Source organism: Sphingomonas sp. SUN039 (genome assembly GCF_024758725.1).
In the GTDB taxonomy this organism is placed as follows: domain Bacteria; phylum Pseudomonadota; class Alphaproteobacteria; order Sphingomonadales; family Sphingomonadaceae; genus Sphingomonas_O.
This window is the reverse complement of record NZ_CP096972.1, coordinates 569,875-685,217: the sequence shown is the minus strand read 5'-3', so window position 1 is coordinate 685,217 and position 115,343 is coordinate 569,875. Positions and strand designations below refer to the sequence as shown.

100 protein-coding genes, 1 tRNA gene and 1 pseudogene (2 of these 102 only partly in view) are annotated in these 115,343 nt (G+C 64.6%); 33 read left to right on the top strand and 69 right to left on the bottom strand.

The features are described from left to right. Together carB and carA are read right to left on the bottom strand one after the other, a co-directional pair. Positions 1-2,917 carry the 5' portion of a carbamoyl-phosphate synthase large subunit gene (gene carB, locus M0209_RS03385; RefSeq protein ID WP_258886895.1) on the bottom strand. Its footprint begins 419 nt before the window's first position, so the window shows 2,917 of its 3,336 coding nt (coding positions 1-2,917); its start codon is at positions 2,915-2,917; its stop codon lies beyond the left edge, outside the window. Between the two features lie 313 nt (positions 2,918-3,230). After that, a complete protein-coding gene (gene carA / locus M0209_RS03380; protein WP_258886894.1) occupies positions 3,231-4,475 on the bottom strand; it encodes a glutamine-hydrolyzing carbamoyl-phosphate synthase small subunit in 1,245 nt (414 codons plus the stop codon). 102 nt (positions 4,476-4,577) lie between these two features. Here carA and M0209_RS03375 point away from each other — a divergent pair, with 102 nt between their 5' ends. After that, entirely contained in the window at positions 4,578-5,030 is a 453-nt protein-coding gene (locus tag M0209_RS03375; RefSeq protein WP_258886893.1) for a GatB/YqeY domain-containing protein, read from the top strand. Positions 5,031-5,153: 123 nt separating this feature from the next. Here the strand turns inward: M0209_RS03375 and M0209_RS03370 are convergent, their stop codons facing one another. From M0209_RS03370 to tpiA, 9 genes and pseudogenes are all read right to left on the bottom strand, one after another. Next, positions 5,154-5,825 carry an ABC transporter ATP-binding protein gene (locus M0209_RS03370; RefSeq protein WP_258886892.1) on the bottom strand — a complete coding sequence of 224 codons (672 nt, stop codon included), beginning with the start codon at positions 5,823-5,825 and terminating at the stop codon, positions 5,154-5,156. A 129-nt stretch (positions 5,826-5,954) separates the two neighbouring features. Then, entirely contained in the window at positions 5,955-7,199 is a 1,245-nt protein-coding gene (locus M0209_RS03365) for a lipoprotein-releasing ABC transporter permease subunit (protein WP_258886891.1), read from the bottom strand. A gap of 511 nt (positions 7,200-7,710) precedes the next feature. Continuing rightward, entirely contained in the window at positions 7,711-9,051 is a 1,341-nt protein-coding gene (gene chrA / locus M0209_RS03360; RefSeq protein WP_258886890.1) for a chromate efflux transporter, read from the bottom strand. Beyond that, entirely contained in the window at positions 9,048-9,539 is a 492-nt protein-coding gene (locus tag M0209_RS03355; protein ID WP_258886889.1) for a hypothetical protein, read from the bottom strand. The genes chrA and M0209_RS03355 overlap by 4 nt, the downstream gene beginning before the upstream one ends. Next, complete coding sequence (locus tag M0209_RS03350) at positions 9,539-10,240, bottom strand: superoxide dismutase (protein WP_258886888.1); 702 nt, start codon at positions 10,238-10,240, stop codon at positions 9,539-9,541. Before M0209_RS03350 ends, M0209_RS03355 begins: the two co-directional genes overlap by 1 nt. 176 nt (positions 10,241-10,416) lie before the next feature. Continuing rightward, positions 10,417-12,744 (bottom strand): TonB-dependent receptor, encoded by a 2,328-nt coding sequence (locus M0209_RS03345; protein ID WP_258886887.1) that lies wholly within the window; start codon positions 12,742-12,744, stop codon positions 10,417-10,419. Positions 12,745-12,851: 107 nt separating this feature from the next. Beyond that, complete coding sequence (locus M0209_RS03340) at positions 12,852-14,486, bottom strand: CTP synthase (RefSeq protein WP_258886886.1); 1,635 nt, start codon at positions 14,484-14,486, stop codon at positions 12,852-12,854. A 277-nt stretch (positions 14,487-14,763) separates the two neighbouring features. Continuing rightward, a pseudogene (gene secG, locus M0209_RS03335) lies at positions 14,764-15,123 on the bottom strand (preprotein translocase subunit SecG); the annotation flags it as partial. Between the two features lie 231 nt (positions 15,124-15,354). After that, positions 15,355-16,065 carry a triose-phosphate isomerase gene (tpiA, locus tag M0209_RS03330; protein WP_258886885.1) on the bottom strand — a complete coding sequence of 237 codons (711 nt, stop codon included), beginning with the start codon at positions 16,063-16,065 and terminating at the stop codon, positions 15,355-15,357. Positions 16,066-16,109: 44 nt separating this feature from the next. On the opposite strand from tpiA, the gene M0209_RS03325 reads away from it, so the two are divergent. The 9 genes from M0209_RS03325 to M0209_RS03285 all read left to right on the top strand — a co-directional run bounded on the left by M0209_RS03325 (position 16,110) and on the right by M0209_RS03285 (position 24,727). Further along, positions 16,110-18,041 (top strand): SurA N-terminal domain-containing protein, encoded by a 1,932-nt coding sequence (locus tag M0209_RS03325; RefSeq protein WP_258886884.1) that lies wholly within the window; start codon positions 16,110-16,112, stop codon positions 18,039-18,041. Then, positions 18,038-19,570, top strand: coding sequence for an anthranilate synthase component I (gene trpE / locus M0209_RS03320; RefSeq protein ID WP_258886883.1), 1,533 nt, complete (start codon positions 18,038-18,040; stop codon positions 19,568-19,570). Before M0209_RS03325 ends, trpE begins: the two co-directional genes overlap by 4 nt. After that, positions 19,567-20,151 carry an aminodeoxychorismate/anthranilate synthase component II gene (locus M0209_RS03315; RefSeq protein ID WP_258886882.1) on the top strand — a complete coding sequence of 195 codons (585 nt, stop codon included), beginning with the start codon at positions 19,567-19,569 and terminating at the stop codon, positions 20,149-20,151. Before trpE ends, M0209_RS03315 begins: the two co-directional genes overlap by 4 nt. Continuing rightward, positions 20,148-21,125 (top strand): anthranilate phosphoribosyltransferase, encoded by a 978-nt coding sequence (trpD, locus tag M0209_RS03310; protein ID WP_258886881.1) that lies wholly within the window; start codon positions 20,148-20,150, stop codon positions 21,123-21,125. Before M0209_RS03315 ends, trpD begins: the two co-directional genes overlap by 4 nt. Beyond that, positions 21,122-21,907: an indole-3-glycerol phosphate synthase TrpC gene (trpC, locus tag M0209_RS03305; RefSeq protein WP_258886880.1), complete on the top strand. Its 786-nt coding sequence runs from the start codon at positions 21,122-21,124 to the stop codon at positions 21,905-21,907. Before trpD ends, trpC begins: the two co-directional genes overlap by 4 nt. Then, on the top strand, positions 21,900-22,367 hold the full coding sequence (gene moaC, locus M0209_RS03300) for a cyclic pyranopterin monophosphate synthase MoaC (RefSeq protein WP_258886879.1): 468 nt from the start codon (positions 21,900-21,902) through the stop codon (positions 22,365-22,367). Before trpC ends, moaC begins: the two co-directional genes overlap by 8 nt. Further along, positions 22,364-23,542, top strand: coding sequence for a gephyrin-like molybdotransferase Glp (glp, locus tag M0209_RS03295; RefSeq protein ID WP_258886878.1), 1,179 nt, complete (start codon positions 22,364-22,366; stop codon positions 23,540-23,542). Before moaC ends, glp begins: the two co-directional genes overlap by 4 nt. A gap of 90 nt (positions 23,543-23,632) precedes the next feature. Further along, a complete protein-coding gene (lexA, locus tag M0209_RS03290; protein WP_258886877.1) occupies positions 23,633-24,307 on the top strand; it encodes a transcriptional repressor LexA in 675 nt (224 codons plus the stop codon). Between the two features lie 189 nt (positions 24,308-24,496). Then, the gene (locus M0209_RS03285) at positions 24,497-24,727 is read left to right on the top strand and encodes a type II toxin-antitoxin system HicB family antitoxin (RefSeq protein ID WP_258886876.1); all 231 of its coding nucleotides are present in this window, start codon (positions 24,497-24,499) and stop codon (positions 24,725-24,727) included. Positions 24,728-24,780: 53 nt separating this feature from the next. Here M0209_RS03285 and M0209_RS03280 read toward each other — a convergent pair whose 3' ends face one another. The 4 genes from M0209_RS03280 to M0209_RS03265 form a co-directional block, all read right to left on the bottom strand. Beyond that, on the bottom strand, positions 24,781-25,491 hold the full coding sequence (locus tag M0209_RS03280) for an AbiV family abortive infection protein (RefSeq protein ID WP_258886875.1): 711 nt from the start codon (positions 25,489-25,491) through the stop codon (positions 24,781-24,783). 40 nt (positions 25,492-25,531) lie between these two features. Then, positions 25,532-25,858 carry a type II toxin-antitoxin system PemK/MazF family toxin gene (locus M0209_RS03275; protein ID WP_258886874.1) on the bottom strand — a complete coding sequence of 109 codons (327 nt, stop codon included), beginning with the start codon at positions 25,856-25,858 and terminating at the stop codon, positions 25,532-25,534. After that, a complete protein-coding gene (locus tag M0209_RS03270) occupies positions 25,845-26,075 on the bottom strand; it encodes a hypothetical protein (protein ID WP_258886873.1) in 231 nt (76 codons plus the stop codon). Before M0209_RS03270 ends, M0209_RS03275 begins: the two co-directional genes overlap by 14 nt. 274 nt (positions 26,076-26,349) lie before the next feature. Further along, entirely contained in the window at positions 26,350-28,467 is a 2,118-nt protein-coding gene (locus M0209_RS03265) for a ComEC/Rec2 family competence protein (protein WP_258886872.1), read from the bottom strand. Positions 28,468-28,493: 26 nt separating this feature from the next. Between M0209_RS03265 and gltX the strand changes: the two genes are divergently transcribed. Together gltX and M0209_RS03255 are read left to right on the top strand one after the other, a co-directional pair. Next, complete coding sequence (gene gltX / locus M0209_RS03260) at positions 28,494-29,909, top strand: glutamate--tRNA ligase (RefSeq protein ID WP_258886871.1); 1,416 nt, start codon at positions 28,494-28,496, stop codon at positions 29,907-29,909. A 16-nt stretch (positions 29,910-29,925) separates the two neighbouring features. Next, positions 29,926-31,209 (top strand): citrate synthase, encoded by a 1,284-nt coding sequence (locus M0209_RS03255; protein WP_258886870.1) that lies wholly within the window; start codon positions 29,926-29,928, stop codon positions 31,207-31,209. Here M0209_RS03255 and M0209_RS03250 read toward each other — a convergent pair. From M0209_RS03250 to M0209_RS03240, 3 genes are all read right to left on the bottom strand, one after another. Continuing rightward, positions 31,206-32,564: a sensor histidine kinase KdpD gene (locus M0209_RS03250; RefSeq protein ID WP_258886869.1), complete on the bottom strand. Its 1,359-nt coding sequence runs from the start codon at positions 32,562-32,564 to the stop codon at positions 31,206-31,208. The genes M0209_RS03255 and M0209_RS03250 overlap by 4 nt on opposite strands. Positions 32,565-32,599: 35 nt before the next feature. Further along, complete coding sequence (locus tag M0209_RS03245; protein WP_258886868.1) at positions 32,600-33,772, bottom strand: hypothetical protein; 1,173 nt, start codon at positions 33,770-33,772, stop codon at positions 32,600-32,602. 65 nt (positions 33,773-33,837) lie between these two features. Beyond that, positions 33,838-34,149 (bottom strand): Hpt domain-containing protein, encoded by a 312-nt coding sequence (locus M0209_RS03240; protein ID WP_258886867.1) that lies wholly within the window; start codon positions 34,147-34,149, stop codon positions 33,838-33,840. 81 nt (positions 34,150-34,230) lie between these two features. On the opposite strand from M0209_RS03240, the gene M0209_RS03235 reads away from it, so the two are divergent. Together M0209_RS03235 and M0209_RS03230 are read left to right on the top strand one after the other, a co-directional pair. Further along, entirely contained in the window at positions 34,231-36,507 is a 2,277-nt protein-coding gene (locus tag M0209_RS03235; protein ID WP_258886866.1) for a hypothetical protein, read from the top strand. Positions 36,508-36,923: 416 nt separating this feature from the next. Next, positions 36,924-37,148, top strand: coding sequence for a hypothetical protein (locus M0209_RS03230; RefSeq protein ID WP_258886865.1), 225 nt, complete (start codon positions 36,924-36,926; stop codon positions 37,146-37,148). A 72-nt stretch (positions 37,149-37,220) separates the two neighbouring features. Here the strand turns inward: M0209_RS03230 and M0209_RS03225 are convergent, their stop codons facing one another. From M0209_RS03225 to M0209_RS03125, 21 genes are all read right to left on the bottom strand, one after another. Beyond that, the gene (locus tag M0209_RS03225) at positions 37,221-37,502 is read right to left on the bottom strand and encodes a DUF1467 family protein (RefSeq protein WP_258886864.1); all 282 of its coding nucleotides are present in this window, start codon (positions 37,500-37,502) and stop codon (positions 37,221-37,223) included. After that, on the bottom strand, positions 37,499-39,076 hold the full coding sequence (locus M0209_RS03220) for a ribonuclease J (RefSeq protein WP_258889551.1): 1,578 nt from the start codon (positions 39,074-39,076) through the stop codon (positions 37,499-37,501). The genes M0209_RS03225 and M0209_RS03220 overlap by 4 nt, the downstream gene beginning before the upstream one ends. A 194-nt stretch (positions 39,077-39,270) precedes the next feature. Beyond that, the gene (locus tag M0209_RS03215) at positions 39,271-40,059 is read right to left on the bottom strand and encodes a type III pantothenate kinase (protein WP_258886863.1); all 789 of its coding nucleotides are present in this window, start codon (positions 40,057-40,059) and stop codon (positions 39,271-39,273) included. A gap of 8 nt (positions 40,060-40,067) precedes the next feature. Beyond that, on the bottom strand, positions 40,068-40,754 hold the full coding sequence (locus M0209_RS03210; protein WP_309547085.1) for a biotin--[acetyl-CoA-carboxylase] ligase: 687 nt from the start codon (positions 40,752-40,754) through the stop codon (positions 40,068-40,070). 5 nt (positions 40,755-40,759) lie between these two features. Continuing rightward, positions 40,760-42,193: an NADH-quinone oxidoreductase subunit NuoN gene (nuoN, locus tag M0209_RS03205; RefSeq protein WP_258886862.1), complete on the bottom strand. Its 1,434-nt coding sequence runs from the start codon at positions 42,191-42,193 to the stop codon at positions 40,760-40,762. Further along, positions 42,193-43,737 (bottom strand): NADH-quinone oxidoreductase subunit M, encoded by a 1,545-nt coding sequence (locus M0209_RS03200; RefSeq protein WP_258886861.1) that lies wholly within the window; start codon positions 43,735-43,737, stop codon positions 42,193-42,195. The genes nuoN and M0209_RS03200 overlap by 1 nt, the downstream gene beginning before the upstream one ends. Next, positions 43,734-45,749, bottom strand: a complete 2,016-nt coding sequence (nuoL, locus tag M0209_RS03195) for an NADH-quinone oxidoreductase subunit L (RefSeq protein WP_258889549.1) — start codon at positions 45,747-45,749, stop codon at positions 43,734-43,736. The genes M0209_RS03200 and nuoL overlap by 4 nt, the downstream gene beginning before the upstream one ends. A 22-nt stretch (positions 45,750-45,771) precedes the next feature. Next, positions 45,772-46,077 (bottom strand): NADH-quinone oxidoreductase subunit NuoK, encoded by a 306-nt coding sequence (nuoK, locus tag M0209_RS03190; RefSeq protein WP_258886860.1) that lies wholly within the window; start codon positions 46,075-46,077, stop codon positions 45,772-45,774. Positions 46,078-46,201: 124 nt separating this feature from the next. Then, the gene (locus M0209_RS03185) at positions 46,202-46,816 is read right to left on the bottom strand and encodes an NADH-quinone oxidoreductase subunit J (RefSeq protein ID WP_258886859.1); all 615 of its coding nucleotides are present in this window, start codon (positions 46,814-46,816) and stop codon (positions 46,202-46,204) included. Between the two features lie 12 nt (positions 46,817-46,828). Next, positions 46,829-47,314 carry an NADH-quinone oxidoreductase subunit NuoI gene (gene nuoI, locus M0209_RS03180; protein ID WP_258886858.1) on the bottom strand — a complete coding sequence of 162 codons (486 nt, stop codon included), beginning with the start codon at positions 47,312-47,314 and terminating at the stop codon, positions 46,829-46,831. Then, positions 47,311-48,450 carry an NADH-quinone oxidoreductase subunit NuoH gene (nuoH, locus tag M0209_RS03175; protein WP_258886857.1) on the bottom strand — a complete coding sequence of 380 codons (1,140 nt, stop codon included), beginning with the start codon at positions 48,448-48,450 and terminating at the stop codon, positions 47,311-47,313. The genes nuoI and nuoH overlap by 4 nt, the downstream gene beginning before the upstream one ends. Before the next feature lie 193 nt (positions 48,451-48,643). Next, positions 48,644-50,650 carry an NADH-quinone oxidoreductase subunit NuoG gene (nuoG, locus tag M0209_RS03170; RefSeq protein ID WP_258886856.1) on the bottom strand — a complete coding sequence of 669 codons (2,007 nt, stop codon included), beginning with the start codon at positions 50,648-50,650 and terminating at the stop codon, positions 48,644-48,646. 24 nt (positions 50,651-50,674) lie between these two features. Continuing rightward, a complete protein-coding gene (locus M0209_RS03165; protein WP_258886855.1) occupies positions 50,675-51,358 on the bottom strand; it encodes a hypothetical protein in 684 nt (227 codons plus the stop codon). After that, a complete protein-coding gene (nuoF, locus tag M0209_RS03160) occupies positions 51,355-52,650 on the bottom strand; it encodes an NADH-quinone oxidoreductase subunit NuoF (RefSeq protein ID WP_258886854.1) in 1,296 nt (431 codons plus the stop codon). Before nuoF ends, M0209_RS03165 begins: the two co-directional genes overlap by 4 nt. Beyond that, positions 52,640-52,852 carry a hypothetical protein gene (locus M0209_RS03155; protein WP_258886853.1) on the bottom strand — a complete coding sequence of 71 codons (213 nt, stop codon included), beginning with the start codon at positions 52,850-52,852 and terminating at the stop codon, positions 52,640-52,642. Before M0209_RS03155 ends, nuoF begins: the two co-directional genes overlap by 11 nt. Continuing rightward, positions 52,849-53,508, bottom strand: coding sequence for an NAD(P)H-dependent oxidoreductase subunit E (locus tag M0209_RS03150; protein ID WP_258886852.1), 660 nt, complete (start codon positions 53,506-53,508; stop codon positions 52,849-52,851). Before M0209_RS03150 ends, M0209_RS03155 begins: the two co-directional genes overlap by 4 nt. Next, positions 53,501-53,755 carry a hypothetical protein gene (locus M0209_RS03145; RefSeq protein ID WP_258886851.1) on the bottom strand — a complete coding sequence of 85 codons (255 nt, stop codon included), beginning with the start codon at positions 53,753-53,755 and terminating at the stop codon, positions 53,501-53,503. Before M0209_RS03145 ends, M0209_RS03150 begins: the two co-directional genes overlap by 8 nt. After that, positions 53,752-55,008: an NADH-quinone oxidoreductase subunit D gene (locus M0209_RS03140; RefSeq protein ID WP_258886850.1), complete on the bottom strand. Its 1,257-nt coding sequence runs from the start codon at positions 55,006-55,008 to the stop codon at positions 53,752-53,754. The genes M0209_RS03145 and M0209_RS03140 overlap by 4 nt, the downstream gene beginning before the upstream one ends. Further along, positions 55,008-55,817 (bottom strand): NADH-quinone oxidoreductase subunit C, encoded by an 810-nt coding sequence (locus tag M0209_RS03135; RefSeq protein ID WP_258886849.1) that lies wholly within the window; start codon positions 55,815-55,817, stop codon positions 55,008-55,010. The genes M0209_RS03140 and M0209_RS03135 overlap by 1 nt, the downstream gene beginning before the upstream one ends. Next, positions 55,817-56,365 (bottom strand): NuoB/complex I 20 kDa subunit family protein, encoded by a 549-nt coding sequence (locus M0209_RS03130; protein ID WP_408988174.1) that lies wholly within the window; start codon positions 56,363-56,365, stop codon positions 55,817-55,819. Before M0209_RS03130 ends, M0209_RS03135 begins: the two co-directional genes overlap by 1 nt. Further along, positions 56,356-56,733 (bottom strand): NADH-quinone oxidoreductase subunit A, encoded by a 378-nt coding sequence (locus tag M0209_RS03125; RefSeq protein WP_258886848.1) that lies wholly within the window; start codon positions 56,731-56,733, stop codon positions 56,356-56,358. Before M0209_RS03125 ends, M0209_RS03130 begins: the two co-directional genes overlap by 10 nt. A 169-nt stretch (positions 56,734-56,902) precedes the next feature. Here M0209_RS03125 and M0209_RS03120 point away from each other — a divergent pair, with 169 nt between their 5' ends. Next, entirely contained in the window at positions 56,903-57,364 is a 462-nt protein-coding gene (locus M0209_RS03120; protein WP_258886847.1) for a YbjN domain-containing protein, read from the top strand. Positions 57,365-57,382: 18 nt separating this feature from the next. On the opposite strand, the gene M0209_RS03115 is transcribed toward M0209_RS03120, so the two are convergent. The 5 genes from M0209_RS03115 to thiE form a co-directional block, all read right to left on the bottom strand. Continuing rightward, complete coding sequence (locus M0209_RS03115) at positions 57,383-58,195, bottom strand: inositol monophosphatase family protein (protein WP_258886846.1); 813 nt, start codon at positions 58,193-58,195, stop codon at positions 57,383-57,385. Between the two features lie 3 nt (positions 58,196-58,198). After that, the gene (gene efp / locus M0209_RS03110) at positions 58,199-58,765 is read right to left on the bottom strand and encodes an elongation factor P (protein WP_258886845.1); all 567 of its coding nucleotides are present in this window, start codon (positions 58,763-58,765) and stop codon (positions 58,199-58,201) included. Positions 58,766-58,797: 32 nt separating this feature from the next. After that, the gene (locus tag M0209_RS03105) at positions 58,798-59,358 is read right to left on the bottom strand and encodes a M23 family metallopeptidase (protein WP_258886844.1); all 561 of its coding nucleotides are present in this window, start codon (positions 59,356-59,358) and stop codon (positions 58,798-58,800) included. Then, a complete protein-coding gene (locus M0209_RS03100) occupies positions 59,355-60,341 on the bottom strand; it encodes a L,D-transpeptidase family protein (protein ID WP_258886843.1) in 987 nt (328 codons plus the stop codon). Before M0209_RS03100 ends, M0209_RS03105 begins: the two co-directional genes overlap by 4 nt. Positions 60,342-60,544: 203 nt before the next feature. Then, the gene (thiE, locus tag M0209_RS03095) at positions 60,545-61,207 is read right to left on the bottom strand and encodes a thiamine phosphate synthase (RefSeq protein WP_258886842.1); all 663 of its coding nucleotides are present in this window, start codon (positions 61,205-61,207) and stop codon (positions 60,545-60,547) included. Between the two features lie 106 nt (positions 61,208-61,313). On the opposite strand from thiE, the gene M0209_RS03090 reads away from it, so the two are divergent. Then, positions 61,314-61,601, top strand: coding sequence for a GIY-YIG nuclease family protein (locus M0209_RS03090; protein WP_258886841.1), 288 nt, complete (start codon positions 61,314-61,316; stop codon positions 61,599-61,601). Between the two features lie 40 nt (positions 61,602-61,641). Here the strand turns inward: M0209_RS03090 and M0209_RS03085 are convergent, their stop codons facing one another. The 6 genes from M0209_RS03085 to M0209_RS03060 form a co-directional block, all read right to left on the bottom strand. After that, on the bottom strand, positions 61,642-62,526 hold the full coding sequence (locus M0209_RS03085) for a fructose bisphosphate aldolase (protein WP_258886840.1): 885 nt from the start codon (positions 62,524-62,526) through the stop codon (positions 61,642-61,644). A 315-nt stretch (positions 62,527-62,841) separates the two neighbouring features. Then, positions 62,842-67,929 (bottom strand): hypothetical protein, encoded by a 5,088-nt coding sequence (locus M0209_RS03080; protein ID WP_258886839.1) that lies wholly within the window; start codon positions 67,927-67,929, stop codon positions 62,842-62,844. Between the two features lie 52 nt (positions 67,930-67,981). Then, positions 67,982-69,055: a hypothetical protein gene (locus M0209_RS03075; protein ID WP_258886838.1), complete on the bottom strand. Its 1,074-nt coding sequence runs from the start codon at positions 69,053-69,055 to the stop codon at positions 67,982-67,984. An 82-nt stretch (positions 69,056-69,137) separates the two neighbouring features. Next, entirely contained in the window at positions 69,138-70,214 is a 1,077-nt protein-coding gene (locus M0209_RS03070; protein ID WP_258886837.1) for a hypothetical protein, read from the bottom strand. A 75-nt stretch (positions 70,215-70,289) separates the two neighbouring features. Next, the gene (locus tag M0209_RS03065; RefSeq protein WP_258886836.1) at positions 70,290-70,751 is read right to left on the bottom strand and encodes a hypothetical protein; all 462 of its coding nucleotides are present in this window, start codon (positions 70,749-70,751) and stop codon (positions 70,290-70,292) included. Between the two features lie 11 nt (positions 70,752-70,762). Further along, positions 70,763-71,761, bottom strand: coding sequence for a hypothetical protein (locus tag M0209_RS03060; RefSeq protein ID WP_258886835.1), 999 nt, complete (start codon positions 71,759-71,761; stop codon positions 70,763-70,765). Between the two features lie 213 nt (positions 71,762-71,974). On the opposite strand from M0209_RS03060, the gene M0209_RS03055 reads away from it, so the two are divergent. Next, positions 71,975-72,051, top strand: a tRNA-Asp gene (locus M0209_RS03055). A 230-nt stretch (positions 72,052-72,281) separates the two neighbouring features. On the opposite strand, the gene M0209_RS03050 is transcribed toward M0209_RS03055, so the two are convergent. From M0209_RS03050 to M0209_RS03035, 4 genes are all read right to left on the bottom strand, one after another. Further along, positions 72,282-72,479 (bottom strand): DUF2842 domain-containing protein, encoded by a 198-nt coding sequence (locus M0209_RS03050; protein ID WP_258886834.1) that lies wholly within the window; start codon positions 72,477-72,479, stop codon positions 72,282-72,284. Then, complete coding sequence (locus tag M0209_RS03045; RefSeq protein ID WP_258886833.1) at positions 72,476-73,033, bottom strand: 5-formyltetrahydrofolate cyclo-ligase; 558 nt, start codon at positions 73,031-73,033, stop codon at positions 72,476-72,478. Before M0209_RS03045 ends, M0209_RS03050 begins: the two co-directional genes overlap by 4 nt. Before the next feature lie 189 nt (positions 73,034-73,222). Next, a complete protein-coding gene (locus M0209_RS03040) occupies positions 73,223-73,549 on the bottom strand; it encodes a cell division protein ZapA (protein ID WP_258886832.1) in 327 nt (108 codons plus the stop codon). Beyond that, positions 73,549-73,746: a hypothetical protein gene (locus M0209_RS03035; RefSeq protein WP_258886831.1), complete on the bottom strand. Its 198-nt coding sequence runs from the start codon at positions 73,744-73,746 to the stop codon at positions 73,549-73,551. The genes M0209_RS03040 and M0209_RS03035 overlap by 1 nt, the downstream gene beginning before the upstream one ends. 138 nt (positions 73,747-73,884) lie before the next feature. Between M0209_RS03035 and tkt the strand changes: the two genes are divergently transcribed. The 8 genes from tkt (at position 73,885) to M0209_RS02995 (ending at position 86,608) form a co-directional block, all read left to right on the top strand. Then, positions 73,885-75,849, top strand: coding sequence for a transketolase (tkt, locus tag M0209_RS03030; protein WP_258886830.1), 1,965 nt, complete (start codon positions 73,885-73,887; stop codon positions 75,847-75,849). A 22-nt stretch (positions 75,850-75,871) separates the two neighbouring features. Then, positions 75,872-76,882: a type I glyceraldehyde-3-phosphate dehydrogenase gene (gene gap / locus M0209_RS03025; protein WP_258886829.1), complete on the top strand. Its 1,011-nt coding sequence runs from the start codon at positions 75,872-75,874 to the stop codon at positions 76,880-76,882. Beyond that, positions 76,882-78,063 (top strand): phosphoglycerate kinase, encoded by a 1,182-nt coding sequence (locus M0209_RS03020; protein WP_258886828.1) that lies wholly within the window; start codon positions 76,882-76,884, stop codon positions 78,061-78,063. Before gap ends, M0209_RS03020 begins: the two co-directional genes overlap by 1 nt. A 14-nt stretch (positions 78,064-78,077) precedes the next feature. Next, the gene (gene acs / locus M0209_RS03015) at positions 78,078-80,012 is read left to right on the top strand and encodes an acetate--CoA ligase (protein ID WP_258886827.1); all 1,935 of its coding nucleotides are present in this window, start codon (positions 78,078-78,080) and stop codon (positions 80,010-80,012) included. Then, complete coding sequence (locus M0209_RS03010) at positions 80,009-80,746, top strand: thioesterase family protein (protein ID WP_258886826.1); 738 nt, start codon at positions 80,009-80,011, stop codon at positions 80,744-80,746. Before acs ends, M0209_RS03010 begins: the two co-directional genes overlap by 4 nt. Positions 80,747-80,906: 160 nt before the next feature. Further along, positions 80,907-82,058, top strand: a complete 1,152-nt coding sequence (locus M0209_RS03005) for an efflux RND transporter periplasmic adaptor subunit (RefSeq protein WP_258886825.1) — start codon at positions 80,907-80,909, stop codon at positions 82,056-82,058. Between the two features lie 9 nt (positions 82,059-82,067). After that, positions 82,068-85,226: an efflux RND transporter permease subunit gene (locus tag M0209_RS03000; RefSeq protein ID WP_258886824.1), complete on the top strand. Its 3,159-nt coding sequence runs from the start codon at positions 82,068-82,070 to the stop codon at positions 85,224-85,226. Continuing rightward, on the top strand, positions 85,223-86,608 hold the full coding sequence (locus tag M0209_RS02995) for an efflux transporter outer membrane subunit (protein WP_258886823.1): 1,386 nt from the start codon (positions 85,223-85,225) through the stop codon (positions 86,606-86,608). The genes M0209_RS03000 and M0209_RS02995 overlap by 4 nt, the downstream gene beginning before the upstream one ends. 88 nt (positions 86,609-86,696) lie before the next feature. Here M0209_RS02995 and M0209_RS02990 read toward each other — a convergent pair whose 3' ends face one another. From M0209_RS02990 to M0209_RS02970, 5 genes are all read right to left on the bottom strand, one after another. Then, a complete protein-coding gene (locus tag M0209_RS02990; RefSeq protein ID WP_258886822.1) occupies positions 86,697-88,160 on the bottom strand; it encodes a S41 family peptidase in 1,464 nt (487 codons plus the stop codon). A gap of 59 nt (positions 88,161-88,219) precedes the next feature. Continuing rightward, positions 88,220-89,326, bottom strand: coding sequence for a helix-turn-helix domain-containing protein (locus M0209_RS02985; protein WP_258886821.1), 1,107 nt, complete (start codon positions 89,324-89,326; stop codon positions 88,220-88,222). Between the two features lie 61 nt (positions 89,327-89,387). Continuing rightward, on the bottom strand, positions 89,388-90,665 hold the full coding sequence (locus M0209_RS02980; RefSeq protein ID WP_258886820.1) for an MFS transporter: 1,278 nt from the start codon (positions 90,663-90,665) through the stop codon (positions 89,388-89,390). Positions 90,666-90,858: 193 nt separating this feature from the next. After that, positions 90,859-91,503: a TetR/AcrR family transcriptional regulator gene (locus M0209_RS02975; protein WP_258886819.1), complete on the bottom strand. Its 645-nt coding sequence runs from the start codon at positions 91,501-91,503 to the stop codon at positions 90,859-90,861. A gap of 13 nt (positions 91,504-91,516) precedes the next feature. Next, positions 91,517-93,382, bottom strand: a complete 1,866-nt coding sequence (locus M0209_RS02970) for a bifunctional sugar phosphate isomerase/epimerase/4-hydroxyphenylpyruvate dioxygenase family protein (protein WP_258886818.1) — start codon at positions 93,380-93,382, stop codon at positions 91,517-91,519. A gap of 258 nt (positions 93,383-93,640) precedes the next feature. Between M0209_RS02970 and M0209_RS02965 the strand changes: the two genes are divergently transcribed. Then, positions 93,641-95,299 carry a carboxylesterase/lipase family protein gene (locus M0209_RS02965; RefSeq protein WP_258886817.1) on the top strand — a complete coding sequence of 553 codons (1,659 nt, stop codon included), beginning with the start codon at positions 93,641-93,643 and terminating at the stop codon, positions 95,297-95,299. Here M0209_RS02965 and M0209_RS02960 read toward each other — a convergent pair. Next, positions 95,296-95,514, bottom strand: coding sequence for a helix-turn-helix transcriptional regulator (locus tag M0209_RS02960; protein WP_258886816.1), 219 nt, complete (start codon positions 95,512-95,514; stop codon positions 95,296-95,298). The two genes, M0209_RS02965 and M0209_RS02960, sit on opposite strands and share 4 nt — an antisense overlap. A gap of 2 nt (positions 95,515-95,516) precedes the next feature. Next, positions 95,517-96,062: a hypothetical protein gene (locus M0209_RS02955; protein WP_258886815.1), complete on the bottom strand. Its 546-nt coding sequence runs from the start codon at positions 96,060-96,062 to the stop codon at positions 95,517-95,519. Between the two features lie 172 nt (positions 96,063-96,234). Here M0209_RS02955 and M0209_RS02950 point away from each other — a divergent pair, with 172 nt between their 5' ends. Beyond that, on the top strand, positions 96,235-96,690 hold the full coding sequence (locus M0209_RS02950; RefSeq protein ID WP_258886814.1) for a hypothetical protein: 456 nt from the start codon (positions 96,235-96,237) through the stop codon (positions 96,688-96,690). A 106-nt stretch (positions 96,691-96,796) separates the two neighbouring features. Here M0209_RS02950 and M0209_RS02945 read toward each other — a convergent pair whose 3' ends face one another. The 4 genes from M0209_RS02945 to M0209_RS02930 all read right to left on the bottom strand — a co-directional run bounded on the left by M0209_RS02945 (position 96,797) and on the right by M0209_RS02930 (position 101,747). Then, positions 96,797-97,171, bottom strand: coding sequence for a VOC family protein (locus M0209_RS02945; protein ID WP_258886813.1), 375 nt, complete (start codon positions 97,169-97,171; stop codon positions 96,797-96,799). A gap of 23 nt (positions 97,172-97,194) precedes the next feature. Beyond that, positions 97,195-98,109: a shikimate dehydrogenase gene (locus M0209_RS02940; RefSeq protein WP_258886812.1), complete on the bottom strand. Its 915-nt coding sequence runs from the start codon at positions 98,107-98,109 to the stop codon at positions 97,195-97,197. A 103-nt stretch (positions 98,110-98,212) separates the two neighbouring features. Then, a complete protein-coding gene (locus tag M0209_RS02935) occupies positions 98,213-101,170 on the bottom strand; it encodes a TonB-dependent receptor domain-containing protein (RefSeq protein ID WP_258886811.1) in 2,958 nt (985 codons plus the stop codon). Between the two features lie 127 nt (positions 101,171-101,297). Beyond that, complete coding sequence (locus M0209_RS02930; RefSeq protein WP_258886810.1) at positions 101,298-101,747, bottom strand: type II 3-dehydroquinate dehydratase; 450 nt, start codon at positions 101,745-101,747, stop codon at positions 101,298-101,300. A gap of 114 nt (positions 101,748-101,861) precedes the next feature. Here M0209_RS02930 and M0209_RS02925 point away from each other — a divergent pair, with 114 nt between their 5' ends. Together M0209_RS02925 and M0209_RS02920 are read left to right on the top strand one after the other, a co-directional pair. Further along, on the top strand, positions 101,862-103,802 hold the full coding sequence (locus M0209_RS02925) for a pyrroloquinoline quinone-dependent dehydrogenase (protein WP_258886809.1): 1,941 nt from the start codon (positions 101,862-101,864) through the stop codon (positions 103,800-103,802). After that, positions 103,799-104,686 (top strand): ThuA domain-containing protein, encoded by an 888-nt coding sequence (locus M0209_RS02920; RefSeq protein WP_258886808.1) that lies wholly within the window; start codon positions 103,799-103,801, stop codon positions 104,684-104,686. The genes M0209_RS02925 and M0209_RS02920 overlap by 4 nt, the downstream gene beginning before the upstream one ends. Here M0209_RS02920 and M0209_RS02915 read toward each other — a convergent pair whose 3' ends face one another. Next, the gene (locus M0209_RS02915) at positions 104,687-104,977 is read right to left on the bottom strand and encodes a hypothetical protein (RefSeq protein WP_258886807.1); all 291 of its coding nucleotides are present in this window, start codon (positions 104,975-104,977) and stop codon (positions 104,687-104,689) included. Between the two features lie 8 nt (positions 104,978-104,985). Next, positions 104,986-105,969 (bottom strand): alpha/beta hydrolase, encoded by a 984-nt coding sequence (locus M0209_RS02910; protein ID WP_258886806.1) that lies wholly within the window; start codon positions 105,967-105,969, stop codon positions 104,986-104,988. A 289-nt stretch (positions 105,970-106,258) separates the two neighbouring features. Between M0209_RS02910 and M0209_RS02905 the strand changes: the two genes are divergently transcribed. Continuing rightward, positions 106,259-106,993: a sulfite exporter TauE/SafE family protein gene (locus M0209_RS02905; protein ID WP_258886805.1), complete on the top strand. Its 735-nt coding sequence runs from the start codon at positions 106,259-106,261 to the stop codon at positions 106,991-106,993. A gap of 4 nt (positions 106,994-106,997) precedes the next feature. Here M0209_RS02905 and M0209_RS02900 read toward each other — a convergent pair whose 3' ends face one another. Continuing rightward, entirely contained in the window at positions 106,998-108,344 is a 1,347-nt protein-coding gene (locus M0209_RS02900; RefSeq protein ID WP_258886804.1) for a sigma-54 dependent transcriptional regulator, read from the bottom strand. After that, a complete protein-coding gene (locus M0209_RS02895) occupies positions 108,341-110,011 on the bottom strand; it encodes an ATP-binding protein (RefSeq protein WP_258886803.1) in 1,671 nt (556 codons plus the stop codon). The genes M0209_RS02900 and M0209_RS02895 overlap by 4 nt, the downstream gene beginning before the upstream one ends. Before the next feature lie 213 nt (positions 110,012-110,224). Between M0209_RS02895 and M0209_RS02890 the strand changes: the two genes are divergently transcribed. The 3 genes from M0209_RS02890 to M0209_RS02880 all read left to right on the top strand — a co-directional run. Further along, complete coding sequence (locus M0209_RS02890) at positions 110,225-111,559, top strand: dicarboxylate/amino acid:cation symporter (RefSeq protein WP_258886802.1); 1,335 nt, start codon at positions 110,225-110,227, stop codon at positions 111,557-111,559. Positions 111,560-111,596: 37 nt separating this feature from the next. Continuing rightward, positions 111,597-114,164 carry a TonB-dependent siderophore receptor gene (locus M0209_RS02885; protein ID WP_258886801.1) on the top strand — a complete coding sequence of 856 codons (2,568 nt, stop codon included), beginning with the start codon at positions 111,597-111,599 and terminating at the stop codon, positions 114,162-114,164. Positions 114,165-114,286: 122 nt separating this feature from the next. Further along, positions 114,287-115,343 carry the 5' portion of an MFS transporter gene (locus tag M0209_RS02880; RefSeq protein WP_258886800.1) on the top strand. It continues 140 nt past the right edge of the window, so 1,057 of the gene's 1,197 nt are visible here — the first part of the coding sequence; it begins with the start codon at positions 114,287-114,289; its stop codon lies off the right edge, out of view.

Here is a 115,343-nt window from a genome sequence, read left to right as displayed (position 1 = left end):
TCGTGCCTGCCCCAAGCTGCGCCTTGGCAAAGGCACGCGCAAAATCGCTATCGATCCCCATGACTTCGCCGGTACTTTTCATTTCCGGTGAAAGAACTGGATCAACGCCCGGGAAGCGCGCGAACGGGAAGACGGCCTCCTTCACCGCGATATGCGGGATGTCGAGGTCGATCGGCGGCAGGTCCGCCAGCATCTCGCCCGCCATCACACGCGCCGCGATCTTGGCGATGGGCGCGCCGATTGCCTTGGCGACGAACGGCACCGTCCGCGACGCACGCGGGTTGACCTCGATGATATAGACTTCGCCGTCCTTGACCGCGAACTGCACATTCATCAGGCCGCGCACCGACAAGGCCGTCGCCAGTACTTCGGCCTGCCGCGCGATCTCGGCGACGATTTCGGGGGCGAGGCTGTACGGCGGCAGCGAGCACGCACTGTCGCCCGAATGGACGCCGGCCTCCTCGATATGCTGGAGGATACCGGCGACAACCACCTGTTTTCCATCGGCAATCGCATCGACATCGACTTCGACCGCGTCGCGCAGATAGCGGTCGATCAGCACCGGCGCATCGCCCGACACCTGCACGGCGGTCGCAATATAATGCTCGAGCTGCGCCTCGGTATCGACGATTTCCATCGCGCGACCGCCGAGCACGAAGCTGGGCCGCATCAGCACCGGGTAGCCAATGCGGGTTGCGACCGCGACCGCCTCGTCCCGGCTGCGCGCGATGCCGTTGTCGGGCTGTTTCAGCCCAAGCCGCGTGACCAGCGCCGCAAATTGCTCGCGGTCTTCGGCGAGATCGATGGCTTTGGGGCTGGTGCCGAGAATCGGAATCCCCGCCTCTTCCAGCGCCTTGGCGAGGTTGAGCGGCGTCTGCCCGCCGAACTGGACGATCACGCCCTTCAGCGTGCCGTTCTGCTGCTCGACGTGCAGGATTTCGAGGACGTCCTCAGCGGTCAACGGCTCGAAATACAGGCGGTCCGACGTATCATAATCGGTCGACACTGTCTCCGGGTTGCAGTTGACCATGATCGTCTCATAGCCCGCATCCGCCAGCGCAAAGCAGGCGTGGCAGCAGCAATAATCGAATTCGATCCCCTGCCCGATCCGGTTGGGTCCGCCGCCCAGAATGACGATCTTCTCGCGGTCGCTCGGCGCGGCTTCGCACTCCGGCGTGCCGAAACTCGGCGCTTCGTAAGTCGAATACATGTACGCGGTGGGCGCGGCGAATTCCGCCGCACAGGTGTCGATCCTCTTGAACACGGGGCGCACGCCCAGCCGGTGGCGCAGCGCGCGGACATCGGCCTCGCTCGCCCCGCCGGTCATCGCGCGCACTGCCTCGCCGATCAGGCCCGACGCGCGCCCGAAGGCCTGCCGCGTGCCCTCGCGCAGGCCCGATCCGCGCAGCGCGAGCCAGGCGAGACGCTTGTCGGAAAAGCCCATCGCTTTCAGCCGCCGCAGCCCGTCGGCATCCTGCGGCAGGCCGTTCGCAACGACCCCGTCCTCCGCCGCGACGATTTCGGCCAGCCGGTCGAGGAACCACGGGTCGAATTTCGACACCGCATGGATGTCCGCGACGCTCAGACCTTCGCGCAACGCCTGTGCTGCGACCAGCAGCCGGTCGGGCGTCGCGCGGCTCAGCGCGGCAATGATTTCGTCGCGCGGCGCACCGACCAGCGCATCGACCTGGTTGAAACCCGACAAACCAGTTTCGAGGCCCCGCAACGCCTTTTGCATCGACTCGTGAATATTCCGCCCGATGGCCATGACCTCGCCGACGCTCTTCATGGCGGTCGAGAGCAGCGGCTCCGCCCCCTTGAACTTCTCGAAGGCAAAGCGCGGGATTTTGGTCACGACATAATCGATGGTCGGTTCGAACGACGCGGGCGTCGCGCCGGTGATGTCGTTCATGATCTCGTCGAGCGTGTAACCGACCGCGAGCAGCGCCGCGACCTTGGCAATCGGGAACCCCGTCGCCTTCGACGCCAGCGCCGAGGACCGCGACACGCGCGGGTTCATTTCGATAACGATCAGGCGGCCGTCGGCGGGGTTTACCGCGAACTGCACGTTCGACCCACCGGTCTCGACCCCGATTTCACGCAGGCACGCGATGCTCGCGTTGCGCATGATCTGATATTCTTTGTCGGTCAGCGTCAGCGCGGGCGCGACGGTGATCGAATCGCCGGTATGGACGCCCATCGGGTCGATGTTTTCGATCGAACAGATGATGATAGCGTTGTCGTTTTTGTCGCGCACCACCTCCATCTCGTACTCTTTCCAGCCGAGCAGCGATTCCTCGATCAGCACCTCGGTGGTCGGCGACGCATCGAGCCCACCGCGCACGATCTCCTCGAACTCGGCACGGTTGTACGCAATGCCGCCGCCCGTCCCGCCCATGGTGAAGCTGGGGCGGATAACCGCGGGCAGCCCGGTGCGCTCGAGGATTTCCAGCGCCTCATCATATGTATGCGCGATGCCCGAGCGCGCGCTTTCGAGGCCGATCTTGGTCATCGCCTCGCGGAACTTCATCCGGTCCTCGGCCTTGTCGATGGCCTCGGCATCCGCACCGATCATCTCGACGCCGTATTTCGCCAGCGTGCCGTCGTTGAACAGCGCGAGCGCCGTGTTGAGCGCGGTCTGCCCGCCCATCGTGGGAAGGACGGCGTCAGGGCGTTCCTTTTCGATGATCTTGGCGACGATTTCGGGCGTGATCGGCTCGATATAGGTGGCGTCGGCCAGTTCGGGATCGGTCATGATCGTCGCCGGGTTCGAATTGACCAGGACGATACGATACCCCTCGGCCTTCAACGCCTTGACCGCCTGCGTGCCCGAATAATCGAACTCGCACGCCTGCCCGATGACGATGGGCCCGGCACCGATGATGAGGATGGATGAGATGTCAGTGCGTTTGGGCATTATTGCTTTTCAATCAGAGGAGCGACGAACAATGGCGACGGCGCCTTATCGTCCTTGAGGCAATTTAGTTGTGCCGACGTTGCAGATCTTGCAGGAGTAACCACAAAAAATGCCGCGTCTTGCACGATGACAATCGCGTCTCTGTCCTTGTTTGGCGACGGATGTCTGTGAGTGTAGGGTCCAAAAGTGACGCTTGTTCCACAATGCGCCGCTCGGGATGAAATAGCCTGCTGCCGACTGGAACACGTGTCGGATCGGGTATTACAAACTGTGACGAAGGCGTTGGCAGACAAAGTAAGGGCTAGCAAAGCAATCACTTTGCCATCTCCCCCACAAACCGTTCGAACAGGTAATGGCTGTCCTGCGGGCCGGGGCTGGCTTCGGGGTGGTATTGGACGCTGAATGCCGATGTGTCGGTCAGTTCGAAGCCGCAGTTGCTGCCGTCGAACAGCGACACATGCGTTTCGCGCGCGTTGGCGGGCAGGCTTTCGCGTTCGACCGCGAAGCCGTGGTTCATGCTGGTGATCTCGACGCGGCCGTCGGACAATCGCTTGACCGGGTGGTTCGCACCGCGGTGGCCCTGGTGCATCTTGGTCGTCCGCGCGCCCACCGCCAGCCCGAGCAGCTGATGGCCCAGACAAATGCCGAACAGTGGCTTGCCCGTATCGAGCCATTTGCGGATCACCGGCACGGCGTACTCGCCCGTCGCCGCAGGGTCGCCGGGGCCGTTCGACAGGAACAGCCCCTGCGGCTCATGCGCCATGATGTCGTCGAAACTCGCGGTCGCGGGGACGACGGTGACGTCGGCGCCCGCATCGACGAGGTTGCGGAGGATGTTGCGTTTCAGGCCATAATCGATGGCGATGACGCGCTTGCGCTGCGAGGAAGTTTCTTCGCCGAGCGCCAGCGAGGTGCCCGGCCGAGCGCCAGCGAGGTCAGCGCTGCCCGTGCTTCTCGCTGGCGCTCGAAGGAGCACCTCGCTGGCGCTCGGCGAAGCGTAACCGGAACCCAGCCGCCACAGCCCCTCGTCCCACTGGTACGTCTGCAACGTCGTCACCGGCTTGGCGAGGTCGGTGCCCTCCAGCCCCGGCCAGTCGCGCGCCAAGGCCACCAACTCGTCGACATCGAACGCGCCGTCCTTGCGATGCGCGATCACGGCGTTGGGCGGGCCGAGCTCGCGGATGCGCCGGGTCAGCGCGCGGGTATCGACGCCTGCCAGCCCGATACGCCCGTTGAGCTTCATCCACGCATCGAACCCGCCCGCCGCGCGCCAGTTCGACGGCGCGGTCACATCCTCGCGCACGATGCAACCGACCGCGTGGGGGTTGGTCGCCTCGATATCCTCCGGATTGACCCCGACATTGCCGATATGAGGAAAGGTAAAGGCGATGATCTGCGCCGCATAGGACGGATCGGTCATTACTTCCTGATAGCCGGTCATCGCGGTGTTGAAGCACACCTCGCCCACCGCGACGCCCTCTGCGCCGAAGCCGCGCCCGCGAATCGCGGTGCCATCGGCGAGCACCAATATGCCGGTCGCAGTTGTGGCTTCGGGCATGCGAAGAGGCACTCCGTTCGGGGTTGGTCCGGCGATGTCGCTAAGGGTCGGCGCGTAGGGCCGCATTGCGGTGCGGTCAACCGCTGCGTATAGGCCGCGGCCATGATCAGAGAAGAAATTCAGGCGGCCCAGACCGCATCGATGAAGGCCGGCGACAAGGACACGCTGGCGACCGTCCGGCTCATGCTCGCGGCGATCAAGAACCGCGACATCGAGATGCGGACCGGCAAAGGATCGGACGACGACGATGTGGTCGTGGTCGAAGTCCTTCAGAAAATGGTCAAGCAGCGCCGCGAATCGGTGCAGATGTTCACCGACGGCGGGCGGCAGGAACTCGCCGACAAGGAAAGCGCCGAGATCGCGGTGATCGAACGCTTCTTGCCGCAGCAGCTGAGCGAGGCCGAAACCACGCTCGCGATCGAGGCGATCAAGGCCGAGCTCGGCGCGTCGGGCCTGAAGGATATGGGCCGCGTGATGGCGGCACTGAAGGAACGCCACGCGAGCCAGCTCGACATGAGCAAGGCGAGCGCGCTGGTGAAGGGAGCGCTTTCTTAAACCCTCTCCACTTCGTGGAGAGGGCGATGCGAAGCATCGGGAGAGGCACGACCGCCTCCACATCATTCCTCTCCCGGCTGCGCTTCGCTCCGCCGCCCTCTCCACGAAGTGGAGAGGGTAAGCCTACCCCAGCCGTCCCTCGTGCAACCGCACCACCCGGTCCATCTTCGCCGCCAGCCGCTCGTTATGCGTCGCGACCAGCGCCGCCGCGCCTTCGCCACGTACCAGCCGCAGGAACTCCGCCAGCACCTTGTCCGCCGTCGCCTCGTCGAGGTTGCCGGTCGGCTCGTCCGCCAGGATCAGCGCGGGCGCATTGGCCAGCGCGCGGGCGACCGCGACGCGCTGTTGCTCGCCGCCCGACAATTGCGAGGGCTTGTGCGTCAGGCGTTCGGCAAGGCCCAGCGACCCGAGCAGCGACGCCGCGCGCGCCTCCGCCTCTTCGCGCATCTTTCCGCCGACCAGTTGCGGCAGCACGACATTTTCCGCTGCGGTGAAATCGGGCAGCAAATGGTGGAACTGGTAGACAAAGCCGACATTGTCGCGGCGCACGCGGGTACGCCCCTCATCGTCGAGCCGCGCGACTTCTTCGCCCGCGATACGGATGCTGCCGCCGAAACCGCCTTCGAGCAAGCCGACGGCCTGAAGCAAGGTCGACTTGCCGCTGCCCGACGGCCCGAGTAGCGCGACAATCTCGCCCTGCCCGACATGCAGGTCGACGCCGCGCAGGACGTGGATCGTCGTCGCACCCTGAATAAAATCGCGGGTCAGGGCTGAGACAGCGAGGACGTCCGTCATCGAACCCCTTCCACTTGTGGAAGGGGTGGCGCAGCGAAGCGCAGCCGGGAAAGGAACGATCCGGTCACAATCGAGCCTTTCCCGATGCTTCGCATCGCCCCTTCCACGATGTGGAAGGGGTTCATGAGCCTATTCATAGCGCAGCACCTGCACCGGATCGGTCCCCGCTGCCTTGGCCGCCGGATAGAGCGTGGCAAGGAAGCTAAATCCAAGCGCCATCACCACGATGATGGCGACTTCGACCGGATCGGTCTTCGACGGCAGCTCGGTGAGGAAGCGGATCGACGGATCCCACAGATTCTGCCCGGTCACGAACTGGACAAAATTCACGACGCTCTGGCGAAAGAACAGGAATACGAAACCGAGCGCCAGCCCGGCGACCGTGCCCAGCGTCCCGATCACCACACCGACCGACATGAAGATTCGCAAGATCGACCGGCGCGGCACCCCCATCGTCCGCATGATCGCAATGTCGCGCGTCTTGCCGCGCACCAGCATGATCAACGACGACAGGATGTTAAGGCCCGCCAGGATCATCAGGAACGACAACACCACGAACATGACGACCCGTTCGACCGCCAGCGCCTCGAACAGTGCGGCGTTCATCTGGCGCCAGTCGGTGACGACCGCGCGCTCGCCCACCTGCTTGGCCAGCGGGGCCAGGATTTGCTGGACGTTATCGGCGTCGGTCGTCTGCACCTCGACCATGCCGACCTGATCGCCGAGCAACAGCAATTGCTGCGCGTCGGGGATTGGCATCATTACGAACGCCTTGTCGTAATCGTACAGCCCGATTTCGAAGATCGCGGCCACGCGATAGCCGACGATGCGCGGGACGCTGCCGAACGGGGTCGTCTGGCCGTCGGGCGAGATCAGGCTGATCGTGCTGCCGACCTGCGCGCCGAGCATTTCCGCCAGCCGTGACCCGATGGCAATGTTGCCGCTGCCCACCGTCACATCGGCCATCCGCCCCGCCTTGACTTCGAAGGTCTTGTTGCCGCGCATGTCCTCCAGCCGCTCGCCGCGGACCAGCACGCCTTCGACCCGGCCGTTGAAGGTCGCCATCAGGGGTTGCTCGATCAGCGGGGTGGCCGAGGTCACCCCCGGCGTCTTGCGTGCCATTTCGGCGATTTCCTGCCACCCCGCGAGCCGCCCGCCATAGCCCTGCACCACGGCGTGACCGTTCAGCCCGATGGTCTTGTCGAACAGTTCGGCGCGGAACCCGTTCATCACGCTCATCACGATGACGAGCGCGGCAACGCCGAGTGCGACCGCGACCAGGCTGATCGACGCGACGATTGCGATAAACGCCTCGCTGCGCCCCGGCAGCAGATAGCGCCGCGCGATCATGGTTTCGTAGGGGGTGAGCAGCATCGCGGTTTCGCTTAGGGACGGACGACGGCACGGGCAAGCTTGCCGCAATCCCTAGCGGCACACCGGGTGTTGCGCGATTCACACAGGTGACGCCCAATCGTTGCGCCGACGCGCATCGGCGGATGACTTTGTAACAAGCTGTCCCTAGCACTTGAGTCCTGACACGACGGTTATGGCCGCGGTTCAGGGAAGTTTCGGTTCCGCACGCCCACAGGGGAGCGCGTCGAGCCGGAGCGAACACAGTCAAGGGGGCTGACGAGCAATCGTCACGCGGGTGCCCGGGTCGCAAGATCCGGGCATTCGGCGTTTGTGGGGCAGTGCCCTGCCCCTCTCCCCTTGCGGGAGAGGGCGACACGCCGAAGGCGGCGGGGTGAGGGGTATGGGCGCGTCTGCGCCCGAAAAGGACGACGCGCCTTTGGGCAGGAGGCGGCTTTTTTGGCAGCGGACGCTGCCAGCCCCCTCACCCCGCCGCGCTGCGCGCGTGTCGCCCTCTCCCGCAAGGGGAGAGGGGTTAAGCGAGCACCATCCTCAACACCACCCCGCCCGCCGCAGCGACCGCCAGCGTTTCGAACACACTGCGCTTGAGCACGAACAGCCACAGCACCGCCAGTACCGACAATCCCGCCGCCATCGGATCGATGCTGGCGGGGACCGGCGCATCGAACGTCAGCGGCCCTGCGCGTACCGTCTGCACCCGCGCAAACAGGAAATGCAGCGCGAACCATATCGCGAGATTGAGGATCACCCCCACCACCGCCGCCGTGATTGCGCCCAGCGCGGAGGCGAGCGCTGTGTTCCCGCGAAGCCGCTCGATGAAGGGGGCGCCTGCAAAAATCCAGACGAAGCACGGCAGGAAGGTGACCCAGGTGGTGACCACCGCGCCGAGCGTGCCTGCGAGCAGCGGCGGCAGACCCGTCGAGGCACGGAACGCGCCCAGAAAACCGACGAACTGCGTGACCATGATCAGCGGCCCCGGCGTGGTCTCCGCCAGCCCCAGCCCGTCGAGCATCTCGCGCGCGCTCAACCAGCCGTAATGATCGACACCTTGCTGCGCGACATAGGCGAGCACCGCATAGGCACCGCCGAACGTCACCACTGCCATGCGGCTGAAAAAAGTCGCAATGTCGGTCCACACGCTTTGCGGTGCGAACAGCGCCAGTGCCGCAACGGGCAGCAGCCACAGCGCCGCCAGGACCAGCGCCGCATTGCGGGTGCGCGAGGGCGGATGCAGCACCGGCCCGTCGCCCAGCGCCGAATCGGCATCGGCCAGCCCTGCCCCCGACCCGCCATGCCCGTCGCCCGAAAAAGCGTGGCTCCCGCGCCGTCCGGCAATCCAGCCGATCGTGCCCGCCACGACAACGATCAGCGGGAACGGCGCGGCAAGGAAGAAGATCGCGACGAAGGCTGCGGCGGCGAGCGCGCGGCTCTCGACCGACTTGAGCGCCCTGCCCCCGATCCGCACCACCGCCTGCACGACGATGGCGAGAACGGCAGCCTTCAATCCGAAAAACAGCGCTTCGATGGGGCCGACATTGCCGTAGAGGACATAGATCCACGACAGCGCGAGGATTGCCACTGCCCCCGGCAGCACGAACAGCAATCCGGCGATCAGTCCCCCGCGCACGCCGTGGAGCAGCCAGCCGATATAGGTCGCGAGCTGCTGCGCCTCGGGCCCGGGCAGCAACATGCAGAAATTGAGCGCGTGGAGGAAGCGCCGCTCACCGATCCAGCGTTTTTCGTCGATAAGGATGCGGTGCATCACCGCGATCTGTCCGGCAGGCCCGCCAAAACTGAGCAGCGCGATCCGCCACCAGACCGAGGTCGCTTCGCGCAGGGTAATGCCATGCGTCATCGCGGCTTGCTCCCTTTCGCCACCGCAAGACTGTCGAGCAGCGCGTCGATCCGCCGGTCGAGATCGGCGCGCGCGGTCGGCCACGCATCGTTGACCGAAGGTACTGCCGACCAGTCGCGCAGCTTTGCCGAGCGATAGGCGGCGGGCAGCGGCGCGAACGTCACCACAATATCGGCACGGCGGGCGTCCTTCGGTTCGAGCACGGCAAATCCGTCGCGCCGCGTATCGATGGCCTCGGCATCGAGGCTCTGCCTGAGCGGCGGCGAGATATGGTCCTCGATGGCCTTCGATCCACGCGAGAAGGCGGTCACGGCAATCCCGCGCTCGCGGGCGCGCTTGCGGAACAACTCGCGGGCAATGGCGCTCTTGGCCGTGCCGAACTCACAGACGAACAGCACGGTCGGCGCATTGGCGGCTGCGAGCAGCGGCGCAGCCATCCCGACAGCCGCAACCGCCGCCATCCCGCTGAGCAGGGTCCGTCGCCGCATTATGCCCGTGCCTCGGCATAACGGCGGTCGACCGTTTCCCAGTTCACATTGGCCATAAAAGCATCGACATATTTCGCCGCCGCCGCGCCGTAATCGATGGCAAAGCTGTGTTCGTACATGTCGAGCGCGAGCAGCGGAACGCTCGCCGCTGCGCTGTGCATGTGATCGGGCGCCCAATGATTCTCGAGCGTCCCGAAATGCGGGTTCCAGCCGAGAATGCACCAGCCCGACCCGCCCGCCAGCGCCATGGCGGTGCGGCGGAAATCTGCTTCCCATGCGGCGAACGACCCGAACGCACTCGCAAGCGCCACGGCGATGCCCCCGCCCGCTTTGCCGTCGCCGCCCAGTCCCGCGAAATAGAGTTCGTGAAGGACGACGCTGTTGGTGCGGTTCAGATATTCGCGCTTCAGCCCGCCATGGACGATGGGCGGCAGGCTCGTGTCGGCCAGCGCCGCTTTCAGCCGCCCCGCGATCATGTTGAGCGCCTTCACCGAGCCCATATAGTTGTTGTCCCAATGCGAGCGGATCAGGCGTTCGGACAAGCCAGTCAGCTTGGCCGGATCGACCGGCAGCGGTGGCGGGACGTAATCTTCACGGAACGCGCGGGGCGCGGCCGCCACACCTTTCGTCGCAGCCAAGCTCGGCGCGGCGAGGCCCGCCGCACCCAGAACGATTGCAGATCGCCGGTCGATATCGTTCATATTCAGCCTTCCTGTCGGCTTCGAGCGGAGGAAGGCTTGCGGCACGCGCAGCTTCCCACCCCCGGAACCGGAGACGGGGCAGCGCTTGGGCGGAACATCCACCTTGAAACGTCGGGCGACTGCCGTAGGCCCGATGAGAAAGAGCTATGCTGCCAGATCGGCCGCGTCAACGCCGGCTAGAACTTCTTCGCCACTGTCACCCCGAACGTGCGCGGATCGCCCAGTTGCCCGACGACCAGTCCGTTGTTCCCCGGCTGGTTCGACAGGAATTCGAAATAGTGCGTGTCGAACGCATTCTTCACCCAGGCGAACACGTCCAGATTGCTGTCGTCGCGGTATCCAGCGCGGAAATTGGCGATGCTGAAGCCATCGACCACGAAATACGGCGAAGGCGTCGCGTTCGAGGAATAGGACGAGCGATAGCTGGCATCGGCCCCGACATAGAATTGCCCGCCGTTCGGGCCTGCCGGGACATTGGCCTCGCCGCCCCAGGCCAGCGACCATTTCGAGACGCCGGGGAAGCGTGCGCCGCTGATGTCGATCGATTGCGCGGTGCCGCCTGTGTTCTCGGGGGCGACCGGCGCATCGGGGAAGCGAGTGAAGACGCCGTCGTTATAGGCGAAGTTCAGGTAAGCGGTGAACCGGTCGTTCGGGCGCAGGCTGAACTCGCCCTCCACCCCCTGAATGCGGACGTCCGCGTTGGCGAGATAGCCACGCACGATGCCAATCGCGCCGTTGCTGACGGTGGTCTGATAATCCTTGATGTCGGTGTGATAGGCCGTGAGGTTCGCGGTGATCTTGCGGTCCCAGAACTGTGCCTTCACCCCCCCTTCGAAATGGGTGACGCTCTCGGGTTTGACCTGCGCGAGCGCCAGCGCCGGGGTCACGCCATCGGCCAGCGCGGGCAGTCCGTTAAGGTTGAGTCCGCCCGATTTGAAGCTCTTCGAGGCAACCGCATAGAGCAGCACATCGGGCGCGACCCGCCACGATATGTTGATATCGCCCGACACGTTGAACGCCTTGTAGCTGGCGGTGTAGGATTGCGCGGGCAGCGAGGCGTTCTTCTGGGCCTGTTGCGCCGCCGTCGGATTGGCGATGCCGCCGCTCTGCGTGGCGTTGTAGGTCGCGTCCTTGGTATCGAAATTGAATCGGATACCGGGCTGGACGCGGATGCTCTCGGTCGCATTCCAGGTGAGCTGTCCATAGGCGGCAAGGCTGTTGTTGGCGTAGTAGATCGCGGCACGCTGGGTCAGCCCGTCGAGCACGGCGGGATTCGCGGTCGGGCCGTTGGTCCACTGGTTCGCCGCCGCCCCTTGCGCGGTCACGCTGTCGGTCGCGATGGTCTGGCGATAGCCGAAGATGCCGCCGGTGAAGTCGAGTTTGTTGTTGCCGCTGGTCGCGAAGCGAAACTCCTGCGTCAGCTGGCGCTGGTCGCTGTTGTTCTCCGACCGCGTGGTGATCGGCAGGCCGATAAAGTCGCGGTCGTTCTTGGGCCGCCACGTCCAGAACCGCCAGGCGGTGACCGAGGTGACGGTGTTATCGCCCGCCGCCCATTCGGCGATCAGCGACGCGCCGCCCTGGTCCTGGTTCGACTGCAGCGGCGCATCGACATCGGTGACGCGGTCGAACGGATCGGTCGTCGGCAGGCGATAGCCGAGCGTCGTCGCCAGCGCCCCGAACTGGCGGTTGGCGGCGCGCAAAGTCGGGAAGGTGCGGACGGCAACCTGGGTGTACCCGCGCGGACGCTGCTTGTTGTAATCGATGGCAAGCGTCAGGCTCAGGTCCTCAATCCCCTTGTACAGGAATGACGCGCGCAGCCCCAGATTGTCCTGCGAATTGGTCCATTCATTGGTGCGGACGTTGCGGACGGTGCCGCGCCGGGTCGACCCGACCACGGCGAAGCGCGCGGCAAGCGTATCGCTCAGGGGGCCGGACACGCTGCCCTTGCCCTGAAAGAAATCGTAATTGCCGCCGGTCAGCTCGACCCGTGCCTCGGGCGTAAAGCTGGGCGCGCGGGTACGGATGTTGATCGCGCCCGCCGTCGTGTTCTTGCCGTAGAGCGACCCCTGCGGCCCGCGCAGCACCTCGATCTGTTCGGTATCGATGAAATCGAGCGCGGAAGCCGCGGGGCGGCTGTAGTAGACCTGGTCGATGTACAGCCCGACCCCCTGCTCGATGCCATCGTTGGTGAGGCCGAGCGGCGCGCCGAGTCCGCGAATATTGATCGCCGAATTGCGCGGGTTCGACGCGTAATACTGGATCACCGGCTGGATCTGCGCGACGCGGGCGATGTTGTAAGCCCCGGTCGAGGTCAGTTGCTTCTCGCTGAACACGCTGACGGGCAGCGGTACATCCTGCAACGATTCCTCGCGGCGGCGCGCGGTAACGACAATCGCGTCGCCTGCCTGATCGGCGTCGGCTGCGGCAGCGGCAGCGGGCGGCAAATCCTGCGCGACGGCAGGCAATGGCAGGGCAAGCAAGGCAATCAACAGGGCGCGGCGCATCGACGACTCCTCATGGGGTAGGTCGATACTCCACTGAAACTATCGGAATTAGGAAACGAGCAAAACTTGTGGCGCTGAAAGCCGGAGCCGCATGACAGCGGTGTCGGTCAGACCAATCGGCTCTGTTTCACCGCTGCCTGAATGAAGCTCGCGAACAACGGATGCGGGTCGAAGGGTTTCGACTTCAGCTCGGGATGGAACTGCACGCCGACGAACCACGGATGGTCGGGCCGCTCGACGATTTCGGGGAGCATCCCGTCGGGCGACATGCCGCTGAAAACGAGGCCGCCCGCTTCCAGCCGTTCCTTGTACGCCGTGTTGACTTCCCAGCGGTGGCGGTGGCGTTCGCTGATCTCCGTGTCGCCGTACACGCCCGCGACCACACTATTGCCGCCGAGCTTGGCCCCGTACGCCCCGAGCCGCATCGTGCCGCCGAGATCGCCGCCCGATTCGCGCTTCTGCACGCCTTCGGCGCTCATCCACTCGGTGATGATGCCGACCACCGGTTCGTCGGTCGGGCCGAACTCGGTCGAGCTGGCCTTTGCAATACCGGCGACATTCCGCGCACCCTCGATGCACGCCATCTGCATCCCGAAACAGATACCGAAATAGGGGATTTCGCGCTCGCGGGCAAAGCGGACGCTGGCGATCTTCCCTTCCGCGCCGCGTTCACCAAAGGCGCCGGGGACGAGGATGGCGTGCAGCGGCTCCAGCCGCGCGGCGACGTCGCTGTCGGGCTGTTCGAACAGCTCGGCATCGATCCATTCGACCTTCACCTTGACCCGGTTGGCGATACCGCCGTGCACCAGTGCCTCGTTGAGCGACTTATACGCGTCGGGCAGGCCGACATATTTGCCGACGACGCCGACAGTGACTTCGCCCTCGGGGTTCGCCAGCCGGTCCTCGATTTCGGACCAGCGCGACAGATCGGGATCGGCGGTCGGCTCGATCCCGAAAGCGCGCAGCACTTCCTCGTCGAGGCCCTCGCGGTGGTATTGCAGCGGCACCGCATAGATCGTCTTGGCGTCGAGGGCGGAAATCACCGCTTCCTTGCGGACGTTGCAGAACAGCGCGATTTTGGCACGGTCGCTGTCGGGTAGCGGTTGTTCGCTGCGACACACCAGCACATCGGGCTGGACGCCAAGCGCCGCCAGTTCGCGAACGCTGTGCTGCGTCGGCTTGGTTTTCAGCTCGCCTGCCGCTGCGATATAGGGGACCAGCGTCAGGTGGACCGAGACGCTGTTTCCACGTCCGAGATCGTTGCGGAGTTGCCGGATCGCCTCGATGAAGGGCAGCGATTCGATATCGCCCACTGTCCCGCCGATCTCGCACAGTACGAAATCGACATCATCGGTTTCCGCGCGCGCAAACGCCTTGATCGCATCGGTGACGTGCGGGATCACCTGCACAGTTGCCCCCAGATAATCGCCGCGCCGCTCGCGCTGGATGATCTGCTGATAGATGCGACCGCTCGTCACATTGTCCGACTGGCGCGACGCGACGCCGGTGAAGCGCTCGTAATGGCCGAGGTCGAGATCGGTCTCCGCCCCGTCATCGGTCACATAGACTTCGCCGTGCTGGTACGGCGACATCGTGCCCGGATCGACGTTCAGATAAGGATCGAATTTCCGGATGCAGACACGGTAGCCGCGCGCTTGCAGGAGTGCCGCAAGCGATGCCGCCATCAGCCCTTTGCCAAGCGAGGAAACCACGCCGCCGGTGATAAAAATGAACCGCGCCATGGGAGGATGCGCTTAACCTGCCCGGCCCGCAAAGGGCAAGGCAGCGAATCCGCGCGGACCGAAATTAGTTGCTGTTGGCGGGCGGACCCTGGGTCGTCGGAGCGGGCGCGGTCGACGGGGCGGCTTTCGGAATCGACGGCGTCACGGTCGAAGTAACCGGCGGCGGCGTCACCGTGGCAGCGCGCGGTGTTTCGGTGCGTGCTGCGGGGCGCGTCGTGCGCTCGGGACGCGGCTCCACCTTGGGCTTCGCCGTCGCCATCGGTACCGCGACCGGCGCTGGCGCGGTCGTCAGCGGTGCAGGCGCAGTGGTCACCGGTGCCGGCGCACCCGCCACCGGGACAGTCGGTTCGGGCGCGGGTGCCGCGGGGGCTTGTGGCCGGGCCAGCGACGTATCGATGGTCGAGACCCCGGCACCCGTCCGCGTCGCAAGCACAGCGTGCAGGATCGACAGCCCGATAAACAGGGTTGCCAGGATCGTCGTCGCGCGCGTCAGGAAATCGGCGGCACCGCGCGCCGACATAAGGCCGGTCGGACTCCCGCCCATGCCAAGGCCACCGCCCTCCGACTGCTGCATCAGGATGACGCCGACAAGCAGTACGGCGACGATCGCCTGGACGACAAGGAGGAAGGTGAGCATGGGATGGTCTATTCTGAAACGGGAAAGAGGCGCGCAGATAGCGGCGTGGGACGGTTGTTACAACCGCCACCACCAATTCCTCCCCAGCGCAGCGCAGGGGAGGTGGCGCGACAGCGCCGGAGGGGCGCGAGCGGAGCGAGCGGCACTGTTGCGGCGGGGGCGTCCCGCCGCTGGACGCGGCGGCCCATCCGCCCTTCGGGCACCTCCCCTGCGCTACGCTGGGGAGGAGTATTATCTGACTGAGACCGCCTCGATAATCGGCACGAAATCCGCTGCGGTCAGGCTAGCCCCGCCGACCAGCGCGCCGTCGACATTGGCGACATGCAGCAGTTCCGCAGCATTCGACGGCTTGACCGACCCGCCATAGAGAATGCGGACGTCCGGCCCGACGACAGCACGGATCGCGGCATGCATCTCGGCAACGTCGGCGTTGGACGGGACAAGGCCTGTGCCGATGGCCCAGACGGGTTCATAAGCGATGGCAAGGTTGTCGCGCGACGCGGGCAGCGACCCCGCCAGTTGAGCCTCTACCACTTCCACGGCCTGCCCTGCTCGACGCTGTTCGACAGTCTCGCCTACGCACAAGATCGCTGTCATGCCCGCTCCGATCACCGCATCGGCCTTGGCCTTCACGTCGGCGTCGGTCTCAAAATTGTCCGCGCGCCGCTCGCTATGGCCGACAATGCAATATGCCGCCCCCGCCTCGACTAGCATCGCCGCCGACACACAGCCGGTGTGCGCGCCCTTTGCGGCGGCATGACAATCCTGCGCGCCGATAGCGACACCGCGTCCGGTTGCACGCGCAATTAGCGTAAACGGCGGGCAGATCGCCACATCGACGTCGCGCCCCTTGGCGGCTGCGGCAATAGTGTCGATCTCGGTCAGCACGGACAGGCTGCCGTGCATTTTCCAGTTTCCAGCGATCAGCTTGCGAAGTGTCATGCCGCGCCTCTATGGGGACATTTCCACGCGCTCAAGGTCCAATCATGCTCGGTTTTTTCCGTCGTTTCTCCAAATCCCCCATCGGCATCGGCATCTTCGCGCTGATCCTGATTGCGTTCGTGGTCACGCTCTATGAGGGCAAGAGCGGTTTCGGCCTGCCCGGCGTCAGCAGCAGCGCGGTTGCGACGGTCGGTGGCAAGGACATCGACGAGGGCGAACTCGCCCGTCGCGTCCAGAACCAGCTCGAAGGCGAACGACGGCGCAATCCCGAAATGGACATGAGCCAGTTCGTGGCCGGCGGCGGTGTCGAGAAAACCGTCGATCTGACGATAACCGGCCGCGCGCTCGAAATCTTTGCCGCGCAGCAGGGCATGGTCGCGAGCAAAAAGCTGGTCGATGGCGCGATCTCCAGCATTCCCGCCTTTTACGGCCCGACCGGCCGGTTCGACCAGACGACCTTCGCGCAAGTGCTGGCGCAGCGGAAACTGAGCGAGAAAGTGGTCCGCGACGATTTCGCGCGCGAGGCACTGACCAAGATGCTGGCGATCCCGGCAGCAGGCGCGGCGCGGGTGCCCGAAAAGCTGATCCTGCCGTACGCGTCGCTACTGCTCGAAAGCCGCAGCGGACAGGTCGCAGTGGTGCCGAGCAAGGCATTCGAGCCCAAGACCGCCCCGACCGACACCGAATTGCAGACCTTCTATCAGCGCAACATTGCCCGCTACACGCTGCCGGAGCGGCGCGTCGTCCGCTATGCACGTTTCGACAAATCGCGCGTGACCGCCAAATCGGTCGCGACCGATGCCGAAATCCAGAGCGCCTATGCCGCCGACGCCAGCTATGCCGCGCGTGACAAGCGGGCCTTTACCCAGATCATCGTGCCGACCCAGGCGCAGGCCAACGACCTGCTGAACAAGGTCAGGGGCGGCATGTCGATTGCCGACGCGGCAAAGTCGGTGCAGCGCGAGCCGCTGACGGTGGCCTCGACCGACAAGACAGCCTTTGCGCAATTGACCGGCGCACGCGTCGCCGACTCCGCCTTTGCCGCCGCCAAGGGAGATTTCGCCGCCGTCGAACGATCGGGGCTGGGCTTCCATGTCGTGCGCGTCGATGCGGTCCAGGGGATTGCCGCGACGCCGCTGTCGGCGGTGCGCGCCAAGCTTGCGGCCGAAATCACCGAACAAAAGGAAAAGCGCGCGATTGCCGACCTGATCGTCCAGATGGAGGATGACGCGGGCAACAACGTCACCTTCGATGAACTCGTCAAGAAATACGCACTGACCGTGGAGACGACACCTGCGCTGACCGGCGGCGGGACATCGTTCGACGTGCCGGGTTACCGGGCGGCGCCCGAAGTTGCGGCATTTCTGACCGATGCGTTCCGTGCCGAGCCTGACGACGATCCGGCGGTTGCCACGCTCGCCGGAGACGCGGGCTATGTCCTGTGGAAGCTCGACCGCAAAGTGCCCGCCGCGCCCAAGCCCTTGGCCGAAGTGCGCGCGATGGTCGTCGCCGATGTCCAGGTCGACAAAGGATCGAAGGCTGCCAAGATTGCTGCCGACAAGATCGTTGCTGCGGTCAATGCGGGCACGCCGCTGGGCACGGCGCTGCAATCGGTCGGGGTCGCTTTGCCCCCGGCGCAGCCCGCCGGTGCGCGCCGCCTCGAACTCGCTCAGGCGCAGGGCAAAGCTCCCCCGCCGCTCGCGATGATGTTCGCGATGCCCGAAAAGCGCGCGCGCACCCTGCAAGTCGAGGGCAAGCAGGGCTGGTATGTCGTCTATGTCGACAAGATCGTCGCCGGCGATGCGCGGACGGCACCCGGCCTGATCCAGGCGACGCAGCAGCAGCTGTCGGGCGCCATCGGTGACGAATATGTCGAACAGTTCGCCAAGGCGGTCCGCGCCGAAGTGGGCGCGACCAAAAGCGATGCCGGGCTCGCCAAGCTCAAGGCTTCGCTGACGGGCAGCGGCGCTCGATGAGCCCCGACGTCGCTGCGCGCGACGCGGCGGCGGCGCAATTGCTCGCAGCGGGCAAACCCGCGCTCGTCTGGCGCGATATGATTGCCGATACCGAGACCCCGGTCTCGGCAGCGCTCAAGCTGATCGAGTCCGGGCGTGGCGATTTCCTGCTCGAATCAGTGGAGGGCGGTGCCGTGCGCGGGCGCTACAGCCTGATCGGCCTTGCCCCGGATCTGGTGTTCCGCGCGCAGGGGGCCGCTGCCGAGGTCAACCGCCACTGGCTGACCGACCGCAACGCCTTTGAGCCGCTCGCCGAGACGACGCTCGACGCGCTGCGGTCGCTGGTCGCGACGTGCCGCATCGACGTGCCCGAGGGCCTTCCGCGCGCACTCGCCTGCCTCGTCGGCTATTTCGGTTACGAGACGGTCGGGTTGGTCGAGGATTTGCCGCGTCCCCCCGCAAACCCGCTGAACCTGCCTGACATGATGTTCGTGCGGCCGACGGTGGTGCTGGTGTTCGACCGGCTGGCGGACCGTCTGTTCGTGGTCGCGCCAGTATGGCCGGGCGGGCGGCTGGACGACGCGGTCGAGCGGATCGAAGCGACTATCGCGCGGATTGCCCAGCCCTACGTCGCCCCGGCGGAGGCCGGGGCCGCCACGAACGGGCGTACTCCATCGACAGCGGCCTCGGCCTCCGCCGAGGCGACGCCTGTCCTCCCCCCCGGTCGCTACGCCGCGATGGTCGCCCGCGCGAAGGAGTATATTTCCGCCGGCGACATTTTTCAGGTCGTCCTCGCCCAGCGCTTCACTCTGCCCTTCACCCTGCCCCCGTTCGATCTCTACCGCGCGCTGCGGCGGATCAATCCGTCGCCGTTCCTCTATCACCTCGATCTGCCCGGCTTTTCGCTGACGGGGTCCAGTCCCGAAATCCTCGTCCGCGTCCGCGACGACGAGGTCACGATCCGCCCGATCGCTGGCACGCGTCCGCGCGGCAAGACCGCCGTCGAGGACGCCGAAAACCGCGCAAGCCTGCTCGCCGACCCCAAGGAACGCGCCGAGCATTTGATGCTGCTCGACCTCGGCCGCAACGATGTCGGGCGCGTCGCGACCGCAGGCAGCGTCACCGTCACCGACAGCTACACTGTCGAATTCTACAGCCATGTCATGCACATCGTCTCGAACGTGGTCGGAAAGCTCTCGCCCGCCAAGGACGCGCTCGACGCCTTGTTCGCGGGGTTCCCGGCAGGCACGGTCAGCGGCGCGCCCAAGGTCCGCGCCTGCGAGATCATCGCCGAGCTCGAACCCGAAACGCGCGGGGCCTATGCGGGTGGCGTCGGCTATTTCAGCCCCGACGGCAGCATGGACAGCTGCATCGTCCTCCGCACCGCCGTGGTGAAAGACGGTGTCATGCACGTGCAGGCCGGTGCGGGCATTGTGGCGGATTCGAACCCCGACTACGAACAACGCGAGTGCGAGGCGAAGGCTGGGGCGCTCATGGCTGCCGCGCGCGAAGCGGTTCGTGTCGCCAGTGAAGCAGGGTACGGCCAGTGATTCTCGTCATCGACAATTATGACAGCTTCACCTGGAACCTCGTCCATTATCTGATGGAGCTGGGGGCCGAGGTCGAGGTCGTTCGCAACGATGCCATCGGCGTCGGGCAGGCGATGTCGAGCGGCGCGGAAGCGTTCCTGATCTCGCCGGGGCCGTGCACCCCGAACGAAGCCGGGATTTCGCTCGATCTGGTCGCGGCCTGTGCCGAAGCTGCGCGCCCCCTGCTCGGCGTGTGTCTTGGGCATCAGGCCATCGGCCAGCATTTCGGCGGCAGGGTCGTGCGCGGCGGATTGATGCACGGCAAGACCAGCGCCGTGACGCACGACGGGACCGGGCTGTTCGCGGGGCTGCCCTCCCCCTTCACGGCAACACGCTATCATTCGCTCGTGGTCGATGACATTCCGTCGGACCTCATCGTCAACGCGACCAGCGATGACGGTCATGTCATGGCCTTCCGTCATGCGACGCTCCCCATCCACAGCGTCCAGTTTCACCCCGAAAGCATCGCCACCGAACACGGCCATGCGATGCTTGCCAACTTCATGACGCTCGCGGGCTTGAAAGTCGCGGCGCGGGCATGACACTTCCCGATGCCAGCGCGCCGCTTTCGGCGGAGGACGCCAGCGCGGCGTTCGAGGCGATGCTCGACGGCGCAGCCAGCGACGACGCGATCCGCGATTTCCTGCTCGCCATGTCGCTGCGCGATGAAACCGCGGTCGAAATCGCCGCCGCCATCACTGCCATACGCGCGCGGATGATCCCAGTCGCCGCACCTGCCGACGCCATCGACGTCTGCGGCACCGGCGGCGACATGTCGAACAGCGTCAACGTCTCGACCGCCGTCGCCATTGTCGTCGCGGCGTGCGGCGTACCGGTCGCCAAGCACGGCAACCGCGCAGCGTCGTCGCAGGCTGGCGGCGCGGACACACTCGAGGCACTCGGCCTCGATCTCGACCGTGCGGCAGCGACGGCGGAAGCAACGCTGGCCGACCTCGGCATCGCGTTCCTGTTCGCGCAGAATCACCACCCCGCGCTCGCCCGCCTTGCGCCGATCCGCAAATCGATCCAGCGGCGCACGATTTTCAACCTGACCGGCCCGGCGTGCAACCCAGCGCGCGTGACGCGCCAGCTGATCGGTGTCGCCCGGCCCGACTTTCTGCCGGTTTATGCCGAAGCACTGAACTTGCTCGGTATGGCGGATGCGATGCTGGTGGCAGGGCACGAGCCGCTCGACGAACTGTCTGTCGGCGGGACCAGCACGGTCCTGCGCCTTGGCCAGCTACCCGTCGACATCACCCCCGAGGACGTCGGCCTCTCCCGCCACCCGCTCGTCGCCCTGCGCGGCGGCGATGCCGCGTATAACGCAGCGGCCCTGCGCCGGATGCTGCTGGGGGAGGTCGGCGCGTATCGCGACGCTGTCCTTTTCAACGCCGCGGGCGCGCTGATCGTGGCGGGGCACGCCCACGATTGGCGCGAGGGGATCGAGGAAGCCGGTGAGGTCATCGACCGGGGCCTTGCCAACACTCTGCTCGACTGCTGGATCGCGTATCGATGAACAAGCTCGACGAAATCTGCGCGACCACCCGCGAGGAAGTAGCGCGGCGTAAAGGCGTGCGGTCGCTTGGCGATCTGGATGTGCTTGCCGCCGCGCAAACGCCACCACGCGGTTTCCATGCGGCGCTGAAAGCCAAGGCCGAAACCGGCTTCGCGCTCATCGCCGAGGTCAAGAAGGCCAGCCCCTCCAAGGGCCTGATCCGCGCCGATTTCGACCCTGTGGCGCACGCCGCCGCTTATGAAGCCGGGGGCGCTGCCTGCCTGTCGGTGCTCACCGACGCGCCCTATTTTCAGGGCCATGACGACTATCTCGTCGCGGCCCGCGCCGCCTGCACCCTGCCAATCCTCCGCAAGGATTTCATGCTCGACCCGTGGCAGGTCGCCGAGGCGCGCAGCATCGGCGCGGATGCCATCCTGGTCATCATGGCGGCCGTCGACGACGCGCTCGCTGCCGAGCTCGAAGCCGCCGCCCTCGAACACGGCATGGACGTACTGGTCGAAGTCCATGACGCGGCAGAACTCGACCGCGCGCTGCGCCTGAAGTCGCGGCTGATCGGGGTGAACAACCGCGACCTGCGCGATTTCTCGGTCGATTTCGCGCGGACCTATGAACTCGTCGGACGCGCACCTGCGGATGTCACTTTCGTCGCCGAAAGCGGCCTCACCGGCCACGCCGACCTGCTGGCGATGAGCGCGCACGGCGTCCGTACCTTCCTCGTCGGGGAAACCCTGATGCGGCAGGCCGATGTCGAGGCGGCGACCCGGGCCTTGCTCAATGGCTGACCTCACCCACCTCGACGAAACCGGCGCGGCGCGCATGGTCGACGTCTCGGCAAAGGCGGATACCGCCCGTGAGGCGGTTGCCGAAGGCCGCATCGAGATGTCGCGTGCCGCGCTCGCCGCGATCCGCGACGGCACCGCCAAAAAGGGCGACGTCCTCGCCGTCGCACGCGTCGCGGGCATTATGGCAGCGAAGAAGACCAGCGACCTCATCCCGCTCTGCCACCCCATCGCGCTGTCGTCGGTCACCGTCGACCTCACCCTCGGCCAAACCGCAATTACCGCCACCGCCACTGCCCGCACGACCGGCCCGACCGGCGTCGAGATGGAGGCACTGACCGCCGTCTCGGTCGCACTGCTCACCCTCTACGACATGGCGAAAGCAATGGACCGCGCGATGCGGATCGAAGGAGTCCGGCTGCTGTCCAAAACCGGCGGCAAATCGGGCGACTGGCACGCATGATCACCCCCGACGAAGCGCAGGCACGCATCCTAGCGCTCGGGGTACCGGTGGCGGTCGAGACCGTGCCGCTGCTGGAGGCGACGGCGCGCTGGGCCGCCCACGATGTGACCGCCCGCCGCACTCAACCCGCGCGCGATCTGTCGGCAATGGACGGCTATGCGATCCGCTACGGCGATCTGCCGGGGCCGTGGCGCGTTGTTGGCGAGTCGGCGGCGGGAATGCCGTTTGGCGGCCATGTCGGTACAGGCGAGGCCGCACGCATCTTTACCGGCGCAGCGGTCCCCGACGGCGCGGACACGATCATCATCCAGGAAGAAGTCGCACGCGAAGTTGACGCCCTGACGCTCACCGGCGAAGGCCCACCGCATCAGGGCGCGCATATCCGCCGTGCAGGATCCGATTTCGCCAGCGACAACCGGCTAGTCACCGTTGGCGACCACCTCAACCCAGCGCGTCTGGCGCTGGCAGCGATGGGCGGGCACGGCCACCTCGACGTCCACCGCCGCCTCCGCGTCGCGATACTGTCAACGGGCGATGAGCTGGTTCTGCCCGGAGCCGACACAGGCAACGACCGGCTGCCCAACAGCAACGCGCCGATGCTGGCCGCGATGCTCGGCCCCCTGCCGGTCGAACTCGTCGACCTCGGCATCGTCCCCGACGACCGCGCCGCGCTCGCCACCGCCTTCGCCCGCGCGCACGACTGCGACATCCTCGTCACCAGCGGCGGCGCATCGGTCGGCGATCACGATCTCGTGCGGCCGGTGCTAATCGACCTCGGCGCAAGCCTCGATTTCTGGAAAGTCGCGATGCGCCCCGGCAAACCGCTGATGGCGGGCACGCTCGGCACCACTATCGTCCTCGGCCTCCCCGGCAATCCGGTCAGCGCGTTCGTCACCGCGACCTTGTTCTTGCTCCCGCTCGTCCGCCACCTGTCGGGCGCGCGCGATCCGCTGCCGCGCCGCATCCCCGCCAGCTGCAACGCCCCCCTGCCCGCCGTCGGCCCGCGCACCGATTTCGTCCGCGCGCGCTGGGTGGGCAGCGCACTCGCCCCCCTGCCCTCAACCGACAGCGGCGTCCTGTCGAGTCTCGCGCAAGCCGACGCCCTGATCGTCCGCCCCGCCGGGTCCGAAGCGACCCCCACCGGTCAACCGGTAGAGGCCATCCTGCTCGGCTGACACAAGCTATAGGGGCCGGAACAAAAGGGGCTTGACGCTGAACCTGATGTTCCCTACACGTTTCGCGTTCGTTCCCAAGGAGCCACCGCGATGCTGACCCGTAAACAGCACGAGCTGATCTGTTTCATCAACGACCGCCTCGCCGAAACCGGCGTGTCGCCCTCGTTCGAGGAGATGAAGGACGCGCTCGACCTCAAGTCGAAATCGGGGGTCCACCGCCTGATTTCCGCGCTCGAGGAACGCGGCTTCATCCGCCGCCTGCCGAACCGCGCCCGCGCGCTCGAAGTCACCAAGCTGCCCGAGGGCGGCGTGACCAAGGCACCGGTGGCGAAACCCGACAACGTCATCGAAATGCCGAAGCGCCTGCCGCAGCCCGCCAATGACATCATCGAGCTGCCGCTGCACGGCCGCATTGCGGCGGGCATGCCGATCGAGGCGATGGAGCGCGACACCACCCTCCCCGTCCCCGCCGCGCTGCTCGGCCCGGGCGAACATTATGCGCTGGAGGTGTCGGGAGACTCGATGGTCGAGGCCGGCATTCTCGACGGCGACTATGCGCTCATCCGCAAGACCAGCACCGCCCGCGACGGCGAAATCGTGGTCGCGCTGATCGACGAGAACGAAGCCACCCTCAAATACTTCCGCCCCGACGGCGCCCGCGTGCGGCTCGACCCCGCCAACGCAGCGTATGAGCCGCAGGTGTACGGCGCGCATCAGGTGCAGGTGCAGGGGAAACTGGCGGGGCTTTTACGCCGTTACCATTAAGGCGGTGGCCTCCTTTTCTCCCTCCCCCTTGTGGGGAGGGCTAGGGTGGGGGCCAGCGGCGTCTGCCGCTGAAAACAGCTTACAAGCGGGAAGAGTAGTTGCGTTTTTGAGCCGCAGACGCGGCTCGCCCCCCACCCAGCCTCCCCCACAAGGGGGGAGGAGGAGCTACGGCCTGACGCTGGACGAACAATGACCCCGCATTATCACATCAACATCTTCTGGCACGAACCCGACCGCTGTTGGATCGCCGACGTCCCCGACCTCGAAGGCTGCAGCGCGCACGGCGACGATCCCGAGGAAGCCGCGCGCGAGGGACGCGTCGCCATCGACGAGTGGATTGCCTCTGCCGTGGCGCATGGCGACCCCGTTCCGGAACCGCGCTATCGTCCTGCAATCTACGCGATGCTGTCGGCGGCGTAGCCGAATAGACCACGCACAAGTTACACCCCCGAGCGGCGCCGCGAGAGCGACCATTATCTCCTTTGTAATTTTGCTATTCCAGCTTCGAGGAAGCCGGATAGGAGGGCGTTGGACGCTTCCATAACATTGGTGGAGTCGTCCGCTCGCAATTTTTGCGCCTGTTCGACAAAATCTAACATCAGCTCTCGCAAGTCGTCAGGAGCTGCTAAAAGGCGTCTCAATGCCTTGAGATTGTTGAATGCATAGCCAAGAAAAGTTGCATTTTGCTCTTTGATATCGGCTAACATTTCCGAATTGATGCGATCCTCCGGGGCGACGAAAGCACCTTCAACCCAATCGACATACAAGGAGGCATTTTTCGCTTGGTTAGAACTGGCGTGGAACTGGCTTTGCGATTCCTTGAACAGCTCAGAAGCCGTTTTCCAGTCCCCGCTTGCCCGAGCCTCGAACTCCTCCGGGGAGACTTCTAGCATGTAGGCGTTCATCTTGTTCTTCGAGGCATGTCGGGAAAGTGCGGCCAATACTTTCTTCTGATCGACTTCGAAACCCAACACTAAGCTCGTTGTCCAAGCTCCTAGGCTGTCGACCTTGGAGCACTCCTCAAGAGAAATCTGGTGCAAGCAAAGTGCACGTGCTGTCGCGCCGATCCCGCCAAGAATCTCAGCTTCGTGAAACAGCTTTTCGGCGTTCTCGAAGGTCTTTTCCGCCCCTTGTAATAGGACTGATAAGAGAGTGTGATCGCCTTCGGTCACTTTGTCAGGCACGGTTCGTTCTCCTAAAGCCACTTTGTGGGTTTTCAGCCCCCTACCTCGGCAGCCCCAGATGCACCTTAATCGCCTCCTCGACCCCCTCCATCTCCGCCCGTGACACCACCCCGAGCCGACTCTTCAGCCGCACCTTATCCGCAGCCATGATCTGGTCGGCCATCGCCTTGCTCTGCGTCCCCGCCATGCTGACCAGCGCCTCGCCGGGATAAAGCCGTGCCACGTTCGACGACATCGGGATCACAACCACGCGCGACAGATTGCGGTTGGCGGCGTCGTTGCTCAGGATGATCGCGGGGCGGGTTTTGCGGATTTCGCTGCCGATGGACGGGTCGAACTCGACCCACCAGATTTCACCGCGCTTCATCGACACCGTCGGCGGCAAGCGCTTCGATCCATTCGGCTGCTTCGCCCTCGCGCTCGGTATCGGCAGCCATCGCGCGATATCCGGCATCGAGCGCGGTGCCGGAGACATGCGGGCGCACCAGATCCTCTATAAATTGGCTCATCCGGCGTTTGCCGACGGTGCGATACAGGCCGTCATAGACCGCCTCGTCGAGCGTAATCGTCATCCGCTTATGCACTTTGGCCTCCAAATGTGCATAGTGCATAACATACTATAAGTTAATTCGCAATGTGCCGATGCGAGATGCCCTTCCCGCAGATCGGCAAAAAGGCACTTTCCTACAGTATTTGTTTCTGTTATGTTCCACATTTCGATTCGTCCTTTTGCTCTTTCAAATCGTCGACGCGCTGCATGAAACGATTTGGCATCGCCCCAATAAGTGCGGCCCAATGTCGACCAATGACAACATGTTTCAGGTGTGACCTTTGTGACCTTTGGCGGTTTTCTGCGGCTTATCGAGCCCCTCGCCGCGCCACCACCCAAGGATGCTCCCCCTCCCCGTCGGCCACCGTCTCGACCTTCGCCCCCGCAAGCGTCACCGCCAGCCCGCCCGTCTTCGCCAGAAACACCCGATCCGCCTTCAACCATTTCGGCGTGCACCACGGCGGCAGCCTTCGGTCGCTGACCACGATATCGGCGGCGGCGCATTCGTTGCGGAAGCTGGCCCCGGGCAGCAGGTAGCGGCTGCGCGTCGCGACGATGCGCCACACCCGCCCGCCGCGCGTCAGGTCGAGGCGGCAGACGTCGTCGCTGCATACCGCACCGCTCAAAGTATCGAGATCGTCGAGTTCGCCGAGATCGCCGAAGCGTTCGCTCATCACCGAGCGCACATAATCGCCTGCCCGCGAACGCAGTGTGGCAAGCCTGCCGTCATCGCCGCGCACCGCAAGGTGCATCCCGTCGCCGGTGACGAGCAGGTCGGGCGGCGGGGTCGCCAATGCCCAGATCGCGCCGGCCGCGAACGGCACCAGCCCCAGCGTCCGCACCCGCCCCTTCCAGAGCATCAGCCACAGCCCGCCATAGATCATGCCGGCAAACGCCCCGACCGGCACAGAGGGCAGCGCCGCAACCGCACCCGGCCACCCCGCCACCGTCCGCGCGATCCACAGCAACAGGTCGAGCGACAGCCCCGTCAGCCACCAGAACGGCGCGCCCAGGCCAACCGCATCGAAAATCAGCGCCATCGCCTCGAGCGGCATCGTCACGAACGTCGTCAGCGGGATCGCGACGATGTTCGCCAGCGCGCCGAACAGCCCCTGTTTATGGAAATGATACAGCGCGATGGGGGCCAGTGCCGCCTCGACGACCACGCCGGTTGCCAGCAATGAGACTAGCCCGCGCCCGAGCTTCATCACCGGCCCCTCGTCGCGCGGCGAGGTCAGCCGCTGCATCACGCCCCATTCGTGGAGCGCCACGATCGAGGTGATCGCAGCAAAGCTCAGCTGGAAACTCGGCCCGACCACCGCCTCGGGCCAGAGCAGCAGCACGACCAGCGCGCCGGTCGCGACCAGCCGCAGGGTGAACGCCTGTCGCCCGAGCATGATGCCGATCACGATCAGCACAGCGGCGACGCACGACCGGATCGTCGGTACCTCCGCGCCGGTAAGCAAGGTATACCCGATCCCTGCCAGCGCCCCGACGCCTGCCGAAATCGCTACCAGCGGCAGGCGCAAGGCGAGCCACGGACTGAGTGCCAGCAACCGCAGCGCAAGGAACATCGCCGCGCCGACCACTGCCGTGATGTGCAGCCCGCTGACCGACAACAAATGCGTGAGTCCCGAGGCGCGCATCGCTTCCTCGTCCTCGGTTGCGATCCCGCCCCGGTCGCCGGTCGCAAAGGCCGCCGCGATCCCGCCAGCGCTGCCCGGCACCTGGTCGCGGATATGCGCGGTCAGCCGCGCCCGGAACGGCGATGATCCGGGCGCAGCGGCAATGCGTTCGACCTTCCCCATCGCCTTGCCCGTCGCGCCCAGCCGCAGGAACCATGCGGTGCGCGAGAAATCATAGCCTCCCGGGATGCTCGCGTTCGGTGGCCCAACCAGCCGCGCGCGCAGCGACAGCGTGTCGCCCTCGGCCATTCCCGGCGGCGCATCGGCGGTGTCGATGGTAACGCGGACCTTCGGCGGAAGCGTAGGCATGCCGAGGGGTAGCAACGTAACCCGGTAGCGGTCCTTGGCTGCCTGCACCTCGACATCGACGACCTTGCCCGTGAAGGTGGCGACCACGGGCCGTGCCAGTACGGGGGCGGCGACCGACTCGGCCCGCCACCATGCCCCCGCCAACCCCAATCCGCCCGCCAGTCCCGCCACCAGCAACGCCCGCCGAGCCCGTCCGCCGAGCGGGAACGCCAGCGCCGCCGCGACCAGTGCCGCCATCGCGACCAGCCAGCCGGTCCACGCCCCCGGCGATGGCAGGGCGAACCACGCTGCTGCGCCGGTCCCGAACGCCACCGGCAACCACAACGGCAGCTGGTCGCGTTGCACTTCCAGCCACGTCTCGACGCGGTCGCGCCCACCCGATTTGCGCGGTGCAGCATCGGTGCTAGGGGCAAAATCGAACACCGCATCCATGATGCAATTTCTGGAACACCCCTCGCGTGAACGCAACGCCTGCCTCGAAACCGCCCGTCACCCGCTTCGCCCCGTCGCCGACGGGGTTTCTCCACATCGGCGGCGCGCGGACGGCGCTGTTCAACTGGCTCTATGCGCGGCACCACGGCGGCAAATTCTTGTTGCGGATCGAGGATACCGACCGCGCGCGCTCGACCGATGCCGCAATCGAGGCGATCCTCGACGGGATGCGCTGGCTGGGCCTCGATTGGGACGGCCCCGAAATCTACCAGTTCAGCCGCGCCGCCCGCCATGCCGAGGTTGCAAACGCGCTGCTGGCGAATGGTCATGCCTATCGCTGCTATGCGACGCCTGAGGAACTGACCGAAATGCGCGAGGCGCAGCGCGCGGCGAAATTGCCGATGCGCTATGACGGGCGCTGGCGCGACCGCACCGACACGCCCGACCTGCCCTTCGTCGTCCGGCTGCGCGCCCCGCAAACCGGCGAAGTGACCATCGAAGACCGCGTGCAGGGGCCGGTGACCGTGCAGAATGCCGAGCTCGACGATTTCGTCCTGCTGCGGTCGGACGGCACGCCGACATACATGCTCAGCGTCGTCGTCGACGATCACGACATGGCGGTGACGCACGTCATTCGCGGCGACGATCATCTGAACAATGCGTTCCGGCAGTTGGCGCTGATCCGCGCCATGCAATGGCCCGAGCCAACTTACGCCCATGTGCCTCTCATCCATGGCTCCGACGGCGCGAAGCTTTCGAAGCGGCACGGCGCGCTGGGTGTTGAGGCCTATCGCGACGAACTGGGTATCCTGCCCGAGGCACTGAACAATTACCTGTTGCGGCTCGGCTGGGGCCACGGCGACGACGAGATCATCACCCGCGAACAGGCCATCGCCTGGTTCGACATCGATGCGGTCGGGCGGTCGCCGTCGCGCTTCGACACCAAGAAGCTCGACAACATCAACGGTCATTATCTGCGCGAAGCAGACGATGCGCGACTGGCCGGGATTGTCGCGCCGATGGTCGGCACCGGCGACACCGGGCTGCTGACCCGCGCAATGCCCGTTCTCAAAACGCGGGCGAAATCGACAGTCGAGATCGCCGACGGCGCGCGCTTCCTGTTCGACACGCGACCGCTGCCTCTCGACGAGGGCGCGGCGGCTCTGCTAACATCAGATGGGATCGCGCTGGTCGGGCAAGTGCGTAACGCGCTGGCCGATGCAAGCGAATGGACCGCGACCGCACTCGAAGAAGCCGTGCGGCAGGTCGCCGGGGATGCCGGACTTGGTCTTGGCAAGGTCGCCCAGCCGTTGCGCGCGGCGCTCACGGGGCGGACGACCTCGCCGGGTATTTTCGATGTGCTGGCGCTGCTCGGGCGCGAGGAGACGCTGGCGCGGCTTGACGATGCGATTTCGGGGCGCAATGCGCGTCCCGCAGCTTAACACAGGGACCATGGGCATGGCGGATTCGGCGAAACTTTCGGTCGGCGGCAAGGAGTTCGATTATTCAGTCCGCAGCGGCAGCGTCGGCCCCGATGTCATCGATATCCGCAAACTCTATGCCCAGACCGGTGCGTTCACCTTCGACCCCGGCTTCACCTCGACGGCAAGCTGCGAGTCGGCGATTACCTATATCGACGGCGACGAAGGCATTTTGCTCCACCGGGGCTATCCCATCGACCAGCTCGCCGAACAGTCGAGCTTCATGGAAGTCAGCTATCTGCTGCTCAACGGCGAGCTTCCCGACAAGGCAACGCTCGACAAATTCACCACCACCATCACCCGCCACACCATGCTGCACGAACAGATGGCGACTTTCTATCGCGGCTTCCGGCGCGACGCGCATCCGATGGCGATCATGTGCGGTGTGGTCGGCGCGCTGTCGGCGTTCTACCATGATTCGACCGACATCACCGACCCGCACCAGCGCATGGTCGCGTCGCACCGCCTGATCGCCAAAATGCCGACGATCGCGGCGATGTCGTACCAGTACAGCGTCGGGCGGCCGTTCCTCTATCCGCGCAACAGCCTGTCCTACACCGGCAATTTCCTGCGTATGACCTTCGGCAATCCGGCCGAGGAGTATGAGGTCAACCCGGTCGTCGAAAAAGCGATGGACAAGATTTTCATCCTCCACGCCGACCATGAACAGAACGCTTCGACCTCGACTGTGCGGCTGGCGGGATCTTCCGGCGCAAACCCGTTTGCGTGTATCGCGGCGGGCATCGCCTGCTTGTGGGGACCGGCACACGGCGGCGCGAACGAAGCGGCGCTGGAGATGCTCCGCGAGATCGGAACGGTCGACCGCATTCCCGAATATATCGCCCGCGCCAAGAACAAGGACGACCCGTTCCGCCTGATGGGTTTCGGCCACCGCGTTTACAAGAATTTCGACCCGCGCGCGACGGTGATGAAGAAGACGGCCGACGAGGTGCTCAAGGAACTGGGCGTCACCGACCCGATTTTCGATGTCGCACGCGAACTCGAACAGATCGCGCTCAATGACCCCTATTTTATCGACAAGAAGCTCTACCCGAACGTCGATTTCTACTCGGGCGTGATCCTGTCGGCGATCGGTTTCCCGACGACGATGTTCACCGTGCTGTTCGCACTCGCCCGCACCGTCGGCTGGGTCGCGCAGTGGAACGAGATGATCAGCGATCCCGAGCAGAAGATCGGTCGCCCGCGCCAGCTCTACACGGGGCCGGTGCAGCGCGACTATGTTCCCGTCGGAAAGCGCTAGACGACCGGAAGCGTCAGCACGAACCGTGCGCCCTGCCCCGGTGCGCTGTCGAGCGTGATGTCACCGCCCATCGCCCGCGCCAGCCGCCTGGAAATGTAGAGGCCGAGCCCGCTGCCCCCCGGCTCCGACGGATCGACGCGTTCGAATTTGTCGAAGACGCGCGCATGGTCTTCGGGTGCTATGCCCTTGCCCTGATCGGCCACCACCACCACGGCACTGTCGCCATCCTGCTCGGTCCGCAGCCACACCATCCCGCCCGACGGGGTGTAACGGACGGCATTGGTCAGCAAGTTGACGAGGATTTGCAGCACGCGACGGAAGTCGCCGCGTGCGGTCAGCACTTCGTCCACGTCGGGGCGGTCGATGCGGACCTGTTTGTCCGCCGCGCGCACCCCGAGCAGGCCCGCCGCCCGCCGTGCGACATCGGCGAGATCGACTGGTTCACCCGCAATCGCAAATTCCGATCGTTCGACGGCTTCGAGGTCGGCGAGATCGTCGACCAGCGCCAGCAAATGACGTGCGGCACTGCCGATATCCCCGGCATAATCGGCATAGTCGCGGCGCAACGGCCCGTCGGCCTGCGCGCTGATCGTATCGGCGCGCGCGACGATCCGGTCGAGCGGCGCACGCAACGCCTTGCCCAGCCGCTCGGCAAAATCGGCGCCCGTGGTGGCGGCGGGCAGGTCGTCGAGCGCGACGGCTTTGGGCGCGAGTGCGGTGGCCCTCCCTTCGAATCCGGTAAAATTGCCCGCTGCGTCACGGCAGGCCTCGCCCGACAGTTCGATTTCGGCGTCGGGACGGTCGCGGCGCACCGCGCGCTGTCCGGAGAAGGACGAGGCCGTTGCCAAGGCAGCGAGGATCGGCAGGTTGCCCTCTTCGTTCTCTACCAGCCGCACCAGCCGGGTCAGCGGCTGGCCGACAATCCCGGAGGCCGCCGTCATTTCTTCGCCGGGTACGAAACTTGCCGCCGTCACACGCAAGGCCGCGTCGGTTGCCCAAGTCCAGTCGGCATCCGCTTCGCCGCCGGTGACCGGGCGTTTCCAGTCGGCGACCAGCCACGACGAGCGCGGCGCACGCGGCGTCCATCCGCCAATGTCGAGCGCGACACCATCGCCGTCGGGCCGCGCCTGCACCTGCAACTCGACATCGCGGTCGCCATCCGCCGCCAGCACGATGCGCGACACCGGCATTTTGAGCGTTGCGGCGAGATGCGCCAGCATCGCCAGCGATGGCACCGCGACCAGCGCACCGACCGCTCCTCCTGCGCGCGCGTTGAGCGCTGCCAGCCGCGCATCGGCGGCCTGCAGGCGTCCAGCGGCATCGACCCGGCCCTGATCGGCGGGGATGTCGGTCACGCAATATTCCGGACAGTGTTCGGCATCGTGCCGGTCTACTGCGCCGAGGTTAAGACCCGGCTAAGCCTGTTTTGCAAAAAAGAGAGGCTGGCGAGGCCGTGCAGCGCGCAAAATGCGAGACCGCCGACAACGCCCGCTGGGCCGAAAATACTCGCGCCCGACAGGATGACGGCATGACCGGGCGCATCGGCAATCCAGCGGGGGTCATTCACCCGCTCGAGGTCGATCAACCGGTCGGCGAGCGCTATGAAAGCAACGGTGCACAGGGCAAGCACGCCGGGCGTCAAATCGGGCAGGCCGAGCACGGCGATATGGGCCAGCAGGACGGTACCGCCGATGTCGCGCACCGGCCGGAACAACCGTTCACCTCGCCCCGCAATGCCGGTCGCCGTAGCGGCAAGTTGCGCGGCGGTGGCAACCAAAAGGGCGGCCAGGAAAACGATCAAGGCCGCCGAAGTCCATTGGCGCAGCTGGATCACCGCCGCCAATACGACTGCAGCCATCGCAACCCATGGCCCGAGACGCGCCAGCGAGGGCAGGATTGCCGGGAATTGCCGGACGGCCAGGCGCGCAAGCGGCGCGATGATCCAGCGCGCGCCCCATCCGCGCACAAGCGGCCCTGCCCCGGCGACCAGCGACCGCGAGGCTGCGGTCGCACCCGCAGGGTCGGACGCATCGCCAAGCATCTCGCCGGGCGCGAGCGCGATCCGGCCCGCCCGCGCGGCCACCGCCTTGCGGAGCAGCATCGACCCCAAATCCCAGTCACCTGCCATGCTCGCGGTCGCGCGGATTTGCGCGCCGTCGAGCCGCGCCATGCCGACCCAGTGGCTGTGGGCATCGATCAGTTCGTGCCCCGTCCCGGCGCGATCCGCCCCGATGCACAGCAACGCCGGTTTGGGCTCGGCGAGCAATGCCTTCATCCGCTCGTCGGCAACGATGCTGCTGCCGGTCAGCAGCAGTACCGCTTCTTGCGGGTGAAACAGGTCGGCGACCTCCGCCGTGCTGCGCGCGAGCGTCACCGGCAGCCCCTCGCCACGAAGCCGGTCGATAGCTTCGACGACGTCGCGCCCGACGCGGTCGGCGACCAGCACAAGGTGTAGCGCTCCGGCGCGCACCGCACGGCGCAGCTGGAATTCGGGCCAGGACAGCCCGAGCACCGACGACGTCGGTCCGTCGTCTTCCAGAATGATCAATGCCGCCAGTGTCACACGCGCCCCCGAACCGGGCCGCGCGCTACGCGATCACGCCTTGAAGCGCAAAGGGCGTGCGACCGTCAGCCGCCATCCGCGGGTCGAAGCACCGACAGTGCCCGCTCGATCCGCTGGAGTGCGCGGGCGTCGCCGCAAGGCACCGACGTCGCATCGCGCGCGGCGTCCATGACACGCTGGAGTCCGAAACTGGCTGCCAAGCTCCGCAGACGCAGCGCCGCCTGTTCCCACACCGGCTGCGCGGTCGCCGCTTTCATCGCGGTCACATGCCCGTCGGCACCTTCGAAAAACGCTGCGCGCAACTCGGCAATCAGCGCGCCCTGCTCGCCCGCAACGGCGGCCAGCGTGGCTTCCAGGGCTCCGGGATCATAGGCCATTCGGCGATCTCTATCGACACAGGCTTAACGCTGTGTTTCAACTGTTTTCGCAAAAACGAATAAATATGGTAAACGGGGCGCATGAACGGGGGATCGCAAGCTGCCAGCCAATGGCTTGGCCATGAGGAGGATGCGGCCATTGCGCCGCAGGCCGAACCGCCTTTGCTGCTTGAGGACGAGATCGATGCGCCACCGTCCGATCGGTTTTCCGTAGTCGCCGGTGCGCTTGCGCTGGTTGCGGCACTGGGCTGGCTCGTTATTTTCGGCCTTGCCAATCAAGCGGTTATTGACGGACCCCTGACATTGTTGGGCGCGGTTGCGCTGGTCGAAGGCGCGGTTCCACCGCTCGTCCTGATCGCGCTGCTTTATTTGCTGGTCGTCCGCACCAGCCGCAGCGAGGCCACCCGTTTCGGTCGCGTATCGGCGGCACTACGTGGCGAACAGGGGCGGATCGAAGCGATCTTCGCCAGTGTCACTGCCCGCATCGAGACCGAACGGGCCGATATCGCCGAGCAGGCCGACCGGCTGACCATGATCGGCGAGGACGCTGCCGAGCGCCTGCGTGCCGTTGCCGAGCATCTGCGCGGCGACATCGCCACCCTGTCGCGCGACGCCGAGGCGCTGCACCACTCGTCGCAGGGCGCGCGCAGCGAATTGACCGCGCTGCTCGGCGATATGCCCAAAGCACAGGCCCAGACGGTCGAAATGACCGCCACGCTCGATGCCGCCGGCCTTGCCGCGCACGAACGCACCGGCGCGCTCGACGCCCAGATTGCCGCGCTGGTCGCGCGCAGCCGCGAGGCCGACGAAGTCGCAGGCGGTGCCGCGCAGAAACTCGCGGCCCATCTCGCCCGCGTCGACGGCGTCAGCGAAGCCGCCAGTGCACGGCTGGTCGAAGCGGCGGGGACAATGACATCGGCGATCGACGCTGCCCTGCTTCGCGCTGCCGAAGCGGGCGATGCCGCGCGCCAGGGCATGGAAGCGCAGGGTTCTGCCATGCGCGCGCTGGTCGAACAGAGCGAAGCGGCGCTCGCCCGTACTGGCGAAGACGCCGGCGAAGCGCTGTCGAAGCGCGTCGAGGACGTAACGACGCGACTAAACGCGCTGGGCGCCCTCCTCGCCAGCCATGAGGAAAGCAGTACCCGTCTGATTTATGGCGTCTCGTCGGGGATCGACCGGATCGATGAGCGGTTCGGGGTGATCGACGCTGGGGCCGAGGCGCGCCACGACCGACTTTCGACCGCGCTGTCGGGTCTTGCCAGCCATGCCGATACACTGGCTGGCGCATTGGAACGCGGCGGCACTTCGGCAGAGGCAATGATCGGTAAGACCGAAACCTTGCTGACCGCGCTCGATGCGGTGGCACGCGATGTCGAAGAGAGCCTGCCGACCGCTTTTGCGACGCTCGATACACGGGTCGAAGCAAGCCGCACCCGGATCGCCGAAATCACGCCCGAGGTGGCCGACATCGAACGCGCCGCAAATGCGGCGCTCGACCGGCTGCTCGATGCGGAGAAACTGCTGGCCGGACAGCGCGCCGCGCTCGATTCGCTCGGCGACGAACTCGAAACGCGGCTTGCTGCGGGCAAAGCCTCGGCCGACGACCTTGTTGCCGCTGTGGAGGGGGCCGATGCGCGCACCCGCGACATTGCTGAAGGGGCGACCAACACACTCGTCGAGGCCATGCTGCGCGTCCGCGAAACCGCGCAGGTCGCCGCCGATCGCGCGAAGGACGCGCTTGCCGCCGTCGTCCCCGACAGCGCCGACCGCTTGTCCGCCGCCGTCAAGGAAGCGTTGCAACAAGCCGTGACCAGTCAGGTCGAGGCGCAGATCGGCGAGCTTGCCGCGACCGCCGAGCGCGCCGTCGCCTCGGCCAACAGTGCATCGGACCGGCTGATGCGCCAGATGCTGACCATTGCCGAGACCAGTGCGCAGATCGAAGCGCGGATCGGCGAGGCACGTGGCGAGATCGAGGATGCCGACCGCGACAACTTCGCGCGCCGAGTCGCGCTGCTGATCGAATCGCTCAACTCGACCGCCATCGACGTAACCAAGATCCTGTCGAACGACGTCAGCGACAGCGCCTGGGGTGCCTATCTCAGGGGCGACCGCGGCGTCTTTACCCGCCGCGCGGTCCGGCTGCTCGACGCCGGCGAAGTCCGCGAGATCGCGCGGCATTATAACGACGAGCCCGAGTTCCGCGACCAGGTCAACCGCTACGTCCACGACTTCGAGGCGATGCTGCGAAATGTGCTGGCAACCCGTGCAGGCTCGCCGCTGGGAGTGACCTTGCTGTCGTCGGACATGGGCAAGCTCTACGTCGCACTGGCGCAGGCCATCGAGCGACTGCGGACCTGAAACGGCGGAAATCTGCCAAAGGTCACAAAGTTCACACCTGAAACATGTTCCCGGCGAGGCTTGCGACACTGCCCTGAGGCGTATCGGCCATTGCTCGTGCGCTTCGACGATTTGAAAGAACGGGCAGACGAATCGGTATCTGGAACATAACAAAAACAAACTGTGTAGGAAAGTCTGTCTTGCACCGCATCGCTAGCCAACCCGCGTCGCCCTGTTCTCGATGCAGCGGGCCACCCTTGAGGTCTGCCCGCCGACAGGTTCGTTCATCGACTATGGCGGCCAAAGAAGCCTAACCCCGTGTCAAGCACGGGGCGACGAGCGAGGAGGGGGCGGGATTTTTCTGGGACAGATGCAAAAGCTGACAGACGGCTTTCGCCCCACTTGCGCACGTAGCGCGTATCCACGATGCTGCCCCAATGAAGCCGTGGAATATGACAGTCGGGATCGTGATCGGGTTGGCGGTGGGATTACTGCTATGGTGGGGTAGCTACGTCCCCGGTGCAGGTGTGTTTCAGAACCTCCAGCTCATCATAGGTCCTGCGGCTGTCTCGATCCTCATCGTGTCCGTTCGGAACAAACGAAAGAAGGTCGGCCCGTATGATCCCGAGGTGATCGCCCAAAACAAGCGCGGCAGGATATAGCGTTCGTCCGGATTTTCTATCTCGGGGCCAAAAGCAGCCTGTCCGTTCCCACCACTTTCCGCCATCTCGCCCCTAATTCCCGCGCAACTCGCGCGGCGTGAACACGTCGAGCGATTGCGGCGTCACCCAGCCATAGGTGTAGTTCAGCAGGAACAGTCCGAATGCGATGCTGGCGACCACGGTCGTGCGGCGCACGATCCGCCACGGCTGAAAGTTGAAAGGCGCGCTGTCGGCCTGACCCGGCACTTTCGCCGCCCCCGCCTCGTCATGCGTCCGCACGCCGAACGGCATGACGACGAACGCGCTCAAGACCCAGAACAGGGCGTAGATCGCGATCGCCGACTGGATTTTCACGCCTGCAGCACCATCACCTCGACAATCGGTTTCTTGCCGGTCCAGTCGGTCGCGACGCGGCGCACCGCGAGCCTGATCTTCTCGCGCAACTTGTCCTCGTTGCGCTCCTTGCCGATAGCCGCCGCGGCTTCGTCGCGCGCTTCGGACAGGAAGTCGTCGCGGTCCTCCTCGACGGGGACGCCCTGGATGCGGACCTGCGGGCTGCCGACGAGCTGCCAGCTGCGATCGACCGCCACCGCGACGGAAATGACGCCGTACTGCGACAGCCGCCGCCGTTCGCCGATAGTGGCACCGTCGGCGGGCAGGATGACGTCGCCGTCGAGCACCAGTCGCCCGGTGCGCTCCTTGCCCGTGATCGACGGCCCCTTAGGCGCGAGGCGGACGACATCGCCGTTCGACTGGATCAGCGCGCGCGGCACACCCTGACTCAGCCCGAAGCGTGCCTGTTCGGCCATATGACGTCGTTCGCCGTGCACCGGGATCAGCATCTCGGGCCGGATCCATTCGTACATCTTGGCAAGTTCGGGCCGTCCGGGATGGCCCGACACATGCACATGCGCCTGTTTCTCGGTGACCATGATGACATTCTTGCGCGCAAGGGCGTTCTGGATGCGGCCGATGGCGACTTCGTTGCCGGGAATCTGTTTCGACGAGAAGATGACGGTGTCGCCGTCGGTCACCTTGATCTGGTGCTGGTCGAACGCGATGCGCGCGAGTGCCGCGCGATCTTCGCCCTGCCCCCCGGTCGCGATGACGAGGCTCTTGTTTCCCGGCAACCGCATTGCCGTGTCGAAATCGACAGTCTCGGGGAAATCCTTCAGGTAACCGTTCTGGCGCGCGGCGTTGACGATACGGTCGAGCGAACGACCGGCGACTGTCAAGGTACGCCCGTTCGCCTTCGCCACCTGCCCCAGCGTCGCCAGACGCGCCGCGTTCGAGGCGAAACTGGTGACGATGACACGCCCCTCGGCCGCTCCGACCGCCTTCATCAGGCCGTCACGCACGCTGCCCTCGGTACCCGATGCCTCGGCGTTGAACGCGTTGGTGGAATCGCACACAAGCGCCAAAATACCCTTGTCGCCGATGGCGCGCATCTCGGTCTCGGTCGCGGACTTGCCGAGCACTTGGTCGTCGTCGAGCTTCCAGTCGCCGGTGTGGAACACGCGGCCATAGGGCGTCTCGATGAGACACGCGTCCATATCGGGGATCGAGTGCGCGAGGCGGACCAGTTCGATGCCGAACGGCCCGAGCTGTAGCTTCTGCCCAGGCTTCACGACGTTGACTTTCACCTCTTTGGATAGGCCCTCTTCATCGAGTTTCCCTCGAATCAAGGTTGCGGTGAACGGATTGGCGTAAAGCGGCACGCCGAGATCGGCGGCAAGATACGGGATCGCACCGATATGGTCTTCATGGCCGTGGGTCAGGACGATGCCGACCAGATCCTTGCGGCGGGCCTCGATAAATTCGAGGTCGGGCAGGACAAGGTCGACGCCGGGATATTCGTTGTTCGCAAAGGTCAGGCCGAGATCGACCATCAGCCATTTGCCGTCGCACCCGTAGAGGTTGACGTTCATGCCGATTTCGTCGGACCCGCCGAGCGCGAGGAAGAGGAGTTCGTTTTTGGGGGTGGTCAAGAAATTTCCATTCGTAATCTGTCTACTTTCCGCCGAACGGAAAGCATGTGCTCCTGCGAAAGCAGGAGCCCTGCCGACCGGAGATTGGGAAGTGTTGCCACGGCTCCTGCCTTCGCAGGAGCACGGCTCACCTGTTACATAGGCGCTTTAACGCTTCGCCGCCAGAGCAGCGACAATCCCTTCAGCGTCAGGTCGGCGTCGACCGAATCGAACAAATGCGAATGTTGTTGAAACAAAGCGGCCAGCCCGCCGGTGGCGATCACCTGTACGGGCCGTCCGATCTCGGCCTTCATCCGCGACACCAATCCCTCGATCATCGCGACATAGCCCCAATAAATGCCGATCAGCATCTGGCTCTCGGTCGTGCGCCCGATGACGGTATCGGTGGCGGGGGCCTCGATCGCGATGCGGGGCAGTTTGGCTGCCGCCGCGACCAGCGCATCGAGCGACAGGTTCAGCCCCGGCGCGATAATCCCGCCCTTATACGCGCCGCTGAAATCGACATGGTCGATGGTCGTCGCGGTACCGAAACTGATCACGATGAGGTCGCCCGGGTGCCCGGCATGCGCGGCAATCGCGTTGCAGGCACGGTCGGATCCCACGGAACGCGGCTCGTCGACGTCGAGCGCGATACCGTATTCCAGCGGTGCGCGCCCCGCGACCAATGCCTCGACGCCGAAGTATTTCAGGGCGAGCGACTGGATGTTGTAGAGCGCGCGCGGAACGACGGTCGAGATCGCGACATCGGTCACCACCTCGCGCGTCAGCCCTTCGAGCTCGATCAGGCGGATCAGCCACACCGCATATTCGTCCGCCGTGCGACGCGCATCGGTCGCGATCCGCCAGCGACTGCGCGGGGTGCCGTCGTCATTGACCAGCGCGAACTTGATGTTGGTATTTCCGGCGTCGATGGCGAGCAGCATAATTGGTCTCAGATCAGAAAAACGTCGCCCGCGTGAATGACACGGGTCGTGCCATCCGCCAAGCGCAGTTGCAGGGCACAATCGGGGGTAAGGCCGTCAAAGCTGCCCTCTATGCGGGTGCCGTCGGGCAGTGCGGCGGCGAGTGGCGTGCCAACGGGGTGGGCACGGTCGAGCCAAGCCGTACGGATCGCGGGCAACCCTGCGGTGCGCCAAAGGTCCAGCCAGCGAGCAAAGGCCGGTACCAGCGCCGAAATTGCCGTATCCGCAGACATCGTCACACCCAAGGCTGCCAGGCTCATCGTCGGACGGTCGGGGAGATCGGGAAGATGGGCGAGGTTGGCCCCAACACCGATCACGACCGCGTCGTTTTGGCGTTCAAGCAGGATGCCGGCGAGTTTGGCGCTCCCCGCCAAAACATCGTTCGGCCATTTCAGCGACACCCCCGACACGCCCAGCGCATCGACTACTGCTAGACCCGCAATCAATGCCAGAGTTGACGCTGGCGGGTCACCCGCGCGCAGTTCGACTAGCCCGCTCGCATAGAGATTACCCGGTGGCGACACCCAAGCCCTGCCCTGCCGCCCGCGTCCGGCGGTCTGACGTTCGGCGATCAGCCAGTCCCCCTCGTGGACGCTGCCACTGGCAGCAAGCGCGAGCATATCGGCATTGGTGGAGCCCGTCTCGACGACGCGCAGGATCGTCAGAACAGCGCCTTTGCCGCGTTGTTCGTCAGCGCGTCGAGCCAGCCGATCAGCGGATAGCCACCGGCGATCACGACTGCCGATACGGCGATCAGGGCGTTCTCAATTTTGCTGGCAGGCGGTGAAAATGCTGGCGCTGCATCATCGAAGTACATGATCTTGATGATCTTGATGTAATAGAACGCGCCAATCACCGATGCCGACAACCCGAACAGCGCGAGCAGCAACAGGTTGGCGTTGATAGCAGCCGAGAACACCGCAAACTTAGCCCAGAAGCCGAACAGCGGCGGGATGCCCGCCAGCGAGAACATGAAGATCGCCAGCGCCGCCGCGAGCCAGCCGTTGGTGCGCGACAAGCCTGCGAGCGAGGAGATGCTCTCGACCTGCTCGCCATTCGCATCGCGCATCTGCAACACGCAGAGGAAGCTGCCGAGCGTCATGACGATGTAGATCGACATATAGGTCAGCACCGATGCCGCGCCCTCGGGCGTTCCCGCCGCGAAACCGATGAGCGCGAAACCGATGTTGTTGATCGACGAATAGGCCAGCAGGCGCTTGATGTTGGTCTGGCCGATGGCACCCGCCGCACCCAGTACGATGCTGGCCAGTGCCGCGAAAATGACGATCTGCTGCCACGCATCGGTTGCCGACCCCATGGCGCTCATCGCGATCCGGACGAACATCGCAATTGCTGCGACTTTCTGCGCGCTGGCGAACAGGGTCGTCACTGGCGTCGGCGCGCCTTCGTAAACGTCGGGCGTCCACATGTGGAACGGGACCGCCGAAATCTTGAACGCGATCCCGGCGAACACGAACACGAGGCCGAAAAGCAGGCCCCAGTTGTCGGCTGCGCCCATTGCATAGGCCTTGGCAATCCCCGCATAACCCGTCGTGCCGGTGAAGCCGTAGGTGAGCGACATGCCGTAAAGCAGAATGCCGCTGGCGAGCGCGCCGAGCACGAAATATTTGAGACCCGCCTCGGCCGAGCGCTGGTCGCGGCGCATGAAGCTGGCGAGGACATAGCTCGCGAGCGATTGCAGTTCGAGCCCGACATAGAGCGTGATCAGGTCGGTCGCCGACACCATCATCCCCGCGCCTGCCGTCGCGAGCAGGATCAGTACCGGATATTCGGGCTTCAACTTCTCCATCGCGAAGAAGCGCGGGGCGATGAGGATGCAGACGCCCGTCGCCAGATAGATCAGGCATTTGGCAAAGGCCGAGAAAGCATCGGCGCGGTACAGCCCGTCGAACGCGATGCCATAGCCGGTGACCGGCATCGCGGCGGCAAAACCGGCCGCGACCAGCAGCGCCACCGATATGATCGAGATCGTACTGGTCGATTTCTCGTCGCCCCATGCCGCGACCAGCATGAGGACAATTGCACCCATGCTAAGGATCAACTCAGGCAGCGTGAAAAGCAGGTTCGCGCCCATCAGTGATGCCCCTCGGCGGGTGCCGCCGTTTCGCCGTGATGTGCCTCGGCCGGTTTCGCCACGCCCATGGCGAGCTTGGCATCGCCGCCCGGGTTCGCCCGCTCGATCCGCGCGAGCAGTGCGCCGACATCGCCGCGCATCGGTTTCAGGAAGCTCTCGGGATACACGCCCATCCAGAACACCGCAGCGACAATCGGGGCGAGCAGCGCGATTTCGCGCAGGGACAGGTCGGGCATCGCCTTCACATCGTCCTTGTCGAGCGTGCCGAACACGACGCGGCGGTAGAGGTAGAGCATATAGGCCGCGCCGAGGATGATGCCGGTCGTCATCACGAACGCGACCCAGCTATTGGCCTGATACGATCCGGCGAGGCTCAGGAATTCGCCCACGAACCCGCTCGTGCCGGGCAGGCCGACGCTCGCCATGGTGAAGACCATGAAGAACAGCGCATATTTCGGCATATTGTTGGCGAGGCCGCCGTAGCGTGCGATTTCGCGCGTGTGCAGCCGGTCGTAGATCACGCCGACGCACAGGAACAATGCGCCTGAGACAAGCCCGTGGCTGAGCATCACGAGCATCGCGCCCTCGATCCCCTGCCGGTTGAACGCCATCAGGCCGATGGTGACGAACGCCATGTGCGCGACGGATGAATAGGCAATCAGCTTTTTCATGTCCGATTGCACCAGCGCGACGAGCGATGTGTAGACAACCGCGATCATCGACAGGCCCATGACGAGCCAGAACCAATAGGCGGTCCCTTCGGGAAACATCGGCAGCAGGAAGCGGATGAAGCCGTAGCCGCCCATTTTGAGCAGCACGCCCGCAAGGATGACCGACCCCGCCGTCGGTGCCTGCACGTGCGCGTCGGGCAGCCAGGTGTGCACCGGCCACATCGGCATCTTGACCGCGAACGACGCGAAGAAGGCGAGCCACAGCCACTTCTGCGCCTCTGGCGTGAAGTCGTATTGCATCAGCACGGGGATTTCGGTCGTCCCCGCCTCGCGCACCATCCACAGCATCGCGACGAGCATCACGACCGAGCCGAGCAGCGTGTAGAGGAAGAATTTATACGCGGCATAGATGCGGTTGGCCCCGCCCCAGATGCCGATGATCAGGTACATCGGGATCAGGCCGGCCTCGAAGAAGATGTAGAACAGGAAGATGTCCTGCGCGGCGAACACGCCGATCATCAGCGCCTCCATCAGGAGGAACGCCGCCATATATTCGCCGACGCGGTCGGTGATCGCTTCCCATGACGCGCCGATGCAGATGGGCATCAGGAAGACGCTGAGCATGATCAGCATCAGCGCGATGCCGTCGATGCCGAGCGCCCAGGCGAAACGGCCGAAGACCGGCGAAAATTCGGTGAACTGCCACTGCGCGCCGCCGGGTTCGTAATTCACCCAGAGCAGACAGCCGAGACCGAAGAGCACCAAAGTCGTGCCGAGCGCGGTCCACCGCGCGGTGTTCGCGGACACGAACAGGCAAACGACTGCGGCGAACAGCGGCAGGAAGATCATGACCGAGAGAATGGGAAAACTCACCGCGTCATCACCCAGCTTGCCGCCGCCGCGAGGCCGAGCAGCATCACCAGCGCATATGTGTAGAGATAGCCCGACTGGAAGCGGACCGCCGCGCGGCTGCCCATTGCAACAACAGCGGCCGCGCCGTTGGGGCCGAAACGGTCGATGGTCCCTTCGTCGCCGGTCTTCCAGAACAAGCGCCCGAACGCGAAGGCGGGCTTCACGAACAACCGGTCGTACAGCTCATCCCAATACCATTTGTTGAGCAGGAAACGGTAAAGGCCGCCCGCCGACGCGACGAACCGCGCTGGAATGTCAGGCGACTTGATATAGGCAAGCCACGCCGTGCCGAAGCCGAGCAGCATCACGATGGTCGCCGACAGCTTCACCAGCGCGGGCACCTCGTGCATCGCGTGCGCCAGATGCTCGCTAAATGCGACGCTACCCCGCCAGAACTCGGGCGCTTCTGCGGCTTCGAGGAACATGCCGTGGAAGACGTACCCGGCGAACACCGCGCCGACCGACAGCAACGCGAGCGGCACCAGCATCGACCACGGGCTTTCGTGCGGGTGGTATCCTGCGGTGCCGTCATCCACCTTGGCGTCGTGATGGGCGGGCGCGTGGTGGTCGTCATGGCCGTGATGCGCGTCATGCGCCGCATGCTGGATATGCTCGCTGCCTGCCCAGCGCGGTTTTCCCCAAAATGTCAGGAACATCAGCCGCCACGAATAGAAGCTGGTCAGCAGCGCCGCGAACACCGCGACCCAAAAGGCGACCGTCCCGTGCGGCGTATTGCTGGCGTATGTCGCCTCGATGATCGCGTCCTTCGAATAGAAACCCGCAAAGCCGAACACCCCCGCGATACCGACGCCGGTGATCGCCAGCGTCCCCGCGAGCATCGCGTAGAAGGTCAGCGGGATGTGCTTCCGCAGGCCGCCATAATAGCGCATGTCCTGCTCATGGTGCATCGCGTGGATCACGCTGCCCGCGCCGAGGAACAGCAGCGCCTTGAAGAACGCATGGGTGAACAGGTGGAACATCGCGCCGCCGAACAGCCCGACGCCCGCCGCGAAGAACATATAACCAAGCTGGCTACATGTTGAGTATGCAATCACGCGCTTGATATCGGTTTGCGTCGTGCCGACGGTCGCGGCGAACAGCGCGGTTGCGGCACCGACATAGGTGACAACGGTCATTGCGGTCGGCGACGTCACGAACATCGGCGACAGGCGGCACACCATGAACACGCCTGCCGTCACCATCGTCGCGGCATGGATTAGCGCGGAGACGGGCGTCGGCCCCTCCATCGCATCGGGTAGCCAGGTGTGTAGCCCGAGCTGCGCCGACTTGCCCATCGCGCCGACGAACAGCAGCAGGCACAGCAACGTCATCGTATCGACGCGCATCCCGAGGAAGCCGATGCTGCTCCCTGCCATGCCGGGTGCGGCTTCGAGGATCGCCGGGATCGACACCGTGCCGAACACCAGGAACGTCCCGAATATCCCGAGCGAAAAACCGAAGTCCCCGACGCGATTGACGACGAACGCCTTGATCGCGGCCGCGTTCGCGCTGGGCTTGTGATACCAGAAGCCGATGAGCAGGTAGGACGCGAGGCCCACCCCTTCCCAGCCGAAGAACATCTGGACGAGATTGTCGGCCGTCACCAGCATCAGCATCGCGAAGGTGAACAGCGAGAGATAGGCGAAGAAGCGCGGCTGGCTTGGGTCTTCGGCCATGTAGCCCCAGCTATACAGGTGGACGAGCGCCGACACGCTGGTGATGACGACGAGCATGACCGCGGTCAGGCTGTCGATGCGCAGCGACCAGTCGACGACCATGTCACCCGAGCGGATCCAGTCGAGCACCGGCACGACCTGCGCGGGCGCGCCGTGCATGTACTGTGCGAATATGCTCCACGCGATCGCGCATGAGGCGAACAGCGCGCCGGTGGTCACGGCCTTGGCAGCGACAGTGCCGATCACGCGGTTGCCAAGGCCCGCCACGAGCGCGGCGAGCAAAGGCAGGAAGACCATGAGCTTGATGAGCGTCACCGGCTTACCCCCGCATCCGGTTGACGTCGTCGACCGCGATGGTCGCGGCGCGGCGGAAATAGATGACGAGGATGGCCAGCCCGATGGCCGCCTCGCCCGCCGCCACCGTCAGCACGAACATCGCGAACACCTGTCCGACGAGGTCGCCGAGGAAGGCACTGAATGCGACGAGGTTGATGTTCACCGACAGAAGGATCAGCTCGATCGCCATCAGGATGACGATGATGTTCTTGCGGTTGATGAAGATGCCCAGCACGCCGAGCACAAACAGAATCGCGCTGACGGTGATATAATGGTGGAGGCCGATCATAGGGTTTGCTCCTCGCCGAGCGTAGCGAGGTGGCCCTTCGAGCGAAGCGAGAAGCACGCTGCAAAGGTTCTCGCTGACGCTCGAACGAGCACCTCGCTGGCGCTCGGCGAAGAGTGGACCTGACTCACAGCTCCACCCCCGCACCGACCGGCTGATCCTTGACGATCCGCACCGCGTCTTCGGGGCGACGCTGGACCTGCCGCGAAATATTCTGCGCCTTCACCCCGCCGCGCGCGCGGTGGGTCAGGACGATCGCGCCGATCATCGCAACGAGCAGCACAAGGCCCGCGCCCTCGAACACATAGACATATTTCGTGTAGATCAGCGCCCCCAGCGCCTCGATATTCGGCATGGCCTGCGGCGTCACGCCCGCGCGATTGGCGAGCTGGATCGGGCCCGCCTGCCACGCGGCCGTCGCAAACAAGGTCTCCGCGATCAGCACGACGGCGACCAGCAGCCCGAACGGCAGATACTTCGTGAAACCTGTACGCGCCTCGGCAAAGTCGATGTCGAGCATCATCACGACGAACAGGAACAGCACCGCGACCGCGCCGACATAGACGATCACCAGCAGCATCGCGATGAACTCGGCGCCGAGGATCAGCATCAGCCCCGCCGCGTTAAAAAACGCGAGGATCAGCCACAGCACCGAATGCACGGGGTTGCGCGCGCTGATCGTCAGCACCGCCGACGCGATGACGACGCTGGCGAACAGGTAGAAGGCAAGGGTCTGAATCACGCTGCGCGCCGCCTAGCGATACGGGGCATCGGCGGCAAGGTTCGCGGCAATCGCGCGTTCCCAGCGGTCGCCATTGTCGAGCAGTTTCGCCTTGTCGTAGATCAGCTCCTCGCGCGTTTCGGTCGCGAATTCGAAATTCGGCCCCTCGACCACGGCATCGACCGGGCACGCCTCCTGGCACAGCCCGCAATAGATGCACTTGGTCATGTCGATGTCGTAGCGCGTCGTGCGGCGGCTGCCGTCGGCGCGCGGCTCGGCCTCGATGGTGATCGCCTGCGCCGGACACACCGCCTCGCACAGCTTGCACGCGATGCAGCGCTCCTCGCCGTTCGGATAGCGGCGCAGCGCATGCTCGCCCCGGAAGCGCGGCGAAATCGGGTTCTTCTCGAACGGATAGTTGATCGTGGCCTTCTTCTTGAAGAAGTAGCGCAAGGTCAGCGCGTGCGCCTTGACGAACTCCCACAGGGTGAAGGTTTTGATGAGGTGGGCGACGTTCATTGTTTGAAACTCACGGCAGGGCATTTTCCAAGGTCAGATTCGCCGTCATGGGTCACCCAGCCCTTGCCGGACTTCTGCTCGGCGGGACCGCTGCAGTTATAGCGGTTGATCATCAGATACCCGCTCACCAGCACCACCCAAATCAGCGACAGCGGCAGGAAGATTTTCCAGCCCAGCCGCATCAACTGGTCGTAGCGGTAACGCGGGACGGTCGCCTTCACCCAACTGAACAGGAAGAAGAAGACAAGGATCTTGAGGAACAGCCACAGGATGCCCGGCACCACATAGAGCGGTGCCCAGTCGACTGGCGGCAGATAGCCGCCCCAGAACAGGATCGCGTTGAGCGCGCACATCAGGATGACGTTGGCGTATTCGCCCAGCCAGAACAGCGCGAAGGCCATCGACGAATATTCGGTCTGATACCCCGCGACGAGCTCGCTTTCGGCCTCGGTCAGGTCGAACGGCGCGCGCGCGGTTTCCGCCAGCGAGCTGATGAAGAACACCACCGCCATCGGGAAGAACAACGGGTTGAAGCCGAAGCCGTTGGTGATCCACAGATGCGAACGCTGCTGCTCGACGATGACCGAGAGGTTGAAACTGCCCGCCCACAGCACGACCGAGATCAGCACGAAGCCAATGCTGACTTCATACGAAACCATTTGAGCAGCGGCGCGCAACGCACTGTAAAACGGGTATTTCGAGTTAGACGACCAACCCGCCATCATGATCCCGTAAACGCCGAGCGAACTCGCCGCGAGAATATAGAGCAGCCCGACATTGATATCGGCGAGCGCCATCCCCGCATCGAACGGGATGACCGCCCAGACGATCAGCGCCACAGTGAAGGTGATGATCGGCGCGAGCAGGAACAGCCCCTTGTTCGCGCTCGACGGGATGATCGTTTCCTGCAGGAACACCTTCAGTCCGTCGGCAAACGACTGGAGGATGCCGAACGGGCCGACGACATTCGGCCCCTTGCGAAGTGCCATCGCCGCCCAGATCTTGCGGTCGGCATAAATGATCATCGCGACCGCAAGCATGACGGGAAGCGCGATGAGCAACACCATCGCAATGTTGAACGCCAGCCAGCCTGCGGTGTAGCCGAGATGCGATTGCGCCCAGGCGGTCCAGGTCATGACACTCCTCCCCCTCTCCCCTTGCGGGAGAGGGCGACACGCGCGAAGCGCGGCGGGGTGAGGGGTACGCCGCGTCTGCGGCGCAAAAAATCTTGCGATGTCGAGCGAGGCGAAGAGTCTTTCAGCCGCAGACGCGGCTGGCCCCTCTCCCTGCCCTCTCCCGCAAGGGGAGAGGGGAAACGATCACGTACGATCATTCCGCCGCCTCCAGCATCCCGGTCTCGCCATGCACAATCTCGCGCGAACACGCGGCCATCGTCGGCGACGCGCGGCAGATGGCGTTGGTCAGGTAGAAATCCTTGATCGGATAGCCCGTAATCTCGCCCTTCGGCTTCGACGGCAGCTTCGGCGCCGACCAGCCGTAATCCGCCAGCCCCTCGACGCCGAGCGCCGGGACCTCGCCCGCCATTGCCGCGCGAAGCCCTTCGAAACTGTCGAACGGCAGGCGCGCGCCCAGCACGTCGCTGAGCGCGCGCAGGATCGCCCAGTCCTCGCGCGCATCGCCCGGCGCGAACACCGCGCGTTCGGCCATCTGCACGCGGCCTTCGAGATTGACGTAGGTCCCCGCCTTTTCGGCATAGGTAGCGCCCGGCAGGATCACGTCGGCAGCATGCGCGCCCGCATCGCCGTGATGGCCGATGTACACCTTGAACGATGAGCCGAACGCCGACCAATCGACCTCGTCCGCGCCCAGCGCGAACACCAATCTGGTTCCGACCAGTGCAGATATACCGTCGGGCTGGGCATAGCCGAGCATCAGCCCGCCCATCCGCGCCGCCGAGAAGTGCAGGACGTTGAATCCGTTCCACCCTTCCCTCACCAAATTGAACTTCTCCGCCAGCGCGAGTGCCGCGCCGTGCACACCGTCCATCTTTAGCGCCCCGCCGCCGACGATAATCGCAGGTCGTTCCGCCGCACCGAAAGCATCGGCCAAATCCTTCGGCAATTTGGTCAGGGCGCCGACGTCGCTTCCAAGCCAGTGCGCCTTATAAGTAAGATCGGTCTCCGGCCCGATGGCGAAAACCCTGGCCCCGCGCTTGATCGCTTTCCGAACGCGGGTGTTCACCAGCGGTGCTTCCCAGCGCAAATTCGTGCCGACCAGCAGGATGACGTCCGCCGTCTCGATCCCCGATATGGTGGTGTTGAAATTCACCGCCGACAGCGAAGAAACATCGTATTTCAGGCCCGTTTGCCGCCCTTCGAGCAGCGACGACCCCAGGTTCCGCAGTAGCACCTTCGCCGCATACATGGTCTCGCAGTCGACCAAGTCCCCCGCAATAGCGGCAACACTGCTACCCGCATCGACCGCCTTGATCGCTGCGAAAGCTTCGTCCCATGACGCAGGCTGCAACTTGCCGTTCACGCGCACATAGGGCCGGTCGAGCCGCTTCCTGACAAGGCCGTCGACCGCATGGCGCGTCTTATCCGAGGCCCATTCCTCGTTCACGTCCTCGTTGATGCGCGGCAACGCGCGCAGCACTTGCCGCCCGCGACTGTCGAGCCGGATGTTGGTGCCGACCGCGTCCATCACGTCGATGCTGTGGGTCTTTTTCAGCTCCCACGGCCGCGCCTCGAACGCATAGGGCTTGCTGGTCAGCGCGCCCACCGGACACAGATCGACGACGTTGCCTGACAGTTCGGACTGGATTGCATGTTCCAGATAGGTTGTAATCTGCATATTCTCGCCGCGCCCGATCGCGCCGATGTCCTCGACACCCGCGACTTCTTCGGCAAAGCGGATGCAGCGCGTGCACTGGATGCAGCGCGTCATCACCGTCTTGACGATCGGCCCCATGTATTTCTCGGTGACCGCGCGCTTGTTCTCGTCGTAGCGGCTGTTGCCCTTGCCATAGGCGACGCTCTGGTCCTGCAGATCGCATTCGCCGCCCTGATCGCAGATCGGGCAATCGAGCGGGTGGTTGATGAGCAGGAACTCCATCACCCCCTCGCGCGCCTTCTTCACCATGGGCGAATCCGTCCGGACCATCTGCCCCTCGGCAGCGGGCAGCGCGCACGACGCCTGCGGCTTGGGCGGCCCCGGCGCGACCTCGACTAGGCACATCCGGCAATTGCCCGCGATGCTCAGCCGCTCGTGGTAGCAGAAGCGCGGAATCTCCTTCCCCGCAGCCTCGCAAGCCTGCAGCACGGTCGCGCCCGCAGGGACTTCGACGTCGATGCCGTCGACGGTCAGTTTAGGCATCTCCGTGCTCCATGGAACCGAACTTCACTTTGCTGCTCCCGCGCCGGCGGACGCCAGCGACAGCCGGTACATCCCCTCGGCCAGTGCGCCGCGCACGATGGCCTTGGACATGGTCAGGGTCGAGCCCTGCACAACGCACGCGCCGATGCGCGGGTTGAGCAGCGCGAACTGTTCGCGCTCGGTCGACGAACCGGGTAGCGACAGCAATAATTTGCGCGCTTCGACAGGCTCGGCGCGCGCAATGCACTCGCCGAATTGCTCGAGCGTCAGCGCTTGCCGCGCTACGGGCGACAAAGGCGTCGGGTAGAGCGCGACATAGTTTGTCTTCAGTTCGGGCGCGAAGCTGGTCGGCCCGCCGTATTTATAGTCGCGGATGTACAACGCCTCGAACACTGCACCGGCGAATAACGTCGAATTGAACGCCAGCCCGCCATCGCTCAGGCATTCGTCGTCGGTCGTGTCGAACAGCTTGTTGGCGATCCGGCGGTATTCGGCATTGTCCACGGGCAGTTCGAGCATCCGCGCAACCCGTCCCTTGTCGCGCGACACGATGCACTGTGCGAACTGGAACATCGTATTGCGCGCGCCTGCAGGTGAGGTCGAATCGATCTGCGCGGCGCGGCGCTTCTGGATCAGCGAGCCGGTTTCCTGCGCCAGTGCAGGCGTGACGAGGGTGACGCAAGCGAGCAGCGCGAGAAGCGGTTTCATTCGGCAGCCTCCAGCATCGGCGGGGCGTTGCGCTCCGCCATACGGCGTTCGAGTTCGGGGCGGAAATGGCGGATCAGGCCCTGGATCGGCCAGGCCGCCGCGTCGCCCAGCGCGCAGATGGTGTGGCCTTCGACCTGTTTGGTCACTTCGTGCAACATGTCGATATCGGCGATTTCGCCGTCGCCGACGCGCAGGCGCTCCATCATCCGCCACATCCAGCCGGTGCCTTCGCGGCACGGGGTGCACTGGCCGCAGCTTTCGTGCTTGTAGAAGTAAGACAGCCGCGAAATGGCGCGGACGATGTCGGTCGATTTATCCATCACGATAACCGCAGCGGTTCCAAGGCCCGAGCCGAGCGCCTTCAGCCCGTCGAAGTCCATCGGCGCGTCGATGATCTGCGCGGCGGGGACAAGCGGCACCGACGAGCCGCCGGGAATGACCGCGAGCAGATTGTCCCACCCACCGCGAATGCCACCGCAATGCTTGTCGATCAGTTCGCGGAACGGGATGCTCATCGCTTCCTCGACCACGCAGGGCCGCTCGACATGGCCCGAAATCTGGAAGAGCTTGGTGCCTTCGTTCTTCGGCGTGCCGATCCCGGCGAACCAAGCAGGTCCGCGCCGCAGGATTGTGGGCACGACGGCAATGCTTTCGACATTGTTGACCGTCGTCGGGCAGCCATAGAGGCCCGCACCAGCCGGGAACGGCGGCTTCAGGCGCGGCTGGCCCTTTTTGCCCTCGAGGCTTTCGAGCATCGCGGTCTCTTCGCCGCAGATATACGCGCCCGCGCCCCGGTGGACGAATACATCGAAATCATAGCCCGATTTCGCCGCGTTCTTGCCGAGCAGCCCCTTGGCATAGGCCTCAGCAACCGCCGCAAACAGCGTCTCGGCCTCGCGGATATATTCGCCGCGAATGTAGATATACGCAGCGCGCGCGCGCATCGCGTAACCGGCGATCAGCGCGCCTTCGATCAGCTTGTGCGGATCGTGGCGGATAATCTCGCGGTCCTTGCAACTGCCGGGCTCGGACTCGTCGGCGTTGATGACGAGGAAGTTGGGCCGGTCGGGCTTGGGTTCCTTGGGCATGAAGCTCCACTTCATCCCCGTCGGGAACCCCGCCCCGCCGCGCCCGCGCAATCCGCTCGTCTTGATGCTGTCGATGATCGCGTCCTGCCCGGCCGCCATCAGCGCCTTGGTATCGCTCCAGTCACCACGCGCCATCGCGGCGTCGAGCGACCACGGCTGGAAGCCATAGAGGTTGGTGAAAATGCGGTCCTTGTCAGCGAGCACAAACCACCTCCAAGCGCCGCAGGCCCGAATCCTTCTTAGCGCCTTCCCTTTCTTCTTCGCGCCTTTGCGTGAAACAACGTCTCTCCATCGCCGCACTGGCCTCGTTGCGGCAGGGGGACAATGTTTCACGCAAAGGCGCAAAGAAGAAGGAAGGCGCAAAGGAAGAAGGGGTGAAAGCCGCTGGCGCGGCGAAGAGGGTCATGCCCATTCCTTACGGTAATCGTGGTTAGCCGCGACCATTTCGACGAGCGTCGTCGGCCCGCCGAGCGGCTCGACCGTGTGCCGCCCCGGTTCGTGCGTCCCCGTCTTGGGCGTCTCACCCGCCGCCAGTGCGTCTAGGATCGCGGTCATGCGGTCGTAGTCGAGGTCCTCGTAATTGTCGTCGTTGATCTGCACCATCGGCGCCGACGAACAATTGCCCATGCATTCGACCTCGGTCAGCGTGAACAGCCCGTCGGGCGTCGTCTTACCCTTCGACAGCCCCTTGTTCTGGCACGCCGCCATCACATCGTCCGACCCACGCAACATGCACGGCGTCGTGCCGCAAACCTGCACATGGAACTGCCCGACCGGGGCCATGTTGTACATCGTGTAGAAGGTCACAACTTCGTACGCGCGCATATAGGGCATGCCGAGCTGCGCGGCGACGAACTCGATCACCGGCACGGGTAGCCACCCCTGCGTGGTCGTCTCCGCGCCGACCTGCCGCTGGGCGAGGTCGAGCAGCGGCATCACCGCCGATTGCTGGCGACCGGCGGGATAGCGCGCGATGATCTCGGCGGCCTTGGTGGCGTTCGCGGGCGTCCAAGCAAAGCTGCCGGTTTCGGCCTCGTCGGGGATGTGGGGTGCGTCAGCCATCAGCGCCGTCATTTGATCTGAGGTGCATCAAAGCCAACGCACCGAACATCATTGGATTGATCAACTTTGCGACGGCTACAACGCCGTCCCAAGTCAAACCCAATTGGGCGGTCAGTTGACTAAAATTTCTAGCAACGTCTGCACCGGAAACCAGAGCAAAGAGAGCAAAGGCGCAAACGAAAAGCATCTGCTTCCGCTTCGCGCTTCGCGCCTCCTGCGAGGAAACCCAGTTGCTTCCCTGGCTCACCGGTCGCACTCCCCGAACACGATATCCATCGCGCCGAGCACCGCCGTCGTATCCGCAAGCATGTGGCCCTTCATCATGAAGTCCATCGCCTGCAAATGGCTGAACGCGGTCGGGCGGATCTTGCAGCGATACGGCTTGTTGGTGCCATCGGCGACCAGGTAGACGCCGAATTCGCCCTTGGGGCTTTCGGTCGCGACATAGACTTCGCCGGCGGGGACGTGGAAGCCTTCGGTGTAGAGTTTGAAGTGATGGATCATCGCTTCCATCGACGTCTTCATTTCGGCGCGCTTGGGCGGCGCGACCTTGCGGTCGTCGGTCAGGATCGGCCCCTCGGGCATGTCCTGCAGGCATTGCTTCATGATGCGCGCCGACTGGCGGACTTCCTCGACGCGGCACATGAACCGGTCGTAGCAATCGCCGCGCGTGCCGACGGGCACGTCGAAATCGACCTTGGCATAGACGTCATAGGGCTGCGATTTCCGCAAATCCCAGGCGATGCCGCTGCCCCGGATCATCGGGCCGGAAAAGCCCCAACGCAGCGCATCGTCCTTCGTCACCACGCCGATATCGACGTTGCGCTGTTTGAAAATGCGGTTGTCGGCGACGAGCGAAATCGCATCCTCGAACAGGCGCGGCAGCCGCGTGTCGAGCCAGTCGGCGATGTCGGTCAGCAGCTTCAGCGGCACGTCCTGATGCACGCCGCCGGGCCGGAAATAGGCGCTGTGCATGCGCGCGCCCGACGCGCGTTCGAAGAAGTTCAGGCAATCCTCGCGCACCTCGAACATCCACAAATTCGGCGTCATCGCGCCGACATCCATGACGTGCGAACCGAGATTCAGCATGTGGTTCGATATTCGCGTCAGTTCTGCAAAGAAGACGCGAAGGTATTGGGCACGCAGCGGAACTTCCAGATCGAGCAGTTTCTCGATCGCCAGCACATAGCTGTGCTCCATGCAGAGCGGCGAGCAATAATCGAGCCGGTCGAAATAGGGCAGCGCCTGCAAATAGGTCTTATACTCGATCAGCTTTTCGGTGCCGCGATGAAGCAGTCCGATATGCGGATCGCAGCGCTCGACGATCTCCCCGTCGAGCTCCATGACAAGGCGCAGCACGCCGTGCGCGGCGGGATGCTGCGGCCCGAAATTGATCGTATAATTGTCGATCGCGGTGTCACCGGGGGTTTCGCTTCCCGCCTGATTGCCGACCGTTACGATGCGCCGCGTCGAGATGGCGTCTTCGAGAACCTCAGCCATTACGCGGCTCCCTTCGGCGCACGCGGTTTACGCGGGGCGCGCGGCTTGGCGGCGGCGACTGTCTTCGCATCCGCACCGCTGTCGCCGACTTTTTCGGTGACCTTGGGCTTGGGCGGCGGCGCCTTGGCGGGGGTCGCGGCGGCATCGGCCTTTTTCACCTGATCCGCCGTCACAGGCGACGGCGCGCCCTTGGCTTCGGGCAGTGCCGCCTTCTCGTCGCCCGGCAGCGCGTATTCGGCACCTTCCCACGGCGACAGGAAATCGAAGGTGCGGAAATCCTGCGCCAACCGTACCGGTTCGCTGACCACGCGCTTGGCTTCTTCGGACCAGCGCAGTTCGGTGAAGCCGGTCAGCGGGAAATCCTTGCGCTGCGGATGTCCCACGAAACCGTAATCGGTGAGGATGCGCCGCAGGTCGGCATTGCCGCTGAACAGCACGCCGTACATGTCGAACACCTCGCGCTCGAGCCACCCGGCGACCGGCCAGATGCCGGTGACGCTTGGCACCGGCTTTACCTCATCGGTTGTCACCTTGACGCGGATGCGGTGGTTCTTGGTCACGCTGAGCAGGTGATAGACCACCTCGAACCGCTCAGGCCGCTCGGGGTAATCGACGCCCGCGATTTCCATCAACTGCTGGTAACCGGCATCGCGCAACGCAGTCATGGCGGCGACGAGGCCATCGCGTGCGACAAGCAACGTAACCTCGCCGACCTTGTCCCACGCATCGAGCACCGCCTTGCCGCAAAGCTTGCGGGCAAGATCGATCGCGCCGTCATTGGCGGCATAAGCGGGCGCGGGATGTCCCATTAGCGTTCGATCGTCCCGACGCGGCGGATTTTCCGCTGTAGCTGCATGATCCCGTACAACAGCGCTTCGGCCGTCGGCGGGCACCCGGGCACATAGATATCCACCGGCACGATCCGGTCGCAGCCGCGCACGACGCTGTAGCTATAGTGGTAATAGCCGCCGCCGTTGGCACACGACCCCATCGAGATAACGTATTTCGGGTCCGACATCTGGTCGTACACCTTGCGGAGCGCCGGAGCCATTTTGTTGCAGAGCGTTCCCGCGACGATCATCACGTCGCTCTGGCGCGGACTGGCGCGCGGCGCCACGCCGAAGCGTTCGAGGTCGTAACGCGGCATGTTGACGTGGATCATTTCGACCGCGCAGCACGCCAGCCCGAACGTCATCCACCACAGCGAACCGGTGCGCGCCCAATGGAACAGATCCTCGGTCGACGCGACGAGGAAGCCCTTGTTGTCGAGTTCGCTCTGCATGTCGGCGAACAGCGGATCGCTCGGCATGATTAGCCGCCCCTCGGCGGCGGCGCTGCGGGCCAGTTCTACTCCCACTCCAGCGCCCCCTTCTTCCACGCATAAGCCAGGCCCAGCGCAAGCTCGGCGAGGAACACCATCATCGCGGTCCAGCCGGTCCAGCCGCTGTGCTGAAGACTGACCGCCCAGGGATAAAGAAATGCCGCCTCCAGATCGAAGACGATGAACAGGATGGCGACGAGGTAAAAGCGCACGTCATATTGTGCGCGGCTGTCCTCGAACGCGGGGAAGCCGCATTCATATTCGCTGAGTTTTTCGGGGGTCGGATTGTACGCGCCGGTAAAGCGCTGCGCGACCATCGGCCCGAACACGAAGACACAGCTGATCGCCAGCGCAATGGCGAGGAACAGCAGGATCGGCAGGTAACCCGCCGCGACTTGCGTCATGCACACGACTCCGAACGGCAGGCGCGCGTGCCCGCTTTCGACGCGGCTTTAGGACAGGGGATATTGCGGTGCAAGGTGAGTGTGGCGCGTTTCGATATACCCCAAATGGGAGTGTTCGCGCTATTTGAAGCGCGCTAAACGCGTCTCGCATTCAACAGGGGGACATGCCATGAAACTTCACTACCTCGCCGCACTCGGCGCACTGGTACTCGGCGCTGCCGCACAGGCAGAAGCGATCAGCGCGACCAGTCCGCAAAGCATCGTCAGCGCCATGCAAAATGCGGGCTACAAGGCGACGCTGACCAAGGACAACAGCGGCGATCCGATGATCAACAGTTCGTCAGGCGGTAGCAATTTTTCGGTGTTCTTTTTCGGTTGCACCAAAAACACCGATTGCCGCACGGTCCAGTTCTATGCGGGATACAGCGACCGCAAGCCATCGCTCAGCCAGATGAACGACTGGAACTCCAAAAAACGGTTCTCGCGCGCCTATATCTCGGACAGTGGCAATGCACGAATCGAAATGGACCTCGACCTCGACGACGGCGGCATGTCGACGAAGCTGTTCGAGGACAATCTGGAATTCTGGGTCGCTGTGATGGGTGCATTCGAAAAGCACATCGCGGGCTGAGCACGCGACGCCGGGGCGTTACCGCAACGCCCCGGCAATCACCTTATGCAGACGCGAATGGACCTGGTCGTTGCCGGCGAGGACTTCCTGCCGCTCGATGGCGCGGTCGCCGCCGCGGAAGTCGGTGACGAAGCCGCCCGCCTCACGCACGAGCAAAATGCCCGCGGCAACGTCCCAACTTTGCAGCGCGCTTTCCCAATAACCGTCATACCGACCCGCCGCGACCCAGGCCAGATCGAGCGCCGCCGAGCCGAAGCGGCGGATGCCCGCGACATCAGGCGCGACTGCGCCGAAGATACGGCTCCACTGCGCGAAATCGCCATGGCCGAGGAACGGAATACCGGTGGCGATCACGCAATCGGCAAGGTCGCGGCGAGACGACACGCGGAGACGCCGGTCGGTCAGCCAGGCGCCCTTGCCCTTTTCGGCCCAGAACGCCTCGTCGGTCAGCGGCTGATAGACGAGGCCACTGGTAATCTCGCGCTTGCCCGATGCCATCGGCTCTTCGACCGCAATCGAGATCGCGAAATGCGGCATCCCGTGAAGGAAATTCGTGGTGCCGTCGAGGGGGTCGACGATCCAGCGCGGCTTGTTCGGGTCGCCCGCGCGCTCGCCGCCTTCTTCGCCAAGGAACCCCCAGTCGGGGCGTGCCCGGCTGAGTTCCTCATACAAAGTCTCCTCGGCGGCCTTGTCGGCCATCGATACGAAATCGGCCGGCCCCTTGCGGCTGACCTGCAGCTGCTGGACCTCGTTGAAATCGCGCCGAAGCTTGACCGCCGCCTTGCGCGCGGCGCGATCCATGACGGTCATGACACCGGAGTGGGAGGGCATGGCTTAGCCTTCCGCCCTTCTCACATAGGTCTGCTCGTACACATCGACCACGATCCGTGTGCCTGCGCCGATATGCGGCGGGACCATCACGCGGACGCCATTTTCAAGGATCGCGGGCTTGTACGACGACGACGCCGTCTGTCCCTTCACCACCGCATCGGCCTCGACGATCATCGCCTCGATCGTATCGGGCAGCGCCACCGACAGCGCCTCGTCCTCGTGCATTTCCATGACGACATCCATGCCATCCTGAAGGAACGCGGCGGCATCGCCGAGCAGGTCGCGCGGCAGCGTCACCTGGTCGTAGGTTTCCTTGTTCATGAAGACCAGATCGTCGCCCTCAGCGTACAGGAACTGGAAATCGCGCTGGTCGAGGCGAACGCGCTCGACGCTTTCGGCGGAGCGGAAGCGGACATTGGTCTTGCGGCCATCGCGCAGGTTTTTCATTTCGACCTGCATATACGCGCCGCCCTTGCCGGGCTGCGTGTGCTGGATCTTGACCGCGCGCCACAGCCCGCCTTCATATTCCAAAATGTTGCCGGGGCGGATTTCGACCGCGTTGATCTTCATGCGTTCACCTGTGGAAAGAGCGAGCGGCGCGTCTAGCGGGCGTCGCGCTTTCCCGCAAGCAAGGGGTAGGGATTGACCGGTGCACCCTCATACCAGCGGTCGCCCGGTGACATGCGGTGCAGCGCGAAATGCAGGTGCGTGTTGCCTTGCCCCGCATTGCCGGTGTCGCCGACAAATCCGATCTGCTCGCCCGCGGCCACCCCCTGCCCTTCGCGCAGCCCCGCTACGTAGCCGGACAGATGTGCATAATAGATGAGCCAGCGACCGGATGTGTCGCGGATATAGACGGTCAGGCCGCCCCGCGCGCTGTCGAACAATTTCTCGACATGTCCCGCCATGGCGGCGACGACCGGCGTACCGCCGGGTGCAGGAATGTCGATCGCCTGATGCACCCGCGCGCCGCCCTCGCGCGACTGTTCCCAGGTGTCGGCGAGTTTATGCGCGCTTACGCCTTCGACCGGGATCACGAGAGCCGTCGCTGACGGCGCACCCGCATCGGTTGCCGCGCGCGGTGTTCCCCTGCCCCCACCGAATAGTGCCAGTCCGGCGACAACGGCCAGCAACACCGCAAAGCCCCAGCCGAACCGGTTCACGGCTGGAAGATTGCGGGCACCCCCGCCTTCACCATTAGCGACAGGCGCGCCGCATCCCAATTGGTCAGGCGAATGCACCCATTCGATTCCGCGCGACCGATCTTGTCCGGGTCGGGCGTGCCATGGATGCCGTAGTGCGGCTTCGACAGGTCGATCCACATGACGCCAACGGGATTGTTCGGGCCGGGCGGAATCCGCATTTTCGGATCGGACTTGTCGGCGCGCTTCAGGATCGCGGGATTGTATTGCCAGTCGGGGTTGTAGCTGATGCCCCTGATCGTCCAGCGACCGATCGGCAGCGGATCGGTCTTCGATCCCATCGTCGCCGGAAATTGCGCGACCAGCTTGCCGCCCTTGTCATACACGCGCAGCACGCGGTCGGACTTGTCGACGACGATCTTTGCCGCTTCGGGTTGGGCGGCGCTGACATTGAGCGCATTGAGCCGTGCACGCCAGACGTTGTCTTTGGTGTCGTAATCGCGCGACGACGGCAGCGCGTTGGGGAACACCACCTCGACCCCCGGCGCCAGCCGCGTATCGCCGCCGTTGAGCGCGATCAGCGTCGCATTGGTGGTGTGAAAACGCTCCGCCAGCGCCTCGAGCGCGTTGCGGTAGTCGAGCGAGGCGAGCTTGGACTTGTCGGCTTCTTCCTTCGGGAACGGCGAGGTGAAGGGACCGCGCAACGATACGTCGGTCAGGGTGAGCCTCTTCGTCGGTTCAATGCTGGCGTAGGGGGCCAATGCTTGCTGCGTTGCCGTGTCGAGCTTGCCCGATTTCGCCAGCCCGCGCGATTCCTGAAAGCCGCGCACGGCATCGTTGAGCGACTCCCCACTCTTTCCGTCGAGCACGCCGGGCGAAAAGCCCAGTTTCGCCAACACCACCTGCAGCTGCAGAATTTTCATGTCGGGTTTGACGGGTGCCGCCGTGGGGGCGGCAAAGGCAACGAGCGGGAGCAAGGCTCCGGCGAGGAGGAAGTGTTTCATCGCGGGGTGAAACGAGCGGGGAGTCAAAGGGTTGCGCGCCCTTCTTCCTCCCTCTCCCTCTGGGGAGAGGGACCTCGCGCACCAGCGCGGGAGGGAGAGGGATTGCGGTGCTTCAATTGGAGCAGCGCTATCCCTCACCCCGCCGCGCCTAGGGGGCGCGTGTCGCCAGTTTCGGGTGAAACAGCCCAGAGGGAGAGGGAGGTTCAGCCAAGCACTTCCGCGAATGCCTGCACCGCCGCTGCCTCATCCCCGCCCCACACCGCGTTCGACACCGCGATGAAATCCGCTCCCGCCGCAATCAGCGGCGCGGCATTCTCCGGCGTGATCCCGCCGATGGCCACGCACGGTGACGCAAACAAGGTCGTCCACCAGCCGAGGATTGACGGATCGGGGCGATATTCGCTGGGCTTGGTCGTCGTGTCGTAGAACGCGCCGAACGCGACATAGTCCGCGCCGGCCTCGCCCGCCTCCATCGCGAGGTGGCGGCTGTCGTGGCAGGTGACGCCGATCTGCGCCTCGCGCCCCAGCATCTCGCGCGCCTCCCGCACATCGCCGTCGCCCTGCCCCAGATGCACGCCGTCCGCACCCAACCGCTTCGCCAGCGACGCCGAGTCATTGACGATGAACGCGACGTCGGCATCGGCGCAGATGCGCCGCAGCGGCTCGCCAAGGCGGACGGCCTCGTGCTGGTCGACGCCCTTCACCCGAAACTGGAACGCCGCCACCGGCCCGGCGTCGAGCGCGCGGCGCAACCGGTCGGGGAAAGTGCCGCTCACGTCGAGGGGGGAGATGAGGTAAAGCTGGCACGCGGGGCGGCGCTCGCGGGGGAATTGGGCGGCGAAGTCGTCGGCTAAAATGTCTTCCATCCGCACCGCTCTAGTGCGGAGTGCCGAAATGTCAGCCCTCACCCGTCATTCCCGCGAAAGCGGGAATCCAGCTTCTTCTTTCGTTCAGTCGCGGTAAGCTGCCGGAATGTCCGCCTGGGTGTACATCCTCGCCAATCGCTATCGCGGCACGACGTATATCGGCGTCACCCGCGATATCGCACGGCGAACGTGGCAGCATAAGACCGGAACGGGATCGAAGTTTGCCCGACGCTATGATGCTTATCGGCTCGTTTATGTCGAGCAGACCGAGCTGGTTGTGGATGCCATCGCCCGCGAGAAGGCACTCAAAAAATGGAACCGCGATTGGAAAATCGAGCTCATCGAACAAGCGAACCCGAACTGGGAAGATCTGTTCGACCGGCTGAACGGGTAGAAGAAGAAGCTGGATTCCCGCGTTCGCGGGAATGACGGGGCTAAGTGGCCGATGCCGTGCTAATTTCACTAATCGCCCCGCCCAGCGCGCCGTTGAATTCGTCATCGCCCATCTGATGCCGGAGGTCCTCGAGCAGCGCGCGGCTGAAGCTCGCGATCATGCCGCGGTTCTTGGCGAGTTCGGCACACGCCTCGGGCCGCGCGAAGCCGCCCGACAGCGCGACGACGCGCAGCACTTTGGGATGATCGACGAGCGGGACGAACAGATTTGGTTCGCTGGGAATCGACAGCTTGAGCATCACGGGGTCGCCGTCATGCGCGTTGAGCGTCTTGAGCAATTCATCGCGCAGGATCGTATCGGCGGCGGCGCGCTCTGGGGATTTGATGTTCACCTCGGGCTCGATGATCGGCACCATGCCGTGCGCGAGCACCTGTCGCCCGATCTCGAACTGCTGCGCGACGATGGCCGAGATACCAGTCTGGTTCGCCAGATTGATGACCGACCGCTCCTTGGTCCCCGCCACACCGAGCGCTTTGGCGCGGGTCAGCAGGTCGTCGAGCCCCGCGATCGGCTTCATCAACTGGACGCCGTTCGCTTCGTCCTCCAGCCCCTTGTCGATCTTGATGAACGGCACGACGCCGCGCTCGATCAGCGCTGCGGGCGTCGGCTTGCCGTCGACATGCCCGTCCATCGTCCGTTCGAACAGGATCGCGCCGAGCACTTTCTCGCCATTGAAGCACGGCGAAGTGATGATCCGCGACCGCATGTCGTGGATCAGGCCGAACATCTCCTCATCATTCGAAAATGCGTCGGCCTCGATGCCGTACCCCTTAAGCGCCTTGGGCGTGGACCCGCCGCTCTGGTCGAGCGCAGCGATAAAGCCTGCGCCGGAACGCAAACTGTCGAGGGTGGCAGTGTCAGGCATGATGGCTCCGCATACGTATGTGCTGGCGGGCCGATAGCGGGGGGAACAGCCAGGGGCAACTGCGTTGCGACCTTCGACTGAAGCCCGGTTGAAACTGAGGGACGGGTTTCACGCAAAGGCGCAAAGAAGAAAAAAGGCGCGAAGGGTTCACGCTTCCGGCCACATTCCGCGAAGCGGATTTGGATTTAGCTGTCGCCGTCGAGTAAAATGAAGCCGCTTCGCGGAGAGGCCGAAACGAGTGCACCCTCTTTGCGCCTTGGATTTCTTCTTTGCGCCTTTGCGTGAAACCCGTCTCACTGCCGCAATAGGGAACCCCTACCGCCGCGAACCCAGGCCCATCCCCTGCAAGGTCGTCTGGTCGAACTTGAAGCGCAGCGTCACGAACGGCCCTTTGCGCGTATAGCGCGCGTCGGCGTAATCATTGTCGTGGAAGCCGAGGACGTTGTAACCGACCTGGATATAGCCGCCCTTGAACGGCGAGATGCCGATGGCGGGGCCGCCCGAATAGCTGATCGCCTTGCCGCCCGCGCTTTCACGAACCGTACCCGACAGGCCGATATCGAGCGTTTGCGACAGGTCCCAGCGCGCATCGAGGCCGACGAGGTTCGACCAGCCCTTGATATCGTCCGCGCCGACGCGGTCGAAGACATAGCGGCTGCCCCAGAACAGCGCGATTTCGCTACGGCCGAGATACCGCCCTTCGCCTTTCGCCACCGGCGACCAGTTCAGGCTGAAGCTGTTGACGATGCGGCGCGAGGTCGCGTCGCCCGACACCAGCAGCGGCGCGCCGCCGATGGGGCCGGGAACGCCCTGGATCGCGTTGCGCAGGATGTCCGAGCGCAGTTCCAGCTTTTCGAGGAAAGCAATGCGGCTGTCGTCGGGGCGGTGCGCCCAGCTGAGCGCCAGCGCCGTCGTCTCGGTGGTCGTACCCGCCTTCTCCGCCGCGCGGAACCAGCTAAAGGTGCCGCCGATGGCCTGTCCCTCGCCGAGCTGACGCAAGGCCGAGGTGATGACGCCGTAGCGCGTCGTGCGGTCTCCGCTGCGATATTCGCCGCGCCCGGTCCAGCTCCAGCGGTCGCCGCGATAGGTCGCGCCCGCCGTCACCGCCGTGAAATCCTCGGTCAGCGTGCCGTCGGTGCCGACCAGCCCGCCGGTCGCCACCGGCTGCGCCGGGTTGAGCACGCGGTTGGGGTCGATCCCGCCCAGGGTCTTCGACCCGTCGAGCGTGAAGTCCACCGTCCAGCGCTTGCCGAGCGGCAGCGACTGGGCAAGGCCGTAATCGGCAAAGCTGCGCGGGCCGTATTCGCCAATGGTCTGGCGATTGGCCGCCGCGACGATGCGCGCACCCGCCCAGGGCCGCACGTCGAAGCCGATGCGCGCCGTGTCCGCCTTGATGCTGTCGCCGCGCGCGATCTCGTACGAGCCGACCACGGCCACTTCGGGCGTGATCGCGAAGCGTGCGCCCAGGCGGTGCTTCGCCGGGAAATCGATGCTCGCGCTCTTGCCCAGCGCGAATTCGGCCTGGGCATCGACTTCGAGCCGGTTGTCGAACATCCGCTTGGTCGCGCCGAGCTGGGCGATCGTCGATCCGGCTTCGGTGCCGTTGTCGAGCCGGTCGTTGGCAAGGATGAGGCCCGCATGCAGGTCCATCGTCTTGCCGCGATACTCGATGCCCGCACGGCCCGCCTGACGGCGCGCGACGCTGTTCAGATAGCTTTCCTGCCACGCGCTGCCGATCAGCGAGAGCTGTTCGGACAGGCGCAGCCGCCCGTCGAAGCCGAACTTGCGCGTGCCGTTTTCGCTCGCGCCGAGCTGGCCGACGCCGAAGCCGCCCTCCTGCTGGCGCGCATAGGCGAGCAGATCGTATTTGGTGCCGTGATGCTCGGCCTCGACCAGCCAGGCGGTGCGATTGCCGGTGACGGGCAAGGTCGTGCCGGGCTTGGCGGTCGCGCGGCTCATCGCCAGTTCGGCGCGGATCTCGGTCGAGCTGTTCGGCTGGTACCGCACATCGACGCCGCCGACATTGGTCTTGGCCGTATCGCTCTCGTCATGGATGACCGATGCGCCGACCTGCAATTTCTTGTCGGCGGTGTTCCACGTCGCGCGGCCACCGGCGTTGAGCACGCGCTGGCCGATGCCGTCGACTTCATAGTCGATGACGATGAACTGCGGATCGAAGCCCGACGAGCGGCTGAGCACCGGCGAGCGGAAGCGCAGCGTCCCCGCGACATAGTCGATGTCGTAATCGATATGACGGGTGAGCGTCTTGCGTTCCACGACCCGGTCGCTGCGGAGCCGGTCGCGCGTTTCGAGCACGATGACTTCGCTGTTGGGCAGAATGTCGCGCGCGCCGAGACCGTAAGGACCGCTCAGGCCATTGCCCTGCAACTCCTCGTGGCGGTGGCGATAGGGCGTGTCGGCGGCAAACGCGGTCGCGCCGACCTGCTTGCTGCGGTACTGCGCCTTCACGCCGTTGAATGCCCGGTTGTACCGCGTCAGCTGCGTATCGCTGAGGTCGGTCTGGTAATCGCCGAACAGCGCGTAGAACTGCGGGCGCTCGAGCTTCAGGTACAGCTTGCGGACCGAGGTGGCGTCGTAGCGGCGCTCGCTGCGGTCGGCGTAGATCGTGTAGTACGACGTCGGGTCGATGACGCCGCCGAAACGGGCATCGTCGCCCTTCTTCGCGCTGTCATACGCCAGCGTCATCAGCCATTTGCCGAGGATGCGGCCCTTGGCATAGAGCGCGAGGCGACCCGAGGTCAGCCACTCGCGGCTGTTCGCGGGGAGATCCTGCAGCTGGCGTTCGACGCTGTTGAACCCGATCGTGCCCTCGGCCAAGCCGACGAGCGTCCAGGGGCGATTGCCCGGATCGAGCCACAGGTCGATTTTTTGCGCGCGCGTGATCTGGCCGTCGCGGAACGGCAGAGTGACGGTCAGCGCACCCGAAGCGGTCGTCGCCTCGAGCTCGATATAGGCCATGCCCTCTTCGCCCATCACCTGATAGACGGGACGGGCACGTTCGAGACCGGCGAGCTGGCGCGCGGCTTGGGCATCGACCTCGACGGCGGCGGCATAGGGCGCGGGGACGCTGAAATCGCCCGTGATGCCGTGGTGGACGGGCTTTCCGTCGCGGTCGGTCAGGCGGATCGCGATGACCGGGCGCGTCACGCCATCGGCGACGAGCACCGATTTTTCGCGGACGAATTCGGCGTACATCGCAGCGGGCGAATAATGGACAGTGCGGGTCAGGCGCTCGGCGACACTGCCGTCGGCGTTGGTGACGACGGCGCTGAGCACCGTGTCGCGGTCGCCGATGTCGATCGCGCGCCACAGGCTGACGAGCACCTGGCCGTCGCCCGACTTGCGGTCGCCGTCGAACGACAGCGGGTTGGCGGGCTTGCCGTCGACCGACAGCGCCACGGTCTGGCCGGGCAGATGCTTGATTGCGACGCGGATCGCCTTGGTACGCGGATTATGGTCGGGCGCTGGGAAGACCCAACCCACGCCCGGCGCCTCGCCCGACACCCAGTCACGGTTGGCACCGGCGGCTTCGGGGTCGCTGACCGGCTTGGCCCGCGCGGCGGCTTTGCCTTGTGGCAGCGCGGTATTGAGGCCCGACTTGGCACGGAAATCGGCGCGGAGCAGCACGCCGCCCTGCCCGGTCACGAAGCGCGAGATCGCGCTGCCCGCGCTGCGTGCGTTCTCGGCGCAATCGGACGGCACCAGATTGGGGCCGAGTGTCGAGGGATCGATCTGGACGACGTGCGTGCCGGGCAGGACGCCCTCGAAATGATAGCGCCCGTCGATGTCGGTGACGGCATAGCTGCCGTCCTCCAGCATCACACGCACCCCGGCGACGCCGTTGGCGGCGTTCGGATCGACCGCACAGCCGCCGTCGGTGACGCGACCGATGATGGTTAGCCGGTCGCCGATGCCGTCGCGCGCAATGCGGACCATCGCATCGGCAACCGCACTGGTCGTGCCACGGCTGTCGGTCGCCTGCGCCCGGTTCATCGTCTGGCCCGATGGCGCGTCTGGACGCACTTCCAGAAGATAGGTCAAGGTGCCCGAAGCGCGCGCGGCAAGGCTGCCGACCGGCACCGACAGACGTTTGCCGTCAGTACTAACCGTATAGGCTGCACGAATACCATTGTAGCGAACCGATTGCGGCGACAGGCGCATCGTGTCGGGCAGGAAGTCGGTAATCGTGATCGCGCCCGTCGCGCGCGCCGCGTCGCCGTTGGTCACGATAACCTTGTATTGCACGCCGTCGCCGGGGACGACGACCGCTTGAGACGCCGTCTTGCGAATCGCCAGCGCGGCACCCGGCCGGTCGAGCGGAATGTCGATCCGGACCGGCTGTGGATCGTTGAGCACGAAGATGCCGCCGTACGACCCGGCAACGACCGCATAGGGTTCGCCATCGGGGCGGCGCAGGTTGGCGAGTTCGGCCGGCGTCGACAGCGACGGCGCGGTATAGGGCGAGGGCGGCCCGACGACGAGGCGGTAGCGCCCGGGGGCAACGAACGGGAAGCGATAGTCGCCGATCGGGAAGCGATAAACGAGCCCGCTTGCATCGGTAACGGTCGATCCGGTGAGCAACGTCGAAGGGAAGCGCGACACCGCATCGTCGCCGAAGACGATCGCCGGCTGGCCGGTGTCGGCGTTGATCAGCGTAACCTGGACGCCCTGCACAGGCGCACCGTCGCCGCTGTCGAATGCAATGCCGAACGGGTCGATCAGGACTTCGACGGGCGACGACGCCACCAGCGATCCGTTTTCACGGCTGGTGGACAAGGTCAGCGAGTCGCCCGGACGCACCGACAATTGGCAATCGCCGCGAACCGGATCGGGAGGAACCGCAACGGTTCGTATCATGCCGGCAAAATAGCCGGTATTCGCACCGGTTTCACGCAGGATGACGGTCTCGGCGTCGCCTGCGGGCGTTGCCAGCACGACCGTCATGGTATCCACGGCATCGACATCGCGGTTGTCGGCGGACGACGTGATGCCGACAACCAGCGGCTCGCCCGCCCGGATGCGCATGGTGCGCTCGACGGACGCTGGATCGAGCGGGGTGCTCGCAAAGGCTCCGGTCAAGGTGACGGGGATTTCGCCGCCGGTGCCGCGACAGATCGTCTCGGGCACCGTCAGGCGTTCGGCGTTCGGATCGCCGGAAAACTGGAAAGTGGACAGCGACAGCACGGGCGTCGGCGTCGATCCGACGATGATATCGACGCGGTTCGAATTGCGGACCACGGTGCTGGACCCGGCCTGCCACTGGACGGTCGCGGTGTTGCTGATCGTCGTATTCTGGGCGCGCAGGTCCGTTCCCGCCGACAGGGTGGCGAGGGCGGCGACGGCGGAGAAAACCGTCCTGATATGGTTAAGCCCGGTACGCATGTTTTTTTCTGGCGGGCGGCGGTCCAACTTCGACCGCCGCCCTTTGTCGTCCTCAGTTGATCGTTGCGCGGAAGTAGAGGGTGCGCGTCGCGCCTGCGGCGACATCGCTCAGTGTGCCCGACACCGTGGTGGTGCCCGCTGTGTAGGTGCCGCCGGTCGTCCCATCGGCGTTGCAGACGCCAGCCGTGACCGTGCCATTGAGCTTGATCCCGAAGGTAGCATCATAGGTGGTTTGCGCCGGTACGACGTCGCTGACCGACGGTGCCTGCGCGGTTGCGCCACCCGCCGCATTGGCGACCTGAATGCAATATTCCACCACGGCCCCCGGAATCAGCTTGGGATTTGTCGTCCCGTTCTGCGGATCGGAGATAACCTTGCTGGTTTTCGTAATCGTCAAAGTTGCCGCCGAAACGGTGTAATCGTCACGCGCCGAGATCTGGCCGTCGCGCGCCGCATCGGTCGCGCCCGCCGCATCGGCGAACACCGTATCCATCGCGGCCGTGTTCGCACCGGCTGTCTCGGTCACCACGGCACCCTGCGTCCCTGCAGTGCCGCTTGCGCGCGCCTGTGCTGTCAGGGTGACACCGGCGACATCGCCGCTGACCCGGGTGATCGGCACCGTTGCAAGGACGAAAATATACTTGGTCGCGTCGGCTGCGAGCTCGTCGATATAGGTGACAGGCGTCGAGTTTGCCGGGTCATAGGTCGCGCTGCCGACGCTCGGACCGGTATTGATCCAGAAGGTCGGCACCGTAACGTCGAAATTGTCCGTGCCGCCGTGCGCCGCCGTACCACCGGCCGGCTGGGCAAGCGCCAGGCCGAAATCGAGCGCCGCGTTCGACGTGTTGGTCAACAGGAAGGTCGTAACCTGGTTCACCGCGCCCGGAGACACGCTGGTCGTGGCATTGCCCGGCTCGGTCAGCGTCATGCTGATCTTGCGATCGACCACGAACGTCGCCGTGTTCGATGACACCGCCGTCTGCGCCACGCCACCAACCGAATAGTTGAGCGTGGCGGTGTTGTTGATCGACGAACCCGCCGTTGTGCCCGCGGCAAAAGCCGGTGTGGCGGCGAGGAGCGCGGCGGCCAGTGCCCCGGCGCTCACGAAGGTCGAACGAAGTGTCATGTCTGGTCCCCGGAATTAACGTCGCCGCCTTCGGGCAGCATGCGGGCCGGCGCGTTCCCCAACGCTCCGGCCCGCCCCCGCATCAGTTGATCGTCACGCGGAAGTAGAGCGCGCTGGTCGAACCACCCGCGATGTTGTTGAGCGTGCCCGACACGGTGGTCGTGCCCGCGTTGTACGAGCCGCCGGTCGTGCCGTCGGCGTTGCACACGCCCGCTGTGACGGTGCCGTTCAGCTTGATGCCGAACGTCGCGTCATAGGTCGTCTGCGCCGGCACGATGTCGGTGATCGTCGGCGCGGTCGCGGTCGCACCGCCGGCACCATTGGCCACCTGGATGCAATATTCGACGGTCGCGCCCGGGATCATCTTCGGGTTGGTCGTGCCGTTGAGCGGATCGGAGATGATCTTGCTCGTCTTGTTGACCGTCAGAAGCGCCGCCGAAACGGTGTAATCGTCGCGCGCCGAAATCTGGCCGTCGCGCACCGCATCGGTCGCGCCCGCCGCATCGGCGAACACCGTGTCCATACCGGCGGTATTGGCACCGGCGGTTTCACCCGACACCGCACCCTGCGTGCCCGCCGTGCCGCTGTCGCGCGCCTGCGCTGTGAGCGTCACACCCGCAACGTCGCCATTGACTCGTGCGCCGGGCACGTTGGCGAGGACGAAGATGTACTTGGTCGCATCGGCGGCCAGCTCGTCGATATAGGTGACCTGCACCGAATTCGCCGGGTCATAGGTCGCACTGCCAACGCTGGGCCCGGTGTTGATCCAGTAGGTCGGCGCAGTAACGTCGAAATTGTCCGTGCCGCCGTGGGCCGCCGTGCCGCCCGCCGGCTGGGCAAGCGCCAGACCGAAATCGAGCGCCGCGTTCGACGTGTTGGTCAGCAGGAAGGTTGTCACCTGATTGCTCGACCCTGGCGCGACGCTGGTCGTGGCATTGCCCGGCTCGGTCAGCGTCATGCTGATCTTGCGGTCGACTACGAACGTCGCCGTGTTCGACGACACTGCCGTCTGCGCCACGCCGCCGACCGAATAGCCGACAGTCGCCGTGTTGTTGATCGACGAACCCGCCGTCGTACCCGCCGCATAGGCAGGCACAGCCGACAGGGCCGCCACCGCAATGAAGCTGGATACCGCCAGCAGTTTCACTTTGTTCGTCATGATCCTAATCCATTCTTCCTGGTCGTTCGATCGATGCCATCCCCACCCGCCGGCATCGAAAAAGCGGATAAGCTGTTACTTTACAGTGCCTTTGAAACTGAACTTGCCACTGCCACCGACCGGAATCGGGGCTTTCAATGCCCAACGGACATGCGTGACATCCTCGGGACGGGCAGCGCGGACCGTGCCGTCCGCCGCACGGAACTTGGCGAGGGCCAGCGGGCCGAAGCTCTTGCCGCCATCGACCGAAACCACGGCGATCGCGTCGTCGCTGCCAGTGTACTCGACGCCCGACGGGATCGGGTTGGTCATCGCGAAATTGGTCGCCGGTGCCTTGCCGCCGTTGCGATAGCTGTGCGTGAACACCAGCTTCGTGCCCGGGGGGCCTGACTTCTGCTTGACCAGCACGATTTTCGGCTTGCCGGCCTGGACGACCGTCTTCTCGACGAACATCTCGCTGACGACAGCGACTTCGTTGGCGGCATAGGCCGCAACCGGCGACGCGATCAGGGCGAGAGCGGTGAGTGCGCGAAACATGTTCATGGTCCTCAGTTGATCCTGACTTTGAAGGTGACAGTGCGCGTCTGGCCGCCCGCGACGCTGCCGAAGCGGACCGCAACGCGGTTGCCGGCGAATTCGCCCGCATCGCCGTCGGTCGCGTCGCTGATCGGCGCGCCCTCTGCGGTGATGCTCGTCGGTTGATAGGTCGTGGCCGCCGGAACCGGATCGCCCACGGCCAGATTGGCGATCGTGCCCGACCCGCTGACGGTTGCGACCAGCGTGTAGGTGATGATCGACCCCGGAACCGATTTGCTGCCGCCGAACGGGTCGAGGACGGTGGCGCTCTTGGCCAGTGCCACGGTTGCGGCGCTGATGACGAAGAAGTTACGGTCGCGACCGACAGCCGTCGTGGTGCCGACTACCGCATCGCCGCCGCCTGCACCCTGTCCGGCAAAGGTCGTGCCCGCAGGCCCGCTGCCGGTCGCTGCGGTTGCCGTCAGGTCGATCTGGCCGCGCTGCCCGTCGGTTGCCGAACCTGGCACCGTCGACAGGATGAAGACGCGGATCGAGGTATCGGGGGCCAGGACAGGATCGTTCGAACCCGCCGAATAAACGGTATCGACACCGGGATCGTACACGCCGTTGCCGTTGGTATCGAGCACGATCGACGTCGCCGCCGGATCGAAATTGTCGCCACCGATCGCGGTAATCGGTGACAGGCGGAATGCCTCGCTGCCGTTGCCGGTATTGGTGACGGTGTAGCGCACAACCTGATTGGTCGAGCCCGGCAGCGCCGCGACATCGCCCGATTCGGCGGTCGCGACGGTCACATTCAGAACCTCGTCGACGCGGATGTTGACGGTGTTGGAGGGAATGGTGACCGGATTACCCGTCGGGTCGGTGTAGGTCGCCGATGCCGTGTTGCTGATCGTGGTTCCCGCCGTCGTACCGGTGGCGTGCGCCGGGACCGAAATGGCCATGGCAAAGCCGAGCGCGGCAAGGCTCGCCAGACGGCGATCGACGATCGAAATACTGTTCGCGGACATACAAGACCCCATTGATTGCAGGGGGCTTCATCGGCGAAATGAGCAAACATCCGGTTAATGTCCGGCAAGGGCCGCAGAAAACCGCAGAAAATCGCATTTGTTGACAATTAACCGGGTGGTACACCGGGATGAATTGAAATCGATTGCAGGAAATTCCGCCAGCCTTGACAGCTTTCGGACCCTCGCCTATCCGCCGCGCCTCGCTGTCCGAGAGCGGGTGTAGCTCAGTTGGTTAGAGCGCCGGCCTGTCACGCCGGAGGTCGCGGGTTCGAGCCCCGTCACTCGCGCCACGGCGCAGGGCGCGACGCAAAATAGCGAAGCTATTTTGGCCCCGCCCAAGCCCGGCCAGCGCGGAAAGCAGCGCCACAAGGCGCGGCTTTGCCGCGACTGACGGCGCAGAGCATAAATATCTCGATCTCGAAAGGCCCGGCGCGGCAAAGCCGCGCCGTCGGTCCTTTGCTTCGCCAAGGCCGTCCGAGCTTGCCGCGTGCCGATTTAGCTCCGCTAAATCGTGTGCGCGTCAGCGCTCCATCCACCTCAGCACCGGTTTCAACGGCAAAATCCACACAATCCCCGCCACCAGATACACCACCGTCTGCACCGGCCACCACGCCCGCCCGATCCACGGCGAAGCAGAAATCACAACCGCCGCCCACATCACGACAATCGCCAGAATAAACAGCACGCCCAATGGCTTGCGGATCGACGGCGTACTCATGTTTCGATCCAGTCCGTTTCGGTCGCGACGCCGTGCAACGGCACGTCCCAGCTTTCCTCGGCAATTGCCGCCACCTGCTGCACGCTCCACGCAAGGCCGATCCGCCGCGCTTGCGGGAGCGCCGCAAATGCCCGGTCGTAGAACCCTGCGCCATAGCCGAGCCGGTGCAGCCGCGCATCAAACGCGAGCAGCGGCGTCAGGATCAGGTCCGGCACAAGTTCGTGCGCATCGATGGCGGGTTGCCGTAGTCCCATCGGTCCCGCAGGCAGTGGATCGCCCGGCGTCCATGCCAGAAACCGCATGACGCTCCGGCGTGACGTCACATGCGGCAGCGCAATGGCCAGTCCGCGCCGTTCGAGGCGCTCGATAACCGGCAACGTATCGATCTCGGACCCGATCGGCAGGTAGAGGGCGACGGTGCGCGCATCGCCCAGCTGCATCTCGACCCGTTCGGCAAGCATGACGGCGGCGACACAGCGTTCGGCCGGCGTCAGCGCGGCGACGAACGCCTGTCGCCGGTCCTTCGCTGCGCTGCGTGCCTGTGCCTTGGTCATGCGCTCACTGTCAGAAGCAGGTGACGGGACCGCCATGGCCGTTTGCTCGGATATCCTCTGACGCACGGTACGTCAGGTGGGAACCATGTGCTTCGGGCCAGGACCCGGGCAGGGACAGCCCCCAAGGATTGATGAATAGCCTCAGGGATATGATGAGCTCGTACCGGGCAGTGCCCGCCACCCACCAATCTAGGGAGTCGGGGGGCCTTGCTCAAGGGTGTCGGCGAGCGATTCCATGCGCGCCGCGAGGCTGGCAAGCGCGTGGACGGTGTCGGTATCGGGTGCCGCACCGTTTGCGCCGTTGTGGGCAGCGCTTTTCGCCTCGCTGAGGTCGTCGGCAAGGAGCAGTGCCGCGAACAACAACTGGCGGACTTCGCTCGCGGTACCGACGGCGCCGCGTGCTTCCTCGACCTTGGCATCGACACGGGCGGCAAGCGCGCGAAGATGGTCTTCGCCGCCATCGCGGCACGCAATCGTGTAGCTCCGGCCGCCGACGGCGAGGACGACCTCTGCCATCAGGCGCGCGCCTCTTGCGCGACCCGCGCGATTACGGTGTCGAGCTCGGCAAGCGCCGCTTGCGTCCGCTCGCGCAAACGCTCGTAGCGACCGTCTCCGGTGTTCGCCGCGACCGGCGGTGCGGCAGCGGCGGCCCGCTCGATGCGGGCGAGCGCAGAATCGATGCGCGAAAGGGCTGTGGCAACGTCGTTCGTCATGGCTTTCAAGGGAATAGCAGCAGTTGGCTTGCCTGCAAGCGAAGACCGCATCGGCCCCCAAGTTGACGCCCGCGCGCGACCGCGACAAAGGGGCGGTCCATCGCGCCTCCTTGCGCGACTCGCATCAGGGACATCCGCATGACCGCATCGCCGCAAGAGATGGCCAACGCGATCCGCGCGCTTGCCATGGATGCGGTCGAAGCCGCCAATTCGGGCCACCCCGGCATGCCGATGGGCATGGCCGATGTCGCGACGACACTCTTCACACAATATCTGAAATTCGATCCCCAAGCACCGAAATGGCATGACCGTGACCGCTTCGTCCTGTCGGCGGGGCATGGCTCGATGCTGATCTATGCGCTGCTTTATCTGACCGGCTACGGCGCCCCTACCATCGACGATATCGCGAGGTTCCGTCAGCTCGGTAGCCCTTGCGCGGGACATCCCGAGAATTTCGAGCTGGCCGGAGTCGAATGCACCACCGGCCCCCTGGGTCAGGGGCTGGCGATGGCGGTCGGCATGGCGATCGCCGAGCGGCACCTGAACGCAAGTTTCGGCGATGACCTGGTCGATCACCGTACCTGGGTCGTCGCAGGCGACGGGTGCCTAATGGAAGGGATCAACCACGAGGCCGTCGGGCTTGCGGGACATCTCGGTCTCGGGCGGCTGAACGTCCTGTGGGACGACAATCGTATCACTATCGACGGCGCGGTCTCGTTGTCGTCGAGCGAGGACATCCCAGCGCGTTACCGGGCGAGCGGCTGGCACGTCGTGGCGTGCGACGGCCACGATACCGCCGATATCGCGCGCGCGCTCGACGAGGCGATTGCCGACCCGCGCCCCTCACTGGTCGCGTGCCGCACGATCATCGGCAAGGGCGCGCCGAACAAGCAGGGGACATCGGCGACACATGGCGCGGCCCTCGGCGCTGCCGAAGTCGCCGCCGCGCGCGAGACGCTCGGCTGGACCGCCGAACCGTTTGTGGTGCCGCAACCGATTCTCGACGCGTGGCGCGCGACGGGGCAGCGCGGTGCGACTGCGCGTGCAGACTGGCAGGCGCGCCTCGGCGGATCGTCACAGGGAACAGAGCTCGATCGCCGGATGGCCGGCGACCGGACATCGCAGGACTGGCTGAAGCCCTATCTCGACAGCCTGATCGCCACCCCGCAAAAGGTCGCGACGCGCAAGGCATCCGAACTCGCACTCGGCGCGATCAACAACAGCATCCCCGAAACGATCGGCGGGTCGGCGGATCTGACGGGTTCGAACAATACCAAAACTTCGGCTACGAAGCCGCTGACTAAAGACGATTATTCTGGTCGTTACATCTATTACGGCATCCGCGAATTCGGCATGGCCGCGGCGATGAACGGCATGGCGCTGCACGGCGGGGTCATTCCCTATGGCGGCACGTTCCTGGTGTTCTCCGACTATTGCCGCAACGCCATCCGCATGTCGGCGCTCCAGCGAACACGCGCCATTTATGTAATGACCCACGACAGCATCGGCCTGGGTGAAGACGGCCCGACGCACCAGCCGGTCGAGCACATCATGTCGCTGCGCCTCATCCCCAATCTCGACGTCTATCGCCCGTGCGACACCATCGAGACCGCCGAATGCTGGGCGCTGGCGCTCGAAAAGGCCGATGGTCCCGCACTGCTCGCGCTCAGCCGCCAGAATCTGCCGCAGCTTCGCACCGATATTTCGGAGAATTGGTCTGCCCGTGGCGCCTATCGTCTGCGCGCCGCCAACGCCGCGCGCCGCGTCGTCATCGTCGCGACGGGGTCCGAAGTCGAAATCGCGATCTCGGTCGCCGACCGGCTCGAACAGCACGGTTTCGGCGCGGATGTCGTGTCGATGCCCAGCTGGGAGCGGTTCGACGCGCAGGATGCCGCCTACAAGGCCGACGTCCTCCCGCACGGCACCCTGCTCGTTTCGATCGAGGCGGGCAGCACGATGGGCTGGGAACGCTACGTCCATGGCGGGCTGCGCTTCGGCGTCGACGGCTTTGGCGCTTCGGCCCCGATTGCCGATCTCTACGCGCATTTCGGGCTGACCGCCGACGCGATCGCGCCGCAAATCCTCTCGGAATTGAATAACTGATTTATAAAGGGAACTGAACGACATGGCTGTCAAAGTTGCGATCAACGGGTTCGGGCGTATCGGGCGGCTCGTCGCGCGCGCCATCCTCGAGCGGCCCGACTGCGGACTCGAACTGGTCGCGATCAACGATCTGGCGGATGCGAAATCGAACGCCATGCTGTTCAAGCGCGACAGCGTCCACGGTGCCTATCCCGGTACCGTGACCGCCGACGGCAATGACATTGTCATCGACGGCAAGCGCATCCATGTTACTGCCGAGCGCGACCCGGCCAACCTGCCGCATGCTGCGAATAACGTCGACATCGCACTTGAATGCACAGGCTTTTTTACCGATCGTGAATCGGCGCAAAAGCATCTCGATGCCGGAGCCAAGCGCGTGCTGATCTCCGCTCCGGCGAAGGGCGTCGACCTGACAGTCGTATTCGGTGTCAATCACGACAAGCTGACCACAGAGCACACCATTGTGTCGAACGCATCGTGCACGACCAACTGCCTCGCGCCGGTCGCCAAGGTGCTCAACGACAGCGTCGGCATCGAACGCGGCCTGATGACCACGATCCACGCCTATACCAACGACCAGAAAATCCTCGACCAGATCCACCCCGACATGCGCCGGGCGCGCGCGGCGGGGATGTCGATCATCCCGACGACGACGGGGGCCGCACGTGCGGTGGGTGAAGTGCTTCCCGAATTGAAGGGAAAGCTCGACGGTTCGGCGGTGCGCGTACCGACGCCCAATGTCAGCCTTGTCGACCTGACCTTCACGCCGAAGCGCGACACGACGAAGGACGAGGTCAATGCGATTTTGAAGGCCGCGTCGGAATCCGGCCCGCTGGCGGGCATTCTCGCCTTCACCGACGAGCCGCTCGTGTCGATCGACCTCAACCACAATGCTGCGTCGTCGACGGTGGACAGCCTCGAAACGGCGGTTCTCGACGGCAAGCTCGTCAGGGTGGTCAGCTGGTACGACAATGAATGGGGTTTCTCGAACCGCATGGTCGATACCGCGGGAGCCATCGGAAAGCTGATCTGATGGCGTTCCGCACGCTTGACGATATGGGTGACGTGCGCGGCAAGCGCGTGCTCGTTCGCGAAGACTTGAACGTGCCGATGGCCGATGGCGTCGTCACCGACGACACGCGGATGCGCGCGACGATCCCGACTATCACCGAGTTGGCAGATGCAGGCGCTATCGTGCTGGTTTTGGCGCACTTCGGTCGTCCGAAAGGTCCGAGCGCCGAGTTGTCGTTGTCGCATATCGTCCCGGCTTATTCGGCGGTGCTCGGACGCCCAGTGCGTTATGTCGACTGGGAGGGAGACGCTGCCGCCGTGGCCGCACTCGCGCCCGGCGACATCGCCGTCCTCGAAAACACCCGCTTCTTCGGCGGCGAAGAAACCAACGATCCCGCCGTTGTCGCGCGGTTCGCTGCACTCGGCGACCTCTACGTCAACGACGCGTTCAGCGCCGCCCACAGGGCACACGCCTCGACCGAAGGGCTGGCGCACGCCCTGCCCGCCTTCGCCGGACGCGCGATGGAGGCCGAGCTGACCGCGCTGGACAAGGCGCTGGGCAGGCCCGAGCATCCGGTGGCGGCGGTTGTCGGCGGCGCAAAGGTGTCGACCAAGCTCGCCGTCCTCGAACACCTCGTCGCCCAGGTCGATCGCCTGATCATCGGCGGCGGCATGGCCAATACTTTCCTCGCCGCGCGTGGGGTCGATGTCGGCAAGTCGCTCTGCGAGCACGATCTGGTCGGCACCGCCAACGCCATCTTCGACGCCGCGGACAAGGCCGGATGCACGATTCACCTGCCCTATGATGTTGTCGTCGCACGTGAACTCCGCGCCAATCCCCCAACGCGCACCGTCAACGTTCACGAAGTCGCAGCCGATGAAATGATCCTCGACATCGGCCCCGCCGCCGTCGAGGCGTTGGCAGATGTCCTCAAGAATTGCCGCACTCTGGTCTGGAACGGCCCGCTGGGCGCGTTCGAGACGCCGCCGTTCGACACCGCGACTGTCGCGCTGGCGCGCACAGCAGCCGCACTGACCCATGACGGCAGCCTTGTCTCGGTCGCCGGCGGCGGTGACACCGTGGCCGCGCTCAACCAGGCGGGCGTGGCGGACGACTTCACCTTTGTCTCGACGGCAGGCGGCGCGTTTCTCGAATGGATGGAGGGGCGCGAACTGCCGGGGGTGGCGGCGCTTTCGAACTAGCCTAGGGTAGGTGCATGACCGACGCTGTCTTCCCCGTTCCCGCCGCATGGGCCGAAAGCGCCCGTATCGATGCCGCCGCCTATGACCGGCTTTACGCCGAGGCACAGAGCGATCCGGAGGGCTATTGGCGACGCGAAGCGGGCATTGTCGACTGGATCCGGCCGTTCGACCGCGCTGCCGACTGGTCGTTCGCCAAAGACAACTTCCATATCCGCTGGTTCGAGGGCGGGCAGCTCAACCTGTCGGCCAACTGTCTCGACCGCCATCTTGCCGAGCGCGGCGATACGGCGGCGATTATCTGGGAAGGCGACGATCCCGCCGACAGCCGCACGCTGACCTATGCCGAGCTTCATGCCGAAACCTGCCGCTTTGCCAATGTGTTGAAGGCGCAAGGTGTGACGAAGGGCGACCGCATTACCCTGTACATGCCGATGATTCCCGAGGCTGCTGTCGCAATGCTCGCCTGCGCTCGGATCGGAGCGATCCATTCGATCGTTTTCGGCGGGTTTTCGCCCGAGGCGCTGGCAGGGCGCATTTCGGATTGCGGCTCAAGGATCGTCATCACCGCCGACGAGGGCCGACGCGGGGGCAAGACCGTACCGCTGAAAGCCAATGTCGATGCCGCCATCGCGCACGCCCCCAGCGTCGAGCGGGTCATCGTGGTGCGCCACACCGGCGGGGCAGTAACGATGCAGGGTGGCCGCGATATCTGGTACGACGAGGCGCGCACCACCGTTTCGCCCGACTGTCCGCCCGAAGTCATCGACGCCGAAGACCCGCTGTTCATCCTTTACACCTCGGGGTCGACCGGCAAGCCCAAGGGCGTGATGCACACCACGGGCGGCTATGCCGTCTGGGCCGCCTGGACGCATCGCGCGGTGTTCGATTACCGGCCGGGGCAAATCTACTGGTGCGCCGCCGACATCGGCTGGGTCACCGGGCACAGCTATGTCGTCTATGGCCCGTTGATGAACGGTGCCACGACAGTGATGTTCGAGGGCGTGCCCAACTGGCCCGACCACAGTCGCTTCTGGCAGATCGTCGACAAGCACCGGGTCGAAATCTTTTACGCCGCCCCGACCGCCTTGCGCTCGTTGATGCGCGAACGCGACGACTATGTGACAAGAACGTCGCGTAGCACGTTGAAATTACTTGGTAGCGTCGGCGAACCGATCAACCCCGAGGCATGGGACTGGTATCACCGCGTCGTCGGCGACCGCCGCTGCCCGATTGTCGATACCTGGTGGCAGACCGAAACTGGCGCGACCCTGATTTCGCCCCTCCCCGGGGCCACAGCGCTCAAACCCGGTTCGGCCAGCAAGCCGCTTCCCGGTGTCGCGCCGCAGATCGTCGACGCAGAGGGGCAAGTGCTCGAAGGGGCGTGCGAAGGCAATCTGGTGCTCACGACCAGCTGGCCCGGCCAGATGCGTGGCGTGTGGGGCGACCCCGACCGGTTTTTCACGACCTATTTCACGACCTACCCGGGCAAATATTTCACCGGCGACGGCGCGCGGCGCGATGCCGACGGCTATTACTGGATCACGGGCCGCGTCGACGACGTCATCAACGTGTCGGGGCACCGCATGGGCACCGCCGAGGTCGAAAGCGCGCTTGTCGCGCACACCGCCGTCGCCGAAGCCGCAGTTGTTGGTATGCCGCACGAGATCAAAGGCCAGGGCATTTACGCGTTCGTGACCGTGAATGCCGACGTGACCCCCGACGGCGCACTCCACAGCGAGCTGGTCAGATGGGTCCGCACCGAGATCGGCCCGATTGCCACCCCCGACGCGATCCAGTTCGCGCCTGCGCTCCCAAAAACCCGCAGCGGCAAGATCATGCGTCGTATTCTTCGCAAAATTGCTGAAGGCGATGTCTCGTCGCTGGGCGACACATCGACGCTCGCCGATCCCTCGGTCGTCGACAGCCTGATCGCGGGGCGCGCCGCATGAGTTTGCCCCTTGTGGCGGACGGTCGCGCGACCATCGGCGACGACTGGCTGCAGGGACGTACCGCTTACGGAGGCGTGTCGGCGGGCATTGCGCTGACGACTGCCAAGGCTGCTTATCCTGACCTGCCACCGCTCCGCTCGGCACAGATCGCCTTTGTCGGGCCGCTGGCGGGCGATATTACGGCCACACCGACCCTGTTGCGGCGCGGCAAGAACAGTGCCTTCATCGGTGTAGATATCGCGGGCAGCGACGGTGTCGGGCTGCGCGCGCTGTTCCTGTTCATGGCAAACCGCGAATCCTCGATCCGCCACGGCGATCTATCCCATCGCGATGCGCCATCGCCTGACGGCACGAAGACCGACGGCACCAGCATCGGCCCGGGCTTCCTGTCCAATTTCGAGCTCGCCAAGGGAGGCGATCCACTGCCGGGCAACTGGTTGCGCTGGGTGCGGTTGAAGGAACGCGACGCGCTCGACGCCGAAGTCGAATTGGTCGCCGTCGCGGACGCCCTGCCCCCGGCGGCCATGTCGCTGGCGAAAGCCTGGGGGCCTATTTCGACGACGACTTGGCAGCTCAATCTGGTCGGCGTGCCGGAAACGCGCGACGGCTGGTGGCTGCTCGGCGCGGAAGCACTTCACACCGCCGATGGCAATTCCAGCCAGACAATGACGATCTGGAACCGCGACGGCGCGGCTGTCGCCACCGCCACACAGAGCGTCGCGCTTTTTATCTGAAGTTTCACCGGTACTGCAACCAATTGACGACGTTGCGGTTGTGTAATGGACTCGTCGATCTTGTGATTGCCCGATGGTGAAATGCGGCATTGCAACATGAGAAGGAATTTCCCTTAATGCGGCGATGGACGACGCGCTCGATTCTTGTGGCAAATTCCGGATGATACGCAGCCTCGGCGGAATCGCCGTTTTAGCAGCGATCGCCCTGGGCGGCTGTAGCAAGGGCGAGTCGAAGCGGACACCGACGACCCCCGAGGCAGGCTATGTCGTCGTCAAAGCGCAGTCGGTTGCTGTTCCGGTCGTCCTGGCCGGACGGACGGCGGCGTTCGAGATGTCGGAGGTTCGCCCGCAGGTATCGGGCGTCATCCAGTCGCGGCAGTTTGCCGAGGGGTCGATGGTGAGCGCCGGACAGACGCTCTACCAGATCGACGCGGGCATTTACCGCGCCACCGCTGCCGAGGCCCAGGCAAGCCTCGCAAGTGCGGAGGCGGCGCGTACCGCAGCAGCGGCCAAGGCAGCCCGTTACCGCCCCCTCGCCGACATGGAGGCCGTCAGCCGCCAGGATTACAGCGATGCCGTCGCCGCTGCCCGTCAGGCGTCCGCTGGCGTGGCGCAAACCCGGGCGCAGCTCGACGCCGCGCGGATCAATCTCCGCTATACGAGGGTGCCTGCCCCTATCAGCGGACGTATCGGCCGGTCGCTGGTTACGACCGGTGGGCTTGTCACCGCCAATCAGGCCGATGCGCTGACGACGATCCAGCGGCTCGACCCGATTTTCGTCGATATCCAGCAATCGAGCGCGGATTTACTCGCCCTGCGCCGTTCGCTCGCCCAGGGGGGAACGAGCGCGTCGTCGACGACAGTCAGGCTGACGTTGGAGGACGGCAGCGCCTACCCCTATGCCGGCACGCTCCAGTTCGCCGAAGCCATGGTCGATCCGAATACCGGGACGGTAACGCTGCGCGCACGTTTTCCCAATCCGCAGGCGCTGTTGCTGCCCGGCATGTACGTTCGCGCAGGGTTGAGCCAGGCAACGCTTTCCAGCGCCATTCTTGTGCCGCAAGCGGGTGTCTCACGCGATGTGCAGGGCCGGGCGACCGTCTATGTCGTCGGCCCGGGCAACAAGGCGCTACGCAAGACCGTGACGGCGGATCGCACCATCGGCGACAAATGGCTGGTTACCGCCGGTTTGAAGCCGGGCGAACGCGTCATCGTCGAAGGACTGGGCAAAATCCGCCCGAATGCCGCCATCGTACCGGTCGTGGCAGGGTCGAAGCCGCGTCCGCGCCCCGATGGCTCTGCGCGCAGCTGATCCGGACAGATGCTCTCCCGCACCTTCATCGACCGTCCTATTTTTGCCTGGGTCATTGCCATTGTCATCATGCTCGGCGGCCTCGGCGCGCTGACGACACTGCCCGTCGAGCAATATCCCGATATCGCCCCGACCTCGGTCAACATCCGCGCCAACTATCCCGGTGCGGCGGCAGAAACAGTCGAATCGAGCGTCACCCAGATCATCGAGCAGCAGCTGACCGGCATCGACGGGCTGATCTATTTCAATGCAACGTCGAGTTCGTCCGGCTCGGCAGCGATTACCGCGACCTTTGCCAAAGGTACCGACCCCGACATCGCGCAGGTGCAGGTCCAGAACAAGGTCCAGCAGGCGCTGTCGCGCTTGCCGCAGCAGGTCCAGCAACAGGGGCTGACCGTCACCAAGTCGAACAGCGACTTTCTGATGATCGTCAGCGTTTATGATTCGACCGACCGGACGACCAACAAGGACGTTTCGGATTTCCTCGTCTCCAATCTGCAGGACTCGATCGGACGGTTGCAGGGCGTCGGCGACATCAACGTTTTCGGCTCGCAATATGCCATGCGGATATGGCTCGATCCCTATAAACTGGCCGCAGTCAAACTGATACCGGGAGATGTTACCGCCGCGATTCAGGCCCAGAATACGCAGGTCGCCGCCGGTCAGATCGGGGGCCAGCCATCTGCCGACGACCAGATGTTGACCGCAACCGTCACATCACGGTCGCGCCTCAACACGCCGGAACAATTCCAGCGGATCGTCCTCAAGACCCAGAGCGATGGGTCGCGCGTCCTGCTTCAGGACGTTGCCCGTGTCGAACTGGGCTCCGAAAACTATGGTGTCGTCAGTCGGTTCAATACCCACCCCGGCGCCGGAATCGCGGTCCAGTTGGCGCCCGGCGCGGACGCGCTCAAGACCGCCGAACTCGTCAAGGCGGAGATGGTCCGCCAGTCGGGCAGCTTTCCCGAAGGCTACAAATATGCCTTCCCGCTCGACAGCACGACCTTCATCCGCCTGTCGGTCAACGAGGTCATAAAGACATTGTTCGAGGCGATCATCCTTGTTGTCATCGTCATGTTCGTATTCCTGCAAAGCTGGCGCGCGACGTTGATCCCGGCAATTGCTGTCCCGGTCGTCCTGCTCGGCACCTTCGGCATCCTCGCTGTCGCAGGTTTCACGATCAACACGTTGACATTGTTCGGCATGGTGCTCTCGATCGGCCTGCTCGTCGACGACGCCATCGTCGTCGTCGAAAATGTCGAGCGTGTGATGGAGGAAGAACCCGATATCACGCCGCGCGATGCCACGATTAAATCGATGGCGGAAATCCAGACCGCGCTGATCGCCATCGCGCTGGTGCTCTCCGCCGTTTTCCTGCCCATGGCGTTTTTCGGCGGGTCGGTCGGGGTTATTTACAAGCAGTTCTCGATCACGATTGTCGCGTCGATGGCGCTGTCGGTGGTGGTGGCGTTGATTCTTACCCCGGCGCTGACCGCTACCCTGTTGAAGCGGCGCGATCCCAATGCGCCCGAGCATCGCTGGGTGGCGCGCGCGCACGGCTATGGCGAAAGGTTCAACCGCTGGTTTGCCCGAACCTCGGACCGTTACCGCGACAGTGTCGCGCGCGCGATCGAGCGTCCGAGGCTGCCGCTGATCGGCTATGGAGCGCTGGTCGGCTTGCTCGTCCTGCTGTTCTGGTTGCTGCCGTCCAGTTTCCTACCTGTTGAAGATCAGGGGCGGGCCCAAATCCAGTTCACGCTCCCTCCGGGCGCGACCCAGCCCCGGACCGATGCCGCGGCGCGGGGGATCGAGGCCTATTTGCAAAATCCCGCGACAAAAGGCGTCGCCGGTTTCTACACGGTGGCCGGACAAGGCGGCGGTGGCGGCAGCGGGCAGAATGCCGGACGCGGCTTCATCCTGCTCAAGCCTTGGGACGAGCGCACAAGCACTACGCTCAGCGCCGATACGCTCACCAAAAAGTGGACACGCGATATCAGCAACCAGTTGCGAGATGTTGAATTTTTTGCTCTTTCCCCTCCGTCGGTGCGCGGCCTCGGTCAGTCGAACGGCTTCACCATGCAACTGCTCAACAACGGCGGGCTCAGCCGCGCCGAGTTCAAGGCGCGGCGCGATGCGCTGTTGCTCGCGGCGCAGGACGACCCGGGGCTGAGCGCCATCCGCCTGGGCAGCCTTGAGGACAATCCCACGCTCAAGGTCGATATCGACGATGAAAAGATCGGCGCGCTCGGACTGACCTCGACGCAAGTCGACCAGACGCTCGCAACGGCCTGGGGTGGCAGCTATGTGAACGATTTCATCGACCGCGGCCGCGTCAAGCGCGTCTATGTGCAGGGCGACGCCCCTTATCGCAGCCGCCCCGAGGATTTGTCCTCCTGGTATGTTCGCGGATCGAGCGGCGAAATGGCGCCCTTTTCGGCGTTTGCCCGCACCAGCTGGAATCAGGCGCCGTCGAGCCTGTCACGCTTCAACGGTGTCCCCGCCTATCAAATTCAGGGACAGGCGGCCGACGGATACAGCTCCGGCGACGCGATGAACCGCATTGCGGCGCTCGCGGCACAACAACCCGGCGTCTCGGTCGCCTGGTCCGACCTGTCCTATCAGGAACGTCTGTCTGGCAGCCAGGCCCCGTTCCTTTACGGGCTGTCGCTGCTCGTCGTGTTCCTGTGCCTTGCCGCGCTTTACGAGAGCTGGTCGATCCCGCTCGCTGTTCTGCTGGTCGTCCCGATCGGCCTTGTCGGCGCCGCCCTCGCGGTCACACTGCGCGGGCTGGAAAACGATGTTTATTTTCAGGTCGGCCTGCTGACGACGATGGGATTGTCCGCCAAGAATGCGATTCTCATCATCGAATTTGCCGAACAAGCTGAAAAAGCGGGAAAATCTGCCGTCGACGCGGTGATCGAGGCGGCCCGCCTGCGCTTGCGCCCCATCCTGATGACCAGCCTTGCGTTCATTTTCGGCGTCCTGCCGCTGGCGCTGTCCACGGGTGCGGGCGCCAAAAGCCGCGTCGAGATCGGCACGGCGGTGATCGGCGGCATGCTGACGGCGACCGCGCTCGCGATTTTCCTCGTGCCGCTGTTCTTCGTGCTGGTGCGCCGCGCCTTTGCGGGTCGCCTGAAGGAAGCGCCCGCGCAAGGTATCGCGACATGAAGCATCCTTGGCCCCTGATCGCCGCCAGCCTGCTCGGCGGATGTAGCGTTGCGCCCAAATATGTCGCGCCGCTGCCCGCCGTACCGCAAGGCTGGCCCGTCGGCGACACTGCCCTGAGAACCAGTGAGGCTGGTCTTCCGGCACTCGGCTATCGCGATGTCTTCCGCGACGAACGCCTGCAGCGCCTGATCGTAGTAGGGCTCGAAAAGAACCAGGATATCCGGATTGCTGTCGCGAATATAGCGACAGCGCGTGGACTCTACCGCGTCCAGCGCGCCGCGTCACTGCCGTCGGTCGATGCATCTGCATCCATATCGGTTCGTCAATCTGGATCGGCAACGGCAAGCAGCAGCACGCAGTACAGTGTCGACATCGGCGCTTCCGCGTTCGAGATCGACCTGTTCGGCCGGGTCCGCAACCTGAGCAATGCGGCTCTCAACAGCTATTTTGCGACCGAAGCCGCCGCGCGCGCCGTCCGGTTGACGCTCGTCGCCGATATTGCCGACGCCTGGCTGACGCTTGCCACCGACCGGACGCTGCTTGGCATTGCGCGCGAAACGGCAACGAGCGCCGAGCGGAGCGTCGCGCTCACCCGTGCCCGCCTGTCCGGCGGCATCGCGCCACGCACCGATGTGCGGCAGGCCGAAACGGTACTGGCAACCGCCCAATCCGACGTCGCCAGCCTGACCACCATCGTCCAGCAAGACCGCAACGCGCTCGACCTGCTGGTGGGCGCGCCGGTTGCCGAGACCGACTTGCCTCCCTCGATCGAGGCTGTGGAGAGTGCCGTCGCGCCCGTCGCAGCGGGACTCGACTCGTCGATCCTGCTCCGCCGCCCCGATGTCGTCGAGGCCGAGTATCGCCTGCGCGCCGCCAATGCCCAGATCGGCGTGGCGCGCGCGGCATTTTTTCCCCGGATTTCGCTGACCGGACTGGCCGGGTTCGCCAGCACGGCGCTCGGATCGCTGTTTTCAGGCGGCGCATTCAACGCCAGCATCACCCCCAACGCGACGCTCCCGATTTTCGACGGTGGCGCAAACCGGGGCAATCTCGACGCCGCCCGCGCGCAATTCGACGCGGCGACCGCCACCTATCAAAAGTCTATCCAGTCGGCGTTCCGCGACGTCGCCGATGCGCTGGCGCGCCGTGCAACCATTGCCGACCAGGCTGGCGCGCAGACCCGGCTCGAGGCGGCCGCGCGCGACACCGCGATGCTGACCGACGCGCGCTACCGTGGCGGCGTTGCCTCGTTCCTCGAAAGCCTCGACGCGCAACGGTCGCTGTACAGCGCGCGCCGCTCGCTCGCCTCGACCCGCCTGGTCCGCGCGCGCAATCTCGTCGATCTATACCGTGCCATCGGCGGCGACCCGACCCTAGGCTGAGCGGGCGGTCGCGTCAGGCATGGCGCGGAACTTCGCGTGACGGCCACAGCTCGGCCGAATCCGAAAACGACGCCGCGCAGACGCCGGTTCAGCGCGGATGCGACACGATCCACCGGCGTGCCGCCGTCATGCACGGATCGCGCCCGGCAGCGATGTCGGCGATTGTCGGTTTGACAGCGACATCGGGCAGCACGCCCCGGTCCGCCTGCGGCACCTGCGCGAAATTGCCGATGATCGGCATATCGAATTCCAGCCCGCTGGCCGGCAAGCGGACAAAGAAATAGCCGTTGCCGTTGATTCCACGCAGATTGCCGCCGCTCTGTTCGCCGAACAGCCGCACCAGCCCCGATTCGCGCGCGCGACGGGCAAACGAGAAGGTCGCCGAGCTGCATACCGGCCCGACCAGCGCCGCGACCGGCAGGATCAGGCGCGGCCCGACGACCGGAATCGTATCGCTCTCCTCGATCCCGAGTTCGTAAAACCCGTTGCCGACGTCCCTGCCCTTCTCCCCGATGGTGCGGAAACTCTCGTCCCAGGTGTCGAGATACGGATCGAGTTCCTTCGGCGTGCGGCGATAGCGGACCAGCTGGCGATAGCCCTTGAAGCGAAGGTCGCGGTCCGACAGGCGGGCGAGAATCGCGTTGCCGCATTCGTTGCCGCCCTCATTGTCGCGCAGGTCGAGGATCAGCCCTTTCGCGCCTTTCAGCGCGCTCAGCCGGTCGTTCAGCCAGCTCTCCCAGTCCCAGCGGCTGTTGTACATCACCCAGCTGGGCATGGTGAGAACAGCAACATCGTCCTTCATTTCCCAGGTCCAGAACGGCACCGACGTGCCGCCGCCGGTTTCCAGCGTATGGCGCGTCGTCCGCCGCGCCTCGGGCGTCAGTGCCGCGACCTCGGCAGCACCGGTGCGACCGTCCGGCGTCCGATAACCTATGCGGTACACGCCGTTCGCGGGCGGGCGGATGATCCCCTGATAGATATCGAAGGTCTCGAACCGGTCGGTGTTGCGCATCGCCATCTGCACCACCCGCTTGGCGTCATTGCTGCCGTCGGCGCGCGCATAGGGCAGCAGGCCCGCCAGCAACCGCGAGGTCGCTTCGCCCTCGATCAACAAAATCTCGGTGCCGCGCGCAAGCCCCTGCCCGCTCCGGTCGGCCAGTACCACCATGCGTCGGTCGATCCAGTCGAACTCGAACGGCAGTTTCGTCGGGCGCTCGAACAACGCCTGCACCACGGCCTTTTTCTGGTTGTACGGGTTGCACTGGCTATGGCCGCAACGGATTTCCGCCATGAACGCCGACAGCGCCAGGAACTGGCGGTCGAGGCTGCCCGACGCGGCATAATCGCGTTCGAGCACTTTCAGCCGGTCCTCGATCTGACGCGGCGTCTGGTATCGATAAAGCCCGGGATGAAGCGCCAGAGTGCGCCGCACGATGTCGATGTCAGTGCGCAACTCGCCGGTCGAAGGCGCGGCGCGCAGAATGGACGCAGGGGTAAGCATCGCTGCGCCGCCGACGGCGAGCAGGTGGCGTCGGGTGAGGGTCGTGGTCATATCCGTCCGGCTGCCATGCCGCCCACGGCCGGTCGCCTCAAAACCGCCCATCGGCAGGATTATTTTCGATTTGAGCCATGCGCGCGCCGGTAGCTCGACGGGCTGCAGCCATAAGTCGCAAGGAACGCCCGGTTGAAGCTCGCCTTCGAGCTGAACCCGCATTCGAGCGCCACGTCGAGCAGGTCGTCCCCGGTCCCGTCGCGCAGTCGCGCCGCCACCTCTTCGCACCGCAGCCCGTTGATGAACCCCGAAAAATTATGGCCCAGCCCTTCATTGAACGCGCGCGACACATAGGCGCTGTTGGTGCCCAGCGCCCGCGCGAGGCGCGGCACGCTCAACTCGGGATCGGCATAGAGCCGCTCGCTGCGGACCCGCCCGGCCCATGCCTCGGCCTTTGCCACCCAGTCGACCGTCGGCGCGGGCGGCAGTTCGAGTTCGGCCAGATGCGGAAAGGGTAATGCGGCATGTCGCCACCCCTCGATCCCGAGAAACAGAGCAAAGGTGGCAATCGCCAGATACAGGCCCATGAGCCCGCGATAGCCCAGCGGCTGGATCAGGTCGTACATGCCGTAAACCGCCCACACCGCAAGCAGCGCGAATAGCGCGCCGACCGCGCGGGCGAGCCAGGACAAGGCGAACCGGTGATCGTCGCTCCGCTGGCCCGACAGGCGTTCGCGGTAGAGGCGGATGAGCGAGCGGGCAGCGAGACCATAGGCCGCCAGCCCCGCCACCACGCCGCCGCCTGTAATCGCATCATAGGCAAGGCTCGACTGCGCCAGCCATTCGTTCTTGAACGGCTGGCGCAGCAGGACGAACGCCGCAGCAAGATAAGAGAACTGGATTGTCGCCGGGACGAGGTGCCGCCACCCGTGCGTCGGCCAGCGCCCGTGAATCAGCGCGTGAATATACAGCCAGGCGAGCGGGGCAACCGCGAGCGAGATCGCAAGGGGCGCAAAGCTCAGCCATTGCCATTTGTCGTAGAAGCCCGCGAACCCGATCATCCACGGCGTGATCATGCCTGCGAGCACGACGAGCAGCACCGCGAGGGTCCGGTTGGCGACACGGTTACGGATCGGTCGCGTCAGCGCCGCCGCCAGCAGCAGGAGCTGAACGAAAGCGATCGACAGGACCGCCGACCGCCAGCCGAAAACAAGACCGTCGAGCATTGCCGCGATCTAGCACGCCACGCGCACAGACCAAGCACACGGACCGTAACCGTCAGGCCTGTTAGATTTCGACTCTCTCAACCGGCCCGACAATGAACACATAGGCCGCCACCCCGACCAGCCCCAGCGCACCGACATAAGCCAGCGCACCGTAAAAGCTGCCGGTGCTCTGCACCACGAAGCCGATCACGATCGGCGTCACGATTCCCGCCAGATTGGCGCACAGGTTGAACACGCCGCCGGTCAACCCGACCATCGATTTAGGCGCGACGTCGGAGATCAATGTCCAGCCGAGGTTGCACATCCCCTGCCCGAAAAACGCGACCGACATGATCGCGATGACCAGCGTGTTGCTCTCGACATAGTTCGCCGCGATCATTGTCGAGGTCATCAGCAGGCCGACGATGATCGGCAGCTTGCGGCCCAGGGTCGCATTACCGGTCGCGCGGATGATCCGGTCCGAAACGAACCCGCCGAGCAGCACGCCGACCGATGCGGCGATATAGGGAAGCGACGCCGCAAACCCCGATTTGATGAAGGTCATGCCGCGTTCCTCAGCGAGGTAGCTCGGGAACCAGGTCAGGAAAAACACCAACGTCGAATTGCTGCAAAACTGCCCGATGGAGGCACCCGCGATCTGGCGCTTCGACAGCAGCTTGCCGATATTCTCGAACGTAAACGGCACCGGCGTCTGTTTGCAGGTCGATCCGCCACCGGCCGCGATCAGGTCGAGTTCGGCCTGTCCGACGCGCGCATGCTCATGCGGGTCGCGGTAAAGCAACCACCAGACGATCCCGTAAACGACGCCGATGCCGCCGACGATGTAGAACAACTCGCGCCAGCCCCAGTTGGTCACGATCCACGCCAGCACCGGCAACATGAAACCCAGCCCGACATATTGGCCGACCGAATAAACCCCGGTGGCCCGGGCACGCTCGTTCTGCGGGAACCAGCTGTTGAGGATGCGGCTGTTCGACGGATAGCAGGGTGCCTCGGCCAGCCCGAGCGCGAGCCGCGCCGAAAACAGCCCCGCGACATTGGTCATCAGGCCATGCGCAAGCGTCGCCACCGACCACAGGACCAGCGAGGCCGCATAGGTTAGCCGCACGCCCAGTTTGTCGAGCACCGCCCCGCCCGGAATCTGCGCCAGCGCATAGGTCCAGCTGAACGCCGAAAAGATGAACCCCATGGTGGCGGGGCTGATCGCCAGTTCTTCGACCATCGCGGGCTTGGCGACGCCCATGACGCTGCGGTCGAGATAGTTGAGCATCGTCGCCAGCGTGACGAGGACGAGAATGCCGAGGCGAACCCGTCCGGGTTTTGCGGACAGGCCGGTCATGCCGCGGAGGTGCCGGGCAAACCGCGCCCGGGTCCGTTGAGGACGTGAATTGTGCCGCGCATCGGCTCTCCCTGACGTCTTTCGACATTTGGGCGGGTCCGGCGCTCCGGCCTGCCTTCATAGCTTTCGATAGCGGTACGGTAACGCAATGCCAAGAAAAATGTACGAACTAGTTCATACCAACGCTCGGGCGTCAGCGTTGCAGCGACGCCAGCACAGTATCGATGATCTCGGCACGGCGTGCCGCCTTGATCGCGCGCTTGTTCAGATCGATCCCGAAGTTCGCCTTGAGCGTCGCGCGGTTCGATACGCAATAGAACGACATCGCACTCATCGTCATATGCAGCGCCAGCGGGTCCATCCCCTCGCGGAATACGCCTTCGGCAACGCCGCGGTCGAGGATCGTCCGGATCGTTCCGATCACCCGCCGGTTGCGCTCCTTCAACCCCTCGATCTCGGCAACATGCGCGCCGTGCAGGATGTTCTCGTTCATCACCAGACGCACGAATTCGGGGTGCTGGTCGTGATAGTCGAACGTATGCCCGACCAGCGTCCGCATTGCGGTGACCGCATCCATCGCGTCGAAATGCTGCTCGGCCTCGCGCGTGCGGATACCGCCATAGGCACGTTCGAGCACGGCGCGGTACAGGCCGTCCTTCCCGCCGAAATAATAATAGATCATCCGCTTCGACGAATCGGTCTTTTCGGCAATCTCGTCGATCCGCGCGCCCGCCAGCCCCTTGTCGGCGAATTCCTGCGTCGCGACTTCGAGGATGTTGAGCCGCGTCGTTTCCGCCAAATCGTTGCGGAGCTGCGCCTTGGTCTTCTTGATCGTCACTGACTGCCCCTGCTCATGCCGCCAAATCGCTTTTGAACCGCGACTGCGCCGCCAACCGGATTCCGGCATTGGCCGCACCGTACCCCGCATAGTCGCGGCGCTCGACGATTTCAAAAAATACCCGTTTGGCAAAGGCGCGGCTGTAGAACTGGAAATATTCGGCATCTCCATCACGGTCGTACAAGATGCCGAGTGCCGCCATCCGCTCGACCAGCGCACCGTCGAGCCCGTAGCGCGCCTGCAGATCGTCGTAATAGTTGCGCGGGATGTCGAGCATCGCGAGGCCCTGCGCCCGGGCGGCCTCGGCCGCCGCAAACGCATCGGGACAGGCAAAGGCAATATGCTGCACGCCCGCGCCCATATAACCCGCAACAAATCGGTTCGACAGCGTCTGCTGCGCCAGCGACCCGTTGAGCGTGATCCTGAGCGCCTTGTTCCGCGATTCGACCGCCTGGCTCTGCACCAGCCCCAGCGGGTCGGCGATCTCGACCTGCGGCGTTTTGGTCACGTCGAACAACGCGACGTAATAAAGCAGCGCGCCGAGGAATTCCTCATATATCATGGTTTGCGCGATATGGTCGATGGCAGTCAGGCCGATGCCGGGTGCCGCGACGCCGGTCGCCACAAACTCGCGCGCCCACACCTCGTCCTCGCCGCCCGCCGCTATGAAGTAGATCAGGCTGCCACCGATGCCGCGCACCGACGGGATTTGCATTTCATCGGGTCCGACGGCTTGTGCGAACGCCGGAATTGCCAGTGCCGCCGCGCGCGCCATCGCCGCCTCGACATCGGGAACGACCAGCCCCAGCGCGCACACCGAGCCGCCGTGGACGACATCATGGCTGTGCGCGAAACCTTCGACCTCGGTATTCAGGACGATATTGATGTCGCCCTGCTGCCAGCGCACCACCGACTTGCGGCGATGTCGGCCCGTTGCCGCAAACCCCAGCGCCGACAGCATGTCGCCCAGCGCCGCCGCTTCGGCCTCGTCGACGGCGAATTCGATGAAGGCGACGCGCGACACATCGGCCGGGACGGGCATGACCGGGGCAAAGGGCGCGCGGGGCACGCGCGCGGCAGCATCCTGCATTACCTGAAGCGAGCGATAGCCATCGGTCGCCACACCCGAGGCAGAGCCGGCGCGGAACCGGTCGTTGAAAATCTCGAGCGACCAATAGCCGTCATAGCCGATCCGCATGATTTCGGCCGCGTATTCCGCCACCGGAAACTCGCCCTGCCCCGGAAAATTGCGGAAATGCCGCGCCCAGGACAGATGGTCGAGCTGCATAAGCGGGGCGTCCGCAATCTGGACGAGGAACAGCTTGCCCCGGTCGATGTCGCCGATGCTCGACGAGGGAATGCGATGCGCGAGCGAATGGAAGCTGTCGAGGATCAGGCCGATATTGGGATGCGCGACATCGCGCACGATGCCCCAGGCTTCGCGGTGGTCGAACACATGCCGCCCCCACGCCAGCGCCTCGTACCCGACGCGCAAGTCCCGCTTCGCCAGCCGCTCACCGAGTTCGGAAAAATCGTCGATGATGCGGTTGCGGTCGCCTGATGCGTGCGGCGACACATTCGAACAAACCAGCATGAGGTCGGTGCCGAGCGCCGCCATCAGGTCGAACTTGCGCTCCGCCCGGTCGAACGTCCGCGCGCGCAATTCGTCCGGCATCCCCTCGAAATCGCGGAACGGCTGAAACACAGTACACACCAGCCCCAGGTCGCGCAGCATCTTGCCGATATCGGTCGGCGACAGCGGGCATGACAGCAGATCGTTCTCGAAAACCTCGACGCCGTCGAACCCCGCAGCCGCGATTGCCCGCAATTTGGTGTCGAGTGTGCCGCTGATTGAAACCGTCGCAATCGAGGTAAGCACGTCCGGCTCCAACTGTGTACGAACTGGTTACATATCGCGGAAATCTCGTCGAGTCACGCAATCGTAATCCGCTTGTAAAGCGCATGCAGTTTCGCTGCCGCCGAAAGGGCGCTCCGTTCCGGGGGGTGGACAAGCTTTGGCTATTGTATTAACCAGTCCGTACATAAAAATGCCCAGAAACGGTGTTGCGATGTTCGCCGGTCTTGCCGGTGGAACGGGCAGCAATCCGAACCGGGCCGTCGAAGGGAAAGGACTGAAATGATCCGTGCACTTCTCCTCGCCGGTGCGGCAACCGCGCTCATTGCTGCGGCACCCGCCCAGATTCCCGAACGATCGATCCAGCCGGTCGTTGGGGACCCCGTGGCGACCGACAGCGGACGTGTAGCAGGCACACAGCTTCCCTCCGGCGTTCATGCCTATCTCGGCATTCCCTTTGCCGCGCCGCCGACGGGCGACCTGCGCTGGGCGGCACCTCAGCCGCTGAAATGGACGGGCGTCATGCCCGCCAACCGCAAGGGGGCCGCCTGCATCCAGGTGCTGCGCCCGCACGACATCAACCATTATTTCGGCGAAGAGGCGACCAGCGAAGACTGCCTCTACATGAACCTGTGGTCGCCCGCCGCCGCGACACCCGCCTCGAAGCTTCCCGTGATCGTCTTCATCTATGGCGGCGGCTTCACCATCGGTTCGTCGGGCATGGCGAACTACGACGGCGAGAGCGTGGCGAAGGCAGGCGCGGTGTTCGTCAATTTCAACTACCGTGTCGGCGCAATGGGCTTCATGGCGCATCCCGAACTGACCGCCGAACAGGGCGGGCATTCGGGCAATTACGGCCTGATGGACCAGATCGCAGCGCTCAAATGGGTGCGCGCCAATATCGCGAAGTTCGGCGGCGACCCCGACAAGGTGCTCATCATGGGCCAGTCGGCGGGCGCAGGATCGGTGATCAGCCACATCTTCTCGCCGCAGTCGAAGGGCCTGTTCCGCGCCGCCGTCATGTCGAGCGGGTGCAACTACAAGACCGACGGGCAAACGCTTGCCGAGGCTGAAAAGGCCGGGCTTGCTATGCAGGAACGCTTCAAAGCGTCCTCGCTCGCCGCGCTTCGCAATGTCCCTGCCGACCGCATCTTGGCCGCGCAGAGCGAGAACCAGCTGGGGCTCAGCGTCAGCGGCGTCCGCATCGGCGGGCCGATCATCGACGGCTTCGTGCTGCCGGTGAAAAAGGCCGAGGCGCTGGCGGCGGGCAATATCAACCGCGTGCCGGTCATCGCGAGCTATAACAGCAACGATTTGAGCTTCGGCTTCGAACCGCTGCTCGCGGCGAAGACGGTGGCGGACTACACTGCCGCCGCGACGAAGCTATGGGGAGAGGCCGCGCCCGAATATCTCAAGCTCTTTCCCGTAAAGACCGACGCCGACGTTCCCGCCACCGCCCGCCGCGCTGCGACCGAAGCGGGGCTGGAGAGCAGCGCGCGCTTCTGTGCCCGCGAACAGGCACGGCTCGGCCTACCTGCGTGGATCGACGAATATGCCCGCGTCCATCCCTATGTGCCGGGCGTGCGCCTCGCCGACCAGAATACCGCGACGGTCGGCGCCTACCACACCGCCGACATCCCGTATTTCTTCGGCACGCAGGATGCCTACAACATGTTCCGGCCGACGCGGAATTGGACGCCCTGGGACCGCGAATTGTCGGCCAAGATGATGGGATCGCTGATCGCCATGGCCGCGACCGGCTCGCCCGATACACCCGCGATGCGCTGGTCGGGTTGGACGCCCAAGGCGGAGAGCAAGATCGTGTTCGGCGACAGCATTTCTACCGTCAAGCTCGACCCGAAACGCCTCGACTGGCTCGCCGCGCACCCAGCCTCGACCACACCGGTCGTCCGCCCGCGCGGAGCGAATCCGATCGATTAGGCGGCATCGGTCTCCTCGTGGAACTCGAGGATATCGCCGGGCTGGCAGTCGAGTGCCGCGCAAATCGCGGCGAGCGTCTTGAACCGCATGCCCTGAACCTTGCCCGACTTGAGCAGCGAGAGATTCTGTTCCGAGATACCGATCAGCGCCGCCAGCTCTTTGGAGCGCATCTTGCGGCGCGCGAGCATCACATCAAGCCTGACGATGATTTCCATGATCAGACGAACGACTTATTTTCGGCATCGACCCGCCGAAGCTCGCGCAAAATCATTACGAAAAGGAACAGCATGATCGCCCAAAGCATCTTGAACAATACCGTCTGCGACAGATCGACACCCCAATTATGCGGCGGAGGCACATCGGTCAGGAAGGCCACAAGCGAATAGAGCGTGCGACCGAATATGGCGAGCAGTGCGCCCAGCGAGGAAGCAAGGCCTAGCCGGATCACCCTCCTCTCCATCCCCTCGGTCATTGTTTCGCCGCGAACCAGCGCACCGAACAGACCGAACAGTTCCAGAAATGCCCAAGCCGAAATAAACAGATCGAGCGCAAGCACGATACCAAAACCTACCCAGGTTTCATTCGAGATCAGCACGGGCATGTTAGGTGCCAGTCTGCTGATATAGTACCTCATTGCCTCACGGCTCGACCCGTTTTCGAACACGAACATCACCCGCGACGCCACGCCAGCGAGGCAGATGCCCTGAGCGACGCGCGCGAGCTGTACGGCGCGGCGGCTGGTTCTAAAGGCTTCGTGCGTCATTAAAATTAGCCCTTGCAGGTTATGAAATTCATGTAATACATTAATTATCAGTCGTCAAATGGTGATTCGTTGCAGCAATGCCCGCTCTCCCGGTTCGCCCTGGCTTCTCGCATTGGGTGACACGGTCGTCGAAATTGGCAGCAATGGAAGTATCTGAAATGAAGGAGCTTACATGATCAAATTTGCACTGGCCGCCGCCGCGCTTGCAGCGCTTGGCACGACCCCGGTTTATGCGAAGGGCGAGGGCCGGGTCGAAGCTCGTGGGGGCGTCGCCTTCGCAAGCGGGACGTCTTATGCTTTTGCCGGGATCGGCGGCGGTTACGATTTCGATCTCGGGGACAAGGCGTTTGTCGGCGTTGATCTGGGCATCGACAAAGTCCTTGCGAGGGGAACCGAGGTGTTCGGGAGCGTTGGTGGCCGGGTCGGTGCCAAGGTCGGTGAGAACGGTCGCATCTACGCAAGCGGCGGCGTGGGCTTTTGCTGCGGCGGGAGCGATCCCTACATTGGTGCTGGTTATCAGCACCGCCTGGGTCGCAATATCTACGGCAAGATCGAATATCGCCAAGCGCTGAGCTCTGTTGGGGCGAACGTCAATTTTGCTGGAATCGGTTTGGGTGTCAGCTTCTAATGCCGGAATCCCGACACTGACCAGGGAGCCGCGTTTAGGCCACTTTCCTTGGAGCGCGAACACCGCAACCTCGTCGCAAGCGGTCACTCACCGATGGCCTCCCTGCCTAATCCTGCTCGCGGAAGGTCAGCTCGACCTTTACCCCGTTCGGGTCGCGCAGGTTGAACTGAACCATGCGCGCGTGGGGAAACGGCACGGTTTCCCAGGGTTCGTTCAATGCCGCGAGATGCGCCTCCATCGCGGCGCGATCCTCGACGTCGAAAGCGAAATGATCGACATGGCCCTTCGCCGTCCGCACATCGCCGGGCAGCAGCTGGTTGACGTGCACGCACGGACTGCCGCCTGCATCGTAGAGCCACAGGTTCACCGCCGTATCCGGATTCGTATCCGCCACGGAACGCCGCAAGCCCAGCACCCGCTCATACCACGCCACTGTCGCCTCGAGCGAAATCGCCCGGATGTTGACGTGGCCCAGCTTCACCCTCCCAATCATAACATGGGTCGTCACGCAGCCTCCGCGCGGTCTCCTCCGCTCGAGTCCCCTGCCACAAAGGCCTTGAAGCTGTCGAGCATCCGCGCCCGGTCTGCCGTGCGGCCGGTGAAGATGTCGAACGCCGCTGCGGCTTGATACACCGCCATGCCGCTGCCATCGAGGGTCCGGCATCCGCGCGTCCGCGCCTCGGCGAGCAGCCGCGTCTCCAGCGGGAAGTAAACAATGTCGGCGACCCACAGCGCGGGCCGCAGAGCCTCTGCCGGCACGGGCACACCCGGATAATTCGCCATGCCGACCGGCGTCGCATTGACCAGCCCGTCGGCACCGGTGAGCGTTGCGACAAGATCATGGCCCGCGACCGCGCGTCCGGCACCGAATCCGGCATTGAGCTTGGCCACAAGGGCCGCGCCGCGCGCCGGATCGGTATCGAAAATATGCAGCTCTTCCACCCCCAGGTCGAGCAATGCATGCGCGGTCGCGAACCCGGCCCCCCCGGCACCCATCTGGACGATGCGTGCCCTCGCGACCCCGGGCAACCCGTTCTCGATGCTTTCGGCAAAGCCGATGACATCGGTGTTATGGCCGATCCGCCGACCGTTCTCGAACTTGACGGTATTGACCGCACCCACCCGTCGCGCGCCGTCGGACAACCCGTCGAGAAGGGGAACCACCGCCTGCTTGTACGGATGGGTCACATTGACCCCGTCGAGCCCGACCAATGCCGCGGCATCGAGAAAGCGCGGCAGGTCGGTTTCGTCCCACCCGCGCGCCGCGAAATCATAAAGCGAATAGACCAGGCGCAGCCCCTGCGCATCGGCCTCACACTCGTGCATCCATGGCGAACGCGATGCCTGGATATCGCGCCCGACCAGCCCCGTCAGAAAGCCGGTATCCGGCGCGGAAAAGGGCGAAGGGGCAAAACTCAAGACACCGGCTCCGTACTACTCTCGGCAGATTATTCTGTGCGACCCGAAAGGCGGGCCCGCTTTTCTCCACGTGGTTTCGAAGAAAAGCGGACCCTGACTTGGCTTAGAACTTCGTACGGATACCCAGCGTGATCACGCGCCCGATCGGGTTGGCGTTGGTCCCGTCATATCCGACCGCCCCGTTGAGCGTGAAGGTGTTGTAGAACGGCGGTGCCGCGTCGAAGAGGTTGTTGGCATCGGCATAGATCTGCAGGCTCTTAAACGGCCCGGTGTCGCTGAACGTATAGCCGAGATGCGCGTCGACCGTGACGAACGCCTTCACAACATCGCCGCCGCCGGTCGGCAGGCCGTTGGTGTTGATGCGGGCATTCGCCGGGTTGCCCCAGTTGATATAGCCGCCGGTGTGATTGACGAAGACGTTGGCGTCGAAGCCCTTGTAGTCCCAGCCCACACTGTAGCGCCCCTCGTACTTCAGCGACGGGAAGGTCAGGTTGTACCCCGCCACGCCCAGCACGCTGAAGGTTGCGCCGGTCGCGCCGAAGAACTGGTCGAACTGCGTCTTGCGCGAGAAACCGGCGGTCAGCGTGAACTTGCCCATATTCTCGGTCTGGATGCGGTACGACGCATCGAGATCGATCCCCGAGACGTTCAGATTGAGGACGTTCTGCTGCTGGTTCGAATAGATGAAGTAGGTCGGCGACAGCACCGTGCCCGTCTGCGGCAGGGTTGCCGTCAGCGCGCCGATCTGCGCCGCGGTTGCCCCTGTCGGATAGACGGTCAGATATTGCGACAGCGCCGCCGAATTGGTCACCAGCGCGATCTGAGGCGCGGTGATGCCGCCGCGCAGTTCGTTGTGCCAATAGGTCACCGCGATCCGCAGCCCTGGCACCTGCACCGGTGCCAGATCGACGCCGATGCTCCATGCCTTGCCCTTTTGCGGGACGAGGTTGCCGTTGCCGCCGTTGATCTGGATGCCGTTGATGCCGGTGGCACCGCCGACCGAACACGAGGTAGCCGTCGCAACGCAGCCCGGAATCTGTGCCGCTGTCGGGAACAACGCATAGGGCAAGGTGACCGCCGGACCGCCGGTGAAGCCCGATTCACCGGTACGGCCTTGGGCGTTCGACCCGATGCTGGTCAGCGCCGGCGCAACGAACGACCGCGCCCAGTTTCCGCGCACGCGCAGCCCCTCGACGATTTCCCAGTTCGCGGCGATTTTCGGATTGGTGGTCGATCCGACGTCGCTGTAGCTGTCGACGCGACCCGAAATGTTGAGGTCGAACTTGCGGATGCCCGGGATGTTCTGCTCGGGGCCGATGACCGGCAGATACAGCTCGACATAGCCCGACTTCACGTTGCGCTTGTAGTTCAGGTTATAAGCCAGCGAGTTGAACGAGGCTGCACCCAGCCCGTTCGGCTGCACGGTATCCTGGTTGATCTTGTAGCTGCTGTACTCGCCGCCGATCGCGACCTTGACCGGGCCGCCGGGCAGCTGGAAAAGGTCGCCGTCGATCTTCGCATAGAAATTGTTGATCGTCTGGTCGCCGACTTGATAAATCCGTGAATCGGTCAGTGTCGCCAGCGTTCCTGCCTGCGTCCCGTTGCCGCCGAACACGTCGATGGCATTGGTCGCTGTCAGGGCCTGCGACACCGTGGTCGAAATGCCGTTGAGCACCGCCGTCGCGCGTCCGTTGAGCGCCAGCTGGAAGCCGCTGGGGTTCAGGCGACCCAGCGTTTCGACCGACGATTTGTCGCGCCCGATCAGGCCGCCGACGTTGAAGCGCCAGGTATCGCTGATGTCATATTCGGCATCGAGACGCCCGTAGAAGGTCTCGTCGACACCGATGATCTGCGCCCCGCGCCCGAGCAGCGTGTCGCCGCTGAAATTGACCGTCGCGCTGGTGATCGCCCCGCGACCGGCAGCAGTTTCCGCCGCATTGACGGCGGCAAAGGCAGCCGTTGCAAACGGATTGTTGGATGCACCGGCGGGCGCGCCCGAAAGGTACACTGTTCCCGATGCGACGCCGCGCGAGATATTCTGAACGTTGCGGCGGCTCGAATAGATGAAATCACCGGTCAGGCGCAGCCGGTCGCCAATGTCCTGATGGATCGACACCATGGCGTTGTGGCGCTTTTCCGACGGAATGATGTCCCAATACTGGCGCAGGTCGCACTGGCCGTTCTGGTTGGCGATGGGGTTCGCAACCGAGCCCGACACATAAGGCACGCCCGACGCACCGCCTGCCGTGTACGGCGCATAATAGGTGCGCCCGTTGGCGACGATCGTCGCAGTGGTGCAGTTGGTGTCGGCGAAATTGAACCCGCCGCGCGCGACCTGGTTGGCCGCCGTGAAGCTGCGGTCGGCCGCATTCAGGTTCGAGCGATTGGAATAGGCATAGCCGAAGACGACCGACCCCGTGTCCCAGGTCTTGCCCGCGACGATCCCGGCGTTGAAGGTGCCATACTGCTTGCCGAACCCCTTTTGCACGTTGAGCTCGAGGCCGTCGACCTTGCGGCGGGTGATGAAGTTGATGACGCCGGCGACCGCGTCCGACCCGTAAACCGACGATGCGCCGTCGGACAGCACTTCGACGCGCTCGAGCATCATCGGCGGCACGATGTTGGGATCGGCGAGCACATGGTTCGCGCCGCCGACCGGCAGGCGGTGGCCGTTGAGCAGGATGAGCGTCGAGTTCGACGCCGAGGCCCCCAGGCTGTGGATCGTCGGTGCGTTGGTCCCTGCCCCGTCGAAGCTGCCGAAACCGCCCTGCCCCGGGCTGTTGAGACCGACAATGGCCGGCACCGATTTCAGCACCTGCTGGACGGTGTTGGCCCCCAGATTTTCGATATCGCCGCGGTCGACGGTGACGAGGTTCGACCCGACCGGCGCAACGCCCTTCAGGCTCGATCCGGTGACGACGATTTCGGCCTCGGTCGGCGCCGGTTCATCTGCGGCAGGCGCAGGTGCGGGTTTGGTCTGCGCCATGGCAGCGCCCGACAGGCTGAACAGGACGAACGGAATCGTGGACGCGGTCAGCCCGAGTCGGCGTGCGCTAAACATGGCATTCTCCCCAGTTTTTTGTCTTACTAACTGTTTCGTTCAATAGGTAACCAGTTGGTACACGTCAAGCGCTTTTGCAATCGTGTGCGTGTTTTTTCGAGGCCGCCAGACCGGCGGCCATCGAGGCCTATTTAGTCCGTCCCCGGACCTCGGCGATATGGCGGACAGCAAGCGCATAGCCGTGCACGCCCAGCCCCGAGACGATCCCGGTCACAACCTGCGTCATGATCGATTTCGACCGCCATTCGGCTTCGCGGCGATGAATGTTGGAGATGTGCACCTCGACGATCGGGCAATCGCACAGCTTCAGCGCGTCGAGCACCGGATAGGCGGCATAGCTGAATGCCGCCGGATTGATGACGATGCCGGCGGCATCCTTGCGGGCAGCCTGGATCCAGTCGACCATTTCGTGCTCGGCGTTGGTCTGGCGAAACTCCAGCGCATATCCCGCCGCATCCGCCTCCGCGCGGCACATCGCCTCGACATCGGCCAGCGTGTCATGTCCGTAGATCGCGGGTTCGCGTTCCCCCAGCAGATTGAGGTTCGGGCCGTTCAGAACATGGATGGTGCCGCGCATGGCGATGTCTCCCCCTTTTCTGTGCGCCTTAGCCACGTCCGGCCTTGCATCAAAGCGAAAAGTGTACGAACTAGTCCATAACAATAATGCCAAGGCAATGATTAGGAGTTCGGGATGCGTCGGGTGCTGCTGCCGATATGCTTGAGCCTTTTGTCCGGGGCTGCGGTCGCTGCCCCCGGCGACTGGCCGACCTATGGCCATGACAAGGGCGGCCAGCGCTTCTCGCCGCTCGCGCAAATCACGCCGGCCAATGTGGCACAGCTTAGCGCCGCCTGGGTCTATCATATGAAGCCGCCGGCCGAGCCCGTAGCGGCACCGACCGCCACCGACACGGTCCAGCGCGCTGCCGAGGCAGTCGGTCCGCCGACCCGCCGTCGCAGCCGGTTTTCGGGATCGCAGGCAACGCCGCTGATCGTCGATGGAAAGCTGTTTCTGACGACACCCTATGGTCGCGTCGTCGCACTCGATCCGGCCACCGGCAAGGAGCTATGGGTGACGCCAATAGCCGGCCCCGGGCAGCCGAGCCTGCGCGGCCTCGAATACTGGCCAGGCGACGCCACCACGCCGCCGCGCCTGTTCTTCGGCACCCGCGACGGACGGCTGATCGCACTCGACGCCAAGACCGGCATGCCGGTCGCAGGGTTCGGCACCGCCGGAACCGTCAACATGGCGACTCCTGAGGTCGTCGGCAGCGGCAACCCGCAATTCTATGGCATGACCTCACCGCCCATCGTTTACGGCGATCTGGTCATCACGGGGTCCGCCGTGCAGGAGTTTCCGGCCAAGGGTGCGGCGGGCGACGTACGGGCGTGGGACGCTCGCACGGGCAGACTGGCGTGGACCTTCCATTCAGTCCCGCGAAAGGGCGAGGCAGGCTACGACAGCTGGCAACCGGGCAGCGCCGAGGGGCGCTCGGGCGTCAACGCCTGGGGTTTCCTGACCGTCGATGAGGCGCGCGGCATCGTCTATATGCCCTTCGGCGCCCCCGCCTTCGACCGATACGGCGGCGACCGCAAGGGCGACAATCTGTACGGCACATCGCTGGTCGCAGCCGATGCGAAGACCGGAAAATATCTCTGGCATTTCCAGGTCGTCCATCACGACATTTGGGACAATGACTTGCAAGCCCCGCCGTTGCTGTTCGACGCGCAGGTCGGCGGCAAGACCATTCCGGCGGTGTCGGTCGTATCGAAGAACGGCCTGATGTTCATCCTCGACCGCGTCACCGGCAAGCCGATCCACGCTGTCGAGGAACGTGCGTTCCCGCCGAGCGATGTCCCCGGCGAGGTCGCGCCGCCGACACAGCCGATCCCGGTGGTCACCCCGCCACTCGCGCGCACAACCTTCGATCCGGAAACCGACATTGCCGATGTCACTCCCGAACTCAAAAACTGGTGCGCCAAATGGATTGCCGATAACAAGATGGTCGCAGGCGGCCTTTACGTTCCAGTGAAGCTCGACAAGTCAACGATCAGCTTCCCCGGGCTTCAGGGCGGCGCGAACTGGGGCGGCAGCGCCTATGATCCGACGTCGGGGTTGATCTTCACCAACACCAGCGACCTCGGTCAGGTGACGTCGCTCGTTCCCTCCGACGGACCGCTCCCCTATGCGCGCGGGACGGTCAGCGGGCGGTTCCAGCAGGACGAGCCCAAAATGATGTGCCAGAAAACGCCCTGGGGCCGCCTGAGCGCGGTCGACAGCAGGACCGGCAAGCTCGTCTGGCAGGTACCGCTCGGCATCACCGACGATCTGCCGCCCGAAAAGGCGAAGACCGGCCGTCCCAATATCGGCGGTGCGATCGCGACTGCCTCGGGACTCGTCTTCATCGGTGCGACCGACGACAGCCGTTTCCGCGCTTTCGACAGCGCGACCGGCAAGGAACTCTGGACGACCAAGCTCGATGCTTCGGCGCATGCAACGCCCGCGACGTATCAGGGGGCGGACGGCCGACAATATGTCGTGGTCACCTCGACCGGCGGCAGTTTCCTCGACAGTCCGCTCGCCAGCGATACCGTCACTGCCTTTGCCCTGCCGACCGGGAATGCAACAAAATGAAGCGCCTGCTCCTCGCCGCAACCGCCCTGCTGTCGCTAACCGGTCAGGCGCCCGCCCCCGAACGCAAACCGCCGCCCGGGTACGAAGACCCCTATGCCGGCAAGAAGCGCTTGCTCGTCATCGCCGATCTGTCGACCGGCAACCAGAGCGCGCACATGGCGGTCAGCCACGCCGCTGCCGTCATCGAACAGATCGGTCGCGCCTCGGGTGCCTATGTCACCTTCATCCGCACCGATACCGACTGGATCTCGGCACAGGAAACCTGGGGCAAGGGCGACTATGCCAAGGGCGGTCCGAAACAGGCGCGCGGCAAGAACCTGTCGTATTTCGACGCGGTGCTGTTCTATACCAATGGCGAAACCAGCCTGAGCGAAGCGCAAAAGGCCGACCTGCTGGCGTGGATCAAAAGCGGCAAGGGCTTCGTCGGCGTCCACACTGCAACGGCAACCGGCACGAAATGGCCCGAATACGGCGACATGATCGGCGCCTATTTCGACAATCACCCGTGGATGATCGCAAACGCGAAAATCATCGTCGAACGCCCGAAATTTCCCGCGATGAAGCCCTTTCGCACCGGCATGGCGCTCCGCGACGAGCACTACCAGATGCGAGCGCCCTATGACCGCAACAAGGTCGATGTCCTTGCCCGTCTCGACCCTGCCAGTGTCGATCTGAAAGCCCCGATGGTCCACCGCACCGACAATGACTTCCCGATCGCGTGGATCAAAAGCTACGGGAAGGGCCGCGTGTTTTACTCAGGGCTCGGCCACACCGACGCGAGTTGGGACGATCCGCGCATGCGGACGATGTACCTCGAGGGAATTAAATGGGCACTGGGCAGCGGCGACACCGTACCCCATCCGCATCCGATTCCGGCGAAGTGACTATTTGCCCGTCCCGAAATTCTTGACCAGATAATCGACGACGCCGTCATATTCGGCGTCAGACACCTTCGCACCCCGGTCGATCATCCGGTCGAGCGAGACCTCCCATTGCGCGCGGCTTTTGCGCGCGTTGAGGACGATATCGGGCGCGTGGCAGCCACCGCAGGCCGTCGACACCTTGGCCATTGCCGGACCGGGCGGGAATCTTGCGGCGACACGTTTGACCGGCGCCGGCGCGGCCAGCGCAACGGTCGGAAGCAGGGCCGACAGCACAAATATTACTCGACGCATACGGACGCTCATTTCTTGTCGAACAGGCGGTGGAAGAAATCGAAACTGGCGTTGATGGCCGTCAGCGACGCGTCGCGCGTCGCCTTGGGCGTTGTTCCGATGAAGCTGTGGTCGATCCCGGTGAACACGATTTTGTCGACCGGCACCCCGACGGCTTTCATGCGGTCAAAAGCCGTTAGCGACTGATCGACCGATACCACTTTGTCCGCATCGCCATGGATCAGCAGGAACGGTGGATCCTTGGCATCCAGATAGGTCAGAGGGCTGACCGCGGCGATCTTGTCCGCCGGGCACGACGCCCCCGTGGCACAGCCGAGCAGTCCCACCGGTGCCCCTTCGGCGCGAGCGACCAGCGGGGCGAAGTCGAACACGCCGTACCAGATGACGGCGCCCTGCACGCATTCGGATCCCGCCGGCTGCGGCTTGGCATCGATCCCGGATGCACCGCACGACAGCGCGCCCAGCGCAGCGAGATGACCGCCCGCCGAACCACCCCACAGGGCAACCCGCGACGCATCGATCCCGTATTTCGCTGCATTGCCCTTCAGGAAACGGATGGCGGCCCGTACATCCTGCAACTGCGCGGGGAAACGCGCCTCGCCCGCCAACCGGTACTCGAGCGAAGCGACGACAAAGCCTTCGCTGGCCAGTTTCGCGAGCACGCCGGGGAAGTTCGAGAATGCTGCGGCCTGCCGGGTATGGCCGCCGACCCACCCGCCGCCATGGATATAGATGACGAGCGGCCTGGGCGTTGCGACTTTCCCCTTGGGCGGCAGATAGAGATCGACGATTTCCGGGCGATAGCCAGGGATCGACGCATATTCGACATCGGCAAGACCGGTAACGCCGCCAGGGAAGCGGGTGACCCGGTCGGGATAGACGTCGCCGGGAACCGGTTTGGCACCGACCGGAAAATCGCGGGGCGGCGCAGCCACGGCCGAACTACCGATCAGCACCAGCGCCGCCACCATCGATGATATCGCTCCACGCACTTTCGCTCTCCCTTTATGAACTGGTTAGTACATAACGAGAGTCTTGTTGGCAAGCGGGTCGTTTGCACGTCGCCGCACCCGAACGCCACCCGCCCGATCGGCGCATTGACCGTCGCGTTGTTGCCGGGAACGGTCGCGATGTTCGACACCAGCCCGGAAAGCCATGTCGCATTGTCGGTGAGCCAAAGACCGATTAGCTGCCCGACAAGGTCGTTTCCCTGATGCGCGTTGGCGCGCTATCGCTTCCATCTAAGGTCGAGAGAGTGGGGGCTACTGACCAATGTGGGCCGTGTTCTACATCCTGATGTTTACTGCCGGCACCGTTGCGGCTGCCATCAATGCCCTGGCTGGGGGCGGGCCGGTCCTCACGCTTGGCATATTGAGCCTGACGGGGATCGACCCCCGCATTGCCAATCTCACCTCGACCGTTGCACTCAGCCCCGGACAGATCTTCGCCGGAAACGCCGCACGATCCAGCCTGGAAACTGCAAAGCTGGACCGGCCATGGCTGCTTTTTGCCATCTCGCTGGTCGGAGGGGCTGCCGGTGCTTTACTACTGTTGCTAACCACCGGCACGGCCTTCAGGGCCATTGTCCCCTGGCTCGTCCTCGTCGCGACGGCGATCTATGGGTGGAGCAGCTATCGTCCTGTTCCCATCGATGCAAAACCGCGCAACGCGACAAAAGGCCTTCCCGCCATTTTGGCACCACTGGCGATTTACGGCGGCTATTTCGGTGGCGGTAACAGCTTTCTGGTCCTCGCGCTTCTTGGCATATCGGGACATGCACCTCGCGAAGCCGGCGCGATCAAGAACGCCCTCATCGCGGCGATCAACCTCGGGGCCGTCGTCGTCTTGGTCTTCTCCGGACTTGTCGAATGGCGCATCGCGGCGGTGCTGGGCGCGGGGGGGGTGTTTGGCAGTGTCATCGGGGTTAAGATGCTTGGCAAGATCCCGGTTAGGGCGATCCGCGTGCTTGTCATTGCCTTCGGGCTGTTCTTTTCGGCTTGGATGTTTGTCCGCTGACGGCTCAGCGGCGGCTGCGGTAGTCCGCCGGATCGATCCCGTGCCGCACAAGCTTGTCGTAAAATGTCTTGCGCGGCAGGTCGAGTTCCGTCGTGGTGGCGACAACATCCCCCTTGTGTCGCTCGAGCGCTGTCCGGATCGCCGTCGCCTCGAAAGCTGCCGTTGCCTGCTTCAGGCTGCCTGCCGCGCCTGTCGCAGGCGGCGCGGCGCTACGGTCCTCCAGACCGAGGGCGAAGCTCGCGGCAAAGCTCCGCAGTTCGCGAACGTTGCCGGGCCAATCATGATCGTGCAGCCGCCGCCACACAGGGGTACTGAGCGCGGGCGGTTCGCGGCCGAGCCGCGCTGCTTCTTCGGCAAGGAAAGCCCGGAACAAGGTAACCACATCGTCGCCGCGCGCGCGCAAGGGCGGTAGGTCGAGCCGGTAAATGCCGAGGCGGTAGAATAGCGAAGGCAGGAACATGCCCTCGCGGGACATTGCCTCGACATCGGATGCGGTCGCCGAAATCGCGCGAAATTGCGTCGATTGCGGTTGATTACCGCCGATGGGTGTAACCGATCCGGTTTCGAGCACCTGTTGCAATCGCGCCTGAAGAAAGGCGGGCAGGCCATCCACATGATCGAAAAAAACGGTTCCAGCATTGGCTTGCAGCAACTGGCCGGTCCGCGGAAACTGCGCGCCCGCAAACGCGCCGCTCACATGGCCGAAGAGCAAGCTTTCGGCCTGTTGTTCGGTCGAGAGCGAGCGGCAATCCACCGTTACCATGGTTTTGCGCGCGCGCGGGCTACGTCCGTGAAGCGTGGCGGCGACCAGAGTCTTGCCCGTGCCGCTTTCGCCCGACACCAGAACGTCGATATCGGCCTGGACCAGCTGGTCGAGTGTGTGGCGGACCTTTTCCATCTGCGGTGAATCACCCAGCAAGGGGCTGGTCTTTTCGGGCTGGGGCTCGCGCAGTCTGCGATTTTCGAGCACGAGCGCGCGCTTGTCGAGCGCGCGGCGGACCGTGGCTGTCAGGTGATCGGCGTCGAAGGGCTTCGACAGATAGTCATAGGCACCGCGCCGTACCAGATCGACGGCGGTCGCGATGTCGCCGTGACCCGAGATGACGATCACCGGCAAGTCGGGATCGAGCCGCGCAACGCGGTTGAACAAGCCCGTGCCGTCGAGGCCGGGCATGCGGAGGTCGGTAATGACGACACCCGCGAACTCTGCGGAAAGCCGGTCGAGCGCGCCTTGGCCGTCGGCGAACTCCAGAACCGTCATGCCCTCGATTTCGAACGACTGTCGCAGGGCGCTGCGCACTTCCGCCTCGTCGTCGACCACGATGATCGTTGCGGGCGTGACGCTCGTCATGGCGCCACTTTCAAGGTCATGACAAACGTCGCGCCGCCGGGGCCTGGTGCGAGCGACAAGTCGCCGCCGAGGTCGATCATGATGTCGCGACAGATCACGAGTCCCAGGCCCAGACCGTCGGTCTTGGATGACGAAAACGGCTGGAACAGGCGCTCGCGCACCGCCTCGGATATACCCGGCCCCGTATCGCCGAGCCGGATCGTCGCAACGTCCTCGGCCGCTGAAACCAGGACGTCGATTGCTCCGCCGCTGCCCATGGCGTCGAGTGCGTTCTGGACGAGATTGACCAGCACCTGTTCCAGCCGCCCCTGGTCGCCGATGACCACGACGTCGGGTCCGGCAACCGTCAAGACCGTCCCGGCAGAGCGCAGCCTGTCGCCCAAGAGCAACCGAACGCCATCGAACACGTCGGAAAGGGCGACTTTGCCGACTTCATGGCGCGTCCGCCGCGCGAAGCGCCGCAGCTCGCCGGTGATCGCCCCTGCCCGTGCCACAAGCGCGCCGAGCTCGTCGAACACGCTGGCAGCTTCATCAAAACGCCCCTTGTCGATCAACTTGCGCCCATTCTTCGCGCGGATACCGATCGCCGTCAGCGGCTGGTTGATCTCGTGCCCGACACCAGCGGCGATCTGGCCCAGCGACGAGAGCTTGTTCGCCTGAACCAGGCGGTCCTTCAACTCGGCTGTCCTCGCCTCGTTTTCACGTGCCGCCTGCGCCACGATCGAGCGCGCGCGGAACAGGAAAGCGATCACGATCCCCGCGACCATCGCGAAAGTGAGTGCAACGACCAGCCGACCGAATGCGCGGGCATCGGCAACCGCATTGCCCAGCGGCTGGAGCACCTGCACGGTCCAGCCATTGGGCAGCCGATCGGTTGCGGCCACGAACTGTGCGCCGCGCCGGTATTGGGACCCCGAGCGAATGATGTTCCCACCCGCGAACAGATCGCCTTGCCGGAGCGGGGCATCGCCATATTCGACTTGCGCGGTCAGGCGCTTGCGTGCGCCGGCATCCAGCTTGCCGATGGTCTGGAACCGCCACTCGGGCTTGCTTGTGACAAGAATGACGCCTTGCTCGCTGGCAACGAATGCCGTGCCGAGCGTACCTGCCCATTCGTTTTCGAGCCGGTCGAAACGGATCTTGACCACGATGACGCCGCGCGTTCCACCAGCCGTCGTGACACGCCGGGCGACGAACAGGCCGGGAATGCGGCTCCGCGTCCCGAGCGCATATTGTTCGAACCGGCCCTGCGCCATTGCCTGTCTGAAATAGGGGCGGAACCCATAGTTCAGGCCGACAAAACTATCGGCTTGCCGCGAGTTGCTCGACGCAATCGTCGTGCCGCTGTCATCGATCAGATAGATCACCGACGCATCGAGCGCCGCCGTCAGCCCGGCCAGTCGGGCGTTCAGGCGGGTCGCGGAATCACCCGCGCGACGATCGAGCAGATCGACGACGTCGGGATCGGCCGACAGGGTCGTCGCAACCAGTTGAAACTTGTCGACCTGTCGCTCGTACGACGATGCCGCCAGCTTCGCGATGGCCGTCAGCCGGTCGATTTCCACCGTCACTGCGCGACGTTCGGTAAACCGGTCCGCGCCAATGACAGCTGCGGCGAGGAAAACCACGACCAGCGCAGCGATCGCAAGCCGCCGAAATCCCGCCAAGCTCTTTCGCCCTGCCCCCATGATTCGCACTTTGGCGAAAAGTCGCTCATTCCGCCAGCATCTGTGCGGAAAACCGCACAGCTTGATGATGTTCGTTTCAAACTAACCAAATAGAAACAGGTACTTACCGCGATTTTTATTTCATTGGGTCTGCCGCCGGGTCCGCGGCATCAACCCCGTGGGACGCAGGATAGCGTCCGGATCAGGAGAGACATGGCGGTTATCCCGGCAACCACCGTGGGCACGCGGACCCCTTTTTACGCGAGCCTGTATTTTCAGGTGCTGACCGCGATCGCCTGCGGGATTGCATTGGGCATTTTCGCCCCCGATCTGGGCGTCGCGCTGCAGCCGCTCGGCGACGGCTTTATCAAGCTTGTGAAGATGGTGATCGCGCCCGTCATCTTCCTGACGATCACGGTCGGCATCGCCGGAATTGGCAAGGTCGGCCAGGTCGGCCGCGTCGCGGGGAAGGCGTTCGCCTATTTCTTCGTTGTGTCGTCGTTCGCGCTGCTCGTCGGCATGATCATCGCCAATGTCGTACAGCCGGGCGCGGGGCTGCACATCGACCCGGCCACGCTCGACCAGGCTGCGGTGAAGACCTACACCGAAAAGGCGCACGACGCGTCGATCTCGGGCTTCCTGCTCGACATTATCCCGACGACGTTAGTCTCGGCGCTCACCGGAGGGTCGATCCTGCAGGTGCTGCTCGTTGCCGTACTTACCGGCATTGCGCTCGGCATATCGGGGGAGCGCGGCAAGCCTTTCCTGCATGTTCTGGAAAGCGCGAGCGATGTCGTGTTCCAGCTCGTGGCGCTCGTCATGAAAGCAGCCCCCATCGGCGCGTTCGGCGCGATGGCGTTCACGATCGGCAAATACGGGATCGGCACGCTGGTATCGCTCGGCGCGCTCGTCGCCACATTCTATGCGACCTCACTGTTTTTCGTTCTGGTGGTCCTCGGCGCCATTGCGCGGCTGAACGGTTTTTCGATCCTGGCGCTGATCCGGTATCTGAAAGCCGAACTACTACTCGTTCTCGGCACGTCGTCGTCGGAGGCAGCACTGCCTTCGCTGATGGAAAAGCTCGAGGGTGCGGGATGCGCGAAATCCGTCGTCGGGCTGGTCGTGCCGACGGGTTATTCGTTCAATCTCGACGGCACGAACATCTATATGACGCTCGCCGCGCTGTTCATCGCCCAGGCAACCGGGATCGAGCTGTCGATCGGCGAGCAGCTCGCCCTGCTCGGCGTCGCCATGATCAGTTCGAAAGGTGCGGCCGGCGTGACCGGCGCGGGGTTCATCACACTTGCCGCGACGCTCGCCATCGTGCCGTCGGTTCCCGTTGCCGGCCTCGCGCTGATCCTCGGCATCGACCGCTTCATGAGCGAATGCCGCGCGCTGACGAACTTCATGGGCAATGCCGTCGCCACCGTCGTCGTGGCGCGCTGGGAAAATGCGCTCGACCGCGACGCTCTCGCCGCGGCGCTCGGCGGGCAGAACGCGATACGGGACCAAGTCCTGGCACCCGCGATGGAACGCGACACCGACTGAACACGCAGAAACGACAAAAAAATTGGGGAGAAAGACGATGACCAAGACCGACATGACGCACAAAGCCTTCTGGCTGGTGTCCACTGCGATGCTGCTGGGTCTTTCCGCAAACGCCCATGCCCAGGGGGCCGCACAGGAAGCCGGGGCGGCGCCCGCCGGCGAGGCTGAGATCACCGTGATCGGCTCGCGCGGCAAGGCGCGCACCGATGTCGATCGCCCCGTCCCCGTCGACGTCGTCAGCTCGAAAGACCTGACGTCGACCGGCCAGACCGACCTCGGCCAGCAGGTCCAGTTCTCGTCGCCGTCGTTCAATTCGGCAAAATACGGCGTCAACGGCGCGACCAACTTTGCCGATCCTGCCTCGCTGCGCGGCCTCGCGCCCGACCAGGTGCTGCTGCTTATCAACGGCCACCGCCGCCACCAGTTCTCGGCGCTCAACCTGAACGTCTCACCGGGCCTCGGCACGGTCGTATCCGACCTTAACAGCATTCCGACGGCCGCCGTCGAACGCATCGAAGTGCTGCGCGACGGTGCGGCGGCACAGTACGGATCGGACGCGATTGCGGGCATCGTCAACCTCGCGTTGAAGAGCAGCGACGAAGGCGGCTCGGTCGGCTTTACGGTCGGCCTCAATCAGCGCGGCGACGGCTTCACGACCAAGGCCTCGATCAATCAGGGCCTGAAGCTCGGCAGCAATGGCGGCTTCCTGAATTACACGCTCGAATATTTCGGGACCGAGGGGACCAACCGCTCCGACACCTACAACGGGGTCCTCTACCCGGCGACGCCCGCCAATTACGCGACGACCGGGCCGACGACCGCCTTCCCGTACACGACCGCGAACCCCCGTACCGACCGCGGCGTCTATCCGCAGACGCCCTTCGTCGTCGGCAACTATGGTGCGAACAAGAACCGCACCTATCAGGCGTTCATCAATGCCGAAATTCCGTTCTCGGACACGGTTCGGATGTTCGCGTTCGGCGGCTATTCGCGCAAGGACATCCGGGCATTCGGCTTTTTCCGCGCACCGGCCACGACTGCCAACGCGGTCCTGTCGATCTTCCCGGATGGCTATGTGCCGATCCTGCCCGGCCGTTCGATCGATTATTCGATCAACACCGGACTAAAGGCCGAGCTTTCGGGCTGGAAGGTCGAACTGGCCTATGGTTACGGCAAGAACTTCCTCGACCAGAACGCCGAAAACACGGTGAACGCGTCGCTAGGGGCCGCCAGCCCGACGAGCTTCTATGTCGGCCGGACGCAATTCAGCCAACAGGTCGCCGAACTGACCGCCTCGAAGAATTTCGGCGCCGTCGGTTCGCTCAACAATCTCAACGTGGCGATGGGCGCGCAATGGCGCCGCGACAATTTTCAGGTGCTGCGCGGCGACCCCAACAGCTATGCGGTCGGCCCGCTTGCCATTTCGGGGCGGACTGCCGGCTCGAACGGGCGACCGGGATACGCCCCCGCCGACGAGAATAATCTCAGCCGTCGCAACATCGCCGCGTTCATCGACGTCGAAGCCGATTTTTCCGACGCCTTCCTCGTCACGACGGCGTTGCGCTACGAAAACTACAGCGACTTCGGCGGCAATTTGTCGGGCAAGCTGGCGGCGCGTTACAAGCTGAGCGATCAGATCGCCATCCGCGGATCCTATAACCGCGGCTTCCGCGCGCCGTCGCTCGCGCAAATCGGCAACCGGGTGAATACGTCGACGGTCCAGAACAACCAGATCCTGCAAACGCAGCAGATCTCCAGCGACGACGCGCGTCTTGCAACGCTTGGCATCGGTGTGCCCAAGGCCGAAATCTCGAACAACTTCAGCGCGGGTATCACGGGCAATCTGGGCGCGTTCACCTTCACGGTCGATGCGTTCCAGATCGACATCAAGGACCGCATCGCCATCACCGACGGCATCCTTGCCGCGAATTTCCCGGCAGTTGCGGCACTGTTTCCCGGGGTGCGGGAAATCCGGTTCTTCACCAACCAGATCGACACCCAGACGCGCGGCGTCGATGTGGTTGCGACGTGGAAAAAGGAAGTCGGGCCGGGCATGCTGCGGCTGACGCTGGCGGGCACGCATGCCGCGACAAAGGTCAAAAGCCAGCGCGCGACGCCGACGGCGCTGGTGGCGGGTGCCTCCGCGGCCAACCAGACGCTCCAGCTCGTCGGTCCGACCGCGATCGAACTGATCGAGGTCGCCCAGCCGCGCACCAAGATCCTGTTGTCGGCCAACTACGAAACCGGGCCGCTGACCCTCGGCCTCCGCGCGAGCTATTTCGGCTCGGTCAAGGCCTTCAGCACGGGACTGAGCGCGTCCGACGCCAACGTCACGTGCGATGCCGCCAACCGCTGCGCGCAGACGTTCCGCGCCAAAACCATCTTCGACGCCAACGTCACCTATGCCTTCTCGGATCGCTTTTCGCTGACGGCTGGCGGCAACAACCTGTTCAACGCCTACCCCGACAAGTGGAACAACCTGCGCGACGGCAATGTGGGTGAGGCGGCGTCCTATTCGAACGGGCAAACCCCCTATACGCGCAACGCCAACCAGTTCGGGTTCAACGGGGCCTATTATTATCTGACGGCGAACGTGAAGTTCTGATGGGGAGCTTAAAGGATCGGCCGCGCCGGTTCCACGCGGATTGACCACGCCTGCCGCCCTTGTTAGGGAACGCGAATATTCGTTCTAATAACAAAACGGCGGCATGGGAGGCGATGGATCGCATGGAAAAGGTGGCCGCATTCTGGCGCGACCTGACGCTGAAACCGCAAGGCTTCACGATCGTTGTCGCCGCCTTTCTGCCAATCATCGCCATCGTCGCGATGGGGCCGGCAGTGCCGACGATGATCGAGCACTTTGCCAATGATCCCGACGCGCGGGGCAAGGTGCCCGCGATGATCGGGGCACCCGGACTCGCCATGGCGATCCTCGCGCCATTTGCCGGGATGATGGTCGACCGGTTCGGGCGTCGGCCGATCCTGCTCGTCTCGACGCTCTTTTATGCGATTTTCGGCGCGGCACCGTTGCTGCTCGACAGTCTCGACCAGATTTACGCATCGCGGCTGTTGCTGGGCGTGGCCGAAGCCGGGATCCTCACCGTCGTCAACACGCTGATCGGCGATTACTGGGAAGACCGGGCGCGCAAGAACTGGCTGTTCCTGCAAGGACTGCTCGGCCCGTTCATTGCCGCCATCTTCTCGCTGATCGTGGGCTACGCCAGCAAGGCGCAGTGGAACGGCGTATTCTACGTCTACCTCGTCGCGCTGCCGATCTTCGTGGCGATGCTGCTGTTCCTGTTCGAACCCAAGCGCGAAGTGGCTCCTCTGGCCCAAGTCGCGGCACCGCCCGCAACTGCATTTCCGTGGGCCAGCGCCCTGCAGGTTGCTGCCGTCACCCTCTTCGCGTCGATGCTCTATTATGTGTTCATCATCAACGGCGCGCTGGTGTTCAAGGAGGTCGGCGTGACGGAGCCGGTGCGCTATGCCGCGCTGATCTTCGTGCCGAGCCTGTTCATTCTTGCCGGTGCAGCAATCTTCCGCTTGCTGGCGATGCGGGCGAACCTGCTCCAGCTCGGGGTGTTCATGCTGTTGCTGGGGGCGGGGCTCACCGGCATGGGACTGGCCACGACGGTGCCGGTGATGATCGCCTGCCTGATCGTCCAGCAGACGGCGGCCGGCATGACGGTGCCGACGCTGATCGGCTGGACGCAGGGCAAGTTCGGCTTCGCGCATCGCGGCCGGGCGATGGGGATATGGACCGGCGCGTTCTTCCTCGGCCAGT

What these genes read in the sequence shown, in the direction of transcription:
- M0209_RS03080 (WP_258886839.1), bottom strand. Translation starts at nt 67,929, where the DNA reads ATGCGTACCGGGCTTAACCATATCAGGACGGTTTTCTCCGCCGTCGCC.
- M0209_RS03020 (WP_258886828.1), top strand. Translation starts at nt 76,882, where the DNA reads ATGGCGTTCCGCACGCTTGACGATATGGGTGACGTGCGCGGCAAGCGC.
- M0209_RS03000 (WP_258886824.1), top strand. Translation starts at nt 82,068, where the DNA reads ATGCTCTCCCGCACCTTCATCGACCGTCCTATTTTTGCCTGGGTCATT.
- M0209_RS03115 (WP_258886846.1), bottom strand. Translation starts at nt 58,195, where the DNA reads ATGCCCTCCCACTCCGGTGTCATGACCGTCATGGATCGCGCCGCGCGC.
- gap (WP_258886829.1), top strand. Translation starts at nt 75,872, where the DNA reads ATGGCTGTCAAAGTTGCGATCAACGGGTTCGGGCGTATCGGGCGGCTC.
- M0209_RS02995 (WP_258886823.1), top strand. Translation starts at nt 85,223, where the DNA reads ATGAAGCATCCTTGGCCCCTGATCGCCGCCAGCCTGCTCGGCGGATGT.
- M0209_RS03125 (WP_258886848.1), bottom strand. Translation starts at nt 56,733, where the DNA reads ATGACGCAAGTCGCGGCGGGTTACCTGCCGATCCTGCTGTTCCTCGCC.
- M0209_RS03365 (WP_258886891.1), bottom strand. Translation starts at nt 7,199, where the DNA reads ATGCTGCTCACCCCCTACGAAACCATGATCGCGCGGCGCTATCTGCTG.
- thiE (WP_258886842.1), bottom strand. Translation starts at nt 61,207, where the DNA reads ATGGAAGACATTTTAGCCGACGACTTCGCCGCCCAATTCCCCCGCGAG.
- chrA (WP_258886890.1), bottom strand. Translation starts at nt 9,051, where the DNA reads ATGACGCATGGCATTACCCTGCGCGAAGCGACCTCGGTCTGGTGGCGG.
- M0209_RS02990 (WP_258886822.1), bottom strand. Translation starts at nt 88,160, where the DNA reads ATGACCACGACCCTCACCCGACGCCACCTGCTCGCCGTCGGCGGCGCA.
- M0209_RS02950 (WP_258886814.1), top strand. Translation starts at nt 96,235, where the DNA reads ATGATCAAATTTGCACTGGCCGCCGCCGCGCTTGCAGCGCTTGGCACG.
- M0209_RS03010 (WP_258886826.1), top strand. Translation starts at nt 80,009, where the DNA reads ATGAGTTTGCCCCTTGTGGCGGACGGTCGCGCGACCATCGGCGACGAC.
- trpC (WP_258886880.1), top strand. Translation starts at nt 21,122, where the DNA reads ATGAACAAGCTCGACGAAATCTGCGCGACCACCCGCGAGGAAGTAGCG.
- M0209_RS03375 (WP_258886893.1), top strand. Translation starts at nt 4,578, where the DNA reads ATGATCAGAGAAGAAATTCAGGCGGCCCAGACCGCATCGATGAAGGCC.
- M0209_RS03090 (WP_258886841.1), top strand. Translation starts at nt 61,314, where the DNA reads ATGTCCGCCTGGGTGTACATCCTCGCCAATCGCTATCGCGGCACGACG.
- M0209_RS03045 (WP_258886833.1), bottom strand. Translation starts at nt 73,033, where the DNA reads ATGACCAAGGCACAGGCACGCAGCGCAGCGAAGGACCGGCGACAGGCG.
- M0209_RS02925 (WP_258886809.1), top strand. Translation starts at nt 101,862, where the DNA reads ATGCGTCGGGTGCTGCTGCCGATATGCTTGAGCCTTTTGTCCGGGGCT.
- nuoH (WP_258886857.1), bottom strand. Translation starts at nt 48,450, where the DNA reads ATGACCTGGACCGCCTGGGCGCAATCGCATCTCGGCTACACCGCAGGC.
- M0209_RS03345 (WP_258886887.1), bottom strand. Translation starts at nt 12,744, where the DNA reads ATGCGCCGCGCCCTGTTGATTGCCTTGCTTGCCCTGCCATTGCCTGCC.
- M0209_RS02890 (WP_258886802.1), top strand. Translation starts at nt 110,225, where the DNA reads ATGGCGGTTATCCCGGCAACCACCGTGGGCACGCGGACCCCTTTTTAC.
- nuoL (WP_258889549.1), bottom strand. Translation starts at nt 45,749, where the DNA reads ATGGTCTTCCTGCCTTTGCTCGCCGCGCTCGTGGCGGGCCTTGGCAAC.
- M0209_RS02965 (WP_258886817.1), top strand. Translation starts at nt 93,641, where the DNA reads ATGATCCGTGCACTTCTCCTCGCCGGTGCGGCAACCGCGCTCATTGCT.
- M0209_RS03150 (WP_258886852.1), bottom strand. Translation starts at nt 53,508, where the DNA reads ATGGCTGACGCACCCCACATCCCCGACGAGGCCGAAACCGGCAGCTTT.
- nuoK (WP_258886860.1), bottom strand. Translation starts at nt 46,077, where the DNA reads ATGATCGGCCTCCACCATTATATCACCGTCAGCGCGATTCTGTTTGTG.
- M0209_RS03215 (WP_258886863.1), bottom strand. Translation starts at nt 40,059, where the DNA reads ATGCTGCTCGCCATCGACGCCGGAAATACCAACATCAAGTTCGCGCTG.
- tpiA (WP_258886885.1), bottom strand. Translation starts at nt 16,065, where the DNA reads ATGACACTTCGCAAGCTGATCGCTGGAAACTGGAAAATGCACGGCAGC.
- acs (WP_258886827.1), top strand. Translation starts at nt 78,078, where the DNA reads ATGACCGACGCTGTCTTCCCCGTTCCCGCCGCATGGGCCGAAAGCGCC.
- trpE (WP_258886883.1), top strand. Translation starts at nt 18,038, where the DNA reads ATGAGCCCCGACGTCGCTGCGCGCGACGCGGCGGCGGCGCAATTGCTC.
- moaC (WP_258886879.1), top strand. Translation starts at nt 21,900, where the DNA reads ATGGCTGACCTCACCCACCTCGACGAAACCGGCGCGGCGCGCATGGTC.
- M0209_RS03035 (WP_258886831.1), bottom strand. Translation starts at nt 73,746, where the DNA reads ATGACGAACGACGTTGCCACAGCCCTTTCGCGCATCGATTCTGCGCTC.
- M0209_RS03100 (WP_258886843.1), bottom strand. Translation starts at nt 60,341, where the DNA reads ATGAAACACTTCCTCCTCGCCGGAGCCTTGCTCCCGCTCGTTGCCTTT.
- M0209_RS02935 (WP_258886811.1), bottom strand. Translation starts at nt 101,170, where the DNA reads ATGTTTAGCGCACGCCGACTCGGGCTGACCGCGTCCACGATTCCGTTC.
- M0209_RS03235 (WP_258886866.1), top strand. Translation starts at nt 34,231, where the DNA reads ATGAACGGGGGATCGCAAGCTGCCAGCCAATGGCTTGGCCATGAGGAG.
- M0209_RS02885 (WP_258886801.1), top strand. Translation starts at nt 111,597, where the DNA reads ATGACCAAGACCGACATGACGCACAAAGCCTTCTGGCTGGTGTCCACT.
- M0209_RS03040 (WP_258886832.1), bottom strand. Translation starts at nt 73,549, where the DNA reads ATGGCAGAGGTCGTCCTCGCCGTCGGCGGCCGGAGCTACACGATTGCG.
- nuoG (WP_258886856.1), bottom strand. Translation starts at nt 50,650, where the DNA reads ATGCCTAAACTGACCGTCGACGGCATCGACGTCGAAGTCCCTGCGGGC.
- M0209_RS03340 (WP_258886886.1), bottom strand. Translation starts at nt 14,486, where the DNA reads ATGGCGCGGTTCATTTTTATCACCGGCGGCGTGGTTTCCTCGCTTGGC.
- nuoI (WP_258886858.1), bottom strand. Translation starts at nt 47,314, where the DNA reads ATGAACGTCGCCCACCTCATCAAAACCTTCACCCTGTGGGAGTTCGTC.
- M0209_RS03065 (WP_258886836.1), bottom strand. Translation starts at nt 70,751, where the DNA reads ATGTTTCGCGCACTCACCGCTCTCGCCCTGATCGCGTCGCCGGTTGCG.
- efp (WP_258886845.1), bottom strand. Translation starts at nt 58,765, where the DNA reads ATGAAGATCAACGCGGTCGAAATCCGCCCCGGCAACATTTTGGAATAT.
- M0209_RS03140 (WP_258886850.1), bottom strand. Translation starts at nt 55,008, where the DNA reads ATGGCTGAGGTTCTCGAAGACGCCATCTCGACGCGGCGCATCGTAACG.
- M0209_RS02960 (WP_258886816.1), bottom strand. Translation starts at nt 95,514, where the DNA reads ATGGAAATCATCGTCAGGCTTGATGTGATGCTCGCGCGCCGCAAGATG.
- nuoN (WP_258886862.1), bottom strand. Translation starts at nt 42,193, where the DNA reads ATGGGCGCGAACCTGCTTTTCACGCTGCCTGAGTTGATCCTTAGCATG.
- carA (WP_258886894.1), bottom strand. Translation starts at nt 4,475, where the DNA reads ATGCCCGAAGCCACAACTGCGACCGGCATATTGGTGCTCGCCGATGGC.
- tkt (WP_258886830.1), top strand. Translation starts at nt 73,885, where the DNA reads ATGACCGCATCGCCGCAAGAGATGGCCAACGCGATCCGCGCGCTTGCC.
- M0209_RS02920 (WP_258886808.1), top strand. Translation starts at nt 103,799, where the DNA reads ATGAAGCGCCTGCTCCTCGCCGCAACCGCCCTGCTGTCGCTAACCGGT.
- M0209_RS02980 (WP_258886820.1), bottom strand. Translation starts at nt 90,665, where the DNA reads ATGACCGGCCTGTCCGCAAAACCCGGACGGGTTCGCCTCGGCATTCTC.
- M0209_RS02915 (WP_258886807.1), bottom strand. Translation starts at nt 104,977, where the DNA reads ATGCGTCGAGTAATATTTGTGCTGTCGGCCCTGCTTCCGACCGTTGCG.
- M0209_RS03070 (WP_258886837.1), bottom strand. Translation starts at nt 70,214, where the DNA reads ATGACGAACAAAGTGAAACTGCTGGCGGTATCCAGCTTCATTGCGGTG.
- M0209_RS03350 (WP_258886888.1), bottom strand. Translation starts at nt 10,240, where the DNA reads ATGAACGATATCGACCGGCGATCTGCAATCGTTCTGGGTGCGGCGGGC.
- M0209_RS03085 (WP_258886840.1), bottom strand. Translation starts at nt 62,526, where the DNA reads ATGCCTGACACTGCCACCCTCGACAGTTTGCGTTCCGGCGCAGGCTTT.
- M0209_RS03075 (WP_258886838.1), bottom strand. Translation starts at nt 69,055, where the DNA reads ATGACACTTCGTTCGACCTTCGTGAGCGCCGGGGCACTGGCCGCCGCG.
- M0209_RS02985 (WP_258886821.1), bottom strand. Translation starts at nt 89,326, where the DNA reads ATGCTCGACGGTCTTGTTTTCGGCTGGCGGTCGGCGGTCCTGTCGATC.
- M0209_RS03165 (WP_258886855.1), bottom strand. Translation starts at nt 51,358, where the DNA reads ATGAAACCGCTTCTCGCGCTGCTCGCTTGCGTCACCCTCGTCACGCCT.
- M0209_RS03060 (WP_258886835.1), bottom strand. Translation starts at nt 71,761, where the DNA reads ATGTCCGCGAACAGTATTTCGATCGTCGATCGCCGTCTGGCGAGCCTT.
- M0209_RS03370 (WP_258886892.1), bottom strand. Translation starts at nt 5,825, where the DNA reads ATGACGGACGTCCTCGCTGTCTCAGCCCTGACCCGCGATTTTATTCAG.
- lexA (WP_258886877.1), top strand. Translation starts at nt 23,633, where the DNA reads ATGCTGACCCGTAAACAGCACGAGCTGATCTGTTTCATCAACGACCGC.
- M0209_RS02930 (WP_258886810.1), bottom strand. Translation starts at nt 101,747, where the DNA reads ATGCGCGGCACCATCCATGTTCTGAACGGCCCGAACCTCAATCTGCTG.
- M0209_RS03050 (WP_258886834.1), bottom strand. Translation starts at nt 72,479, where the DNA reads ATGAGTACGCCGTCGATCCGCAAGCCATTGGGCGTGCTGTTTATTCTG.
- M0209_RS03325 (WP_258886884.1), top strand. Translation starts at nt 16,110, where the DNA reads ATGCTCGGTTTTTTCCGTCGTTTCTCCAAATCCCCCATCGGCATCGGC.
- M0209_RS03240 (WP_258886867.1), bottom strand. Translation starts at nt 34,149, where the DNA reads ATGGCCTATGATCCCGGAGCCCTGGAAGCCACGCTGGCCGCCGTTGCG.
- trpD (WP_258886881.1), top strand. Translation starts at nt 20,148, where the DNA reads ATGACACTTCCCGATGCCAGCGCGCCGCTTTCGGCGGAGGACGCCAGC.
- M0209_RS03285 (WP_258886876.1), top strand. Translation starts at nt 24,497, where the DNA reads ATGACCCCGCATTATCACATCAACATCTTCTGGCACGAACCCGACCGC.
- glp (WP_258886878.1), top strand. Translation starts at nt 22,364, where the DNA reads ATGATCACCCCCGACGAAGCGCAGGCACGCATCCTAGCGCTCGGGGTA.
- M0209_RS03265 (WP_258886872.1), bottom strand. Translation starts at nt 28,467, where the DNA reads ATGGATGCGGTGTTCGATTTTGCCCCTAGCACCGATGCTGCACCGCGC.
- M0209_RS03355 (WP_258886889.1), bottom strand. Translation starts at nt 9,539, where the DNA reads ATGCGGCGACGGACCCTGCTCAGCGGGATGGCGGCGGTTGCGGCTGTC.
- M0209_RS03135 (WP_258886849.1), bottom strand. Translation starts at nt 55,817, where the DNA reads ATGGGACATCCCGCGCCCGCTTATGCCGCCAATGACGGCGCGATCGAT.
- M0209_RS03120 (WP_258886847.1), top strand. Translation starts at nt 56,903, where the DNA reads ATGAAACTTCACTACCTCGCCGCACTCGGCGCACTGGTACTCGGCGCT.
- M0209_RS02900 (WP_258886804.1), bottom strand. Translation starts at nt 108,344, where the DNA reads ATGACGAGCGTCACGCCCGCAACGATCATCGTGGTCGACGACGAGGCG.
- M0209_RS03255 (WP_258886870.1), top strand. Translation starts at nt 29,926, where the DNA reads ATGGCGGATTCGGCGAAACTTTCGGTCGGCGGCAAGGAGTTCGATTAT.
- M0209_RS02955 (WP_258886815.1), bottom strand. Translation starts at nt 96,062, where the DNA reads ATGACGCACGAAGCCTTTAGAACCAGCCGCCGCGCCGTACAGCTCGCG.
- M0209_RS03275 (WP_258886874.1), bottom strand. Translation starts at nt 25,858, where the DNA reads ATGAAGCGCGGTGAAATCTGGTGGGTCGAGTTCGACCCGTCCATCGGC.
- M0209_RS03155 (WP_258886853.1), bottom strand. Translation starts at nt 52,852, where the DNA reads ATGACCCTCTTCGCCGCGCCAGCGGCTTTCACCCCTTCTTCCTTTGCG.
- M0209_RS03220 (WP_258889551.1), bottom strand. Translation starts at nt 39,076, where the DNA reads ATGAACGTCAACCTCTACGGGTGCGACGGCAAATGGCTGATGGTCGAT.
- M0209_RS03005 (WP_258886825.1), top strand. Translation starts at nt 80,907, where the DNA reads ATGATACGCAGCCTCGGCGGAATCGCCGTTTTAGCAGCGATCGCCCTG.
- M0209_RS03230 (WP_258886865.1), top strand. Translation starts at nt 36,924, where the DNA reads ATGAAGCCGTGGAATATGACAGTCGGGATCGTGATCGGGTTGGCGGTG.